General features: G+C 70.7%; 104 protein-coding genes and 1 pseudogene. 7 read left to right on the top strand and 98 right to left on the bottom strand.

The window, feature by feature from the left end; all coding sequences use genetic code 11:
• Window positions 1-452: 452 nt before the first annotated feature.
• The 12 genes from VGW35_14705 to VGW35_14650 form a co-directional block, all read right to left on the bottom strand.
• Window positions 453-1,655 carry a 2,3-bisphosphoglycerate-independent phosphoglycerate mutase gene (locus VGW35_14705; protein HEV8308909.1) on the bottom strand — a complete coding sequence of 401 codons (1,203 nt, stop codon included), beginning with the start codon at window positions 1,653-1,655 and terminating at the stop codon, window positions 453-455.
• 293 nt (window positions 1,656-1,948) lie between these two features.
• A complete protein-coding gene (locus VGW35_14700) occupies window positions 1,949-3,292 on the bottom strand; it encodes a sigma-54 dependent transcriptional regulator (protein ID HEV8308908.1) in 1,344 nt (447 codons plus the stop codon).
• 144 nt (window positions 3,293-3,436) lie between these two features.
• Window positions 3,437-4,642 (bottom strand): tRNA uracil 4-sulfurtransferase ThiI, encoded by a 1,206-nt coding sequence (gene thiI / locus VGW35_14695; GenBank protein ID HEV8308907.1) that lies wholly within the window; start codon window positions 4,640-4,642, stop codon window positions 3,437-3,439.
• A 264-nt stretch (window positions 4,643-4,906) separates the two neighbouring features.
• Window positions 4,907-6,547 carry an AMP-binding protein gene (locus VGW35_14690; protein ID HEV8308906.1) on the bottom strand — a complete coding sequence of 547 codons (1,641 nt, stop codon included), beginning with the start codon at window positions 6,545-6,547 and terminating at the stop codon, window positions 4,907-4,909.
• A complete protein-coding gene (locus VGW35_14685) occupies window positions 6,547-7,374 on the bottom strand; it encodes a hypothetical protein (GenBank protein HEV8308905.1) in 828 nt (275 codons plus the stop codon). The genes VGW35_14690 and VGW35_14685 overlap by 1 nt, the downstream gene beginning before the upstream one ends.
• Before the next feature lie 42 nt (window positions 7,375-7,416).
• Window positions 7,417-8,031: a molybdenum cofactor guanylyltransferase gene (locus VGW35_14680; protein HEV8308904.1), complete on the bottom strand. Its 615-nt coding sequence runs from the start codon at window positions 8,029-8,031 to the stop codon at window positions 7,417-7,419.
• A gap of 75 nt (window positions 8,032-8,106) precedes the next feature.
• On the bottom strand, window positions 8,107-9,159 hold the full coding sequence (locus VGW35_14675) for a M28 family peptidase (protein ID HEV8308903.1): 1,053 nt from the start codon (window positions 9,157-9,159) through the stop codon (window positions 8,107-8,109).
• A 3-nt stretch (window positions 9,160-9,162) separates the two neighbouring features.
• Complete coding sequence (locus tag VGW35_14670) at window positions 9,163-9,813, bottom strand: L-threonylcarbamoyladenylate synthase (GenBank protein HEV8308902.1); 651 nt, start codon at window positions 9,811-9,813, stop codon at window positions 9,163-9,165.
• Window positions 9,814-9,844: 31 nt separating this feature from the next.
• A complete protein-coding gene (gene purE, locus VGW35_14665) occupies window positions 9,845-10,384 on the bottom strand; it encodes a 5-(carboxyamino)imidazole ribonucleotide mutase (protein ID HEV8308901.1) in 540 nt (179 codons plus the stop codon).
• Window positions 10,381-11,667, bottom strand: a complete 1,287-nt coding sequence (gene purD / locus VGW35_14660) for a phosphoribosylamine--glycine ligase (GenBank protein HEV8308900.1) — start codon at window positions 11,665-11,667, stop codon at window positions 10,381-10,383. Before purD ends, purE begins: the two co-directional genes overlap by 4 nt.
• A 136-nt stretch (window positions 11,668-11,803) precedes the next feature.
• Complete coding sequence (locus VGW35_14655) at window positions 11,804-12,676, bottom strand: tetratricopeptide repeat protein (protein ID HEV8308899.1); 873 nt, start codon at window positions 12,674-12,676, stop codon at window positions 11,804-11,806.
• A gap of 13 nt (window positions 12,677-12,689) precedes the next feature.
• Complete coding sequence (locus tag VGW35_14650; protein HEV8308898.1) at window positions 12,690-13,550, bottom strand: Ku protein; 861 nt, start codon at window positions 13,548-13,550, stop codon at window positions 12,690-12,692.
• Window positions 13,551-13,912: 362 nt separating this feature from the next.
• Here VGW35_14650 and VGW35_14645 point away from each other — a divergent pair, with 362 nt between their 5' ends.
• Window positions 13,913-14,395: a cupin domain-containing protein gene (locus tag VGW35_14645; GenBank protein ID HEV8308897.1), complete on the top strand. Its 483-nt coding sequence runs from the start codon at window positions 13,913-13,915 to the stop codon at window positions 14,393-14,395.
• 22 nt (window positions 14,396-14,417) lie between these two features.
• Here the strand turns inward: VGW35_14645 and VGW35_14640 are convergent, their stop codons facing one another.
• Complete coding sequence (locus VGW35_14640; protein HEV8308896.1) at window positions 14,418-15,323, bottom strand: TIGR03619 family F420-dependent LLM class oxidoreductase; 906 nt, start codon at window positions 15,321-15,323, stop codon at window positions 14,418-14,420.
• 150 nt (window positions 15,324-15,473) lie between these two features.
• Here VGW35_14640 and VGW35_14635 point away from each other — a divergent pair, with 150 nt between their 5' ends.
• The 3 genes from VGW35_14635 to VGW35_14625 are packed head-to-tail and all read left to right on the top strand — an operon-like array spanning window position 15,474 to window position 18,314.
• On the top strand, window positions 15,474-16,502 hold the full coding sequence (locus tag VGW35_14635) for a TRAP transporter substrate-binding protein (protein ID HEV8308895.1): 1,029 nt from the start codon (window positions 15,474-15,476) through the stop codon (window positions 16,500-16,502).
• Between the two features lie 40 nt (window positions 16,503-16,542).
• Window positions 16,543-17,019, top strand: a complete 477-nt coding sequence (locus VGW35_14630; GenBank protein HEV8308894.1) for a TRAP transporter small permease — start codon at window positions 16,543-16,545, stop codon at window positions 17,017-17,019.
• Window positions 17,016-18,314, top strand: a complete 1,299-nt coding sequence (locus tag VGW35_14625; protein ID HEV8308893.1) for a TRAP transporter large permease — start codon at window positions 17,016-17,018, stop codon at window positions 18,312-18,314. Before VGW35_14630 ends, VGW35_14625 begins: the two co-directional genes overlap by 4 nt.
• 32 nt (window positions 18,315-18,346) lie before the next feature.
• Here VGW35_14625 and VGW35_14620 read toward each other — a convergent pair whose 3' ends face one another.
• Window positions 18,347-19,129: an SDR family NAD(P)-dependent oxidoreductase gene (locus tag VGW35_14620; GenBank protein HEV8308892.1), complete on the bottom strand. Its 783-nt coding sequence runs from the start codon at window positions 19,127-19,129 to the stop codon at window positions 18,347-18,349.
• A 158-nt stretch (window positions 19,130-19,287) separates the two neighbouring features.
• Between VGW35_14620 and VGW35_14615 the strand changes: the two genes are divergently transcribed.
• On the top strand, window positions 19,288-20,871 hold the full coding sequence (locus VGW35_14615) for a 4-coumarate--CoA ligase family protein (protein ID HEV8308891.1): 1,584 nt from the start codon (window positions 19,288-19,290) through the stop codon (window positions 20,869-20,871).
• Window positions 20,872-20,903: 32 nt separating this feature from the next.
• On the opposite strand, the gene VGW35_14610 is transcribed toward VGW35_14615, so the two are convergent.
• From VGW35_14610 to VGW35_14205, 82 genes and pseudogenes are all read right to left on the bottom strand, one after another.
• Window positions 20,904-21,278, bottom strand: a complete 375-nt coding sequence (locus VGW35_14610; GenBank protein HEV8308890.1) for a nuclear transport factor 2 family protein — start codon at window positions 21,276-21,278, stop codon at window positions 20,904-20,906.
• 207 nt (window positions 21,279-21,485) lie between these two features.
• Window positions 21,486-21,794, bottom strand: a complete 309-nt coding sequence (locus VGW35_14605; GenBank protein ID HEV8308889.1) for a putative quinol monooxygenase — start codon at window positions 21,792-21,794, stop codon at window positions 21,486-21,488.
• Window positions 21,795-21,882: 88 nt separating this feature from the next.
• Window positions 21,883-22,221, bottom strand: a complete 339-nt coding sequence (locus VGW35_14600) for a hypothetical protein (GenBank protein HEV8308888.1) — start codon at window positions 22,219-22,221, stop codon at window positions 21,883-21,885.
• Entirely contained in the window at window positions 22,218-22,550 is a 333-nt protein-coding gene (locus VGW35_14595) for a DUF5674 family protein (GenBank protein HEV8308887.1), read from the bottom strand. The genes VGW35_14600 and VGW35_14595 overlap by 4 nt, the downstream gene beginning before the upstream one ends.
• A 58-nt stretch (window positions 22,551-22,608) precedes the next feature.
• Window positions 22,609-23,880 carry a CinA family nicotinamide mononucleotide deamidase-related protein gene (locus VGW35_14590; GenBank protein ID HEV8308886.1) on the bottom strand — a complete coding sequence of 424 codons (1,272 nt, stop codon included), beginning with the start codon at window positions 23,878-23,880 and terminating at the stop codon, window positions 22,609-22,611.
• Between the two features lie 150 nt (window positions 23,881-24,030).
• Window positions 24,031-24,276 (bottom strand): hypothetical protein, encoded by a 246-nt coding sequence (locus tag VGW35_14585; GenBank protein ID HEV8308885.1) that lies wholly within the window; start codon window positions 24,274-24,276, stop codon window positions 24,031-24,033.
• 142 nt (window positions 24,277-24,418) lie between these two features.
• Window positions 24,419-24,793 carry a hypothetical protein gene (locus VGW35_14580; protein HEV8308884.1) on the bottom strand — a complete coding sequence of 125 codons (375 nt, stop codon included), beginning with the start codon at window positions 24,791-24,793 and terminating at the stop codon, window positions 24,419-24,421.
• 86 nt (window positions 24,794-24,879) lie between these two features.
• Window positions 24,880-25,233, bottom strand: coding sequence for a hypothetical protein (locus tag VGW35_14575; GenBank protein HEV8308883.1), 354 nt, complete (start codon window positions 25,231-25,233; stop codon window positions 24,880-24,882).
• Complete coding sequence (purH, locus tag VGW35_14570; protein HEV8308882.1) at window positions 25,230-26,816, bottom strand: bifunctional phosphoribosylaminoimidazolecarboxamide formyltransferase/IMP cyclohydrolase; 1,587 nt, start codon at window positions 26,814-26,816, stop codon at window positions 25,230-25,232. The genes VGW35_14575 and purH overlap by 4 nt, the downstream gene beginning before the upstream one ends.
• 169 nt (window positions 26,817-26,985) lie before the next feature.
• Window positions 26,986-27,609, bottom strand: coding sequence for a phosphoribosylglycinamide formyltransferase (gene purN, locus VGW35_14565; protein ID HEV8308881.1), 624 nt, complete (start codon window positions 27,607-27,609; stop codon window positions 26,986-26,988).
• A gap of 20 nt (window positions 27,610-27,629) precedes the next feature.
• On the bottom strand, window positions 27,630-28,718 hold the full coding sequence (gene purM / locus VGW35_14560; GenBank protein HEV8308880.1) for a phosphoribosylformylglycinamidine cyclo-ligase: 1,089 nt from the start codon (window positions 28,716-28,718) through the stop codon (window positions 27,630-27,632).
• Complete coding sequence (gene purF / locus VGW35_14555) at window positions 28,715-30,157, bottom strand: amidophosphoribosyltransferase (GenBank protein ID HEV8308879.1); 1,443 nt, start codon at window positions 30,155-30,157, stop codon at window positions 28,715-28,717. Before purF ends, purM begins: the two co-directional genes overlap by 4 nt.
• Complete coding sequence (gene purL, locus VGW35_14550) at window positions 30,154-32,412, bottom strand: phosphoribosylformylglycinamidine synthase subunit PurL (protein ID HEV8308878.1); 2,259 nt, start codon at window positions 32,410-32,412, stop codon at window positions 30,154-30,156. The genes purF and purL overlap by 4 nt, the downstream gene beginning before the upstream one ends.
• A 24-nt stretch (window positions 32,413-32,436) precedes the next feature.
• On the bottom strand, window positions 32,437-33,150 hold the full coding sequence (gene purQ, locus VGW35_14545; GenBank protein ID HEV8308877.1) for a phosphoribosylformylglycinamidine synthase subunit PurQ: 714 nt from the start codon (window positions 33,148-33,150) through the stop codon (window positions 32,437-32,439).
• Between the two features lie 302 nt (window positions 33,151-33,452).
• Complete coding sequence (gene purS, locus VGW35_14540) at window positions 33,453-33,722, bottom strand: phosphoribosylformylglycinamidine synthase subunit PurS (GenBank protein HEV8308876.1); 270 nt, start codon at window positions 33,720-33,722, stop codon at window positions 33,453-33,455.
• Window positions 33,723-33,741: 19 nt separating this feature from the next.
• Window positions 33,742-35,037, bottom strand: coding sequence for an adenylosuccinate lyase (gene purB / locus VGW35_14535; protein ID HEV8308875.1), 1,296 nt, complete (start codon window positions 35,035-35,037; stop codon window positions 33,742-33,744).
• Window positions 35,038-35,086: 49 nt separating this feature from the next.
• Window positions 35,087-36,355, bottom strand: coding sequence for a pitrilysin family protein (locus VGW35_14530; GenBank protein ID HEV8308874.1), 1,269 nt, complete (start codon window positions 36,353-36,355; stop codon window positions 35,087-35,089).
• A gap of 74 nt (window positions 36,356-36,429) precedes the next feature.
• Window positions 36,430-38,679, bottom strand: a complete 2,250-nt coding sequence (gene pnp, locus VGW35_14525) for a polyribonucleotide nucleotidyltransferase (protein ID HEV8308873.1) — start codon at window positions 38,677-38,679, stop codon at window positions 36,430-36,432.
• Window positions 38,680-38,742: 63 nt separating this feature from the next.
• The gene (rpsO, locus tag VGW35_14520; protein ID HEV8308872.1) at window positions 38,743-39,012 is read right to left on the bottom strand and encodes a 30S ribosomal protein S15; all 270 of its coding nucleotides are present in this window, start codon (window positions 39,010-39,012) and stop codon (window positions 38,743-38,745) included.
• Window positions 39,013-39,160: 148 nt separating this feature from the next.
• Window positions 39,161-40,090, bottom strand: a complete 930-nt coding sequence (locus VGW35_14515) for a bifunctional riboflavin kinase/FAD synthetase (protein ID HEV8308871.1) — start codon at window positions 40,088-40,090, stop codon at window positions 39,161-39,163.
• Window positions 40,053-41,024, bottom strand: coding sequence for a tRNA pseudouridine(55) synthase TruB (gene truB / locus VGW35_14510; GenBank protein ID HEV8308870.1), 972 nt, complete (start codon window positions 41,022-41,024; stop codon window positions 40,053-40,055). The genes VGW35_14515 and truB overlap by 38 nt, the downstream gene beginning before the upstream one ends.
• Window positions 41,021-41,989: a bifunctional oligoribonuclease/PAP phosphatase NrnA gene (locus tag VGW35_14505; protein ID HEV8308869.1), complete on the bottom strand. Its 969-nt coding sequence runs from the start codon at window positions 41,987-41,989 to the stop codon at window positions 41,021-41,023. Before VGW35_14505 ends, truB begins: the two co-directional genes overlap by 4 nt.
• A gap of 46 nt (window positions 41,990-42,035) precedes the next feature.
• Entirely contained in the window at window positions 42,036-42,410 is a 375-nt protein-coding gene (gene rbfA, locus VGW35_14500; protein ID HEV8308868.1) for a 30S ribosome-binding factor RbfA, read from the bottom strand.
• Between the two features lie 60 nt (window positions 42,411-42,470).
• The gene (locus VGW35_14495) at window positions 42,471-42,761 is read right to left on the bottom strand and encodes a DUF503 domain-containing protein (protein ID HEV8308867.1); all 291 of its coding nucleotides are present in this window, start codon (window positions 42,759-42,761) and stop codon (window positions 42,471-42,473) included.
• A 36-nt stretch (window positions 42,762-42,797) separates the two neighbouring features.
• On the bottom strand, window positions 42,798-45,524 hold the full coding sequence (infB, locus tag VGW35_14490; protein HEV8308866.1) for a translation initiation factor IF-2: 2,727 nt from the start codon (window positions 45,522-45,524) through the stop codon (window positions 42,798-42,800).
• Window positions 45,525-45,539: 15 nt separating this feature from the next.
• Window positions 45,540-46,040: a YlxR family protein gene (locus VGW35_14485; protein HEV8308865.1), complete on the bottom strand. Its 501-nt coding sequence runs from the start codon at window positions 46,038-46,040 to the stop codon at window positions 45,540-45,542.
• Window positions 45,941-47,287, bottom strand: a complete 1,347-nt coding sequence (nusA, locus tag VGW35_14480) for a transcription termination factor NusA (protein HEV8308864.1) — start codon at window positions 47,285-47,287, stop codon at window positions 45,941-45,943. The genes VGW35_14485 and nusA overlap by 100 nt, the downstream gene beginning before the upstream one ends.
• 14 nt (window positions 47,288-47,301) lie before the next feature.
• The gene (rimP, locus tag VGW35_14475; protein ID HEV8308863.1) at window positions 47,302-47,787 is read right to left on the bottom strand and encodes a ribosome maturation factor RimP; all 486 of its coding nucleotides are present in this window, start codon (window positions 47,785-47,787) and stop codon (window positions 47,302-47,304) included.
• A 280-nt stretch (window positions 47,788-48,067) separates the two neighbouring features.
• Window positions 48,068-49,771: a proline--tRNA ligase gene (locus VGW35_14470; protein HEV8308862.1), complete on the bottom strand. Its 1,704-nt coding sequence runs from the start codon at window positions 49,769-49,771 to the stop codon at window positions 48,068-48,070.
• A 38-nt stretch (window positions 49,772-49,809) separates the two neighbouring features.
• Entirely contained in the window at window positions 49,810-50,148 is a 339-nt protein-coding gene (locus VGW35_14465; GenBank protein ID HEV8308861.1) for a (2Fe-2S) ferredoxin domain-containing protein, read from the bottom strand.
• A 144-nt stretch (window positions 50,149-50,292) separates the two neighbouring features.
• Window positions 50,293-51,411, bottom strand: coding sequence for a flavodoxin-dependent (E)-4-hydroxy-3-methylbut-2-enyl-diphosphate synthase (gene ispG, locus VGW35_14460; GenBank protein ID HEV8308860.1), 1,119 nt, complete (start codon window positions 51,409-51,411; stop codon window positions 50,293-50,295).
• Window positions 51,412-51,419: 8 nt separating this feature from the next.
• Window positions 51,420-52,907 carry an RIP metalloprotease RseP gene (gene rseP / locus VGW35_14455; protein ID HEV8308859.1) on the bottom strand — a complete coding sequence of 496 codons (1,488 nt, stop codon included), beginning with the start codon at window positions 52,905-52,907 and terminating at the stop codon, window positions 51,420-51,422.
• 4 nt (window positions 52,908-52,911) lie between these two features.
• Window positions 52,912-54,087 (bottom strand): 1-deoxy-D-xylulose-5-phosphate reductoisomerase, encoded by a 1,176-nt coding sequence (locus VGW35_14450; protein ID HEV8308858.1) that lies wholly within the window; start codon window positions 54,085-54,087, stop codon window positions 52,912-52,914.
• Window positions 54,088-54,243: 156 nt separating this feature from the next.
• A complete protein-coding gene (locus tag VGW35_14445; GenBank protein ID HEV8308857.1) occupies window positions 54,244-55,047 on the bottom strand; it encodes a phosphatidate cytidylyltransferase in 804 nt (267 codons plus the stop codon).
• A gap of 28 nt (window positions 55,048-55,075) precedes the next feature.
• A complete protein-coding gene (locus VGW35_14440; GenBank protein ID HEV8308856.1) occupies window positions 55,076-55,876 on the bottom strand; it encodes an isoprenyl transferase in 801 nt (266 codons plus the stop codon).
• Entirely contained in the window at window positions 55,873-56,436 is a 564-nt protein-coding gene (gene frr / locus VGW35_14435; GenBank protein HEV8308855.1) for a ribosome recycling factor, read from the bottom strand. Before frr ends, VGW35_14440 begins: the two co-directional genes overlap by 4 nt.
• Before the next feature lie 4 nt (window positions 56,437-56,440).
• The gene (gene pyrH, locus VGW35_14430) at window positions 56,441-57,187 is read right to left on the bottom strand and encodes a UMP kinase (GenBank protein HEV8308854.1); all 747 of its coding nucleotides are present in this window, start codon (window positions 57,185-57,187) and stop codon (window positions 56,441-56,443) included.
• 144 nt (window positions 57,188-57,331) lie between these two features.
• Window positions 57,332-57,931 (bottom strand): translation elongation factor Ts, encoded by a 600-nt coding sequence (gene tsf, locus VGW35_14425; protein HEV8308853.1) that lies wholly within the window; start codon window positions 57,929-57,931, stop codon window positions 57,332-57,334.
• Window positions 57,932-58,000: 69 nt separating this feature from the next.
• Complete coding sequence (gene rpsB, locus VGW35_14420) at window positions 58,001-58,801, bottom strand: 30S ribosomal protein S2 (GenBank protein ID HEV8308852.1); 801 nt, start codon at window positions 58,799-58,801, stop codon at window positions 58,001-58,003.
• A gap of 226 nt (window positions 58,802-59,027) precedes the next feature.
• Complete coding sequence (gene argJ / locus VGW35_14415) at window positions 59,028-60,239, bottom strand: bifunctional glutamate N-acetyltransferase/amino-acid acetyltransferase ArgJ (protein HEV8308851.1); 1,212 nt, start codon at window positions 60,237-60,239, stop codon at window positions 59,028-59,030.
• A gap of 8 nt (window positions 60,240-60,247) precedes the next feature.
• Entirely contained in the window at window positions 60,248-61,309 is a 1,062-nt protein-coding gene (gene argC / locus VGW35_14410) for an N-acetyl-gamma-glutamyl-phosphate reductase (protein HEV8308850.1), read from the bottom strand.
• Between the two features lie 69 nt (window positions 61,310-61,378).
• Window positions 61,379-61,774, bottom strand: a complete 396-nt coding sequence (rpsI, locus tag VGW35_14405; GenBank protein HEV8308849.1) for a 30S ribosomal protein S9 — start codon at window positions 61,772-61,774, stop codon at window positions 61,379-61,381.
• On the bottom strand, window positions 61,774-62,232 hold the full coding sequence (gene rplM / locus VGW35_14400; protein ID HEV8308848.1) for a 50S ribosomal protein L13: 459 nt from the start codon (window positions 62,230-62,232) through the stop codon (window positions 61,774-61,776). The genes rpsI and rplM overlap by 1 nt, the downstream gene beginning before the upstream one ends.
• A gap of 115 nt (window positions 62,233-62,347) precedes the next feature.
• Window positions 62,348-63,088 (bottom strand): endonuclease III, encoded by a 741-nt coding sequence (gene nth, locus VGW35_14395; GenBank protein ID HEV8308847.1) that lies wholly within the window; start codon window positions 63,086-63,088, stop codon window positions 62,348-62,350.
• Between the two features lie 38 nt (window positions 63,089-63,126).
• The gene (locus VGW35_14390) at window positions 63,127-63,846 is read right to left on the bottom strand and encodes a hypothetical protein (GenBank protein ID HEV8308846.1); all 720 of its coding nucleotides are present in this window, start codon (window positions 63,844-63,846) and stop codon (window positions 63,127-63,129) included.
• Window positions 63,847-63,932: 86 nt separating this feature from the next.
• Window positions 63,933-65,114 (bottom strand): pyridoxal phosphate-dependent aminotransferase, encoded by a 1,182-nt coding sequence (locus VGW35_14385; protein ID HEV8308845.1) that lies wholly within the window; start codon window positions 65,112-65,114, stop codon window positions 63,933-63,935.
• 129 nt (window positions 65,115-65,243) lie between these two features.
• Window positions 65,244-65,387, bottom strand: a pseudogene (locus tag VGW35_14380) (hypothetical protein).
• A gap of 22 nt (window positions 65,388-65,409) precedes the next feature.
• Window positions 65,410-65,919, bottom strand: a complete 510-nt coding sequence (locus VGW35_14375; GenBank protein HEV8308844.1) for a hypothetical protein — start codon at window positions 65,917-65,919, stop codon at window positions 65,410-65,412.
• Between the two features lie 19 nt (window positions 65,920-65,938).
• The gene (locus VGW35_14370; protein HEV8308843.1) at window positions 65,939-67,006 is read right to left on the bottom strand and encodes a nitrilase-related carbon-nitrogen hydrolase; all 1,068 of its coding nucleotides are present in this window, start codon (window positions 67,004-67,006) and stop codon (window positions 65,939-65,941) included.
• 94 nt (window positions 67,007-67,100) lie between these two features.
• Entirely contained in the window at window positions 67,101-67,250 is a 150-nt protein-coding gene (locus tag VGW35_14365; protein ID HEV8308842.1) for a hypothetical protein, read from the bottom strand.
• A 6-nt stretch (window positions 67,251-67,256) separates the two neighbouring features.
• A complete protein-coding gene (locus VGW35_14360) occupies window positions 67,257-68,354 on the bottom strand; it encodes a zinc-binding dehydrogenase (GenBank protein HEV8308841.1) in 1,098 nt (365 codons plus the stop codon).
• 155 nt (window positions 68,355-68,509) lie between these two features.
• On the bottom strand, window positions 68,510-69,262 hold the full coding sequence (locus VGW35_14355) for an ABC transporter ATP-binding protein (protein ID HEV8308840.1): 753 nt from the start codon (window positions 69,260-69,262) through the stop codon (window positions 68,510-68,512).
• A gap of 12 nt (window positions 69,263-69,274) precedes the next feature.
• Window positions 69,275-69,694, bottom strand: a complete 420-nt coding sequence (locus VGW35_14350) for a PIN domain-containing protein (GenBank protein HEV8308839.1) — start codon at window positions 69,692-69,694, stop codon at window positions 69,275-69,277.
• On the bottom strand, window positions 69,691-69,912 hold the full coding sequence (locus tag VGW35_14345) for a CopG family transcriptional regulator (protein ID HEV8308838.1): 222 nt from the start codon (window positions 69,910-69,912) through the stop codon (window positions 69,691-69,693). The genes VGW35_14350 and VGW35_14345 overlap by 4 nt, the downstream gene beginning before the upstream one ends.
• A 61-nt stretch (window positions 69,913-69,973) precedes the next feature.
• The gene (locus VGW35_14340) at window positions 69,974-70,744 is read right to left on the bottom strand and encodes an ABC transporter permease (protein ID HEV8308837.1); all 771 of its coding nucleotides are present in this window, start codon (window positions 70,742-70,744) and stop codon (window positions 69,974-69,976) included.
• A gap of 215 nt (window positions 70,745-70,959) precedes the next feature.
• Window positions 70,960-71,985 (bottom strand): ABC transporter substrate-binding protein, encoded by a 1,026-nt coding sequence (locus VGW35_14335; protein HEV8308836.1) that lies wholly within the window; start codon window positions 71,983-71,985, stop codon window positions 70,960-70,962.
• Window positions 71,986-71,999: 14 nt separating this feature from the next.
• Complete coding sequence (locus VGW35_14330; protein ID HEV8308835.1) at window positions 72,000-74,087, bottom strand: acetate--CoA ligase family protein; 2,088 nt, start codon at window positions 74,085-74,087, stop codon at window positions 72,000-72,002.
• Complete coding sequence (locus tag VGW35_14325; protein ID HEV8308834.1) at window positions 74,084-75,409, bottom strand: MmgE/PrpD family protein; 1,326 nt, start codon at window positions 75,407-75,409, stop codon at window positions 74,084-74,086. Before VGW35_14325 ends, VGW35_14330 begins: the two co-directional genes overlap by 4 nt.
• The gene (locus VGW35_14320) at window positions 75,393-75,947 is read right to left on the bottom strand and encodes a VOC family protein (protein ID HEV8308833.1); all 555 of its coding nucleotides are present in this window, start codon (window positions 75,945-75,947) and stop codon (window positions 75,393-75,395) included. Before VGW35_14320 ends, VGW35_14325 begins: the two co-directional genes overlap by 17 nt.
• Window positions 75,944-77,239, bottom strand: coding sequence for a phenylacetate--CoA ligase (locus tag VGW35_14315; GenBank protein ID HEV8308832.1), 1,296 nt, complete (start codon window positions 77,237-77,239; stop codon window positions 75,944-75,946). Before VGW35_14315 ends, VGW35_14320 begins: the two co-directional genes overlap by 4 nt.
• A 96-nt stretch (window positions 77,240-77,335) precedes the next feature.
• Window positions 77,336-78,070, bottom strand: a complete 735-nt coding sequence (locus VGW35_14310; GenBank protein ID HEV8308831.1) for an SDR family oxidoreductase — start codon at window positions 78,068-78,070, stop codon at window positions 77,336-77,338.
• A 1-nt stretch (window position 78,071) separates the two neighbouring features.
• Window positions 78,072-78,590 carry a tetratricopeptide repeat protein gene (locus tag VGW35_14305; GenBank protein ID HEV8308830.1) on the bottom strand — a complete coding sequence of 173 codons (519 nt, stop codon included), beginning with the start codon at window positions 78,588-78,590 and terminating at the stop codon, window positions 78,072-78,074.
• Window positions 78,591-78,665: 75 nt separating this feature from the next.
• A complete protein-coding gene (locus VGW35_14300; GenBank protein ID HEV8308829.1) occupies window positions 78,666-79,661 on the bottom strand; it encodes an ABC transporter ATP-binding protein in 996 nt (331 codons plus the stop codon).
• The gene (locus tag VGW35_14295) at window positions 79,658-80,620 is read right to left on the bottom strand and encodes an ABC transporter ATP-binding protein (protein HEV8308828.1); all 963 of its coding nucleotides are present in this window, start codon (window positions 80,618-80,620) and stop codon (window positions 79,658-79,660) included. Before VGW35_14295 ends, VGW35_14300 begins: the two co-directional genes overlap by 4 nt.
• Before the next feature lie 39 nt (window positions 80,621-80,659).
• A complete protein-coding gene (locus tag VGW35_14290; protein ID HEV8308827.1) occupies window positions 80,660-81,484 on the bottom strand; it encodes an ABC transporter permease in 825 nt (274 codons plus the stop codon).
• 28 nt (window positions 81,485-81,512) lie between these two features.
• Entirely contained in the window at window positions 81,513-82,523 is a 1,011-nt protein-coding gene (locus VGW35_14285; GenBank protein HEV8308826.1) for an ABC transporter permease, read from the bottom strand.
• A gap of 5 nt (window positions 82,524-82,528) precedes the next feature.
• On the bottom strand, window positions 82,529-84,517 hold the full coding sequence (locus VGW35_14280) for a DUF4129 domain-containing transglutaminase family protein (GenBank protein HEV8308825.1): 1,989 nt from the start codon (window positions 84,515-84,517) through the stop codon (window positions 82,529-82,531).
• A 169-nt stretch (window positions 84,518-84,686) separates the two neighbouring features.
• A complete protein-coding gene (locus VGW35_14275) occupies window positions 84,687-86,027 on the bottom strand; it encodes a DUF58 domain-containing protein (GenBank protein ID HEV8308824.1) in 1,341 nt (446 codons plus the stop codon).
• Window positions 86,028-86,215: 188 nt separating this feature from the next.
• Window positions 86,216-87,097 (bottom strand): MoxR family ATPase, encoded by an 882-nt coding sequence (locus VGW35_14270; GenBank protein ID HEV8308823.1) that lies wholly within the window; start codon window positions 87,095-87,097, stop codon window positions 86,216-86,218.
• A 193-nt stretch (window positions 87,098-87,290) separates the two neighbouring features.
• On the bottom strand, window positions 87,291-88,025 hold the full coding sequence (locus VGW35_14265; protein HEV8308822.1) for an ABC transporter ATP-binding protein: 735 nt from the start codon (window positions 88,023-88,025) through the stop codon (window positions 87,291-87,293).
• Complete coding sequence (locus VGW35_14260) at window positions 88,025-88,795, bottom strand: ABC transporter ATP-binding protein (protein ID HEV8308821.1); 771 nt, start codon at window positions 88,793-88,795, stop codon at window positions 88,025-88,027. Before VGW35_14260 ends, VGW35_14265 begins: the two co-directional genes overlap by 1 nt.
• Window positions 88,792-89,799, bottom strand: a complete 1,008-nt coding sequence (locus VGW35_14255; protein ID HEV8308820.1) for a branched-chain amino acid ABC transporter permease — start codon at window positions 89,797-89,799, stop codon at window positions 88,792-88,794. The genes VGW35_14260 and VGW35_14255 overlap by 4 nt, the downstream gene beginning before the upstream one ends.
• A 4-nt stretch (window positions 89,800-89,803) precedes the next feature.
• Window positions 89,804-90,679, bottom strand: coding sequence for a branched-chain amino acid ABC transporter permease (locus VGW35_14250; protein ID HEV8308819.1), 876 nt, complete (start codon window positions 90,677-90,679; stop codon window positions 89,804-89,806).
• Window positions 90,680-90,886: 207 nt separating this feature from the next.
• Window positions 90,887-92,032: an acyl-CoA dehydrogenase family protein gene (locus tag VGW35_14245; GenBank protein HEV8308818.1), complete on the bottom strand. Its 1,146-nt coding sequence runs from the start codon at window positions 92,030-92,032 to the stop codon at window positions 90,887-90,889.
• Window positions 92,033-92,072: 40 nt separating this feature from the next.
• Complete coding sequence (locus VGW35_14240) at window positions 92,073-92,288, bottom strand: hypothetical protein (protein ID HEV8308817.1); 216 nt, start codon at window positions 92,286-92,288, stop codon at window positions 92,073-92,075.
• A 40-nt stretch (window positions 92,289-92,328) separates the two neighbouring features.
• The gene (locus tag VGW35_14235) at window positions 92,329-92,745 is read right to left on the bottom strand and encodes a cobalamin B12-binding domain-containing protein (GenBank protein ID HEV8308816.1); all 417 of its coding nucleotides are present in this window, start codon (window positions 92,743-92,745) and stop codon (window positions 92,329-92,331) included.
• A 3-nt stretch (window positions 92,746-92,748) separates the two neighbouring features.
• A complete protein-coding gene (locus VGW35_14230) occupies window positions 92,749-93,168 on the bottom strand; it encodes an HIT family protein (GenBank protein ID HEV8308815.1) in 420 nt (139 codons plus the stop codon).
• A 4-nt stretch (window positions 93,169-93,172) separates the two neighbouring features.
• The gene (locus tag VGW35_14225) at window positions 93,173-93,757 is read right to left on the bottom strand and encodes a hypothetical protein (protein ID HEV8308814.1); all 585 of its coding nucleotides are present in this window, start codon (window positions 93,755-93,757) and stop codon (window positions 93,173-93,175) included.
• 16 nt (window positions 93,758-93,773) lie between these two features.
• Complete coding sequence (locus VGW35_14220; protein HEV8308813.1) at window positions 93,774-95,447, bottom strand: methylmalonyl-CoA mutase family protein; 1,674 nt, start codon at window positions 95,445-95,447, stop codon at window positions 93,774-93,776.
• Between the two features lie 8 nt (window positions 95,448-95,455).
• A complete protein-coding gene (locus VGW35_14215) occupies window positions 95,456-96,601 on the bottom strand; it encodes an acyl-CoA dehydrogenase (GenBank protein ID HEV8308812.1) in 1,146 nt (381 codons plus the stop codon).
• Between the two features lie 17 nt (window positions 96,602-96,618).
• Window positions 96,619-97,611, bottom strand: coding sequence for an electron transfer flavoprotein subunit alpha/FixB family protein (locus VGW35_14210; GenBank protein ID HEV8308811.1), 993 nt, complete (start codon window positions 97,609-97,611; stop codon window positions 96,619-96,621).
• Between the two features lie 19 nt (window positions 97,612-97,630).
• Window positions 97,631-98,410, bottom strand: a complete 780-nt coding sequence (locus VGW35_14205; protein HEV8308810.1) for an electron transfer flavoprotein subunit beta/FixA family protein — start codon at window positions 98,408-98,410, stop codon at window positions 97,631-97,633.
• A 331-nt stretch (window positions 98,411-98,741) separates the two neighbouring features.
• On the opposite strand from VGW35_14205, the gene VGW35_14200 reads away from it, so the two are divergent.
• Entirely contained in the window at window positions 98,742-99,446 is a 705-nt protein-coding gene (locus VGW35_14200; protein ID HEV8308809.1) for an ABC transporter ATP-binding protein, read from the top strand.
• A gap of 159 nt (window positions 99,447-99,605) precedes the next feature.
• Window positions 99,606-100,535 (top strand): DUF3800 domain-containing protein, encoded by a 930-nt coding sequence (locus VGW35_14195; GenBank protein HEV8308808.1) that lies wholly within the window; start codon window positions 99,606-99,608, stop codon window positions 100,533-100,535.
• A gap of 9 nt (window positions 100,536-100,544) precedes the next feature.
• Here the strand turns inward: VGW35_14195 and VGW35_14190 are convergent, their stop codons facing one another.
• Together VGW35_14190 and VGW35_14185 are read right to left on the bottom strand one after the other, a co-directional pair.
• Complete coding sequence (locus VGW35_14190) at window positions 100,545-100,697, bottom strand: hypothetical protein (protein HEV8308807.1); 153 nt, start codon at window positions 100,695-100,697, stop codon at window positions 100,545-100,547.
• 36 nt (window positions 100,698-100,733) lie between these two features.
• Window positions 100,734-101,711, bottom strand: a complete 978-nt coding sequence (locus tag VGW35_14185; GenBank protein HEV8308806.1) for an IS1595 family transposase — start codon at window positions 101,709-101,711, stop codon at window positions 100,734-100,736.
• Between the last annotated feature and the right edge of the window lie 181 nt (window positions 101,712-101,892).

Genomic DNA, 101,892 nt, shown 5'->3' with positions numbered 1-101,892 from the left:
GTGGGGAAGCGCGGCCAGGAGACGGCTCAGGGCCTTCAGTCCCCCGGCCGAGGCCGCCAGCGCCACGACGTCGAACGCGGCCCGGCGGTCGGGCGAGGTCGGACCGGCCCGGGACTGTCGGTTCCCGGAGTGGTTTCGCGCCCGGGGCAGCGGGCGCTGCGGCTTCGGCGCCTCCATGACCACTCTCCCGCTTTCAAGCCCACGGAGGCCGGAAAGAGACGACGTGTGGGTGCATCTCGACTGTACCCCTCCCCGGGGAGGGGGTCAAGTATTGCGGCTCCGGGCGTGCGCGCCTGACCGAGGCCCAGTCCCACCCGCTAGGCGCGTGTCGGAGTAACCCGGCGCCGGCCACCGAGCGCGTGGGGCATCGAGGAGTGCTCCGAGCGGCGGCTTCGCCGCCGCCACGGTGGGGGGGCATCGGGGGGGTCTTCCGAGACCCCCCCGAAAATGACCTAGGCGCCGAACTTGGTGAACCGGAGGGCGGTCGCCATGACCAGCGGCATGAGCTGGTGGGCCGGGAAGGTCCCGAGGCTCCCGGCGGCGCAGGCCCGCTCGGTGAAGCGCTCCACCGCGTCGGCTCCCGCGTACAGGCCGGAGAGCAGCACGGGGACCGGGTGCCAGGAGTGGCCCTTCAGCACGGCCGGGCTGGCATGGTCCCCGGTCACCACCAGGACGTCGGGCCGGAGGGCCTCGATGGCCGGGATCTCGGCGTCGAGACGCTCGAGGGCCGCCACCTTGCCGGGGAAGTCCCCGTCCTCGCCCGCCTTGTCGGTGTCTTTGTAATGGAGAAAGAAGAAGTCGTAGGCCGCCCAGTGGGCGGCGAGGGTCCCGACCTCTTCGCCAAACGCGCCCCCGGTCTTGAGCACGTCCATCCCGACGAGCCGCGCCAGTCCCCGGTACATCGGGTAGGCCGCGATCGCGGCGGCGCGGAGCCCGTAGACCTCGGGGAACCGGGGGAGCGCCGGGAGCTGGTCGAACCCGCGCAGGAGGACCATGTTGGCCGGCCCGGCGTCGGCGAGGAGGCGGCGGGCTTCGTCCACGAACCGGTTGACGAGGTCGGCGGCCCGGCGCGCCTCGGGGGCCAGCGGCTCGACGGGGAGGGGCGGCCGCCCGGTCGCCTGGGGGTCCGTCTCGGAGAGGGGCCCGGACAGGTCCGGGCCGCGCAGGACCAGCACGAAGCGGTGCTCCTTGACCGGCTCGACGAAGACCTCGACCTCGGGAAGCCGGATGCGGCGCAGCCGTGCCACCAGCTCCACGCAGCGCGCGGTGGGGATCCGCCCGGCGCGGCGGTCGGTGATCCGCCCGGCCGCGTCCACCGTGCAGAAGTTCCCGCGGGCGGCCAGATCCCCGGGCCGGAGGTCGAACTCGATCCCCAGCGCTTCCAGGACCCCGCGCCCCACCCGATAGCGGAGCGCGTCGTAGCCGAAGAGGCCGAGGTGCCCGGGCCCGCTCCCCGGCGTGATCCCGGGGGCCACGTGGCGGATCAGGCCGCAGGCCCCCCGGCGCGCCAGCGCGTCGAGGTGCGGCAGCCGCGCGGTCTCGAGCTCGGAGCGGCCCGTCTCGGGATGGGGGAACCCGCCGAGGCCGTCGGCGGAGAGGAGGACGATCTTGCTGGTGCCGGAAATGACGAGGCTTCGGATCAGATCGAGGTCCATGGCGCGCCCGGCTCCCCCGGCCACCCGCCGAGGGCGAGCCCCTCTTCTGCGAACCACTCGGCGATGCCCGGCCGGGCCCTCATAGCGGGAGTCTAGCATGCCGGAGCGGGCCGGGATGGAATTGCGAACCCGGCGGCTCGCGTGGGACACTGGGAGCCTGTCGGGTTAACCAGGCGCTACGCGAACGCCGGACCGCCGACGGTTGCTGTGCCTGCTCCGAGCGCCGGCTTTGCCGGCGCAACCTGTCCTGGGGGAGGTCTCGGAGGGGGCCGCAGAGGCCCCCTCCGAAGAAACTAGAGGCCGTACTCCTTGAGGCGACGGTAGAGCGTGCGGCGGGAGATGCCGAGGGCGCGGGCGGCCCGCTCCTTGTCGTTCCCGTGCAGCCGCAAGGCCCGGAGGATCAGCTCGCGCTCCACCTCGGCGAGGTTGGGCAGCTCTCGGCCCGAAGGTGGGCTCTGGATCGTCGGCGCCAGGGCCGGCAGATCCGCGAGCATGATCTCGCCCCGCGCGCCCAGGGCATAGGCGCGCTCGAGGAGGTTCTCCAGCTCCCGGACGTTGCCCGGAAAGTCGTGAGCCACGAGCGCCGCCATCGCTTCGGAGGAGACCCCCGTCACGTCCCGCCCGAACCGCTCGTTGAGCTGGCGCAAGAAGTAGCTCGCGAGAGCGGGGATGTCTTCCTTGCGATCACGGAGCGGAGGCATCGCGAGCCGTACCACGTTGAGACGGTAGAAGAGGTCCTGGCGGAGGACACCGTCCCGGAGGGCCTGCTCCAGGTTCCGGTTGGTCGCGGCGATGACCCGGACGTCCACCGGATGGCTCTTGGCCGACCCGACCGGCCGGATCTCCTTCTCCTCGAGGACACGCAGGAGCTTGACCTGCAGGGCGGGCGGGAGCTCGGTCACCTCGTCGAGGAAGAGCGTGCCGCCGTGGGCCGAGCGGAAGAGGCCGAGATGGTCGGCCACGGCACCCGAGAAGGCCCCCCGCACGTGGCCGAAGAACTCGGACTCCAGGAGCTCGGTGGGCACCGCCCCGCAGTTGACAGGGATGAACGGTCCCTTGCCTCGCGCGGACAGCCGATGGATACCGGCGGCCACGAGATCCTTGCCCGTCCCGCTTTCGCCCTCGATCAGGACGGGAGAGTCGGTGGTGGCGACTTTGGCGACCACGTCCCGGACGCGCTGCATCCGGGGCGACCTTCCCACCATCTCCTTGAGCGGGAGCTCGACCCCGAGCCGGCTGCGGAGCGAGCTCACCTCCCGCCGGAGGAAGCGTCGCTCCATGAGACGGTCCATCAGGTGATGGAGCTCGTCCAGGCTGACGGGCTTGGCCAGGTAGTCGTAGGCGCCGAGCTTGAGAGCCTCCACGGCCGTGGCGACGGCGGGATAGCCCGTGATCATGACGACCTCGATGGACGGATCGTGGCGCTTGATCTCGCGCAGGATGGTGAGGCCGTCCATCTCGGGCATCCGGATATCGCAGAGGACCGTGTCGAAGAGCTGTCCCTGGATCAGCTCGATCGCCTCGGCTCCGGTGCTGGCGGTGGTGACGTGGTACCCCCACAGACTCAGGGCGTCCTCGAAGAGCGTCCGAATCCGCTCTTCGTCCTCGACCACCAGCACCTTGGAGCGCTCGGCCATGTCCTAGCTCTTCGGAGGGGGCCTCAACGGCCCCCTCCGAGACCTCCCCCAGGAGGGTTGCGCGGGCAAAGCCCGCGCTCGGAGCGGAACACCCAACGGTCGGCGGTCCGTCATCGCGTGACGCCCGGGCACGCCGGAGGGCTCCTAGGAGCCCTCCGGCGTGGGGTCGGCGCCGGCCAGGGCGGCCCCTGAGAGCGCGAAGGTCTCCGCGGTCGCCTTCCCGACGCCTTCCTCCACCAGACGGGCCACCTCCAGCCGGGCTTCGGCCCGCGTCACCGAGGCGACGCTCGTCCGGGTCTCCGGGTGCTTCGGGACGAACAGGGTGCAGCAGTCCTGGTCCGGCTCGATGGAGATGTCGTAGGTGCCGATCGCCTTCGCCTCCCGGATGATCTCCTCCTTGTCCATGCCGATGAGCGGGCGGAGGATGGGGAGGCTCACCACCTCGGTCGTGCGCGCGATGTTCTCGAGCGTCTGCGAGGCCACCTGGCCGAGGCTCTCGCCGGTCACCAGCGCCAGGGCCCCGACCCGGCCGGCCAGTGCCTCGGCGATGCGCGCCATGAGGCGACGGTAGACGACCACACGGAGGGCCGGCGGCACCGCGAGCACCACCTCACGCTGGATGTCGCCGAACGGCACGAGCCAGAGCCGGGCGGTGAACTGGTGGCGGACGAGCCGGCCGACGAGGGCGCGGGCTTTCCCCTGAGAGGTGTCGGCAAGGTAGGGCACCGAGTGGAAGTGGACGAACTCGACCTCGCACCCGCGCTTCTGGAGGCGACGGGCGGCGACCGGGGAATCGATCCCGCCGGACAGCAGGCTCAGGACCCGCCCGGAGACGCCGACGGGCAGTCCGCCCGGGCCCGGCACCCGATCCACGTAGACGAGCGCCTCTCGCGGCAGGAGCTCCACGTACACCGTCAGCGCGGGCTGCGTGAGGTTGACGCGCGTGGGGAAGTGCTTGAGCACCAGGGCGCCGAGCTCGCGGTTCACCTCCTCCGAGGTCATGGGAAAGACCTTGAAGGTCCGGCGCGCCGTGATCCGGAACGACTCGAAGCTCCGCCCCTCGAGCAGCTCGAGCACGGCCGCCTTGACCGTCTCCAGGTCGGGCGCCAGCGCGAGCCCCGGCGCGAAATTCGCGACGCCGAAGACCGTCCCGATCCGCGCCCGCAGAGCGGGGAGGTCGGCATCGGGCGCGAGGTCGAGGACGAGCCGTCCGGGCAGGCGGCGGACCGCCCGCACGCCGCACCCGGCCGTCGCCTGCATGATGTTCCTGCCGAGTCGCCGGAGGAACAACGGGCGGTTCCCGCCCTTGAGGCTGATCTCGTGGTAGTGGACCACGACCGCCGGCCGCATCTCTAAATCTCGGGGGGGTCTCGGAAGACCCCGATGCCCCGCCGTCGTCGCGGCGGCGAAGCCGCCGCTCGGAAGAGGCCCCGCCGTTCCACGCGCTCGCTGGTCGGCACCGGGTTGCTCCGACACATCGCTCAGATTTCCGGGCTCGGCGGCTTCGGATGCTTGGGGCGCCGCCGGTAAACGGTCGGCGGCACCTCGACCTTCGGCGGCTTTCGGGGCATCGGCTTGCGCGGCCGCACGGGACGCCGCCGGGCGCTCCGCTTCTTAGCCATCCCCCCGGGCGCGCGAGCGCCGCAGCGCGGCATCCCGCGACGGATAGACCAGGGCGTCGCCCAGCTCCGCGTTCGTCACCAGCTCGACCAGTCGCGCGTGCTGGATCTTCCCGCTCGTGGTCTTGGGGATGGTCCCCGGGCGGACCAGCAGGACGCGGGAGGGCCGGAAGCCCCGGATCCCGCGGACGGCCCGGACGATGGTTCGCACCAGGGCCGACGCCTGCTCGGGGCCGGTGTCGGGGTCCCGAACCTCGGCGACGATCACCAGGCGCTGGGTGCTCACGCGCTCGGAGCCGAGGCCCACCGCCGCCGAGTATCGGACACCGGACACGGTATCCACCACCTTCTCGACGTCGAGCGGCATCACGTTCTCCCCGCGCACGATGATCACGTCCTTCTGCCGCCCGACCACGAACAGATAACCGTCCGACTCGAGGTACCCGAGGTCGCCGGTATGTAGCCAGCCGGAGCGAAACGCCCGGGCCGTCGCCTCCGGATCGCGGTAGTAGCCACGCATCGCGGCCGGTGTTCGCACGACGATCTCGCCGACCTCACCAGACGGGAGGAAGCGGCCGTCCTCGCCCTCCGGAGCATCCTCCCAGATCGCGACCTCGACCCCCGGAATCGGCCGCCCCGCGCCCACGAACCGGCCGGAAGGATCGACCCGGATGGGCACCCCGAGATCACCCACGGCCACGGCCAGCGTCGCCTCGGCCAACCCGTAGGCCGGCACCAGCACGTTCTTGAGCCCGAAGCAGGCCTCGAAGTCCCTCACCGTCTCTGGCCGCACGGGCTCCGCCCCGGTGAACGCCAGCCGGAGCGAGGACAAGTCGAGACCGGCGCGATCGCGGACGTTCCGGACGCAGTTCCGGTAGCCGAAGTCGGGGGACGCGGTGATCCCGGCCCGCGTCGCCGTCACGAGCTCCAACCACTGGCGCGGATTCCGGAGGTCCGGGGGCAGGAGGTGCAGATGGCACCCGGCGTAGAGCGAACCGAGCCCGAGGCCGATCAGCCCCATGTCGTGGTAGAGCGGGAGCCAGCTGACGACCGGCTCCCGGGGGCGAGGCTGGACGGCGTCGACGAAGGCCCGGATGTTGGCGAGGACGCTTCGATGCGGCAGGTCCACTCCCTTCGGCTGCCCGGTGGAGCCGGATGTGTACTGAAGGAACGCGGTGTCCTCGCCCGTGAGGCTCGGCCGCGCGGCCGGCTCGGCCTTCCGCTCGAGCTCGTCGGGCTCGAGGAGCCGCTCGAGCGTGGGCGCGCTCCCCTGGGCGCGCCGAATCGCCGCCTCGAACCACGAGATGGTCACGGCGGCCCGGGCGCCCGAGTGGGCGAAGATCGCCGCCAGCGTCTCGGGGCCCGACGTGGGATAGAGCGGGACGGGGATGGCGCCGAGGGCCATGACTCCGAAGAAGGTCGCGAAGAACTCCTTGCAGGTCGGCAGGAGGATCGCCACCCGGTCCCCCCGGCCAATCCCGACCGCGGCGAGGCCCGCCGCGTACCGACCGCTCATCCCCCACAGCATGCGATACGTGATCGGCTCGTCGTAGACCTCGAAGTAGACCTCATCCGGCTCCAGGCGAGCCCGGGCCGCGAGGACGTCGACGAGCGTCCGCGCCTCGGCGAGCGCCATCAGTAGCGTGCCCCGGGGAAGGTCGAAATGTCCGCCGGACGGCCGGCCTGCCGGTACATCTTGACCCCGCCCCACGAAGCGCCGTTCAGGGCGCTCAGGATCCCGTCGTGGATCGCCCAGCTCCGTCCCCGGATCGTTTCGGCCATGCCCGGCTGCCGGAAGACGCTCGATCCGTCGAGCGCCGCCTGGAGGCGCCCGCCCGGCCGAAACTCCGTATCGATCTCCTCCATCAGCTCACGGCCGAAGAGGTACGCGCATCCGTGACGCTCGTACAGGAGCGCCGAATGGTAGAAGAGCGGCTCGATCAGAAACAGCTCCGTCCCCAGGAGCCGGCAAAAGTCTTCCATCGCCGTCATCACGTGCCCGAGGAGCCGGAGCCCGTGGCGTACCTGGCCCGGGGCGAGGCCGGCGGCGAGAGCCCGCGCCTCCTCCGGCCGGTTCCGCGTCTCCGTGCCGAAGAGCGTGTCGCGCCCGGCCGCATCGCGGTCGATGTCGAAGCGTGGGCTGGTCGGGTCGGTGATCTGGACGAACGAGAGCTCGGGCACCCCGAAAGGGCTCGTCTCGACGTCGACCAGCAGCAGCGGGTCGCGGTCGTCCCAGGCCGCGCGCACCTCGACCCGCGCCCAGGGTTGCCCCGGCGAGGCCACCACGCGCACGAGTCGATCCCCGGCCGCGTTCATGCCGGTGCGCCGGTCCACGGCCACCCGCGCCAGGACCTCGGACGGCACCAGGCGCGTGTAGAGTCCCTCCCGGACGGCCGCCGGCAGCCCGTTCAGCTTCGCGATGGAGCCGATCTCGCGCCCCGTCTGGAGGCGCTCGGCGGGCATCAGTTCAGCCTGTGGTGCTCGAGGGTCATTCGTCACGGTGTCTCAGACGTGCCGCCCTCCGTGGGCCACGGACCGCTCGCCCCACAACGCGCCGGCTCGCGCCAGGTCGTCGGGCGTGTTGAGGTTCATGAACGCCAGCTCGGGGACCGCGTACTGCGCGACCGTCTCGGCCGGGACGCGCAGGACGCGCACCTCGTCGAAGAAGCCGACGACCTTGAGCCGGCCCGCGCGGAGGCGGTGCTCCATGGCGGGGAGGCAGGCCTTCGAGTAGACGGCGTGGAGCGGCTGGAGCTCCCCGGCCGCCTCCGGGATCACGACGTCCGCTTCGCCGGCCCGCCCGGCCAGGTACGCGATGAGCCGCGGGGCGAGAAAGGGCATGTCGCACGCGACGCAGATCGCCGCCTCCCCGGGGACCGCCCGGAGCCCGGAGTAGATCCCGCCGAGGGAGCCCCCTTCCGGAAAGGCGTCGCCAACCATCGGCAGGCCGAGAAACCCGTACAGCTCCGGCGAGTTGGTCACGATCAGACAGTCCGGCAGAACGGAACCCAGTGCGTCCACGATGTGCTGGATGAGCGGCCGCTCGCCGAAGGGAATCAGGGCTTTCGGCGACCCGCCCATCCGCCGGCTCTTGCCGCCAGCCAGGACGACGCCGCTCACATGAGGCATCGAGGCTCACTCAAATGATACCACGTGCCCCTGTCCCTCACCATTCGATGATCGAGCCGGGCCGCCTCACTGAGCGCCCGCCCCGGGGAGCCCCGCCAACTCCGCCAGCATCGACCCCAGTCCGGCGACCACGCGCGCCATCCGTTCGTAGTCGAGCTTGTCCGGGGTGTCTCCCGGATGGTGGTACCACTGATAGCGGTACGGCGCGGTGTCGGTGACCATGAGCGCGGGATAGCCCGCCTGCCAGAACGCCCAGTGATCCGACCACGCGATCCCGGGCAGGATGGGTGGCATGGCCGCCCCCTCCGAGGGGAAGCGGGCATGGCGGCGAAACGCGGCGATCGCCGACCGGACCTCGGCCCGTGAGCCGAGGTTCCCGACGAACCCGACGAAGTTACCGACCGACGGGAAAACCAGACCCAGCGGCGGGGGATAGAGCTGGCTGCCCTCGCGGTCCGAGTAATAACCGATCGTCTCGAGACTCAGCATCACGACCACGCGGTCGCCGCGCCGGCGGAGTGCCCGGGCGTAGACGAGGCTGCCCATCTGCGGCCGCTGGAAGTAGAACTCCTCATTGGCGAACAGGACGAACCGGAGCGTCCGGGGCAGCGTGCGGCTCGCGAAGCGCCGGGCCAGGGCGAGGACGGCGGCGGCGCCGCTGGCGTTGTCGTTGGCGCCCCCGGTACCCAGAACGGTGTCGTAGTGGGCCCCGACGAGGACGATCTCCTCGGCCCGGGCGGCGCCGGGGCGCTCCACCTCGAGGTTGTGGAACACGCGCACCGCCTCGGGAGCGGGAAGCGCCTGATGTTCGATCTCGTAGGTATGGCGGCGGACGTGATAGCCGGCGCTGGCGAACGTCGCCTCCAGGTACTCTACCGCCCGGGCGAGCTTCGCCGGGACGAGAAGGTGGCGCTCGCCGATCTCCCCCGCCAGCACCGCGACGTGCCGGCGCAGCTCGTCGCGGAGGGCGACCTCGGGGTCCGTGAGCGGGGCCAGCGCTCCGTGATGGCTCGCGCCCGGCATGCGGAGCATCAGGAGCCACACGACCACGCCCGCGGCGGCCAGCAGTGACACCAGGACGGCCAGGCGGACGAGGGCCCGGCGGGAGACCAGCTCCACGCGTCAGGCGGGCCTGAGGTCGTCAGGTGTCAGCACCACCGCCCCGGGCCGCACGATGCGCGGCTCGACCCCGGTCAGGTCGAGCACGGTGGAGGGCGGCCCGCCGGCCGTCACACCGCCGTCGAGGACGAGATCCACGCGGTCGCCGAGGCTGGCCATCACCTCGGCCGCCGTCCGCGGGCTCGGGTCTCCGTGCAGGTTGGCGCTGGGCGCCGTGATCGGCAGGGCCGCCGCCTGCGCCAGGGCGCGGGCCAGCGGGTGGCCGGAGACGCGCACGCCGATCGTGCCGGTTCCCGCGGTGAGCGCGGCGGGAAGATGAGATCGGGCCGGCAGGATCAGCGTGAGCGGCCCGGGCCAGTAGCGCGTGATCAGCTGCCGGGCCCGGCCGGGCAGCTCGGCGACGACGGCCTCGGCCATCGCCAGCGAATCGACGAGGACGAGGAGGGGCTTGTCGGCCGGCCGCCCCTTGGCGCGGAACACCCGCGCCACGGCCTCGGGGTCGAGCGCGTTGGCGCCCAGGCCGTAGAAGGTCTCGGTGGGGAAGGCCACCAGGCCGCTGTCCCGGATGACACCGGCGGCGGTGACCAAGATGGCCGGGGCCGGGCGCTCCGGGTCGATCGGGAGCATTCGCGCGCGGGCCTCCCGGGTGGTCATCCGGCGCCGCGGTCGGCCCCCGGACCGTGTGTCACGCGCTGCCCCCACGCGTGGGATCCGGCCGTGCCGCGGCCTCGACTTTCCGAGCCCGGGCTTCCACCTCCCGGGCCAGCTCGTCGCGGAAGGTCCGGAGCCGTCGCGCCACGGCCTCGTCCGCCACGGCGAGGATCTGGGCGGCCAGGATCCCGGCGTTGGCGGCGCCGGGCTTGCCGATCGCGAGGGTCGCGACGGGCACCCCTCGCGGCATCTGGACCATCGACAGGAGCGAGTCGAGGCCGTTCAGCACCGATGGCATCGGTACGCCGATCACGGGCATCGTCGTCTCGGACGCCACGAAGCCCGGCAGCGCGGCGGCACCGCCGGCGCCGGCGATGAAGACCCGGACACCGCGGCCGGCCGCCTCCTGCACCCACCGCCGAGTCCGCTCGGGCGTCCGGTGGGCGGACGCCACCGTCATCTCGTACGAGACCCCGAGGGCCTCGAGCACCCTGGCCGCTTCCTGCAGCACTTCGAGGTCCGAGTCGCTTCCCATCAAGATGCCGACCCGCGGCCCCGCGCTGGCCCGGCTCATGCCGGTCTCCCGAGGCGTCGCGATGCTCGGCGCCCGATGTCCCGCCGGTAGTGCATGCCCTCGAAGCGGATCTCCGCGACCGCGGCATAGGCGGCCTCGATCGCCGCCGGGATGTCGGGTCCGCGCGCGGTCACGCCGAGGACGCGGCCCCCGGCCGTCACGAGGCGCCCGTCCCGCACCGCCGTGCCGGCGTGAAAGACCGAGACGCCCGCGTGTCGGGCGGCCGCCTCGATGCCGGTGATCGCGTGACCCGTCGCATACGACCCCGGGTACCCACCGGAGGCGAGCACGACACACACCGCCGCCTCGGGACGCCAGGCGACCTCCGGCGGCAGGCCGGCGCCCTCGGCGACCGCCCGGCACAGAGGGAGGAGATCGCCCGCCAGCCGGACCATGAGAGCCTGGCACTCGGGATCGCCGTGGCGGACGTTGTACTCGAGGAGCTTCGGCCCCTCGCGCGTCAGCATGAGCCCGGCGTACAGGACGCCGCGAAACAGACGCCCCTCGGCCCGCATCGCCTCGACGGTAGGGCGCAGCACCGTCTCGACGATCGTCCCCGTCAGCTCGGCGCCGAGGACGGGCGGCGGCGAGTAGGCGCCCATCCCTCCCGTGTTCGGGCCCCGGTCGTCGTCGAACACGGCCTTGTGGTCCTGGGCGGCTCCGAGCGGGCAGATCGCGTGGCCGTCGGTGAGGGCGAAGAGGGAGACCTCCTCCCCCTCGAGGAACTCCTCGACCACGATGCGAGCGCCGGCGGCTCCGAACACGCGCCGCTCGAGCATGTCGCCGATGGCCTGCTCGGTCGACGGGAGATCACGGCAGACGACGGCGCCCTTCCCGGCCGCCAGGCCATCGGCCTTCACGACGGCCCGGCCGCCGAGGCCCCGCGCAAACTCGCGGGCCTTGACGGGATCCTCGAAGGTCCCGAAGCGCGCGGTCGGGATCCCGTAGCGGGCGAAGAGCTGCTTGGCGAATATCTTGGAGCTCTCGAGCTCGGCGGCCGCCCGCGTGGGCCCGAAGGCCGGAAGGCCCTGCTCCGCGAAGTGGTCCACGATCCCGAGGGCGAGCGGCAGCTCCGGGCCGACGATGGTGAGGGCGATCCGTTCCCGCGTGGCCAGGCGGGCCAGCTCCGACACGGCGTCCACCGCGATCGGCACGCACTCGGCGACCTCGGCGATGCCCGGGTTGCCGGGCGCCGCGTAGAGGCGGGTCACGTGCGGGCTCTGCGCGAGCTTCCAGGCCAGGGCGTGCTCGCGGCCACCGCCGCCGACGAGGAGGACTCGCATCTAGGTGCTCGGGGGGGGCCTCGACGGCCCCCTCCGAAACCTCCCCCAAGAGGGGTCGCGGCGGCAAAGCCGCCGCTCGGAGCGCTCGTCGCTGCACCGCATGGTCGGCCGTAGGCGCCGGGTTACTCCGACACTCCTACTCCGGGGGCGCGTAGGCGCGGGCGCGCGCGATCTCGGCCCAGCGGCTCTCCGGATCCAGGTCGAGGTAGCGGAGCCAGTGACGCCGCGCCGCCGTGACGTCGCCCCGCCGCTCCAGCGCGGCCGCCAGGTTGAAGTGAGCGTCGGCGTAGTCGGGCCGCACTTCCAGGGCCCGTCGGTACCAGGCGACCGCCTGCCCGAGGTCGGCGAGGTCGTCGTGGAGGGAGCCGAGATTGTAGGCTGCCTCGGCGCAGATGGGATCGGCAGCCAGCGCCAGCTCGTAGTGCCGCCGGGCGTCCTCGTAGCGGCCCATCCGATGGTGGAGCAGGCCGAGATTGTTCCAGGCGGCTCCGTGCTGCGGATCCAGCGTCGTGACCCGCTGGTACGCGTCGAGCGCGCGCTCCCACTGGGCGGGCTCTCCGTCCCACTGGGACGCCAGGTCGAACCAGCGGTCGGCCTCGTTCTCCGGCCGGGCGATAGGCCGCACCAGCCCCCGGAGCGCCGAGTCCCGGGCGGCTTCCTCGAGCTCCTTGCCCGAGAACTCCATCACGATCTGCCCGGAGGGTTCCAGGAGCTGGGCATCCTTCTCGATGAAGACCTCGCCGCCCCGGACCGCCACCCGCAGCTCGGCCAGGGGCGCCTCGGAATCGGGAACCAGCCGTCGCAGTGCGCCCAGCGCCCTCCGCACCTGCCGGACGGTCAGCCCTTGCTCGAGAAGGGTCTTGGCGACCCGCAGGCTCACGATCTCGCGGAAGCTATACGAGCCCGGGCGATCGGCCGGATGGAGGAGCCCGAGGCGCCGGAGCTGAGTGGCCCGGCGGGGCGTGAGGGCCAGGAGGCGGCTGACCTCCCGGTCCGTGAAAACCCACACAGCTGACTCCCGACTACTTTCGGGCCGTCTTCCGGGCGGGGCGGCCCCCGGCCGCGGCGGCTCGCTTGACCTTGCCGGCGACAGCCTCGCGGGCCTCGGGCTCGACCTTCGACAGGGGCTTCTTCACCTGCTCGACCGACTGCCGGAGGGCTTCCATCAGGTTCACGACCTTCGCCGGCTCGCGTCGCTCGGCCGGCGGGACGATCGTCTGCCCCTCGCCCTTCTTCTGGATCAGCTCGAGGAGCTTGGCCCGGTACTCGTCGTGGTACTTGCCGGGATCGAAGTCCTGGGCCAGGGCGTCGATCAGCTTCTTGGCCAGCTCCACCTCCTGGGGCGAGGGCTCGACCGGCTTCCAGCGGGCCTCGAGCTCCCGCACCTCGTCGCCGTAATAGAGCGTGTGCAGCACGAGCTTCCCGTCCGACGGGCGCAGGAGCGCGTGATACTCGCGTGTCCCCATGACGAACCGCACGACCGCGGCCTTCCCGGCCTCGGCCAGCGCCCGGAGGAGGACGTGATAGGCCCGCTCACTCGCCTCCTGCGGGGCCAGGTAGTAGGACCGCTCGAGGTAGATCGGGTCGACGCTCGCGACCTCCACGAACTCCAGCACCTCGAGCGCGCGTGAGCCTTCGCGCTCGGCCGCCTCGAAATCGGCGTCCTCCATCACGACGTATCCGTCGAGCTTGTAGCCCTTGACGATCTCGGCGCGTTCGACGTCGCGCTCGCAGGTCGGGCAGTAGAGCTTCTGGCGAAGCCGCGAGCGGCAGACCGAATGGAGCTGGTTGAACGAGACCGTCTCCGGGCGCGCGGCGACGTAGAGCTTGATGGGGATCGACACCAGCCCGAAGGTGATGACCCCGGTCCAGACGGACGCCATACGCTGCCTCCTCGCGGGACGCGAACGGGTTCGCCCGGGAAGCGCGGCGCGAGGAAACGGGGGCGCTCCGGGCAGGCTCTGTCATGATAGCAACCCGCCGCCTACCCCCGCAAATGATGCCCCGGGCCCCGCCGGCCGGGCCCGTCTCCACCCGGCGGCCCCAGATACTGGGGCGAACGTGGCTTTCGTCCGGCGACAGGCCCACGCCTGACGGGCCCACGCCTTGACCCTGCGCCAGCCACCGGGCTAGGCTGGGCGCATTCCGACGGGGCGTACCGCGAGATGGGCTCCTGGCTGGCGCAGGCGGAGAAGAAATCGAGCACGCCTAGTGCCATGGTCCTGGCGATCCTCATGAGGTGAAGATGCCGACCGATCCCTCGCCGCCCTCGACCATCGTCATCGGCCGTCTGGCGCCGGGCCCGGCTCCCCCGAGCACGGCGAACGCCACCTGGCCCAACGTGCTCCATACCCGCGTCGCCGACGTGATCGGGCAGATGGGGTCCCCGCCCTGGGCCCGCCGGCTCATCGCCGACGAGCGTCAACTGGTCACGCTGATCGCCAGTCCACCGGGCGGTGGCAACCGCCCCCACTGGCACCGCGACTTCGACGAATGGTGGGTCGTCCTCGCCGGGCTGCTGGAGTGGGAGCTGACCGGCGGGGTGGTCTTTCGGGCGAGCCGGAGCGACATCGTGTGGGTGCCGCGAGGGACGGTCCACCACATCCGGAACGTGGGCGAGGAGCTCTCGCTCCGGCTCGCGGTGGCCATGCCCCCGGCCACGCACTATGCGAGCCCGTGCGAGCAGTGCGGCTACATGGATGACGGCCCGCCCGAGTGGAACGCGTGAAGCCGCGGCGCCCGGCACGGTCTCACGCGACCGCCGGCTTCACCTCCCGGGCCAGGAGGTCGATGGTCTCCAGGATAGCGGGATAGACCGAGTACGAGACTTCGAGGGCGACGTGAGCACAGCCGAGCGCCTGGAAGCCGCGCAGCGTCTCGGTCACCTGCGCGACCGATCCGGTCACCGCCGGGCGGCCGCGCATGAAGGCCATATCCACCGCCGGCCGATGGACGCCGTCGACGAAGAGCGGGATGCGAAGCGACAGGACAGGCTCGCCCTGGCGGCCGGCCTCCTTCCAGAAGCGGCGCACGGCCTCGGCGCCCTGGCGGAACGCCTCGTGGGTGGTGGCGGTGGCGTGCCAGCCGTCGGCGAGGCGGGCGGCGCGGCGGAGCGCGCCCTCGCTGCTACCGCCGACCCAGATCGGCGGCCGGGGCTTCTGGAGCGGCAGCGGCGACGCCTCGAGGCCGTGGAGATGATGCCGCCGCGTGTCCAGTTCCGGCTGCTCCGCGGTCCATAGCGCCTGCATCAGCTCGATGGCCTCCTCGGCGCGGCTGACCCGCTCGCGGAACGGCACGCCGAGCGCGGCGAACTCGGCCTCCAGCCAGCCGATCGCGACGCCGACGATCAGCCGGCCACCCGAGAGGACGTCGACGCTCGCCAGCAGCTTGGCGACCGGGATCGGCGAGCGGTAGGGCAGGACCACGACGCTGGTCCCGAGGGTGATGCGCTCCGTGACCCCGGCCAGCCACGGCAGGACCGCGAGGGGATCGAGCATGTGGTCGCGGTAGATCAGGGTGGCGTCCCGGGGCACGATGACGTGGTCGGTCACCCAGACGGAGTCCAGGCCACGGTCCTCCGCGCGCCGGACGACCTCGAGGATCCGACCGGGCTCGAGGGGCCGGCCGTAGTGGGGCACGCAGATCCCGAGCTTCATGCCGCCTCCTGGGAGATGACGAGACAGTTCGTGTGGCATTACGCTACGTCAAGCCGCGGGGGCCCGGCAAGTCCGCGTCGCGGAGGCCTGCGGAAGGCTGATACACTACCCGGCGGCGGCGGACCGCCGGAGCCGCAAAAGGAGGCCGACATGCCGAACGTGAGGATACTCGTGCTCGCCGCGGTGGCCGGCACCGTCATCGCCGCCGCGCCGCCCGCGCTCGGGCAGACCACGCTCACGATGTCCTCGTGGGTGTCGCCGCAACACCACCTGACCAGCGTCGTGCTGCAGGGCTGGGCCTCCGAGGTCGAAAAGGCGACCAACGGCCGAGTCAAGCTCCAGATGCTGCCCAAGCATCCCTCGGCGCCACCCGGGACCTTCGACGCGGTGCGGGACGGCCTCGTGGACGTCTCGTACGTGACCGCGAGCTACACCCCGGCCAGACACATCCTGCCGCTCCTGCCCGAGCTGCCCGGCGCCGGCGACACGGCCCTCGTCAACTCGGTCGCCTACTCGCGCATCCACTGGAAGTATCTGGACAAGGTCGGCGAGTACAAGGGCGTGAAGCTCCTGGCCGTGTTCACGCACGGCCCCGGTCAGATGTTCACCAAGACGCCGGTCCGGACCATCAACGACCTGCAGGGCCTCAAGATCCGCACCGGCGGCGGGGTCGCCGAGGCGGTGGCGAAGGCGCTGGGCGCCTCGGCGTTCGTGAAGCCGGCGCCCGAGTCCTACGAGCTGCTGAAGTCCGGCGTCGCCGACGGCGTGTTCTTCCCGATGGAGTCGATCGTCTCCTTCAAGCTCGAGACCGTCCTCGAGCAGGCCACGCTGTTTCCGGGCGGGATGTACAGCTCGGCGTTCGGCTTTTTCATGAACGAGGACAAGTGGGCGAAGCTCGGGAAGGAGGACCAGGCCGCGATCGAGAAGGTCTCCGGCGAGCACCTCGCCCGCCTGGCCGGCCAGTCCTGGGACGAGGCCGACCGGAAGGGCCTGGAGGCGCTGAAGAAGTCCGGGGTCAAGATCGTCAACGCCGACCCCGCCCTGGTCGCCGAGGTCCAGAAGCGCTCCGCGCCCATCATCGACGACTGGATCAAGAAGGCCAGCGCCAAGGGTGTGGACGCCGCCAGGATCCTCGCCGGGTTCCGCGCGGAGCTGAAGAAGGTCGCCGCCGGCCAGTGAGCGGACCGGGCCGGCGGCCGGTCCCTTGCCAGGTGATCCAGTGACGACGCCCGACCCCGGGTGGAAGCGGCACGCCGAGGCGATCCTCGGCGCCGCCGCCTCATCCATCCTCCTGGGCATGATGCTCCTCACCTTCGTAGACGTGGTGGCGCGGTACGTCTTCAATCGCCCGGTGCGGGGCGCCTTCGAGGTGACCGAGCTGATGCTGGTGGTGCTGATCTTCGCCGGCTTGCCCCTCGTGTCGTACGCCGACGAGCACGCCCTCATGGACTTCATCGACCGACTGCTCGGCGCCCGCGCGAAGGTCCGGCTCGAGCGCTCAGTGCAGGCGGCGTGCGCGGCCATCATGTTCCTGCTGGCCTGGCTCACCTGGCTCAAGGCGGACCGGATCTGGGCCTACCGCGATGCCACCGACGTCCTGCGCGTCCCGTATGGACCCTTCGTCTACTTCATGGCGGTCATGATCGGGCTGGCCGGGCTGATCCACTTTTACAAGGTGGTGCAGCGGCGTCGATGATCGAAGGGCTGGTCGGCCTCGCGGCGATGATGCTGATCGCCTTTCTGCGGGTGCCCATCTCGTTCGCCATGGGCATCGTCGGCGTCGTCGGCTACGCCTACATGCGGGACTGGAACTGGGCGGTGGCGTTCGCCATGACCCAGACCAAGCTCTACGAGACCGGCCGCAACTACACGCTGTCCGTGGTGCCGCTGTTCATCCTCATGGGCAGCTTCGTGACGCGGGCGGGCATGTCCCAGGAGCTGTTCCGGGCCGCCTACGCCTTCATCGGCCACCTGCGCGGCGGGCTGGCCATGGCCACCGTGTGGGCCTCGGCCGGCTTCGGCGGGATCTGCGGCTCCTCCATCGCCACCGCGGCCACCATGGCCAAGGTGGCCTACCCCTCGATGAAGCGCTTCGGCTACTCCGACAAGCTGGCGGCGGGCACCGTCGCCTCGGCCGGCACCCTGGGCATCATGATCCCGCCCTCCACCATCATGGTGATCTACGGCGTCTTCACCGAGACCAACATCGGCAAGCTGTTCATGGCGGGGATCCTCCCCGGGATCCTCGGCGCCGTGCTACTCTGCCTCGCCATCGTGTACATGACGTGGCGCGAGCCGGGCTCGGGCCCGCCCGGACAGCGCTCGACCTGGCGCGAGCGCTGGCTCGCCCTCAAGGAGGTGTGGGGCGTGGCGGCGCTGTTCGTGTTCGTGATGGGGGGGATCTACGGGGGCTTCTTCACCGCCACCGAGGGCGCGGGCATGGGCGCCGTGGGTGCCATGGTCTTCGCGCTCGGGCGCCGCGTGTTGACGTGGCGGACGCTCTACGCAGCGCTCCTGGAGAGCGCGCGCACCACCGCCATGCTGTTCCTGATCCTGATCGGTGCCTTGATGTTCGCGGAGTTCGTCAACATCACCACGATGCCGAACGACCTCAAGGCCTTCGTCACGCGCTTCGCGCTGAGCCCGGTGGCGGTGGTGGCCGCGATCTGCACCATTTACGTGGTGCTCGGCACCGCCATGGAGGAGCTGTCGATGGTGCTCCTCACCATGCCGGTGTTCTTCCCGGTGATCGTCCACCTCGGGTTCGACCCGGTCTGGTTCGGCATCATCATCGTATGCGTGGTCGAGATCGGCCTGATCAGCCCGCCGGTCGGGATGAACATGTTCGTGCTCAAGACCCTGCTGCCCGAGGTGCCGACCGGCACCGTGTTCCGTGGCGTGATGCCGTTCATGTGGGCCGACGTCGTGCGCCTGGCCATCCTGGTCGCGTTCCCCATCATCTCGCTCTGGCTGCCGAGCCTGATGCGGTGACCGGGCCCCCACCCGTCGGTCGCTGACTCCGGTTACCCGGCTGGCTCTCCGGCGTTCACGGGGAGCACCTGTCCCGAGATGTTCCGCGCCTCCGGACCGCAAAAGAACAGCGCCGCCGCGGCGATGTCGTCCGCCGTCACCATGCGCTTGAGCGGGGAGCGCTCGAGCATCGTCCGGCGCACGGCCTCCGGCGTCATGCCGCGAGCCCGCGCCTGGCCCTCGATCACGCGATCGATGCGGTCGCCCTCGACGGCGCCCGGTGCCACGCAGTTCACCGTGATGTTCTGGGGCGCGAGCTCGAGCGCCATGCCGTAGGTCATGCCGACCTGGCCCGCCTTCGCCGCGCAGTAGCCGATGCGGAAGGCGAGCCCCCGGCGGCCCGCCATCGACGAGATGTTGACGATCGCGCCGCCGCCCGCCTTGATCATCTCGGGCACGCAGAAACGGATGCACATGTACGAGCTGGTGAGGCTGGAATTGATCGTGTAGAACCAGTCCTCTGCCGTGTACTCCTGCACGGGCTTGGTGACGCCGCCGTCGCCGGCGTTGTTCACGAGCGTATCGATCTTGCCGAACGCCTTCACGCCGTCGGCGACCATGCGCTCGACGTCGGCTTCCCGGGCCGCATCGCAGGTGACGGCGATGGCGCGGCCACCGGCCTCGGTGATGAGCGCCGCCGTCTCCTCGACGAGCGCCGCCGAGCGGGCCGCGCAGATGACGGCAGCGCCCTCCCTCGCGAAGCGCCGGCTCATGACGCGCCCGATGCCCTTGCTGGCTCCGGTGATGACCGCGACCTTCCCGTCCAGGAGACCCATGGCCGTCCTTTCGCCGAGCGGAGCTCGAAGCTCCGTGGTGGGTGGCGCTCCCTAGCCTATCATTTTCTCCGGCGGACCGGTCTTGACCGCCGCGGGCTACAGAAGATACTCTCCGGTCACTTCACCGGCTGGCGCCGGTCACACGCGAGGGGAGCTCCATGATCATCAAGAGCAGCAGCCCCGCCGTCACGATTCCCGATCTCCCGATCACGGCGTACGTGCTGCGGCACGCCGAGCGGCTCGGCGACAAGCCCGCCCTCATCGACGGGCCGAGCGGACGCACCCTGACCTACCGGCAGCTGCGCGAGGCGGTCAGCCGGGCCGCGACCGGGCTGGCCCGCCGCGGCTTCCGCCAGGGCGACGTCCTCGCCATCTACAGTCCGAACCTCCCCGAGTACGCGGTGGTCTTCCACGCGGTGGCGTCGCTGGGTGGCATCAACACCACCGTCAATCCGCTGTACACCGGCGAGGAGCTGGCCAAGCAGCTCAAGGACTCGGGGGCCCGATTCCTGGTCACCGTCCCGCCCTTCCTCGACAAGGCCAGGGACGCGGCCACCCGGAGCGGGATCGAGGAGATCTTCGTGATCGGGACGGCCGAGGGCGCCCGGCCGTTCGCGGACCTGCTCCAGGCGCCGCCGAGCCCGCCGGCCGTCGCCATCGATCCGCGACGGGACGTCGTCGTGCTGCCGTACTCCAGCGGCACCACCGGGCTCCCCAAGGGTGTCATGCTGACCCACCACAACCTCGTCGCGAACCTCCAGCAGTGCGAGGGCATGGAGGGCTTCGACGGCTTTGCCGAGCGGGACGTCGTCATGGCGGTGCTGCCGTTCTTCCACATCTACGGCATGGTCGTCATCATGAAGCTGGCACTGGCCCAGGGCGGCACCCTGGTGACGATGCCGCGTTTCGATCTCGTGGAGTTTCTCGGTCTCATCCAGAAGTATCGGATCAGCATCCTGCCCATCGTTCCGCCCATCGTGCTGGGTCTGGTGAAGCACCCGGCCGTTGCGCAATTCGATCTCTCCAGCGTGCGCCTGGTGTTCTCGGGCGCGGCGCCGCTCGGCGAGGAGATCGCCCGGCAGCTCTCCAGCAAGCTGAGGTGCCCGGTCGTCCAGGGTTACGGCATGACGGAGGCGAGCCCCGTCACCCATCTGAGCCCGACGCGCAACGCGCCGGTCAAGCCCGGCTCGATCGGCAAGGTCGTGCCCAACACCGAGGTGAAGATCGTCGACGTCGCCACCGGCGCCGAGCTCGGCACGCGCCAGGAGGGAGAGCTGCTGATCCGGGGACCCCAGATCATGAAGGGCTACCTCAACCGGCCGCAAGAGACCGCCGATTCCATCGACGGCCAGGGGTGGTATCACACCGGCGACGTGGGGTACGTGGACGACGAGGAGTGGTTCTACATCGTCGACCGCACCAAGGAGCTCATCAAGTACAAGGGCCTCCAGGTCGCGCCGGCCGAGCTGGAGGCGCTGCTCTTGACCCACCCGGCGGTGCTGGACGTCGCCGTCGTCCGCAAGACCGACGAGGAAGCGGGCGAGGTCCCCAAGGCCTACGTGGTCCTCAAGGCCGACGACGCATCCCGGGCGACGAGCGCGCAGGCGCTCATGGGGTGGACCGCCGAGCGGGTGGCGCCGCACAAGCGCATCCGGCACGTCGAGTTCATCGATCAGATCCCCAAGTCGGCATCGGGCAAGATCCTGCGCCGCGTGCTGATCGACCGGGAGCGGACGTCTTAGCCGGCCGGCTCGAGCGACCGAACGGGCGCGCCTCAGCAGCGGGTGACGTGGGCGGCCACGGCGAGCCAGACGCCGTGGCGACGCGCCCACACGTCCGTGTAGCGACCCGACCCGACCTGTCCGTCGGGCCGCGTGTACGTGGTCCGGGCGTGGATGATCGCGACGTCTCCGATGATGCGGACGTTGACGTCGTGGGCTTCGAGATTGGCGATCGTAGCCGGCCGGGCCGTCTGCTTCAGGAATGCCTCCCGATCGACGAGCGATCCGTCGGGGTTGGTGCACAGGAAGTCGTCGGCCAGGATCTGGTCGAACCGGCGGACATCCGACGCCTGCACCGATCGGATGTAGTCACGGTTGAGGTCCAGCAGGGTGTCCAGGTCGAGCCGGGATGCCGCCGTGGTCTGCATGCGATGTCCTCCCGTGGGTGAGCCTCGTCGAGCGCATCCGTCAGCCCCCCGGCGCATGCCGGCGCGGATACGGAAGGCATGGCGATTCACACCCGTCATGATCGCCTCCTCGGTGAGCCTGCCAGCCGGACCGAGCTCCCGAGGATCAGTGTAGGGGCCCGCCGGACTCGCCGGACTCTGTCAACTCCGCCCCGGCGCCCCGCCGTATCAATCGACGAGCGAGCGGTAGAACTCCACCTCGACCGCACCCTCGGTGAGCCCCTCCTGCTCGCGGCGCTCCCGATACGCGGCCAGATAGGGCGCCTTGCGGTGGGCGTCGAAGGCGGCGTCGTCCTTGTACTGCTCGTAGAAGATGAAGAGGTCGGGGTCCTTCGTGGATCGGTGCGGGCGGTACACGAGGCAGCCCGGCTCCGCTTTTCGCACCGCCGCCACCTGCTCCTTGAGGAGGGCCGCTAGCGCGTCGCCCCTGCCCTTCGCGGCCCGAATCTTCGCGACCACCGTGAGCACGTCAGCCATCGGTTGCTCCCCTTGGTGGCGCAGCAGAGCTGCGCCGGACCCTCACGTCTTTGCCTCCAGCGTTGTCGCTGGCCGCGGTCGCCCCCGGTCAGCGGCTGCCCCTCGCCACCACCGCGAAGGCGAGGAAGTACCGGTCCAGGTCCTCCAGTGTTGTGCCGTAGTCGCTTCCACCCGCCGCGGCGTCGCAGAGCAGCTCCCGCGCGCGAGCGATCTCGCGCAGCCGGTCGCGCCAGCGCGGGTCGGCGAGCGTGAGGTCCAGCAGCTCGAGCGCGCGATCGAAGGCGCCGGTCACCAGGCGCTCGTCGCGGCCTCGCCAGCGGCGCATCCGCCCCACCTCGCTGCCGACGTTGGCGAGCTGCTCGGCCAGCGACAGCCGTCCCCATCGGCCGGCCGCGAGATCGCGGTGCGCGTAGACGCTCTCCGTCACGAGACGACGAGTCTGCCGACGATGTCCTGGATCTGCCGCTGCACCGCGGCGTCTTCCACTCCGCGAGATCGGTTGCCCCGGGAGGGGCGGACATTGATCATGGAGTCGAACTCGATCAGCTCTGCGCTCGGCCGGTCGGGATAGAGGTTGATGCCCCAGAGGTCCGCCTGGCCGGCCCCGTCCTGGAGGAGAAGGGCCTCCTCGTCGGCGTGAAGCTCTCCGCCGATGGCCATCACGCCGCGCCCGACATCCACCACGGCCTTGACGAAGTCGCCGAACTGCTGCCCGGCCAGGCGCCGCAGCTCCTCGAGCGTAACGGGCGCGCTCACGATCTGGATCGGCATAGGGAGCGATGATGTCCCGCGCTCGCTCTTCGCTCGAAGCACCTCACGCCTTCTCGAAGTCGATCCGCTCGGAGACCGGCCGCTCCTGGAGGTAGCGGCGTAGGCAGTCCAGCCCCAGCTCGACCGCGCCCAGGCGCACCCACTCGCGGCCGCCCACGATGCGGCTGCGCCGCGAAGCGGCATCATGCTCCGTTGCAATCGCCAGGCAGATGGTCCCGCCGAACTCGATCCGATCGGGACCGTCGTCGAGGTCGATCAGCACGGCCAGCGCGTGGGTGGCGCCGGTCTGGCGTCGGGCCGCCCGCGCCAGCGCCTCGGCCGTCTCGCGAGTCAGCTCGCCTGCCGGCGGAGCGCCTTCGAGGCCGGCCGCTGCCCATACCTCGGCGAGCGCGCGGGCTACTATGCCCCGGCGGAAGACCGTCTCCGCGCCCGGGAGGTGGCCGATGCGCGCCGCGATCTGCCCGCTGGTGAACGTCTCCACGACCGACAGCGAGGCCCGGCGGCTCGCCAGCTCGCCCAGGATGACGCCCTCCAGCGTCTGGTCGTCCTCGGCCAGGATGAAATTTCCGAGCCGCCTGCGCACCTCCTGCTCGACCGGCCCGAGTGTCTTCCGGGCCTCGTCCATGTCGGTGCCGCGCACGGTCAGCTTGGTCTCGAGCTGCGGATAGTGGGCCCGGAAGCCGAGCTTCACGCTCCCGTCGGGCGCCAGCGTCTCCACGCCCGCCAGCAGCGCGTCGACGTGCGATTCGCCCAGCCCGTACGAGTGGAACCGCTTCACGAGGATCGCCGTCTGCAGGCCGCTCCGGGCGAGCAGCCGCGGGATGACCTGCTCCTCGAGCATGCGATGCAGCTCGCGCGGCACCCCGGGGGTGAAGAAGAAGCGGGCCTTGCCGATGTCGAGCGCAAAGCCGCAGGCGGTGCCGATCGGATTGTCGAGCACCTCGGCGGTGGCGGGAAGCATGGCCTGCTTCCGGTTGTTGGGCGGCATCATGCGGCTGCGCCGGCGGAAGAACTCTTCCATCCGGGTGAGCCACGGCTCGTTGAGGACGAGCTCGACGCGTGCGGCCTGGGCCGCGACCTCCTGCGACAGGTCGTCCACCGTCGGGCCGAGGCCCCCGTTGACGATGACGGCATCGGCGCGCTCCCGCGCCAACTGGAACGCCTGCAGGAGGCTCTCCCGGTCGTCGCCGACGGTCGTCTCCCACCGGACCGCGAGGCCGACGTCCTCGAGCTTCTGGCTCATGTAGCTGAAGTTGGTGTTGACGATCTTCCCCGTCAAGACCTCGTCGCCGGTGCAGATGATCTCGATGCGCATGGCCTCCCTAGCCTAACACCAGAGCGTGTCGGAATAATCAGCGGCCGAGGCCCCCTCCGATGAACCAGAGCGTCCGGGGGCGCCGACCGCCTCGATCCGTCCCCCGGCCGATGCCCTCGGCCCGGTGCCTCTGCGGAGCGGGGCCGCGTCTCATTGCGTCTTGCCCCGTCCCAGAATCGGCCAGATCACCTCGACGCGGCCGTCACGCACCCCGTGCAGGCGATCGTGCAGGAAGACGGTCGAATCGGAGTAGCCGGCCACGAACTCCACGCGATCGCCGACTCCGGGCGTCGCGCGTGATCCAGCGAGCGCGATGGTCGCATGCTCGGCGGACACGTTGAGGCTCTCGACGGCCCCGACGTTCAGCGGCTCCGGCGGCGTGGGATGGACGGCCATGCTCTTCCACCCGGCGTCGCACACGATGCGGGCCGGCGTCGACGGGAAGCCGTACTCGAACCAGCAGCTCGAGATCCGGAACTTCGACTTCAAGTTCCGGCGGGCCTGATCGCGTTCCGCGGAGCCCCGGAGCGGAGGGCGATCAGCGCTCCTCGCCGCCGGCCGGCGCCGCCGCCGTGGGGCGCCGAGCGGCGCCCCCGCGGACGAAGACGAAGCCCATCAGGATCGCGATCAGGAGGTACATCATCGCCCAGTACGCCGTCGGCAGCCGGCCGGGGGCCCCGCGGCCCGACCAGGCGAGGCGCGCCGCGAGCAGGGTGTTGAGCGTGGCGGCCGCCAGGGTGAGGCGCACGGGGATGGGCACCATCCGGCGGATCCGCAGGAATCCCTCGATCCCACGGAGGCCGGCCGCCGTGATCCGCCCGGCCACGAACCAGAAGCCCACGACGGCGCCCGCGTGGAGCCCCCACGACCAGGGCGGCGCCGGGACGAGGCCCCGGCCGGTGAGCACGGCCACGTGGAGCGCGAGGCTCAGCGCGCATCCGACGAGAGCGCCGATGAGGATCAGTCGGTCCCGAGGGATGGGGCGTGCGCCTCTCGGTGCTAGACTCGTGGCGGCGCGGGCGGCGGCAGCGGCCAGGGCAAGGCGTCGCTCCAGCCGTCGCGGGGATCGCGCGGCGTGCGGTCGGGCGGCGGCGCGGGCGGCGTGGGGTACGGGATCGCCGGACGCGGGGCACGGTGGATCGGTTCGGCGCGGACGACCCGCCGGAGGACGTAGTGGGCGTCGACGAGCTCGCCCAGGAAGCGACCGGTGCGATCGTAGACGTCGAGCCTGATCCCCCCGGCCTCGGGAGCCACCTCGACCCAGCCGACCTGGCGGCCGTGGCGGTCGTAGAGGATGTCCTCGGCGAGGAAGCCCCAGTAGTGGCCGTCCCAGCGAAACAGCGGGATGCTCAATGCTTGAAGTGGCGAATGCCCGTCAGGACCATGGCCATCCCGCGCGCGTCGGCCGCGGCGATGACCTCGTCGTCGCGAATCGAGCCGCCGGGGTGGATGACGGCGGTGGCGCCCGCCTCGGCCACGACATCGAGCCCGTCCCGGAAGGGAAAGAACGCGTCGGAGGCGGCCACCGCGCCGGCCATCGGATGCCCGTGGTCGCGGGCCCGCATCACGGCCAGACGGGCGGCGTCCACCCGGCTCATCTGGCCGGCCCCCACCCCGAGCACCTGATCGGTCGAGGTCAGGACGATCGCGTTCGACTTGACGTGCTTGGCCACCCGCCAGGCGAAGCGGAGACCCTGCCACTCGGCGGCCGTCGGCTGGCGCCGGCTGACGACCTTGCTGGCGTCCGGGTCGAGATCGGCGAGGTCGGCGTCCTGGGCGAGGAGGGCGCCGGGCACGCTCCGGAGCTCGGTGGGCCGTGATGGCCAGCCCGACCGGTCGCAGGGCACTTGCAGGACCCGGAGCTTCTTCTTCGTGCGAGCGAGCTCCTCGAGCGCCTCGGCGGTGAAGGCCGGCGCGAAGAGGATCTCGAGGAGAACCCCGGCGAGCGGCGGGAGGAGGGACGGCTCCACCGGCCGGTTCACTCCGACGATCCCCCCGTAGATCGAGACGGGATCGGACGCCTTGGCCCGCTCCAGGGCGGCGCGGACGTCGGCCCCGACGGCGGCCCCACAGGGATTCGTGTGCTTGATCACCACCGCCGCCGGCTCGTCGAACTCGAGGAGGAGCCCGAGCGCCGCCGCGAAGTCCAGGATGTTGTTGTAGGAGAGCTCCGGGCCGTGGAGCTGGCGCGCCGCCCCCACCCCGAGCGGGCGCCCGGACGGGCGGTAGAGCGCGGCCGCCTGGTGCGGGTTCTCGCCGTAGCGGAGCTCCTGGACGCGCTCGGCCTCGAGCCGCAGGATCGGCGGGAAGAGCGGCGGCGTGTCGCTCGCGGGGGCCCGGGACGGGAGCGGCGCCCGAAGCCAGGCGGCGATGGCGGCGTCGTACTGGGCCGTGCGCCGGAACGCCTCCTGGGCGAGACGCCGACGCGTCTCCGGCGACAGCTCGGCCCCGCTCCGGCGCAGCTCCTCCAGCACCGGCCCGTACTGGGCCGGATCGACGAGGACCCCGGCGCCGGCGTGATTCTTGGCGGCCGCCCGGATCAGGGCCGGCCCGCCGACGTCGATGCTCTCGACGATCTCCTCGAAGCCCGCCCCCGGCCTGGCGACGGTCGCCTCGAACGGGTAGAGGTTCACCACCACCAGGTCGATCGTCTCGATCCCGTGCAGCGCGAGCTGGCGCACGTGCTCGGGATGGCCGCGGCGCGCCAGGATTCCCCCGTGGATCGCGGGGTGGAGCGTCTTGACCCGCCCGTCCAGCATCTCGGGGAAGCCGGTCAGCTCCGCCACCTCGCGCACCTTGAGACCGGCCTCGCCGAGGGCGCGGGCCGTGCCCCCGGTCGACACCAGCTCCACCCCGAACTCGGCCAGGCCCTGGGCGAGCTCCACGATGCCCGTCTTGTCGGAGACCGAGAGGAGCGCCCGGCGCACCCGGCTCACGGGGCTACCCCGGGAAAGGCGAGCCAGCCGTGGCCGGCATTGGGACCGGGCCGCGGCCCGAGCAGATCAAGGACGCAGGCGCGAGGCGCGCCGAGGTGTATGCCGCATACGTTGAGGCGCGCCGAGCGCCGAGGACGCAGAGATGCGACGGGCCCCGGCCCGGGCCGGCTCACGGACGGTCCTCGAGGCGGACCCGCCGACCCTCGACGGCGAGCCGCCCTTCGGCATAGAGGCGGATGGCCTCCGGGTAGAGGCGATGCTCCTCGACCAGGATCCGCGCGGACAGCGTGTCCTCGGTATCGCCTTCGAGGACGGGGACGGCCGCCTGCAGCACGATCGGTCCGGTGTCCACACCCTCATCCACGAAGTGGACGGTCGCGCCGGTCACCTTGGCCCCGTAGGCGAGCGCCTGGCGCTGCGCGTGGAGACCCGGGAAGGCCGGGAGCAGGGCCGGGTGCACGTTCAGGATGCGTCCGCGGTAGGCCTGCACGAAGCCGGGGGAGAGCAGGCGCATGTAACCGGCCAGACAGACCAGCTCGACGGCATGCTCGGCGAGGACCGTGGCCACCGCATCGTCGAAGGCGGCGCGGTGGGGATAGGCGTGAGGATCGACGTGGACGGCCTTCACGCCGGCCCGCCGGGCCCGGTCGAGCCCGGCCGCCCCCCCACGATCGCTCACCACGACCGCGACCCGCGCCGGGCAGCGACCGGCGTCGATCGCGTCGAGGATCGCCTGGAGGTTCGAGCCGCGGCCCGAGATCAGCACGCCGAGGGTGAGCGGTGAGGTGCGCATCGGACGACTATTCTACCTGCTCACGCATAGACGACGCCACGGGTCCCCCGCCCCACCTCGCCGATCTCCCAGCTGGGAACCCCCCGAGCCTCGAGGGTGGCGCGCGCGCGCGCGACCGCCGGGGGCGGCACGATGCAGACGAAGCCGATCCCCATGTTGAAGACGCGGTACATTTCCGACTCCGGGATCCGCCCAGCCTCACGCAGGAGCCCGAAGATCCGGGGGACCGGCCACCCGCCGCGGCGCACGACGGCCCGGCAGCCCGCCGGCAGCACCCGCGGCAGGTTGCCCGTGAGCCCGCCTCCGGTGATGTGGGCCATCGCGCGAACCGGGATCCCGGCCCGCAGGAGCCCGAGCACGGGGCGGACGTAGATGCGGGTCGGCGTCAGGAGCGCCTCGCCGACGGGCTGGCCGAGGTCGGGCGCCCGGTCCTCGACGTGATAACCGAGGCGCTCGAAGACCACCTTGCGCGCCAGGCTGAAGCCGTTCGAGTGGAGTCCGGTCGAGGCCAAGCCGAGGAGCACGTCGCCGGGGCGCACCGATCGCCCGTCGATCAGGGCGCGGCGCTCGAGCACACCGACCGCGAAGCCGGCCAAATCGTACTCCCCGGGCGCGTAGAGGTCGGGAAGCTCGGCGGTCTCGCCACCGATCAACGCGCATCCGGCCTCTCGGCACCCGGCGGCGACCCCTCGGACGATCGCCTCCACCGTCTCCGGGACCAGCCGGCCGATGCCGATGTAGTCGAGAAACACCAGGGGCTCGGCGCCATGGACGAGGACGTCGTTCACGCTCATCGCCACGCAGTCGATTCCGACCGTGTCGTGCCGCCCGGTGAGGACGGCGAGCTTGACCTTGGAGCCGACGCCGTCGGTCCCGGCGACGAAGACCGGGTCCCGGAGCCCCCGCGGCACCCGGAAGAACCCGGCGAAGGCACCGATGTCGCCGAGGACCTCGCGCCGGTACGTCGCGCGGACGAGCGGGGCCAGACGGCGGACGGCCTCGTCGCCCGCCCGGATGTCGACCCCCGAGGCCTTGTAGGTGAGCCGGACGCCGCGCGGCCGCCGGGCCCGCGGCGGGGCCGAGGGCGTGGCGCGGGCGCGCCGGCTCACTGGGGGGAGTCGAAGAGGGCCAGCTGGGTCGTGTCTTCGGGCGGGAATCCGACCTTGTATTCGCCGGTGAAGCAGGCGTGGCAGAAGCGGCTGTCGTCTCCCTCCACCGCCTTGAGCATCCCCTCGAGCGAGAGGTAGCCCAGCGAATCGGCCTCGAGGTACCGGCGGATCTCCTCGACCTTGTGGCTGGAGGCGATCAGCTCCCGGCGGGTCGGCGTGTCGATGCCGTAGTAGCACGGCCACTGGATCGGGGGCGAGGAGATGCGGACGTGGACCGCCCGGGCGCCGGACGACCGGATCATCCGCACGATCTTCCGGCTCGTCGTCCCCCGCACGATCGAGTCGTCCACCACCACCACCCGGCGCCCCTCCAGAGTCTCCCGCATCGGGTTCAGCTTCACCCGGACCCCGAAGTGGCGGATCCCCTGCCGTGGCTCGATGAAGGTGCGACCGACGTAGTGGTTCCGGATCAGACCCAGCTCGAACGGGATCCCGGACTGCTGGGCGTAGCCGAGCGCCGCCCCCAGCCCGGAGTCCGGCACCGGGATGACGACGTCGGCGTCGGCCGGGTGCTCCTCGGCCAGCCGGCGCCCGAGCGCCTTGCGCACGTGGTAGACGTTCTGGCCCCAGAGGGTCGAGTCCGGTCGGGCGAAGTAGACGTACTCGAAGATGCACTGGAGCTGGCGCTTGGGCGCGATGGCATTGATCGACGTGAGTCCGTTCCGGTCGACCACCACGATCTCGCCGGGCTCCACGTCGCGGACGAATTCGGCCTCCAGGAGGTCGAGCGCGCAGGTCTCCGAGGCGAGGATCCAGGCCTCGCCGAGCCGCCCCAGCACGAGCGGCCGGAAGCCGTGGGGGTCACGGCAGCCGATCATCGCCTCGGGGGTCAGGACGAGGAGCGAGTAGGCGCCGGTCACCTGGGCGAGCGCGCCCGGCAGGGCCCGCGGGAGCGGGTGCCGTTCGCCGCGGGCCAGGAGGTGCAGGATCACCTCCGAGTCGGAGGTGGACTGGAAGATCGCCCCGGCCGCCTCGAGCTCCTTCCGGAGCGCGTCCGCGTTCACGAGGTTCCCGTTGTGGGCGAGCGCGATGGGCCCCTGGGCGAACGTGGCGCTGATCGGCTGGGCGTTCCGGAGGCTGGAGGACCCCGCCGTGGAGTAGCGGACGTGGCCGATGGCCAGGTGTCCCGGCAGCCGCTTGAGCCGCTCCGGCCCGAAGACGTCCGACACCCAGCCCATCGCCTTCTCGACGTGGAAGCTCCGGCCATCGCTGGCCGCGATGCCGGCGGACTCCTGGCCCCGGTGCTGGAGGGCGTAGAGGCCCAGGTAGGTGAGGTTGGCCGCTTCGGGGTGGTTGTAGACCCCGAAGATCCCGCACTCGTCATGGAAGTGGTCGTCTTCCACCGGAACGCTCGTCCACGCCGCGTGCTCGGCTCTCATGCGGTCCCCTCCGACGGGGGGCCGGCCGGAGCGCCGACCCACCGCTCGAGAGTGTGCTCGAAAGCGTCGGCCATGGCGTCGACTCCGACGTCGATTCGGACGTTCCCGCCGACCCGGATCACGAGCCGGTCGTCCTCGACGCGTCCCAGCACCGTCACCGGAACGGCCCACTCGCGCACGATCTGTTCGAGGCGGGCCCACTCGGGCGGAGCGATCGACAGCACGATGCGGGACGGCGCCTCCCCGAACAGGAGCTCGTCCAGCCGACCGCCGGCCGGAAGCTCGAGCTCGGCACCGAGCCGGCGCGGCCCCGTGATGCAGCTCTCGGCGAGCGCCACCGCCAGCCCCCCCTCGGCGCAGTCGTGGGCCGAGCGCACGCATCCCGCCTCGATGGCCGCCAGACAGGCCGCCTGGACCGCGCGCTCGCGAGCGAGATCGAGCGGGGCCAGCGGCCCGGCCAGCCGGCCGTGGAGCGTCGCCAGGTACTCGCTCCCCCCCAGGCTGCCGGCCGGCTCGCCGAGGAGGACGACGAGATCTCCCGGATCTTTGAACCACTGGGTCATCCGGCGCTCGGCGTCGTCCAGGAGCCCCGCGACTCCGACGATGGGCGTGGGAAGGATGGCGGAGCCGAGCGTCTCGTTGTAGAGAGAGACATTGCCGCCGACCACCGGAATCTCCAGCGCCCGGCACGCCTCGGCGATGCCGTCGACCGCCTCCGCGAGCTGCCACATGATCTCGGGGCGCTCCGGGGAGCCGAAGTTCAGGCAATCGGTGAGGGCCAGCGGCCGGCCGCCCGCGCACACGACGTTGCGCGCCGCCTCGGCCACCGCCATGGCCGCGCCCCGGCGGGGGTCGAGGTACACGTAGCGGCCGTTGCCGTCGGTCGCGACCGCCACCGCCTTCGGGGTGCGCTTGAGCCGGAGCACTGCCGCGTCGGAGCCGGGCGCCACCAGGGTGTTGATCCCGACCATGTGGTCGTACTGGCGCCAGATGTCCGCCTTGGACGCGATGGTGGGCGCGGCCAGGAGACGCAGCAGGACGGCGCTCGGATCGGCCGGCTCGGGCAGCGTCCGCGGGTCGAAGGCCCGCGCGGCATCGAGCCAGACGGGCCGGGCGCGGGGTCGGTCGTAGAGGGGGGCGTCGTCGGTGAGCGCCCGCACCGGCACCTCGGCCACGACCTCGCCGTGCATGCGCACCCGGAGGACGCCGTCCGCGGTGACGCGCCCGATGGGCACGGCATCGAGCTCCCATTTGGCGAAGACGCGCTGAACCTCGGCCTCGCGACCCCGCTCGACGACGAGGAGCATGCGCTCCTGGGACTCGGAGAGCAGGATCTCGTACGGCGTCATGTCGGGCTCGCGCTGGGGGACGCGGTCGAGCTCGATGTCGGCGCCCGTGCCGGCCCGGGCGGGCATCTCGGAGGCCGAGCAGGCCAGCCCCGCCGCCCCCATGTCCTGGATCCCGACCACGGCGCCGGTCGCCATGGCCTCGAGGCACGCCTCGAGCAGGAGCTTCTCTGTGAACGGGTCCCCGACCTGGACCGTCGGCCGCCGCTCGCCCGAGGTTTCGTCGAAGGCCTCCGACGCCATCGTGGCCCCGTGGATGCCGTCGCGCCCCGTCTTGGCGCCCGCGTAGACGAACGTGTTGCCGACCCCGTCGGCGCGGGCGCGGAAGATCCGGCCCCGAGGCACGAGCCCGAGGCAGAGCACGTTCACCAGCGGATTCCGTGCGTACTCCGGCGCGAAGGCGACCTCGCCCCCCACCGTTGGGCACCCGAAGCAGTTCCCGTAGTGCGCGATCCCCGCCACCACGCCGCCCAGCAGGTAGGCGCCGGCCGGCTCCTCCGCCGGGCCGAAGCGAAGCGAATCGAGGAGCGCGAAGGGGCGCGCCCCCATGGTGAAGATGTCGCGGAGGATCCCGCCCACCCCGGTCGCCGCCCCCTGGAACGGCTCGATGAACGAGGGATGGTTGTGACTCTCGATCTTCATCACGAGCGCGAGCCCGTCGCCGAGGTCCACCACCCCGGCGTTCTCGCCGGGCCCCTGGATGACGTGGGGCGCCTCGGTCGGCAACCGGCGGAGCAGGAGGCGGGAGGACTTGTACGAGCAGTGCTCGGACCAGAGGGCCGAGAAGAGGCCCAGCTCGGGATACGTCGGGTCGCGTCCGAGGAGCTGGATGACCCGGTCGTACTCCTCGCGGGTCAACCCGTGAGCCAGGGCCAGTTCGGGTGTGACCTTCGGCCCGACCCCGGTCACTGGCATCCTCCCAGCGCCCGGGTCTCAGCGACCCAAGGCGGACCCGTTCTCGACGAGGCTACCGATGAGAGAGTGGAAGAGCAGCAGCCCGTCCGTGCTCCCGATGCCCGACTCCGCGGCCCGCTCGGGATGCGGCATGAGCCCGACCACGGTACCCTCTTCGTTGCACACGCCGGCGACGTTCCAGATCGACCCGTTGGGATTGGCCGCCCCGGTGACTTCGCCGCTCTCGGTCGCATACCGGAAGACGATCTGGTTCTTCTCCCGGAGAGCCCGCAGGGTGGCGGCGTCCACGTGGTACCGCCCTTCCCCGTGCGCGATCGGCATCTTCAGCACCTGGCCGCGCCGCAGGGCCCGGGTGAAGGGCGTCTCGGTCTGCTCCACGAGCAGATGGGTGGTCTGGCAGCGGAACTGCAGGCAGTCGTTGCGCATGAGCGTGCCGGGCAGCAGCCCCGCTTCACAGAGGATCTGGAAGCCGTTGCAGCTTCCCAGCACGAGGCCGCCGCGGGCCACGAAGCCCGGCAGCGCGGACACCACGGGAGAACGCCCCGCGATCGCGCCGGCCCGAAGATAATCGCCGTAGGAGAATCCGCCCGGCAGGATCAGAACATCGAAGCGGGAGAGATCGGTGTCCCGGTGCCACAGGTACTCGACCGACTGGTGGAGGACCTCGGAGATGACATGGTGGAAGTCCATGTCGCTCCACGTGCCCGGAAAGATCACGACGCCGAATCTCATGAACCCTCCTCCCAGGTGATCTGGCTCTCTCGCCTCCTTCACTCGGCCCCGGGCGAATTGTACTACGCGCCGGGGCCGCCGACAAGCGCCCGGCCCTCGAGGGCCGCTCCCTCGAGCCTCGGGAGGAACCCCGAGGGAAGGAATCGACGCTCCCTGCGGTCGAGCTCAGCAGTGTGTGTGTCGGAGTAACCGGGCGCCGACCGCCGAGTACCTGGTGCATCGAGGGGCCCTCCGAGCGGCGGCTTTGCCGCCGCCACGACGGGGGCATCGGGGGGGTCTTCCGAGACCCCCCCGAAATGACCTCAGCCGGCGGGAGGCCGTTCCCGGGCATCCTCGACCACCTCGCAGGCGTACTCCTCGATCACCGGGTTCGCCAGGAGCACGCGACACATGTCGTCGAGCCGGGTCCGGGCGCGAGCGGGGTCCGTCTCGTCCAGCGTGAACTCGAACACCTTCCCCACCCGGAGGTCCTGCACCTCCACGAAGCCCTTCCCCCGGAGCGCCTTCTGAATCGTGAGGCCCTGCGGGTCCAGGACGCCGGGCCGGAAGCGGACGAGAACGCGCGCCTTCATGCCTCGGGCGCTTCCCCGCTCAGGCCAGACCGGCCCGCCGGAACACCGCGTCCACGTTCCGCAGGTACCAGGCCGGGTCGAAGCACGCCTTCAGCGCGTCGGCCGACAGGCGGGTGGTGACCTCGGGCTCGTCCTGCAGGCACTCGAGAAAGGCCCGGCGCTCCCGCCAGGCCCGCATGGCGGCCCGCTGGACGATCTCGTAGGCGCGCTGGCGAGCGAGTCCGGCGTCGGTGAGCGCGAGGAGGACGCGCTGGGAGTAGATGAGCCCGTAGGAGCGGTCGAGGTTCTCGCGCATCCGGTCCCCGTCGACGACGAGGCCCTCCAGGATCCGCGTCAGCTGAGCGAGCATGTAGTCGAGCAGGATGGTCGAATCGGGCAGGATGATCCGCTCCACCGAGGAATGGCTGATGTCCCGCTCGTGCCAGAGAGCGATGTCCTCGAGGGCGGCTCCGGCGTGCGCGCGGAGGAGCCGGGCCAGCCCCGTCACCTGCTCGCTGGCGACGGGGTTCCGCTTGTGGGGCATCGCCGACGAGCCCTTCTGGCCCTCGGTGAACGGCTCCTCCAGCTCGAGGATCTCGCTCCGCTGGAGGCTCCGGATCTCGGTGGCGATCTTCTCGAGGCTGCCCCCCACGATCGCGCAGGCGGCCACGAACTCGGCGTGGCGGTCCCGCTGGACGATCTGGGTGGAGACGGGGGCCGGCTCGAGCCCGAGCGCCCGGCATACCTCGGTCTCGACATCGGGGGAGACGTGGGCGAAGGTGCCCACGGCCCCCGAGATCTTTCCCACCCGGACGGTCTCCCGGGCCCGGAGGAGGCGCTCGTGGTTGCGGCCGGCCTCGGCATACCAGCCGGCGACCTTGAGCCCGAAGGTCGTCGGCTCGGCGTGGACCCCGTGGGTGCGGCCCACCATCAGGGTATCCCGGTGCATGATGGCGAGGGTCCGGAGGGCCCCCCGGAGCCGGTCGAGACCCGCCAGGAGGCGATCGGCGGCCTCCACGAGCTGAAGCGCGAGGGCGGTGTCCACCACGTCTGACGAGGTGAGCCCGACGTGAACGAAGCGCGAATCCTCGCCGATCGCCTCCTCGAGGGCGGTCAGGAACGCGATGACGTCGTGACGAACGCGCGCCTCGATCTCGACGACGCGCCGGGCATCGACGCGAGCCCGGCTCCGGATTCGGGCCACGGCCTCGGCAGGAACCATCCCGCGGCGAGCGTAGGCGTCGCACACCGCGAGCTCGACCGCGAGCCACTTGTCGTACCTGGTCTCGTCGCTCCAGAGGGCGCCCATCTCCGGCCGCGTGTAGCGCGGGATCATGTCCACCTCGGAGTCGCGCGTCGGCGTGGAGCGCCGGGCGCCATCGAGCTCAGATGGCGAGGTCGTCGGGGGTCGCCGCGTTGGCCCCGGCGGGCCCGAGCGCGACGAGGGAGAGCGGGACCGAACCGAGCAACTCGGCGATCAGGGCCGCGACCTGCTCGAGACGGACCGCGTCGACGGCGGCCAGGATGTCGTCGAGCGTGAAGTGTCGCCCGAAGTAGATCTCCTGCTTGGCGATCCGCGTCATCCGGCTCGAGGTGGATTCCAGGGAGAGCATCAGGCTGCCCTTGAGGTGCTCCTTGGCGCGGGCCAGCTCGTCGGCCGTCACCCCGTCGCGCCGGAGCTTGCGAAGCTCGTCCATGACGAGCCGCAGCACCTTCGAGAAGTGGGCCGGCTCCGTCCCCGCGTAGATGTAGAAGAGCCCGCAGTCCCGGAAGGCCGCGTTTCCCGAATAGATCGAATAGACCAGCCCTTGCCGCTCGCGGACCTCCTGGAAGAGCCGGGAGGACATGCTTCCCCCCAGGATCGTGTTGAGCAGGTACAGGGTATAGCGATCGGACGCGCTCTGGCGAAGGCCCGGGCCACCCAGGACGAAGTGCACCTGCTCCAGCGGCTTGTCGATCAGCTCCACGCGGGGCGTGATCTCCGGCGGCTCGCCCCCGTTCCGGGCGACCGACGGTCGCTGGAAGTCGAGGAAGTGCTTGGCCAGGAGGTCGGCCAGCTGGTCGTGCTCGAGCCGCCCGGCCGCGGCGATGGTGAGGCGGGCCGGCACGTACTCCTCGACGAAGTGAGCGAGGATCGTCTCCCGGGCCAGCCCCAGGATGATCTTCTTGTCGCCGAGGATCGGCCGGCCCAGCGGATGGCCGACCCAGACTCGCTCGGCGAACAGGTCGTGGATCAGATCGTCGGGCGTGTCCTCCACCATCCGGAACTCCTGGAGGACGACGGTCTTCTCCCGCTCGATGTCGTCGGCGGCAAAGAGCGGATGCAGGAGGATGTCGGACAGCAGGTCAGCGGCCAGCGGCAGGTGCTGATCGAGCACCGTGACGTAGAAGCAGGTGTGCTCCTTGGTCGTGAAGGCATCCATCTGGCCGCCCACCGAGTCGACGGCCCTGGCCACCTCCTCGGCGGTGCGCGACTCGGTGCCCTTGAAGACGAGGTGCTCGATGAAATGGGACACGCCGCTCTTGGGCAGGGGTTCGTGACGACTGCCGGTGTCGACCCACACGCCCACCGCGACTGAGCGCACGTGCGGGATCCGCTCGGTCACGAGCCGGATCCCGTTCGGCAACACGCTCTTGCGGAACTCGCCGTCCACTGTCACCTCACCGCCGCCGGACAGACCACCCGGAGGCAACCCCACGATGCACGCGAGCCGGCCTGGACCCCCCGTCAGCGGCGATGGCCGCGGCCGCGGTCGCGATCCCCGCGGTCACGGTCCCCGCGATCTCCCCCGCGATCCCGGTCGCGGTCGGGACGCGGTCCGCGAGCGTTGTCGGGAGGCGGGCCCTCGCCCGGACGTCCCGTGAGATGCTCGGGTCCGATCGCTTCGGCTTCGGGATCCTTCAGGGCCGCGCGCCGCGACAGCCGGATCTTCCCGGAGGGGTCCACCTCGATCACCTTCACCAGGACCTCGTCTCCCTCGTTCAGCACGTCCTCCACCCGACGGGTTCGCTCCTCGGCGATCTGCGAGATGTGCAAGAGCCCTTCGGTGCCCGGCATGATCTCGACGAAGGCGCCGAAGTCGACGACCTTCTTGACCTTGCCCAGATGCACGCGACCGACCTCGGCCTCCTTGCAGATCCCCTGGATGATGTCGATCGCGTGCTGCACCATCCTGGCGTCGGCGCCGAAGAGCATGACGCGGCCGTCGTCTTCGATGTCGACCTTGACGCCGGTCTGCTCCTGGATGCCACGCACGACCTTGCCGCCGGGCCCGATCACCTCGCGAATCTTCTCGGGCTTGATCTTGATCGTGACGAAGCGCGGGGCGAACGGCGACAGCTCGGATCGCGGCGCCGCGATGGCCTCCCGCATCTTGGAGAGGACGTAGAGTCGCGCTTCGCGCGCCTGGCGCAGAGCGTCGGCCATGATGTCGCGGGAGACCCCGGCGACCTTGATGTCCATCTGGAGGCCGGTCACGCCCGTCTCGGTCCCGGCGACCTTGAAGTCCATGTCGCCGTAGTGATCTTCGGTGCCCATGATGTCGGTCAAGATCGCGAAGCGGTCACCCTCCTTGATGAGCCCCATCGCGATGCCGGCCACCGGCGTCCGGATGGGGACCCCGGCGTCCATCAGAGCCAGCGAGGCCCCACAGACGGTCGCCATCGACGAGGAGCCGTTCGACTCGAGGATGTCCGAGACGATCCGGATCGTGTACGGGAATTGCTCCTTGGCCGGCAGGACCGGCAGGACCGAGCGCTCGGCCAGCGCCCCGTGGCCGATCTCGCGTCGACCCGGGCTCCCGAAGCGCCGGATCTCGCCGACGCTGAACGACGGGAAGTTGTAGTGGAGCATGAACGGCTTGAAGGATTCGCCCTCCAGCGCCTCGATCTTCTGAACGTCCGACTTGGTCCCCAGCGTGGCCGCCACCAGGGCCTGCGTCTCGCCCCGGGTGAACAGCGCCGAGCCGTGGGTTCGGGGCAGGAACGAGACCTCGGCCGAGATCGGGCGCGTTTCCCAGGCCGGGCGGCCGTCGATGCGGATCCCCCGGTCGAGGATCATCCGACGGACTTCTTCCCGCTCGACCTTGTCGAGGTATTCCTTCACCTTCGCCCGTCGGAGCGCGTCAGGATCGACGGCCGCCAGCACCTCCTCGGCCAGCCGGGAGAGCGCTTGTCCCCTCTGGATCTTCTCGGCGATCGTGATAATCTCCCGGAAGCGACTCTGGGCCGCGGTGCGGACCTGCGCCTCGAGCTGGCGGTCGTCTTGAACGGAGGCGTCGAACGCCCACCTGGGCTTGCCCACCATCTCGGCCAGCGCGCGCTGGCCGCGGACGATCGCCTTGCACTCGGCGTGGCCGAGGGCGATAGCCTCGACGATCGTCTCCTCCGGGACCTCCCTGGCGCCCGCTTCGACCATCACCACGGACTCCTCGGTCGCCGCGACGATCAGGTCGAGGCTGGACCGGTCGAGCTGCGAACCCGTCGGATTGACGACGAGACGGCCGTCCACCAGGCCGATCCGGACGGCGCCGAACGGACCGAGGAACGGCAACCCGGCAACGGCGACGGCCGCCGATGCCCCGTTCATGGCGAGGATATCCGGATCGTTCTCCTGGTCCGCCGAAATCGCCAGGGCGATCAGCTGGATCTCGTTTCGGAAGCCCTTCGGGAAGAGTGGCCTGAGCGGCCGGTCGATGAGGCGGGAGGTCAGGATCTCCTTCTCCGCCGGGCGTCCCTCGCGCTTGAAGAATCCGCCGGGGATGCGGCCCCCGGCATACGCGCGCTCCCGGTAGTCGACGGTGAGCGGGAAGAAGTCCTGCCCCTCCACCGCGGTCTTGGACGCCACCACCGTCGCCAGGACGACCGAATCTCCGTATCGCACCAGCACGGCGCCGTCGGCCTGCTTGGCAACCCGTCCTGACTCCAAGGTCAGGGGGCGTCCCCCGATTTCGATCTGTGTCGTGTGTCCTATGGCCATCGTCCGTCCTTCTCCCTGAGCCGTCTCGGCTCGTTCCGGAAGGTCACATCCCTCCCGGTCTTCCTACCGGCGAATACCGAGCTTCTCGATGACTTGCCGGTACCGCTCGGCATCCTTGCGTTTGAGATACTCCAGCAAGCCGCGCCGCTTGCCGATCAGCTTGAGCAGGCCGCGACGCGAGTGGTGATCCTTCTTGTGAACCTTGAAGTGTTCCGTCAACCCGTTGACGCGCTCCGTGAGGAGCGCGATCTGGACCTCGGGGGAACCCGTGTCGGAGTCGTGGAGCCGGTACCCCTCGATCAGCGATTTCTTGCGGTCGGCGGGAACGGACATACGACGGCCTCCTCCGGGGGCCACAGCCCCAATCGCCGCTCCCGGTGCAGCCCTGTGCACCCTTGGGGCGGTTCGTGACGCAGTGCGACATGCACCGAGATCGTACCACGCCGGGCGCGGCGGAGCAACACCGGCGAGTCCGCTGCGGCTACCGGGCGCTCCCCAGGAGGGCCCGGGCGATGGCGACGTCCTCCTGGATCCGGGCCCGCAGCGCCTCGACCGAGGGAAATTTCATCTCGTCCCGGATACGGGCCAGGAAGGCGAGCGTGAGAACGCGGTCGTAGAGCTCCACCCGCGTGTCCAGAAGATGGGCTTCGACGGTGGGGACGGACTCGCCGAAGGTCGGCCGGACGCCGACGTTGATGACGGCCGGGGCCGACCGGCCGTCCCACTCGGCCCATCCGGCGTAGACGCCCACGGCGAGGAGCAAGGAGCCCGCGGGAACCAGGTTGGCGGTCGGGAAGCCGAGCTGGCGCCCCCGCTTGGCTCCCTGGGCGACGCGGCCCCGGATCGTGTACGGCCGCCCCAGGAGGTTCGCCGCGCGCCGGACGTCACCCTGCCGGAGCGCCTCGCGGACGGAGGACGAGGACACGACGACACCGTCCACGGTGAGTGGCGGGATCACGTGGACGTGGATCCCGAGCGGGGCCGCCAGCTCGGCGAGGAGCTCGGGAGTCCCCCGGGCGCCACGGCCGAAGGTGTGGTTGAAGCCGACGACGACCTCTCGCGCCTTGAGCGTCCCGGCCAGCACCGTCCGGACGAACGTCGCCGCCTCCACCCCTGAAAACTCGGGCGTGAACGGGATGACGACGGCCGCGTCGGGCCCGAGGGTCGCGATGTGCTCGAGCCGCTCCTCGAGCGTGAGGATCTCGGGCGGGGCTTCGGCCGGCCGCAGGACCATGACGGGGTTCGGATCGAAGGTCAGCGCCACCGCCTGAACGCCGAGCGCGCGGGCCCGGTCGACCGCAGTGCGGATCACGGCGCAGTGCCCCAGGTGGATGCCGTCGAAGGTGCCCTGCGCCACCACGCTGGGGGGCGCGTCAGCAGGATAGTGGTCGAGCCCGCGGATGATTCGCATAGAGGAGGCGGAGCGCGCGGAGGCCGCCGGCACCCGCTTCCCCGACCCCGAAGAAGCCGTCGTCTGCGTAAAGACGGCACGGGCCGGCCGCCGACGGCGCGGCCGACGCGACGCCCTCGCCGGCGGGAAGCCGTTGACCGGCCAGGAGCCGCCGGGCCGCCCCCGCGTCCAGGCGGACGGCCGGGAGGTGAGCGACCGCGCGGTCCGCCGGGAGCACGCAGGTCCGCAGCCGGGACGCCTCACCCTCCCGGATGACGGCCCAGGGGACGGCCTCGGCCAGGGCGAACGATCCCAGCCGGGTGCGCTCGAGGGCCCCGAGATGCGCGCCGCATCCCAGGGCGGCGCCCAGGTCGGCGGCGAGGCTCCGCACGTAGGTCCCCGTTCCGCACGCCACCCGGATGGTGAAGGATGGCGGGGCCCACTCGATCAGCTGGAGCGCGTCGATCCGCACGCGCCGGGCGGGCCGGGCCACCTCGATCCCGGCCCGGGCCAGTTCGTGGAGCCGGCGGCCGCCAGCGTGCAGAGCGGAGAACATGGGCGGCACCTGCTCGATCTCGCCGATGAACCGCGCCAGCGCGGCCCGGATCGTCTCGGCGTCCAGCGGCGGCACCGGCCGCTCCCCCGTCACCCGACCCGTCGCGTCCAGCGTGTCCGTCGTGACGCCGAGCCGCACCGTGGCCACGTACTCCTTGTCCTGCGCCTGGAGGTACGGGGTGAGCTTGGTCGCCTGGCCGAGCAAGATGGGCAGGACGCCGGTCGCCATCGGATCCAGCGTGCCGCCGTGACCCACCTTGGGGACGCGGAGGACGCGCCGGAGGTGAGCGACGACCTGGAACGAGGTGACGCCGGCGCCCTTCTCGGCGATCAGGATCCCATCGACAACCGGCGAGCTCCCTCCCGCCGGGGGAGACGCGCGGTCGCCCGCTGGCATCATCGGGGGACGGCCACCGCCTCCTCGACCGCGCTGAGCACGGCGGCCTTCGCGGCCGTCAGGGTCCCCTTCAGCACGGCGCCGGCCGCGTTCGGGTGTCCGCCGCCTCCGAACCGCGCCGCGATGCGGGCCACGTTGACCTCCCCCTTCCCGCGCAGGCTGACCTTCACCTCGCCCGGAAGCTCCCGGAACAGCACGGCCACCTTGGTGGTCCGGACCGAGCGCGGATAGGTGATCAGGTCTTCGGCCTCGAGGAGGTCAGGGGCCTCGGTGAGGCCCTTGTCGATGACGACCCAGGCGATGGTCCCATCGCGGTTGGTCTCGACCTGCTGGAGGATGCGCCCGAGCAAGTGGAGGCCGGCCAGATGGCGGGTCTCGTAGAGCTCGAGTGCCACCCGGGCCGGATCGGCGCCCGCCTCCACGAGCCGCGCGGCGATCCGGAACGTCTTGGGGATCGTGTTCGAGTACCGGAACGACCCGGTGTCGGTGAGGATCGCGGTGTAGAGGTTGACCGCGACGTCGTGCGTCAGGGGCAATCCGGCGGCTTCGAGCAGCTCGTAGACCATTTCGCCGGTCGCGGCCGCCCGGGGCTGGATCCAGTTGACGTCGCCGTACCGGCGGTTGTCTCCGTGGTGGTCGATGTTGAGGACGCGGGTGCCCGGCTGGCGGCAGCCGTCCAGCAGCCCGCCGACCCGGCTGGGATCGGGGCAGTCGAGCGTCACGACGACGTCGTAGTCGCCGCGACCTTCCTTCCACTGCTGGACCTCGTCGGCCCCCGGCAGGAAGTGGAAGGGATCGGGCACGGGATGGCTGCACGCGAACTCGACCCGATGGCCGGCGCCCCGGAGGGCGAGTCCGAGCCCGAGCTGGGAGCCGAGGACGTCGCCGTCGGGGTAGAGATGCGCGAGAAGGAGGAAGCGCCGGCCGGAGCGGATGAGGTCGAGGACCTCGGGGGGGACCGCGCTCACGGCGCCACCTCTGACGGGCCACTCGAGCCCCGGGCAGGCCCGGGCCTCACGGTTCCTCCCCGGAGCCCGCCCGACCCTCCGACTCCCGCAGCTTCTCCAGCACGCTCTGGATGTGGGCGGCGTGGGCCATCGACCGATCGGCGTGAAAGGTGAGGTCGGGCACGGCCCGGAGGCGGAGCCGCGGCGCGAGCCAGTTCCGGATGTAGCCGCGGGCGCTGTGGAGCGCGGCGAGAGACGCCCGCCACTGCTCGTCGGTCCCCAGCACGCTCACGTACACCCTGCCGCTGCGGAGGTCCTTGGAGACCGCGACCTCCGTCACCGTGACGAAGCCCAGGCGGGGGTCCTTGAGCTCACGCTGGAGAAGATGGGAGATCTCCTCCTTGATGAGCTGGTTGATCCGATCGAGCCGTTTCCCCTGCATGGCTGGCCGCTTGCATCCTCTCGCGGAGTCGGAGGGGGGCATCGCCCCACTCCGCAGGAATCAAAGCACTTCCACTCGGACGTCGATGACGGCGCCGTCCGAGAGCGATTCGATGAAGTTCACCGCCTTGGACACGACCTCGTTGGCGAGGCGAGCGTCGTTGGCGACGCAGGCCACCGCCAGCGTCGCTCGCTGCCAGAGGTCTTCGTGATCGACCTCCGCCACCGACACGTTGAATCGGTTCTTCACCTTCTCCTTCAGGCCCCGCAGAACGTGACGCTTGCCCTTCAGGGAGTCCACTTCCCCGAGGTGCAGCTCCACCAGCCCTAGCGCGATCCGCGCCGTCCCCACTTCGCACTCCGCAGGCTCAGCCGGGTATCGGCACGGCTAGAGCGAGCGCGCGACTTCCTCGGTGGTGTACACCTCGATCAGGTCGCCCACCCGGATGTCCGACACGCCCTCCAGCCCGATGCCGCACTCCTGGCCCTGCAGCACCTCGCGCGCGTCGTCCTTGAAGCGCTTGAGCGAGGCGAGCTGGCTCTCGGCGACGACCTGGCTGCCCCGGACCAGACGGGCCTTTCCGGTCCGCGCGATCTTCCCCTCCGTCACGAAGCAGCCGGCGATGGTGCCCACGTTCTTGATGGGGAAGAGCGCCCGCACCTGCGCCTTACCGAGCGGCACCTCCCGGATCAGCGGCGCCAGCATGCCGGACAGCGCCGCCTTGAGATCGTTGATCGCCTCGTAGATGACGTTGTAGGTCCGGACGTCCACCCGCTCGGCTTGGGCCTGCTGCATGGCCTTCGGCTCCGACTTGACGTTGAAGCCGACGATGATGGCGTTCGAGGCCGCGGCCAGCATGACGTCGGTCTCGGTGAGCGTGCCGACGGCGCCGTGGATCACCCGGATCTTGACCTCCTCGGTGGACAGCCGCTCCAGCGCGTCTTGCAGCGCCTCCAGGGAGCCGTGGACGTCGCCCTTGAGAATCACGCGCAGCTCTTTGACCTCGCCCGCCTCGATTTGCTTGTGGAGGTCGGCCAGCGTGACGCGGACGGTCGAGGTGAGCTTCCGGTCCTTCTCCTGCCGCGCCAGGGCGATCTGCCGAGCCTTGCGCTCGTCGCCGACCGCCGCCAGCGTGTCCCCGGCCGAGGGAACCCCCGAGAGCCCGAGGATCTCGACCGGATCGGCCGGCCCGGCTTCCTTGACGCGCTGGCGCCGATCGTTGAAGAGCGCCCGCACGCGCCCGGAGTTCTGGCCGGCTACCACGATGTCGCCCTCGTGAAGGGTGCCTTGCTGGACCAGCACCGTCGCCACCGGGCCTCGCCCCCGGTCGAGCTTGGCCTCGACGACCACGCCCCGCGCCCGGCGAGCCGGGTTGGCCCGGAGCTCCATGATCTCGGCCTGAAGCGCGGTCATCTCCAGCAGCTGATCGACGCCAGTGCCCTTCTTGGCTGACGTCGCGACGAAGATCGTCTGGCCGCCCCATTCCTCGGGTACGAGCCCGAGGTTCGACAGCTCCTGCTTGACCCGGTCGGGGTTGGCATCGGGCTTGTCGACCTTGTTGACGGCCACGATCATCGGGACGTTGGCGGCCTTCGCGTGGTTGATCGCCTCGACGGTCTGGGGCATGACGCCGTCGTCGGCCGCGACCACCAGGATGACGATGTCGGTCGCCTGGGCGCCCCGGGCCCGCATGGCCGTGAAGGCCTCGTGGCCGGGGGTATCGAGGAACGTGACCTTGCCGTGCGAAGTCTCGACCTGATAGGCGCCGATGTGCTGAGTGATGCCGCCGAACTCCTGCTCGGTCACCTTGGTCTTGCGGATCGCGTCGAGCAGCGAGGTCTTGCCGTGGTCGACGTGGCCCATGACCGTCACGACCGGCGGACGCAGCCGGAGCTGAGCGGGGTCTTCCTCTTCCTCGACGACCTCCAAGCCTTCGATCGGCCGGACTTCCACGTCGAAGCCGAACCGGGCGGCGACCGCTTTGGCCTTGTCGAGGTCGAGGACCTGGTTGATCGAAGCCATCACCCCCATCGCGACCAGCTCGCGGATCACCTCGCCGAACTTCTTCTGCATCCGTTCGGCAAGCTCGCCGACCGTCATCGACTCGGGCAGCCGGAGCACTTCGCGCTTGACCGGGGCCGCGGGCGCCGCCGGCACCTCGGCCGGTGGCGCGGTGGCCGGCGGCGCGGCGGGCGGCTCGACCGCCACCGGCGCCTCGGCCGCGGGCGCGGCCGGCGCCGCGACTCGCCCGGCCGCGGGCGCGGCGGGCTCCTCCCGGCGAGGCCGGAGAGGAATCACCTTGCCGTCGGTCGGCTTCGGCGCCTCCCGCGCGGGCTCCGTCGGCGGCGCCGCCTCCTTGCGAGGCGCTTCGGTCGGAGACGCGGCCGCGGCGACTTTCTCTGCCGGCGGAGGCGCCGGGGGCTCCTTGGCGGTCGGCTCCTTGACGGCGGGCTCCTTGGCCGCCGGCTCCTTCACCTTGACCCGCTTGGCCGGCGGCGCCGGCCGGGTGACGGCGGGCGTCGCCGCCGCCGGCTTCTCCGCGGGCTTCGGCGCCTTCTCGGCCGCCGCCGGGGCTTCCTCGGTCGGCGGAGCGGGCGCGGCCGGCGGCCCCGCAGCGACGGTCACCGGGACGTCGGGGACGGGAGCGAGCTTCTCGACCGGCGGCTCGGCCGGCACCTTCGAGACTTTCTCCTCGGGTGGGGCGGGGAGTGTCACCAGGGGTCTGACCACGGGCTTCTCGGGGACTTTCGGCTTGGGGACCGCCATGCCCACCCCCGCCTTGGGGGCCGTCTTGGCCCGCGCGGCCGCCTTCGCCCGCTCGGACTTGGGCTTCGTCCCGTCCGTCTTCTTGAGCGCGCGTGCGGCCTTCGCCGCAGCGGCCTTGGCGGCTTCGAGCTTGGCGCGCAGCGCCGTGACGCGAGCGGCCTCGAGCCGCTCCGCCTCGCGCTGGGCGAACGCGGCCGCCTTGTCCTCGAGCACCGTGCGCAGCTCCCGCAGGAGGCCGTCATCGATGGCGCTCGACGACGTCTTCTCCTGATACCCCATGGCCTCGAGCTGGTCGATGATCAGCTTCGGCGCGACGCCGAGTTCCTTCGCCAGCTCGCTGACGCGCATCTTCCCCGCCATAAGTCACCATCTCCCTTCGGCGAGTGCCCCGGCCCGGTCCTTCGGTCGGGCCGCGGAATCATTCCCGCCGTCACGCTGGTCGTCTGCGAGCCCCTTCTCCTGCTCCCTCCCGATCTCCGCTCGCAGGCGCTCGATCGTCTCGTCCAGGACGTGGGCGGCCCCCCGGAACAGGTGCGTCCATCGGCCGCGTCGCAGGGCCTCCTGAAGGCACTCCTCACGGGGACAGAGGTAGGCCCCGCGGCCGCCCCGGCGGCGAGGCGGGTCCGCCTCGACGGACCCACCCGGTCCTCGCGCGAGCCGCACCAGCACGACCTGAGGCCGCACGCGCCGGCAGCCGACACACGTTCGAAAGGGTCCCGGGCCCACCGGCGCCGCTGCCGTTCGCCCGCCCCGTCGGCCGGCGCTCACCCGCCGTGTGCCTCCTGGCGAGCCTCGGGCGGCGCGGACGGCGCCGGCTCCTCCCCGAGCGCCGGCGGCGCGTCGGCCTGGCGGGCGGCCAGCCATTCCTCGGCCGCAGCCACGATGGCGTCGGCCTCGGCCTCCCCGATCTTGCCGATGTCGCGGAGCGCCGCGGCGCCCGCCTCCCGGATCTTCGCCGGGGAATGCAGGCCGTGCGCGGCCAGGATCTGGGCGAGCTCGGCCCCGACGGGCGGAAGCTCGCTGAGCGCGGCCAGTCCGGCCGCCCGCTCCTCTTCCTGCCGCCGGCGGTCGTCTTCGAGCTCGGTCTCGCTCTTCACGTCGATCCGGAGACCGGTGAGCTTCGCGGCCAGCCGGGCGTTCTGTCCTTTCTTGCCGATGGCCAATGAAAGCTGGTTGTCCGGCACCAGGACCAGTGCCGAGCGTTCCTCGCCCTCGCCCCTGAGCGTGACCGACGTCACCTTGGCCGGCGAGAGCGCCCGAGCCACCAGCGTAGCCGTATCGTCGGCCCATTCGATGATATCGATCTTCTCACCACGGAGCTCCCGCACGATCACCTGGATGCGCGTCCCGCGCAGCCCGACGCAGGCCCCGATGGGGTCGACGTCGCGCTTCGTCGAGGCGACCGCGAGCTTGGCCCGCTCCCCCGGCTCGCGGGCGGCGCCCTTGACCTGGACGATGCCTTCCGCGATCTCGGGGATCTCGGTCTCGAATAGCCGGACGAGGAAGCCGGGGTGACTCCGGGAAAGCATCACCTGCGGCCCCTTCGGCGTGTTCTTGACCTCCAGAATATACGCGCGGATCCGGTCTCCGGGCGAGTAACGCTCGCCGGGGATCTGCTCCCGCTCGGTGAGGACGGCCTCGGTCCGCCCGAGGTCCACGACGACGGTGCGCTTCTCGATGCGGTGAACCACGCCCCGCACGAGGGTGCCCTCGCGGTCCTTGTATTCGGTGAAGATTCCCTGGCGCTCCGCCTCCCGCACCCGCTGGAGGATCACCTGCTTGGCCGTCTGCGCCGCGATGCGACCGAACTCGCGGGGCTCGAGGTCGACCTCCACGATGTCGTCGAGTTGCGCGTCCGGCTTGAGGCGGCGGGCCTCGTCCAGGCTCGCCTCGATCTTGGGATCGGTGACCGTCTCCACGACCTTCTTCTCGGCGAACACCCGAATCGCGCCGGTGCGCCGGTCGAGCGTCAGGCGCACGTTCTCGCCCACTCCCATCGTCCGCTTCGACGCCGACAGCAAGGCCGATTCCAGGGCCTCGAAGAGGACCTCGGTACCGATGCCCTTCTCGCGACCGATCTGCTCGATCACGTACAGCAGTTCTCGGTTCATGTGGACCTCCCGGCTCAGGCGGAGCGCACGGGCTCCACCTCCAGGCGCACCTTCGTGAGGAGCGCCCGGGGGATCTGGCGCGGACCTGACGCCTCCGCCAGGGTCAAGAAGCCCTCCGCGACCTCCCGCAGCCGCCCGACGAACTCGCGCTGCCCCTCGACCGGCTCCCGCGCGAAGACGCGCACCTGCCGCCCCATCGCCCAGCGGAGCTCGCGGTCCTTCTTGAGCTCGCGGTCGAGCCCCGGAGAGGAGACCTCGAGGTCGTAGCTCTCCGGCAGGAGGTTCTCCGCATCCAGAAGATCGCCGATCTCGGCGCTGAAGCGCTGGCAGTCGCTGATCGACACGCCACCGGGCCTGTCGATGAAGAATCGGAGCACGCTGCGTCGCCCGCTGCCGCGGAGATCCACGTCGACCAGGATGAGCCCGTGGGCGCGGATGACCGGCGCCGCCAGGGTCTCGATGGCCTCCGTGAGAGGACGCGTCCCCGTCCCGACCGACACTTGGACACCTCCGCTGATGCTAACTTGCGCTCACTCAACGAAAAAAGTGGGCGAAGCCCACTTTACCAACAGCACAGTATACCGTGGAAGGTCAGCGGGGGGAAGGTCCCGGGAAGTGAGCCCGGGATTCGACGACCCGAGGGCCTAGCTCGGGGCGTGTCGGAGTAACCCGGCAGCTCGCCCCGCGCGGGCGATGCGTCGAGCAGCGCTCCGAGCGGCGGCTGTGCCGCCGCAACCGAGGGGGGGCATCGGGGGGTCTTCCCAGACCCCCCCGAAGAGCCTAGGGCGCCTCGGCGAGGCGGCGAGCCAGATCCTTCACGGTCGCGCTCACTTCGGCCGGCGGGACCTTGACGTCCTGCCTGTCCCGCCGGGCCCGTACCTCGACCCGGCCCTCCTTGGCGAGGAGCGCCCCCACCGTGACCCGCAGGGGGATCCCGAGGAGGTCCGCATCCTTGAACTTGACGCCGGGGCGCTCGTCCCGGTCGTCGAGGAGGACGTCGAAGCCGGCCTCTCGGAGCTCTCGGTAGAGGCGCTCGGCGGTGTCGCGGACGCCGCCGTCCTTCACATTCACGGGAAGCACGTGGACGTGGGAGGGCGCGATCGACCAGGGCCACACGATCCCGTCGGCATCGTGGCGCTGCTCGATGGCCGCGGCGGCGATCCGCGCCGGGCCGATGCCGTAGGATCCCATGACGATCGGCCGCTCCTGACCCCGCTCGTCGAGGTAGACGGCCTTGAGTGGCACCGAGTACTTCGTGCCGAGCTTGAAGATGTTGCCGACCTCGATCACGCGCTCGACCCGAAGGGCCTTCCCGCAGCGGGGGCACCCCTCGCCAGCCTGGGCCGCGTGGATGTCGGCGTACTGCGTCACCGTGAAGTCGCGTCCGGGGCGGATCCCCTTCCAGTGGAACCCCTCCCGGTTCGCCCCGCAGACGTAGACGCCCTCCCGGAGCGTCTCGTCCGCGACGATGGGGAGCCTGGCCCCGACCGGGCCCACCGAACCGACCGGCGCGCCGAGCGCCTCCTGCACTTCATCGGGGTGGGCGGGGCGGACCTCGCCTCCCAGGACGCGGGTCAGCTTCTTCTCGTGCACCTGCTGGTCCCCGCGCACCAGGGCCAGGACAGGGCCGGCCTTCGCCACGAAGACGAGCGTCTTGAGCGTGAGCGCCGGCTCTACCTCGAGGAGGGCGCAGACGTCGGCGATCGTGCGCACGCCGGGCGTGGCCACCTCCTCCCGCGAAGAGTCCCGGAAGCTCGGCGCCGCCGGGCGGGAGCCCGCCAGCTCGAGGTTGGCCGCGTAGCCGCACCCCTCGCACAGCGCGATGTCGTCCTCGCCGGCCGCGCTCGGCGCCATGAACTCGTGGGCGCCGAGCCCGCCCATCATCCCGGGGTCCGACTCGACGACGTGGACGCGGAGGCCGCAGCGCTGGAAGATCCGGATGTACGCCTCCTTCTGGAGGTCGTAGGCCTTGGCCAGACCCGCTTCGTCGACATCGAGGGTATAGGCGTCCTTCATCCAGAACTCGCGCGTGCGGAGGACGCCGGAGCGGGGTCGCGCCTCGTCCCGCTCCTTGGTCTGGATCTGATACCAGACCTGGGGTAGCTCCCGGTACGATCGGATCTCCTTGGCGGCCAGCCAGGCCACCACTTCCTCGTGGGTCATGCCGAGGCAGAGGTCGCGGCCGTGGCGGTCCTTCAGGCGGAACATCTCGTCCTTGATGTCGTACCAGCGCCCGCTCTGCTGCCAGAGCTCGGCCGGATGCAGCACCGGCATCGTGATCTCCTGGCCGCCGATCGCGTTCATCTCTTCCCGGATGATGGCGTTGACGCGGTCGATGACGCGCTGGCCGAGCGGCAGGTAGACGTAGATCCCGGCGGTGAGCTGGCGGACGAGCCCGGCCCGGACCATCAGCCGATGGCTCACGGCTTCGGCGTCGGCCGGGTCCTCACGGAGGGTCGGGATGAACGACGTGCTCCAGCGCATGGCAGTCGCGGGAGGGGTGCGCAGTGAGAGCCGGAGACTCAGTGCCTGTCTTTGGCGACGATGACGTTGGGACCGGGCTTGCCCGGGCGGTAGCGGAGGCGCTCGACGGGCTTCCCTCCGATGAGGTGGGACTGGACGATCTCCGGCAGGTCCTCGGCTCGGATCCCGGCGTACCAGACGTCTTCCGGATAGACGACGATCATCGGGCCGTTGCCGCACTGGGAGAAGCAGCCCGATTTGTTGATCCGAATCTGGACGTGGAGGCCCGCCTTGGCGATCTCCGCGCGCATGTACTTCACGTAGGCGTCGGTGTCACCCTGCGTCGGGCAGGTGCTCCCGGTCGTGCACACGAAGACGTGCTTCTCGTACTGACCCATGCCGCCTAGTTCATCGGAGGGGGCCTCCACGGCCCCCTCCGAAACCTCCCCCGAGGAGGGTGGCGGCGGCGAAGCCGCCGCTCTGACGCTACTCGACGCATTCCGTGATTGGGGTCATCGGCCGCTGATTACTCCGACACGCGCCTAGTCGTCCGCGCGGACGGCCTTCTCCGCCGCCTCCTGCTCGGCGAGGAAGATCTGGGCCTCCTCCCACAACGCGTCCACGATCTGGGCCTCGGGCACCTTCCGCACGACCTCGCCCTTGCGGAAGATGAGGCCGATGCCGCGGCCGCCGGCCACGCCGACGTCGGCGCCCCGCGCCTCGCCGGGACCGTTGACCTCACACCCCATCACCGCCACGTGCACGTTCTTGTTGAGCCCCTGGAGCCGCTTCTCCACGGCCGCCGCCAGCCCCACCAGATCCACGTCCATCCGCCCGCAGCCCGGGCAGGAGACGAAGGTGATGCCCTGCGTCCGGAGCCCGAGGGCCTTCAGGATCTCGAGGCCGACCCGCACTTCCTCGACGGGGTCGGCCGACAGCGAGACCCGGATGGTGTCGCCGATCCCCTCCGCCAGCAGCGTCCCGATGCCGACCGCCGACTTGATGGCGCCGATCGTGGGCGTCCCGGCCTCGGTGACGCCGAGATGGAACGGGTAGTCCACCTGGTCGGCCAGCAGCCGGTAGGCCTCGATCATCATCGCCGGATCGGAGGCCTTCAGCGAGATCTTCATCTCGGGGTAGCCGCAGTCCTCCAGGATCCGGATGTGCCGGAGGGCCGAATCGACCATGCCACGGGCGGTGGGGCCGTTGTCGCGCGCCAGGAGGTCCTTCTCGAGCGACCCGGCGTTCACGCCGATGCGGATGGGGATGCGCCGCTCCTTGGCGAGGTTGACGACCTCCATCACGAATTGCTTGCCGCCGATGTTGCCCGGATTGAGACGGAGCCCGTCGACTCCCTGCTCGAGCGCCTTCAGCGCGAGCTTGTAGTTGAAATGGATGTCGGCCACCAGCGGGATCCGGATCTGCTTCTTGATCGCCGCCAGCTTCTCGGCCGCCTCTTTGACCGGCACCGCGACCCGCACGATCTCGCAGCCGGCTGCCTCCAGCGCCCAGATCTGGTCGACGGTGGCCTCGACGTTGCGGGTGTCGGTCTTGGTCATGGACTGCACCGTGATGAGGGCGTCGCCCCCGACCTCCACCTTGCCGAGCTGCAGGGGCCGAGCCCGGCGACGGGGGCCGAGCTGGACCGGAGTGGTCGTCATGAATCCCTCTATTTGAACAGCTTGCTGACGGGCAGCAGCCGCGAGAGGTCGTTGAAGAGGGCGAACACCATCAGGAGCATCAGGAGGGCCAAGCCAATCTGCTGCGCCAGCTCCCGCTTGCGCACGGACAGGGGCCGCCCCTGCACGCCCTCGATGGCGAAGAAGAGGAGGTGGCCGCCGTCCAGCATCGGGACCGGCAGCAGGTTCAGGATGGCCAGGTTCACGCTGATCAGCGCCACGAAGAACGCGTAGGCAACCAAGCCCTGCTGGGCCTGCTGGCCAGCCGCCATGCTGATCTGGAGCGGCCCGCCGATGTTGGACGCCGGGATGGTGCCGGTCACCAGCTTCCAGATCGACACCACCGTCAGCGCGGTCACGTCCCAGGTCCGCTGGATGCCCTGCCCGAGCGCGGTGATCGGATCCGAGCGGAGGAAGGTCTGGGACGATGCCCGGGCGATGCCGATCCGGCCGACCTGGGTCTCGTTGCCCAACGGATCCCGCTCGGTCACCGCCCGCGGCGTGACCGAGGTCTCCAACCGCTGTCCGCTCCGCTCGATGGTCAGCGCGACCGGCCGGCCGGGCATCTTCGAGATCGTCTCGGCCAGCTCGTCCCACGTCCCGACGGGTCGGCCGTCGAGGGCGACGATGCGGTCGCGGGGCTGGAGTCCCGCCTCGGCGGCGGGCATCCCCGGCTGCACTTCTCCCACGACCGGCGGGAAATACGGGCCGGTCCCCAGGCTCCAGACCTCGGTCGGCTCGCCGAACGGCGTCCGGGCGGGCACCCGCCGGGGCGTCACGGTCATCGCCCGCCGGACTCCGTCCCGGGAGACGGTCAGCGCCAGCGGCCGGCCTTCGGAGCGCGCCACGCGCTCCTCGATCTGGCCCCAGTGCCGGACGGGGCGGTCGTCCACCGCCAGGATGTCGTCGCCCGGCTGGAGTCCGGCCTGGGCCGCCGCCGACTCGGGCAGCACCCGCCCGACCGTGGTCGGGAAGACCGGGACCCCGACGGCCGCGAAGATGAAGGAGAAGATGACGGCGGCCAGGACGAAGTTCATCCCGGGTCCGGCGAACACGATCAGGGCTCGGACCCAGAGCGGCTTGAGGGCGAAGGACTTCCGCGGATCAGTCCGGACCTCCCGCGGGACGTCGGTCGCGGGATGGATCGCCTCTTCGCCGTGGGCCTCCTCCCCGACCATCTTCACGTACCCGCCGAGCGGCACGATCGAGATGCAGTACTCGGTCTCGCCGCGACGCATGGACCAGAGCCGGGGCCCGAAGCCGAGCGAAAAGCGCTCCACCCCGACCCCCGACGCCTTCGCCACCAGGAAGTGTCCGAGTTCGTGAATGAAGATGAGCGCGCCCAGGGCGACCAGGGCGCTCACGATGTAGGTGACCGCGGTCGACGGGCCGCCCCCCGAGACGAGCTGGGCGAGCACGCCGCTCACCGCCCAGGAGAAACCCGCGAGGGTCAGGACGCCGGCGAGGGCCACCGCCACGCTTTCACGCCTCCGCCGACTGGGTCCCGCCGCCGAGCGCCGCCTGGGCCCAGCGGCGGACCATCGCATCGACCTTCAGGCACGCCTCGAGACTGTCCACCCCCATGCCCGCGTGGGTGTCGAGCGCCCTCGCGATCAGACGCGGGATGTCCATGAACCCGCAGCGGCCGTCGAGGAACGCCGACACCGCGACCTCGTTGGCCGCGTTCAGGGCGACCGGCGCGGCGCCCCCGGCCAGGCCGGCTTCGCGCGCCAGCGCGAGGCACGGGAAGCGCGTGGGGTCGGGCGCCTGGAAGGTCAGGGCGCCGACCTTGACCAGATCGAGCGCCGGGGCGGGACACGGCAGCCGGTCGGGATAGCTCAGAGCGTACAGGATGGGGACAGCCATGTCCGGCATCCCGAGTTGGGCGAGCACGGAGGCATCGATGAACTCGACCATCGAGTGGACGATGGACTGGGGGTGGACCACGACGTCGACGCGGTCGAAGGGCATCCCGAACAGCCAGTGGGCTTCGATGACCTCGAGCCCCTTGTTCATGAGGGTCGCCGAGTCGATGGTGATCTTGGCGCCCATGCGCCAGGTCGGATGCTGGAGGGCCTGGCTCACCGTGACCTGCTCGAGCGCGTCGCGCGAGACCGCCGCGAACGGGCCGCCGGAAGCGGTCAGGATCAGGCGCTTGACCTGGTGGGCCGGGGCGCTGGCCAGGCACTGGAAAATCGCGCTGTGCTCGGAGTCGACCGGCAGGAGGGCCACGCCGTGCTCGCGGGCCGCCGCCGTCATCAGGGCGCCCGCCATGACCAGCGGCTCCTTGTTGGCCAGCCCCACGGTCCGCCCGGCCCGGATCGCGGCCAGCGTGGGCAGGAGGCCTGCTCCGCCCACCAGGGCCGAGACGACGATGTCGGCCTTCACCTCGGCGGCCAGCGCCGCCAGGCCTTCGGGGCCGGCCAAGAGCTCGGGGCGCGGGATCGGCAGCTCCCGCTGGAGCGCCGCCACCGCGGCGGCATCGAGGAGGGCCACCGCGTCGGGACGGTGCCGCCGGATCTGCTCGATGAGGAGCGGGAGATTCGAGCCCCGCGCGGCCAGTCCCGCGATCCTGAACTCCTCGGGGAAATGGCCGACCAGCTCGAGAGTCCGTCGGCCGACGGACCCCGTCGCCCCGAGCACGGTCACGCTTTTCACGGTCGACTAGTCCTCACTGCGGCCAGCTCTTCGGGGGGTCTCGGAAGACCCCCCCGAGGCCCCCCCGTCGCGGCGGCGGCAAAGCCGCCGCTCGGAGCGGACCGCCATGCCCGCGGCGGCCGGACATCCCGCCGCGCGCGGTCAATACCAAAGGTCCTAGCTGGAAAAAAGTTTCACATAATAATACAGGGCGGGGACGTTGAAGAGCAAGGAGTCTAATCGATCGAGCAGCCCGCCGTGCCCCGGCAGCAAGCGACTGGCGTCTTTCGTCTCGGCGCTGCGCTTGAGAAAGGACTCGGTGAGATCCCCGACCTGGGCGAGGACGCCGAGGGTGAGCCCGATCCCGATCGCATGCCACGGCGTGAGCACACCCATCCGGACGGTCAGGAGGGCGGCGGCGACCGAGACCAGAACCTGGGCCACCGCGCCCTCGACGGTCTTGGCCGGGCTGATCCGCGGCGCGAGCTTGCGCCGGCCCCAGCGTCGTCCCACGAAGTAGGCGGCGGTCTCGCCGCACCAGGTCACCCCCAGGACGAGGAGCGTCAGCGCCGCGCCGTCCGGGAGGGCCCGGAGCCAGATCGCGTGCCCGAGCAGCCAGGCGCAGTAGCAGATGCCGAGCAGCGTCAGCGCGATGCCCGCCCAGTCGGGCGCCACCCCGGACCCGCGGCCCAGCCCCAGCGCGAGGCAGCCGGCCACCGCCAGCGAGAGCGCCAGCGACACCAGCCAGGGCCGCAGCGATCCTCCGAACGCGAAGGCCAGGACGACGCTCCCCCCCAGGAGGAACCCGGCCGCCTGCTCGGCCGCCACACCGACCCGGGCGAACATCCGGTACAGCTCCCACTGCGCGACCAGCGCCAGCACGAGGACGAAGGCCGCGAAGAGCCAGGCCGGCGCCAGCCACACCAGGGCCACGATCAGCGGGATGGCGACGACCGCGAGGAGAGCGCGCTGAGCGAGCACTCGCCCGCCCGGCCAGGTAGCGGGGCTCTCAGAGACCGCCGAAGCGGCGGCTCCGTCGCTGGTAGTCGGCCACGGCGAGAGAGAGGTCGCGGGGGGAGAAGTCGGGCCACAGCGTCGGCACGACCAGGAGCTCGGTGTAGGCGACTTGCCACAACAAGAAGTTCGAGAGCCGGAACTCGCCGCTGGTGCGGATGAGCAGATCGGGGTCGGGAATCCCGGCGGTGTCGAGCGACCCCGCGATGTCGGCCTCGTCGATGGCTTCCGGCGCGAGCTCCCCGCGCGCCACCCGACCGGCGAGGGCGCGAATGGCCCGCGTGAGCTCGCGGCGTCCCCCGTAGTTCAGCGCGATCAGCAGAGTCAGGCGCGTGTTGGCTTCGGTCGCCCGCATGGCCCGGTCGATGCTCGCGCGAACGCCCTCGGAGAGGCCGGTGGTCTCACCGAGGATGCGCAGGCGCACGTTGTTCCGCACGAGCTCGGGCAGCTCCTCGTCCACCGAGCTCTCCAGGAGCCGCATCAGGAAGTCCACCTCGGCGGCCGGCCGGGCCCAGTTCTCGGAGGAGAAGGCGTACAGCGTCAGGTACTCGATGCCGAGCCGGCCGGCGGCCCGCACCGCCGCCCGCGCCGCCTTGACACCCTCGCGGTGGCCGGCGACGCGCGGGAGGTTGCGGGCGGCCGCCCACCGGCCGTTGCCGTCCATGATGATGGCCACGTGGCGGGGCAGCGGCTGGGCCCGGACAGCTTCCAGGAGCGCATCGTCGGCTTCGAGGCTTCGCGCCAGCAGCGGCTCGGTGCCCGGACCGCGCTCTCCTCCGGAGGGCGGGGCCGTCAAAACTCGAGAATCTCCTGCTCCTTCTTCTTCAGGAGCTCGTCCACGCGCTGGATGAACCGGTCGGTCAGCTTCTGCAGCTCGGTCTCGCTTCGCTTCTCGTCGTCCTCGGAGATCTTCTTGTCCTTGGCCAACCCGCGGAGCTTGTCCTTCGCCTCGCGGCGGATGTTCCGCACCGCCACCCGGGCCTCCTCGGCGAGCTTGCCCACGGCCTTGGCGAGCTGCTTCCGCCGCTCCTCGTTGAGCGGCGGGATGGAGAGGCGGATGAGCTTTCCGTCGTTAGCCGGCGTCAGCCCGAGGTCGGATTTCTGGATCGCCTTCTCGATTTTGGACAACACGCTCGCGTCCCACGGCTGGATGAGCAGCGTCCGCGAATCGGGCACCGAGATGCTGGCGACCTGGTTCACGGGGGTGGGCGCGTTGTAGTAGTCGACCCGGATTCCCTCCAGGAGCGCGATGGTCGCCCGCCCGGTTCGCACTCCCGCGAACTCCCGGGTCAGCGTGTCGAGCGCGCCCTGCATCCGCCCCTCGGCGTCCTTGTGGACCGCTTGGGTGGAGGTCATGATCTCACCTCGCTGGCGGCGCCTCGCTGGCGCCGACGAACGACCCGATGCCGGGCTCCCCCATCACGATGCGGCGGAGGTTACCCGAAGTGTTCAGGTTGAAGACGCCGATGGGCAGCTTGTGGTCCATGCACAGCGAGATGGCGGTCGTGTCCATGACGCGCAGCCCCCGGTTGAGCACCTCGATGTAGGTGACGCGGGGCAGGAGCTCAGCGTGGGGGTCGAGGAGAGGATCGGAGGAGTAGATGCCGTCGACTTTGGTGGCCTTGAGGATGACCTCGGCCCCGATCTCGACGGCGCGCAGCGCGGCCGCGGTGTCGGTCGTGAAAAACGGGTTCCCGGTGCCGGCGGCGAAGATGACGATCCGGCCCTTTTCGAGGTGCCGGATGGCCCGCCGTCGGATGTAGGGCTCGGCCACTGCCGGCATGTTGATCGCCGACTGGAGCCGCGTCATGAGCCTCGCCTTCTCGAGCGTGTTCTGGAGCGCGAGGCCGTTGAGGACCGTGGCCAGCATCCCCATGTAGTCGGCCGAGGCCCGGTCCATCCCCGAGGCCGAGGCTTGCAGCCCGCGGAAGATGTTGCCGCCGCCGATCACGATCGCGATCTCGACGCCGAGGTCGCGGATGCCCCGGACTTCGTCGACGATGCGCTCGAGGACCGGCGGGTCGATGCCATAGCCCTGCTCGCCGGCGAGCGCCTCCCCTGACAGCTTCAGCAGGATCCGCTTGTACCGGGGCTGGTCTTCCGCCACTCTCCCTCCTGGCCTTCCTTGGAGGAGGCAGGCCCGATCCGGTCGCCGCCACGGCCGGGACACCGTCCCGGCCGCTCATCGGTCAGACCGGCCCGGCCACCGCCGGGAGGGCCGTCGGAGGGGGGCAAAGCCCCCCTCCGAAGATTACTCGCCGACCTGGAACCGGGCGAATCGCCGGACGGCGATCTTCTCGCTCGTCTTGGCGCTGAGCTCGCCGACGACGTCCTTCACGCGCGTCTTGCCACTCGGATCCCTGACGTAGGCCTGGTCGAGGAGGCAGGTCTCCTCGTAAAACTTCGCGAGCTTCCCCTCGATGATCTTCTCCAGTACCTGGGGCGGCTTCTTCTGGTCGGCCACCTGCTGGCGGTAGATCTCCTTCTCGCGCTCGATCACCGCCGGCGGCACCTCCTCCCGCGACACGTAGGTCGGGTTGGCGGCTGCCACCTGCATGGCCAGGACCTTGACGAGGTCCTGGAACTGCTCGGTACGGGCCACGAAGTCCGTCTCGCAGTTCACCTCGACGAGCACCCCGAGCTTGCCGCCGTGATGGATGTACGCCCCCACCACGCCGTCGCGCGCCTCGCGATGCGCGCGCTTGGCCGCCGAGGCCAGCCCCTTCTTGCGCAGGTAGTCGACCGCCTTCTCGAGGTCGTCCTGCGAGGCGGCCAGCGCCTCCTTGCAGTCCATTACGCCGGCTCCGGTCTTGTCCCGAAGCTCGCGTACTCGCTCCGCCGTCGTGGCCATGGTCTCTGGGTTCCTCCTCAGTCCTCGCCTCCGGGCGCGGCCCGGTAGCCGACAGGCACCGGGTCGGCGCTAGGAGGTGATCGGCAGGCTCTCCGCCTTCTCCGCCACGTCGCCGGTCGGGGCGGACGCCTCCGGCTCGGCCGGTGCGGCCACCGGCACGACCGGCTCCTCTGCGCCCACCTTGCTCACGACGCCTCGTCCTTCGACCACGGCGTCGGCGATTCGAGACGTAATCAGCCGGATCGCGCGGATCGCGTCGTCGTTCCCAGGAATGGGGTAGTCGATCCCGGTGGGGTCGCAGTTGGTGTCCACGATGGCGATGATCGGGATGGCGAGCTTCTGGGCCTCGGCGATGGCGATCTTCTCCTTGCGGGGATCGATGACGTAGACTGCCGAGGGCAGGCGATCCATCTGCTTGATGCCGGCCAGCGCCTTCTCGAGCTTGGCCCGCTCGCGATCGAGACCGAGCGCTTCCTTCTTGGTCAGACGCTCGAGCTCGCCGGTGTCCCGCATCTCGTCGAGCCGCTTCAGGTGGTTGATCGACTTGCGGATCGTGGCGAAGTTGGTCAGGGTGCCGCCGAGCCACCGCTGGTTGACGAAGAACATCCCGGCCCGGGTGGCTTCGTCGGCGATCGTCTCCTGGGCCTGCTTCTTGGTACCGACGAAGAGAAGGGTGCCGCCCTCGGCGGCCAGGTTCCGGGTGAACAGGTACGCGTCCCGGAACTTCTTGAGCGTCTTCTGCAGGTCGATGATGTAGATGCCGTTGCGCTCGCCGAAGATGTACTTCGCCATCTTCGGGTTCCAGCGCTTGGTCTGGTGGCCGAAGTGGACCCCGGCCTCCAGCAGTTCCTTCATCGTGATCTGAGACATTTGACCTCCTGGTTCGGTTCGCCTCCGCGTCCCCTGCGGGGACCATCCCCGCCACCGACACCGGGACGCGTGTGAGATGGGCAGGCGTCGGCCCGCCGTGGCACCTCCCAATCGCTCCTTCCCCCACTCCTTGGGGGAGGCAGGCCCCGAAGCCGTCCGCGAATGCGGACGGCCGCGGCTTTGCCGCGGGGGCCGTCGGAGGGGGGCATAGCCCCCCTCCGATGATCTAGCTCGTGCCAGTGTTTATCTTAACGTAGTCCTCCGTCAGATCGCAGGTCCAGACGTGGTCGTGGCCTCCGCCGAGCCCGAGATCCACGATGAGCGTGACCTCGGGCTTGGCCAGCTCCGCCTTGACCCGCTCCCAGCGGACGTTCTCCCTGGGCTTGCCGCCGGCCGCGACCTGCTCGTCACCATACCAGATGCCGACCCGCTCCTCCTGGACCGGGATCCCGGAGGCTCCCAGCGCGGCCATCACGCGCCCCCAGTTCGGGTCACGGCCGGCCATGGACGTCTTGAAGAGGGGCGAGTTGGCGATGGCCCGGGCGGCGGCCTCGGCGTCTCGCCGGGTCTTGGCCCCGCGTACCTGCACGTCGATCACGAGCGTGGCGCCCTCGCCGTCCCGGACCTGCATGACCGCCAGCCGCTGGGTCAGCCCGTCCAGCGCGTGCTGGAATACCCGGAGTCGCCGGTCGCCGCGGGCCAGCGGGCGATTCTCGGCCAGCCCGTTGGCCAGGATCACCACCGTGTCACTGGTGCTCATGTCGCCGTCGACGCTGATGCGATTGAACGAGCCGTTCGCGGCGCGCCGGATGGCCGCCTGGAGCGCGTCCCGCGATACCGCCAGGTCGGTGGCCACGAAGCAGAACATGGTGGCCATCATCGGGTGGATCATGCCCGTTCCCTTCGCGATCGCCCCGATGGTGATCGGGCGCCCGCCGATCTCCACGCGCAGCGCGGCCTCCTTCGGGTGGGTATCGGTCGTCATGATCCCCTCGGCCGCGTGCCGGCTGCCCTGGGGCGACAGGGCCTTGACGAGCTTGGGCAGGGCCGGCCGGATGCGGTCCATCGGCAGGTACCGTCCGATGATGCCGGTCGAGGCCACCAGCACCCGGGTTTCCGGGATACGGAGCTCACGGGCGACGACCTCCGTCATCTCGCGAGCGTCCCGGAGCCCCTGCTCGCCGGTACACACGTTCGAGCACCCGCTGGAGGCCACGATCGCCTGGGCGACCCCGGCCTGCACGCGCTCCCGCGAGATCTTGACCGGCGCGCTCTGGATCCGGTTGGTCGTGAAGACCCCGGCCGCCGTGGCCGGCGCCGACGAGTAGACGAGGGCCAGGTCGCGGGCCGAGCCGGGCTTGATCCCGCAGTGGAGGCCGGCGCCGAAGATCCCGGGGACGGCCGTGATCCCGCCCTCGATCCACTCGATCTCGGCCATAGCGGGGCTCATGGGTAGACGGGGGGAGCGTCGAGGCCCGTCCGCTCGTCCCACCCGTGCATGATGTTCAGGTTCTGGATGGCCTGAGCGGCGCCCCCCTTTCCGAGGTTGTCGAGCGCGCTCAAGCAGATCGCCCGGCCGGTGCGGGCATCCACCACCGCCGTCACGTCGCAATAGTTCGACCCGAGGACGGCCCGCGTCTTGGGGAACTCGCCCTCGTCGAGGACGCGCACGAAGGGCTCGCCCGCGTAGGCCTCCCGGAAGGCGGCCAGGCACTCCCCGGTGGAGGCGCTTCGCGCCAGCAGGACGTAGGCGGTCGTGAAGAGGCCCCGATTCATCGGCACCAGGTGGGGCGTGAAGGTGACCTGGACCGGAGCGCCGACCATTCCCGACAGGGCCTGCTCGATCTCCGGGGTGTGCCGGTGCCGGGCCACCCCGTAGGCCTGGAGGTTCTCATTCGCCTCGGCGTAGAGGTACATCGGGTCCGGCTTCTGGCTCATGGACCCGGCCCCGGTGACGCCGGATTTCGAGTCGATGACGATGCCATCGACCCGCCCGAGGCCCGCCTTGAGGAGCGGGACGATGGCCAGCAGCGCCCCCACCGGATAGCAGCCGGGGTTCGCCACCAACCGGGTCGCCGCGATCTCCTTGCGATAGAGCTCCGGGAGGCCGTACACCGCTTCGGCGAGACCTTCGGGATCGGTGTGCGGCGTCTTGTACCAGGCCTCGAACTCGGCCGCATTCCGCAGACGGTAATCCGAGGAGAGATCGACGACCCGCCGTCCCCGACGGCGGAGGACCGACACCACACGGTGCGTCTCGCCGTAGGGCAGGGCGAGCATCACGCAGTCAGCCTGAGCGGCGAGCCGCTCGGCGTCGAGCGCCTCGACGGTCAGGGGAAACTGGCCCCTGAGGCTGGGAATCAGCCGGCCCAGCGGGAGGCCGGCCGAGCGCTCCGACGCCATCACCGTGATGAGCTGCACCTTCGGATGGACGGCCAGCAGGCGGAGCAGCTCCGCTCCCATGTACCCCGTGGCCCCCGCCACGGCAACCTTCAGCTTCGGCTCCATCTCCCACCCCTCATGAAAAAAGGGGAAGGTCGCGTCGACCTTCCCCCGTGACGTCCGGATCGATCTCGGCTACCGCTTCGAGAACTGGAAGCGCTTGCGCGCACCCGGCTGCCCGTACTTCTTCCGTTCCTTCATCCGGGGGTCACGGGTCAGGAACCCTGCCCGCTTGAGCTGGGGCCTGAGCTTGTCGCTGAACTCGAGGAGGGCTCGGGCGATCCCGTGGCGCACCGCGCCGGCCTGGCCGGAGAGTCCCCCACCCCTCACGTTGGCCAGGACGTCGAGCTGGGCGGCGGTGCCCGTCAACTCGAGGGGCTGAGCGACCAGGAGCCGCAGGCTCTCCCGCGGGAAGTAGTCCACGAACGGCCGCCGGTTGACGGTGATCTGCCCCTGACCGTGGCGGAGGAAGACGCGGGCGACCGAGGTCTTCCGCCGGCCGGTGCCGTAGAACTGCTGGGTCTCGGCCATCACGACTCCTTGGACCGGGCGTCCGTTCGCCCGAGGTCGAGGGGCTCGGGATGCTGGGCGGCGTGCGGATGGTCGGCGCCCCGGTAAACCTTGAGCTTCTTGGCCATGGCCCGCCCGAGCTTCGTCTTGGGTAGCATCCCCGTCACCGCCCACTCGATCATCCGCTCCGGATGCGTTCTCAGCATCGTCTCGGCCCGTACCTCGCGCAGGCCTCCGATGTACCCGGAGTGCCAGCGGTACAGCTTGTCGGTGAGCTTCTGGCCCGTGAGGTGGACCTTCTCCGCATTGATCACGACGACGTGATCCCCCACGTCGAGGTGCGGCGCGTAGATCGGCTTGTGCTTGCCGATGAGGAGCGTCGCGACCCGGGCCGCGAGTCGGCCGAGGACCTTGCCCTCGGCGTCGACGAGGTACCACTTCCGGGTGATGCGCTCCTTCTTCGGCATGAACGTAGGCATGTCGACGTCTGTCTCCGGTGAAGAGGTCTCCGCGGCGGCCGGAATGAGCGGCCTGAGACCGTCGGCCCAGCAGAATTCACGCAACACAATACCTTAGCCGACGAGGCCGGCACTGTCAACCCCGCGGCGCTCGACCGGCCCGAGCCGCCCGAGTCCGGGCGGGCGAGCCGGCGCGGCCGGCGGGCGCGGCGCGCCCCGGGCGCCCGGACACCGTCTTCCCCGGCCACGGGCACAGGAGCCGCACGGGACAGACCGGGCAGTCGGGGGCCCGGGCCAGGCAGATCTGGCGTCCGTGGGCCTGGAGGAGGTGGCAGAAGTGGGTCCACCGGGGTCGGGGGATGACCTCGGCGAGCTGGGCTTCGACCTGGTCGGGGACGTCCGACCCGGCCAGCCCCAGGCGCTGCGATACCCGGAAGACGTGGGTGTCCACCGCGATGCCCGGGGTGTCGAAGGCGTTGCCGAGAACCACGTTGGCGGTCTTGCGGCCCACCCCGGGCAGCGCCGTCAGCGCCTCCAGGGTCCGCGGCACCCCGCCCCCGTGATGCTCGAGGAGCGCGCGGGCCATGCCGGCAATGGCCCTGGTCTTGGCCCGGAAGAAGCCGGTGGACCGGATCTCGCGCTCGAAGGTGGCGGGATCGATCGCCGCGTAGTCGCGCGCCGTGCGGTACTTGCGGAAGAGGCTTTCCGTCACCTGGTTCACCCGCTCGTCGGTGCACTGGGCGGCCAGGATGGTCGCCACCAGGAGCTCGAGCGGGCTCGAGAATCTGAGCGCGATCGTGGCCTCGGGATAGGCCCGATCGAGGAGCCGGATGATCTCGAGGGCCCGCGCGCGCTTGGCGGCGACGGTCTCCGGCATGGCCTCTAGACGCCGGGGTGGACGTCCACGGGGCCCCCTCACCGCCGCGGCAGCGTCTGGTAGACGCGGACGGCGACGACCGTCAGGTAGGCGATGAAGGCGCCCCCCAGGAGCATCGACGCCAGATGTCCGAGGAGCGGCACCATCCCGAGGATCATCGAGACGATGGCCATGACGACGATGGCGACGATGGCCCCGATGACCAGCCCGAGAGCCGGACCCAGGTTGTCCTTGACCAGGGTGGCGCTGCGGCCGAGCGCGTCGACCGCACCGCGGCCGTCGAGGAGCACGGCCGGGAGCACGAACATGAGGAAGAAGCCGGCGATGATGCCGGGCACCACCAAGAAGAGCGAAGCGATCCCCACGATCAGGGCGACGAGAAACGACGCCACCGCCACGTCGCCCAGGCGCCCCATGACGGCCGAGAGCGCGTCACCCATCGAGGGCTCGCGGGTCGCCAGGGCATCGCGGGCCATGATGACGACGACCGCCGAGGCCACCAGATTGACCAGCAGGGCGACGACGGCCAGGACCGCGGAGAAGAGGAGACCCCCGACGATGGCTCCGGCGACGCCGCGTCCGCCCGACAGGCCGCCGACGGCGAAGATGGTCAACGCGCCCCCGAAAAAGACCAGGCCGAGGACGAACATCAGCGCCATCGCGATGAGCGGAGGCGCCGCCATCACCGGATAGCGCTTCATCAGGTCCAGACCCAGCCGGAAGTCCCCGACGATATCCGACCCTGCGCCGTTCGACATAGCCCCTCCCGTGGTGAACTGCGTGGGCCTTCGGGCGGCGCCACCCCGGCGCCGAGACACGAGCGTAGTCCAACGGTGAAGCGCGGTCAACACGCGCGAGCTCGCAGGAACTCCCCCAGCCTCCGCACGGCCTCCCGGACGCGCTCGAGCCCGTTGGCGTAGGAGAACCGGAGGTACCCTTCGCCGCCGGGGCCGAAGTCGATGCCGGGAGTCACCGCCACGTGGGCGCCGGCCAACACCTCGAAGGCGAAGTCATACGAGCGCTCGCAATACGCCCGGGCATCGGCGAACACGTAGAAGGCGCCGGTCGGCTCGGGCCCGACCCCCAGCCCGATCTCCCGCAGCCCGGTCACCATGGCCCGGCGTCGCTCGTCGAAGATCCGCCGGAAGCGCACGACCTCTTCCCCCGCCTCGCGCAGCGCCGCCACACCTGCCCACTGGACGAACTCGTTCGACGAGATGAAGAAGTTCTGATGAAGCTTCTGCAGGATCCGGATGTGGGACTTCGGCGCGATCAGGTACCCCAGCCGCCACCCCGTCATGGCATAGGCCTTCGAGAAGCCGTTGAGGACGAACGCGCGGTCGGTGAATTCCAGCACCGTGTGCTCGCGGCCCTCGTAGGTGAGGCCGTGGTAGATCTCGTCGGAGACGAGCCACGCCCCGCCGGGTGCCTGCTCGACGAGGTCCGCCAGGGCGGCCAGCCGGTCGGCCGGCAGCACCGCGCCGGTGGGATTGGCCGGGGAATTCACCATGATCGCCTTGGTCCGGGCCGTCAGCCGGGGCCGCACCGCCTCCGGCCGGAACTGGAACCCGTCGGCCTCGGTCGTCGGCACGTAGACCGGGGTCCCATCGGCGTAACGGATGAAGTTGGGGTAGCAGGCGTAGTGGGGGTCGGACAGGATGACCTCGTCCCCGGCGGCCAGCAGCGCGGTGAACAGGAGCAGCATGGCCGGCGAGGTCCCCGCCGTGACCAGCACCTGATCGGGCGAGACGGCGACGCCGTAGGTCTTGAGGTAATGCTCGGCGATGGCTTCGCGGAGCGGCAGGAGGCCGAGGCTGTGGGTGTACTTCGTCCGTCCGTCGCGGATGGCGCGGATCACCGCCTCGCGGACGACCGCCGGCGTCTCGAAGTCCGGCTCTCCGAACTCCAGGTGCACGACGTCGTGCCCCTGGCGCTCCAGCTCCTGCGCGCGCTCGAAGACCTCCACCGCCAGGAAGGGCTTGATCTCCTCGACACGCTTGGCGACGTCGGCGAATCCCTGGCCCATGGCGCTCCTTAGATCATGGGAGGGGGCCTCGACGGCCCCCTCCCAAACCTCCCCCGGGAGGGTGGCGGCGGCGAAGCCGCCGCTCGAAAGGCTCCTCGATGCACGACGCGGTCGGTGGTAGGCGCCCGCTCACTCAGACACACCCCCGGGACGGCGGGCCGGACCGCCGCTTCGGCGCGCCACGCCGGCCCGCTGGGCCGCCTGGACGACTTCACGGGCGACGGCCGGCGCGACCTTCTTGTTGAAGACGCTCGGAATGATGTAGGAGGCGCTCGGTGTGATCGCCACGGCCGGCTCAGGACGGGGTCATGAGGCGACGGACGATGGTCTGGGGCAGGTCGGGGTACAGACCCCGGAGGGTCCGCAGCGTGTCCTCGTATTCGTCCACCACCGAGACGCGGACCGTCGGCCCGAAGTTCGGGCTAATCCGCAGCGTCCCGATGTAGGCGGTGGTGGCGGGTGTCACCTCGAACCCGACCCGGAGCGGCCAGGTCACGTGTTCCTCCTGGGGCTCCTTGAAGCCCCGGAGGGCGACGATGCGGTAGGCGCCACGGGGCAGCACGATGGCGAAGTCACGGTGGCCCGGGCTCACCATCAGGGCATGGTCGAATGTCCCGTCGACGCGCACGATGTCGAGCGCGGCGTTCAGCATCTGGGGGCTCGCCAGCTCCACCCGGCCCAGGACGGCCCCGTGGCCCGGCGGCACCTCGAGGGGCTCGGGCCGCCAGAGCGCGCAGCCGGCGGCGAGGCACCCCAGGAGCAGGCCGAGGGCGACCCCACACCCGGCGGGGGAGACGGCTCTCACCTGCACTTGGACGCCGAGCTCAGCCGCTCGGCTTTTTCCACGTCCCGCGGTCGTGCATCAGCCTGATCTGCCGCCGGATGACCTTCTGGCGGTACTCGGCGTGCTTCATCGGCTCGCGCTTGAGATAGAGGTTCTTCGGGTAGATCGGCTTCTCGTACAGGAGCTGGTAGAGCTCGGTCCGGACGTCCTTCAGCCAGTTGTCCCACTGGGCGGAGGCCCGGTGGTGCCGGAGGGCTTCGATGTCGACCGGCCCCGCCACGTAGGTCGAGCCGGCCCCATAGTCCTGCCGGCCCACGATCCGGCCCCTGTAGTCGATGACGTACGAGCGCCCGCCGAAGGTGTCGATGGGCGTGCTCTCCTCCGGGAAGAGGTAGTAGGTCCCCATGTTGGGGGCGATGATGTACATGTTGTTGTCGAGCGCGCGCGCCCGGCTCTGGATCTCGAAGTACTCGTTGCCGGTGGCCGGATGCGGGTAGGAGGCCCGGTAGACGACCTCGGCTCCGTTCAGCGCCAGGGCCCGGGCGTTCTCCGGATAGGACCCCTCGTTGGCCATCATGATGCCGAGCCGCCCGATCTCGGTGTCGGCGACCGGCCAGAAGGCGTCCAGGTTCCGGCCGTACTTCTCGATCCACCAGTCGTAGACGTCGTGCGGGCACACCGAGTGCTCGACCGGGAACAGCGGCGACACCTTGTAGTGCCGGAGGATCACCTTGCCACGCGGGTTGAGGATGAAGCCCACGTTGAAGAAGCGGTCCTTGAGGTCGGGGTGCCGGGCCTTGGCCTGGGCCATGACGAAGACGTTGTACTCGCGGGCGATCTTGCCCAGCGCCTCGGTCTCCTCGCCGGGGATGTCGATCGCGCACTCGCGGGCGAACTTCGCGTGGTCCAGGTCGAGGACCTCGTCGTTGAAGGCCTGCAGGGCGCCTTCGGGGAAGGCGATCAGCCGGACCGGAATGGAGAGGCTCGACAGCCAGGCCGCGGCCTTCACGAGGTGGGTGAGGTGCTCGAGGTTGATCTTGATGTCGCTCCGCTTCCGGATCCCCCGGACTGTGGGGACCAGCCCCACGGCCATGTACGGCTTGATCATCGTCGCCCTCCCCGGCCGCAACCCAGGACCCCGCCCGTTTCTCCTCGATGTACCACGCGCTCGGTGGTCGGCGCGGGGTTACTCGGACCCACGCCTACCCCGCGCGCCTTCCCTTCGCGTGCTTGAAGAACTGGACCTGACGCTCGCGCTTGAGCGCCGCGTCCCGCGTCTTGTACGGCCCGCCCAGCTTCTTCGAGCCGTCCTTCGAGTAGAGCACGTAGCCTTTGGCCGTCTTCTTGATCATGGCTCTTCACTCCATTGTGAGGGAGACCCGGATGGCCCGGCCCTCGCCGGCGAACCCGAAGGCGTCGTTGATGCGCGCGAACGGATACGTGTGCGACACGATCCGCTCGAAGGGGTACACGCCGGCTCGCCGGCGCAGGAAGTCGAGCGCCCGGGGCAGGGCCCACGGCTCGTAGACGATCACGCCGCGGATCGTCTGGCCTCCGCGGACGACGGTCCCGGGATCGAGCGCCGATGGCAGGTCGGGCGTGATGTTGCCGACCCAGAAATAGCGCCCGCCGGGCCGCAGAAGCTTCACGCCTTCCTCCACGGCATGGGGCGCGCCGACGAACTCGGCGACGATGTCGGCTCCCTGCCCGCGAGTCCGCTCGCGCACGAGCCCCCGGCGCTCGGCCTCGGAGCACTCGTCGACATTGACGGTCAGGTCCGCGCCGAAGGCGCGCGCCAGCTCGAGCCGCGTCCCGAGCCGGTCGAACACGATGACCTGCCCGGCGCCCATGTCCTTGGCGAGCGCCGTCGCGTAGAGGCCCAGCCCGCCCGCTCCCTGGATGACCACCGTGTCCCCGAGCCGCAGGCCGACGCGGTCGAGGCCGTAGAGGGCCTCGGCGAGGGCGCAGTTCACCGGGGAGACGATGTCGTCGGCCAGCCCTTCGGGCACCCGGCACACGGTCTGGCCCCTGCGCAGATAGTAGAACTCGCCGTAGGCGCCGCGGAAGTGGGGCGGCGTCTCGGCGCCGGCGCCCAGCCAGTGCCGGTAGCGGTTCGGGCAAGCCGGCGAGCCGTCGAGACAGGCCCCGCACGCACCGCAAGGAAGGAAGTAGGCATACGCGATCCGGTCGCCCTCGCGGAGCGGCTCTCCCTGACAATCGTGCTTCACGTCCCGGCCGAGCCTGAACACCTCTCCGACCATCTCGTGGCCCGAGACGACGGCCAGGTTTCGGGGAAACGGAGGGCCATGGCCGCGCCAGATGTGGAGGTCCGAGCCGCAGATGTTGGCCCGCCGGACGCGGACGACGAGGTCCTCGGGGCCGGGATCCGGGACGGCATACTCCCGGATCTCCATCGGCTTCCCCGCCCCGGTGAAGACCGCGACGTGACCCTTCATGGGTCTCGGAGGGGGGCTGCGCCCCCCGGAGAATGCCCTCGCGGCAAAGCCGCGCCGCTCGCCCTTCGGCGAACGGATCGGGCCTGCCTCCCCCCAGCTTCGACGAGCCGCCTACTACGTCTTCTCATCTCACCTGGCGACAGCTTGTCAATGTCCTATTCGACGCCCGGCACGGGACCCTGCTGGCGCATGACCTCTTCCATGATGACCTGGTTCAGGTGGTCGACGAGGGCGTGGGGGTCGCGGATGCCGTCATTCCGGATCAGCTCGCGCACCTGCGCCGGCCGCGCCGACATCATGATCAGCGTGGTGCCGATCGCCACCGCCTCCTCGATCGAGTGGGTCACGAAGACGATCGTCTTCCCGGTCTCGGCCCAGATGCGCTTGACCTCGGCCTGCATGATCCGTCGGTTCTGGGCGTCGAGGGCCCCGAACGGCTCGTCCATCAGCAGGAGGTTCGGCTCGATGGCCAGGGCCCGGGCGATCGCCGCCCGCTGCCGCATCCCGCCCGAGACGCGGTTCGGGTAGTAGCCTTCGAAGCCCTGGAGGCCGACGAAGTGAAGGTAGCGCCGGGCCATCTCGGTCCGGGCCCGGGCGTCCCGCCCGAGCGGCCGGAGCACCAGCGCGACGTTGTCCTCGAGGGTCATCCACGGGAGCAGACGATCTTCCTGGAAGACGACGCCCACGTGGAAGTCGGCATCGCCGCCGCAGGGCACCGGCCGCCCATCGAGCCGCACTTCGCCGGCGGTGGCCGGCTCCAGCCCTCCGATGATCCGCAGGAGGGTCGTCTTGCCGCAGCCGTTCGGTCCGAGGAGGCAGACGAACTCGCCCTCGGCGACCTCGAACGTCACGCGGTCGAGGACCGGGATCGCGTAGGCTTTGGAGACGCCGCTGACCTCGAGCTTCAACTACCCGCCCCTTCACGCATCGGTGGGCAGCAGACGGAATCGCCGGCGATCGGGGGCGGGGACGGCCCGGAAGTGGCGTTCGTCGAGAGTGAGTACGTCCCGGGTCCCGTGGCGGGCAGCCAGCACGACGATGGAGGCGTCGGCGAGACCGAGGTGGAGCTCCAGGTGACGCGTCATGACATCCCGCGCCGCCGCCACGTCGGCGCCCGAGAAGGGCTCGAGCCGGTACGCTCCCCGGGCGACCTCGTCGAGCAAGGCCATCTGCGCCTGAGCGCTGACTCGCGTCGCCAGGAGGTAGTCCAGCTCGGCGAGGACGAACGGAGACAGAAGCAGGGGGCCGCGCGACCGGCTCACGGCCGCCGCACAGGCGGTGTGATGTCGCTGGCGCTCGTCGATGGCCGACAGGAGCCCACTGGTGTCGAGGAGGATCACCGCTCACCGAAGCCCGCGAGAGCGTCGTCGACGCGCTCGGCCAGTGTGGGATCCTCGCTCCGAAACAGCGGGACCCGCGGCCGTGGCGGGGTCGCGTTCGCCACCAGGGCCCGGAGGGCTTCCCGGATCAGCTCGGCGACGCTTTCGCCCCGGCTCCTCGCGGTCTGCTCGAGCGCGCGCTTGAGGTCCTCGGGGAGGTACACGGTTGTCTTCCGCATGCCATACATCGTACCATACGTCGGTCGGCCCTGGCGGCCTCCGGGGGCCACGATCGCACGGCTACCGCCACCGCTCGAGGCGCCGCGTCAGCGACTCGAACAAGAGCTTGTCGGTGACCAGCATGATGCCGATCATGACGAGGGCCCACACGAAGACCATCTGGGTGGCCAGGATCTCGCGGCTGTAATTCATGATGTAGCCGATCCCGCTGGTGACCCCGAAGATCTCGGCGACCACCGAGACTTTCAGGGCGAGCCCGAAGCCGACCTTCATGCCGGCCACCAGGTACGGGACCGTCGAGGGGATCACGATCGAGCGGAACTTCTGCCAGCCGGACAGCCGGTAGATCTGGCCCATCTCCAGCAGCCGCCGATCGACGCTCTCTACCCCCTCCATCACGTTGGCGCCGACCACGGGGAGCGTGATCATGAAGGTCGTGAAGATCGGGGCCAGGTCGGTGAGACCGAACCAGATCAGCGAGACGACGATCCAGACGAAGACGGACGTCGAGTTGAGGACCGTCACCACGTCGCGGACCACGATCCGGGCGGGCGGCCAGAGAAAGGAGCAGAGTCCCATCAGGATGGCCAGCCCGAGCGCGCCACCAAAGCCGACGACGATGCGGTAGAGCGAGGCCGAGGTGTGCGTCCACAGCTCACCGGACTGGATGATGGCGCCGAGCCCGCGGAGCACCGAGCCGGGCGACGGGAGCACGTAGGCGCCGTAGCGCCGGGAGACCAGCTCCCAGACGACCAGGACCGCCGCGAGGACGACCAGGGTGGGGAGCCGGAGCCGTCGACTCCACTTCCCCGAGCCTCTCGATTCAGCCACGCGCTACCCCGGGACGCCGGACGCAGGGGTGTGTCCGAGTAACCCGGCGCCGACCACCGAGCCGGTGGTGCATCGAGGAGTGCTCCGAGCGGCGGCTTCGCCGCCGCCACTTTGGGTTCGCGCGCCTCGGACGGCGGGGCCCCAGCCCCGCGACGTCTTGCGGCGCGCCGTTAGGGGGGCATCGGGGGAGTCTTCCGAGACCCCCCCGAAATGACCTAGCCGCGCCAGAAGAACTCCTTCCGGAGCCGCTCCGGGCTGTCCCAGATGTCGGACTTCAGGAAGCCCGACTCCCTGGTGAGCTGGAGCTGCAGGGTGAGCGTGTCGATCTGCTCGTCGGACAGGCCGTGGAGCATCTGGACCGTCTGCCCGTAGGCGTACTCCACCACGTCGCGCGGAATCTTGGTGACCTCGGTCACGATCTCGATGGCGCGACCCTTCTTTCCATACCAGATGTCGACGGCTTCCTTCTGGGCGTCGTTCAGGTCCCTGGCAAAGGCGGGGCTCTTCTCGATGAAGGTCGGGTTCACGACGTAGCAGACGTGCACCGGGTACCCGGCCTGGCGCCCGGTGGCCTTCCGCCAGAGGTCGATCTGCTTGGCCAGGTACACGCCGTCGCCGCGGAACACCACCTGATCGGAGATCGGCTGCCAGGCGACGATGGCGTCGACTTCCTTCTTGGCCATCAGCGTCGCCATGTCGGGCGGCGCCTGGGCGGTGACGATCTGGGCGTCCTTCTGGAGGTCGAACCCGTAGCCCTTGAGGGTGAGCGTTCGGATGTCGAAGAAGGTCGAGGTGCCTACCACGGCCGCGATCTTCCGGCCGCGGAGGTCCTCCACCCTCGTGATTCCCGAATCCTTTCGCGCCACCACCGCCCCCAGCACCGCGGTGGCCACCCCCGTGACCTTGAGCGGCACCTTGTCCTCGAACATCTTCGCCGTGAGCGCGAAAGACATGTCGATGGCGTCCACGTTGCCGGCGGCGAAGGTGTTGACCAGGCCGGCCGGGGAGCCGGGCACGACGTTGTACTCGGCCTGCCAGCCGCGCTTGCCGAGAAGGTCCTCCTTGTGGACGATCTCGCACGCCGCCCAGCCGAGCTGGAGGTAGGCGAAGCGGACCTTCCCCTTCGCGCCCTGGGCGCTGGCCCGCCTCGGCCACGGGCTTCCGGCGGCCAGGGCCGAGGCAGCCACGCCCGCCGTGCGTAGGAAGTCCCGGCGCTTCAGCTCGACGATGTCCCGTCCCATGGATGTTCCTCCGTTCAGGGCTGTTCGGCGTCGTCCGACGGTCCCCGCGCCTTGCCGGCGACGATCAACGCATCCACCGCCACCACCCGCGTGCCGGCGGCGATGAGCGGATTCACGTCCAGCTCCAGGACCTCGGGATGGTCCACCAGGAGGTCGCCGATCCCGATCAGCACGGCCGCCAGCGGCGCCTCCTCGCACGGCGGGGCGCCCCGAAAGCCCCGGAGGAGCGCGGCCGCCCGTCCTTCCCGCAACATCTCGCGCGCGTCCTCGGGAGCGAGCGGGCCGAGCCGGAGCGCGACCTCGCGGAACAGCTCGGCGAGGACGCCGCCGAGCCCGAAGACGACGGTCGGGCCGAGCTGCGGGTCCCGGCGCCCGCCCGCCAGGAGCTCGATCCCCGGCGCCACCTGCTCCTGGATCAGGTACGGACCGCCACCGAGTCGCTCGTCGAGCGACCGGCAGGCCGCCTCGAGGGCCTGGTCGTCCCGCACGTCCCGGATGACGCCCCCGGCCTCCGTCTTGTGCAGGATCCCGGGGCGCGCCGTCTTGACCACTACAGGGTAGCCGATCTTCCCGGCGATCGACAGGGCGTGGCCGGCGGAGGTGGCGACCGCGTCCTGAGGAAACGGCACCCCGTACGACTCGAGGATCGCGCGGCTCGTCTCGTAGTCGAGTGGCCCCTCCTCCTCGCGGAGCCGGGCGGCCGCCGGCGCCGGCAGCGACCGCGGGGGGCGCCGCGCGGGGACCGGCCGGTGGCGCCCGGCGCCGTACCCGACCAGCGCGCGGTACGCTCGCACCGCGCGCTCGGGAGTCGGGAAGATGGGGATGCCGGCGGCCCGGAGCCGCGTGTCGAGCTCCGGGGTGTCGGCCGTGCAGGCCACCACGGGTTTCCCTGTCGCCGCCTGGGCCGAGACGACGGCGTCTCCGTAGGCCGGCTGGTCGAGGCCGACGTCGATCGCCAGCGCCCCCGCCACCTCATCGGCCTCGAGGACGAGGCGCACGGCCGGCGCGAACTGATCGCGGTCCATCTGGGGCGTCATGTCCACCGGATTCCCGTCGGCGCCGAAGGCGGGCAGGTGCGGCCGCAGCCGGCGCCGGAGGGCCGGGGACAGGGCCGGCACGGTGAGCCCGGCCGCCTCGGCCGCGTCGGCGGCCGCCACCGAGGGCCCGCCCGACACCGTGAGGATCGCGAGCGAGCCATCCCGGGGGGGCCGCGCCCCGTGCGCGTCGAGGACGGCGATCGCGTCGAAGAAGGCGTCGGTGTCGTCAGCCACCACGACCCCCGCGCTCGTCAGCGCGGCCCGATACGTCGCGTAGGCCCCGACCAGCGAGCCCGTGTGCGAGCCCGCCGCCCGCCGCCCCGCGTCGCCCCGCCCGACCTTGAAGGCGACCACGGCCTTGGCGCGCGCCAGCCGTCGCGCCGCCTCCACGAACGCGCGGCCGTCCCGCACCCCCTCGACGAACAGGGCGGCGACCCGCGTCCCGGCATCCCCGGCGAGCCAGTCGAGACACTCCGGGAAGCCCACGTCGGCCTGGTTGCCGATGGAGAGGAACCGGGCGACACCGAGCCGCCGGGCCCGGGCCTCTCGGAAGAAGAGGCCGCCATAGGCGCCGCTCTGGGAGACGAAGGAGATCCCGCCCGGCGCGCGCGGCACGTCCCAGAAGTAGGAGCCGTTGAGACGTCCCGGGACGTTGACGACGCCCATGCAGTTCGGGCCGACGACGCGCATCCCCGTCGCGCGCGCGATGGCGGCGACCTCGGCCTGGACGGCCTGGCCGGCCTCACCGGTCTCGCCGAACCCGGAAGCGAGGACGACCGCCGCCCGGCAGCCCCGGGCGCCGAGCTCGCGCACGACCCCGACGACCGCCGGCGCGGGCACGCTCACGAGAGCGAGGTCGATCCCCTCGGGAAGGTCGCGCACCCCGGGGACGCTCGGCACCCCCAGGATCGCCTCCGCGCTCGGGTTCACCGGGAAGAGCTCGCCGTCGAATCCCGCTTCGAGGAGATTCCGGAGCAGGCGGTGACCGAGCTTTTCCGGGTTCCGCGAGACCCCGAGCACGGCGACCCGGCGCGGCGCGAAGACGGGTGTGAGATCCGCGGTCATCGCCTCCGCGTCAGCTCCGTCACCCGATCGACGGCCTCGAGGCTTCCGATGGCCTCGACCAGCCGATCGGCTTCGGCCGCGCCCTGCCGGGGCGCGACGAGCCGGCGGAACTTCTCGGTGAGGTCCCGCCGCGTGCCCTCGGGATCCCGATCGGCGGCAAGGTCTACCGATCGCTCGCGGTCACGGCCGTCGGCGAGCCGGATCGTGACCCGGGCCCGGGTCTCGTCGAACGACGGGTTGGGCACGAGGGTGACCCGCGTCGCCAGGCGCTGGACGGCAGGATCACGCACGGCGGCGTCGGCGAAATCGTCTTCCCGGACGTGGCCCCGGGCGACCGCGGTCGCGCCGCAGTAGGTCATGCTGAACTTCCCGGCCAGTCCCGTCTCGGGCGCACGCAGGTCCGCCACCTGGAGGGTGGTCGGGCCCACCTCGAGCTCGATGCCCGTGACGGCGGCGACGTCGAGCCCCGCCCGTGCCGCCAGGAGCCCGCTGATGGCGGCGTGGGTGCCGAAGCAACAGGGGTAGCGCTTGAAGATCAGGTCCGTCACCGCCCAGTCGCGGCCGAGCCCCTCGGCGAGCCGGCCGGGACTCCACGTCGGCGAGAGCCGGCGCGCCCACGCGTCGGTGTCCAGGATGCCGCGGGGCCCCGTGAGGCCGCCCTCGGCGGCGAGGGCGCTCAGGAGCGCGTCGGCCGCGGCCCGGCCGACCTGAAAGGGCTTCGCCATGCTCCCGAACGCCTCCTGGACGCCGGCGGCCTGCGCCGCCGCGAGCCCGATGGCCGTGTCGAGTCGGCCGCCGTCGAGCCCGAGGAGGCGCGCCGCGGCCGCCGCGCCGCCGAGGCGGCCGAGCGTGGTCGTCGCGTGCCAGCCCGCCCGGTAGTGCCCGGGCGCGAGCGCGCGCCCGGCGCGGGCGGCCACCTCGACGCCCAGGACGAACGCCGCGAGCAGGTCCCGTCCACCGAGCCCGCGCAGCTCGGCCAGGGCCACGAGCCCCGGCAGGATCGGCGCCGTGAGGTGGCCGGGGAGAGCCAGCGTCACGTCGTCATAGTCGAGGGCGTGGGCCGCCGTCCCGTTGAGCAGCGTCGCGGTGAGCGGCGCCGCGGTTCTCGGCGTTCCCAATATGGCCGCCGGGCCGGGCGCCTCCCCCAGCGCGTCGCCGAGAATCCGCGCCACCGGCTCGTCGGCGCCGGCCACCGTGACCCCCCACCAGTCGAGCACCGCCAGCCGGGCCGCCTCCAGCGCGCTCTTCGGCAGCTCGTCGTAACGGGTCCCGGCGACGAGACCCACCAGGGCCTCGCCCGGCGCGCTAGCCCGGCTGGCCATGCTGACCCCGCTGGCCCATCTGCTTGAAGAACTCCTCGCCCCGCTTCTTCTGCTGGGCGGGCGTCAGGTCCTCCTTGTGGGTGGCCATCCCCCACTCGTGACCGAACGGGTCGCGGAGCTTGCCGTAACGGTCGCCCCAGAACATGTCGGCGATGGCCATCGTGGCCTGCGCCCCGGCATCGATCGCCCGCTTGAAGGCCGAGTCCACGTTCGGCACGTAGATGTGGAGCGAGCCGGTGACGCCACCGAGCGTCTGGGGGGACTTGCTCCCCATCTCGGGGGATTCGTCGCCGAGGAAGAACACCGAGTCGCCGACCTTCAGCTCGGCGTGCATGATCTTCCCCTCGGGCGACGCCATCCGCGTGAGCTCGCGGGCGCCGAAGGCGCGCTTGTAGAAGTCGATGGCCTCGGCCGCCCCCCGGACCATGAGCGCGGGCGTGAGGGATCGATATCCGCGGGGAATGGGCGACACGCGCGCCTTCGGCGCCGCCTTGCCGGCCTTGGGCTTCGCCGCCTGCTTCTTCGCCTTCTTCTTCATCGCCGTGTCCTTTCTCCTCGGGTGCCTCGGTTGTCCACGACGCGGAGCGCCTTCCCCTGGGGTCGCGGGATTTCGCCGATGGCGAACCGGCGGATCTCGGGCGAAAGCCCGAGAAAGTCGTGCAGCTCCCGGCGCAGCCGCTCCTCGACGCCGGGATCCGCCCCCGCCTCGGCCTCCACCCCCAGGAGCATGCGCTCCCCTCGTCCCTCGTCGGTCTCCAGCACGATCTGGTACTCGTGCCCCAGCCCGGCCTGGCGGAGCAGGATCTGCTCCACCTGCCGGGGGTAGAAGTTGACGCCCTTGTAGATCACCATGTCATCCGTGCGTCCCTGCAGTCGGTCGAGCCGGACGCCGGTGCGGCCGCAGACGCAGCGCGCGCGCGAGCGGACACGCGTGAGGTCGTGCGTGCGATACCGGATGAGCGGCAGTCCCTGGCGGGTCAGCGTCGTCACCACCAGCTCGCCGACCTGGCCATCCGGCAGCCCGGTCCCGGTCTGCGGGTCCACGACCTCGGGGAGGTAGTGGTCGTCCCAGACGTGGATGCCGTCGCGGGCCGGGCAGTCGATTCCCAGGCCGGGTCCGCCCGTCTCCGTCATGCCGATGATGTCGTACGTCCGCGCCCCCAGCTCGTCCTCGATGCGGGCCCGCAGCTCGTCCGACCACATCTCCGACCCCAGGACGGCCACCCGCAGCCGCGTCTTGCGGAAGTCGAAGCCCTCCTGGCGCGCGACCTCGATCAGCCGGAGCGGGTACGTCGCGATGCCGACCAGGACGGTCGCCCCGAGGTCCCGCAGGAGCTGGAGCTGGAGGAGTGTCCGCCCCGCCCCGATCGGGATCACCATGGCCCCGAGCGCCTCCGCCCCGTAATGGAAGCCGAAACCCCCGGTGAAGAGTCCGAACGACGGCGTGATCTGGATGACGTCGTGCGGGGTCACCGTGGCGGCCACCAACGAGCGGGCCATCACCTCGCGCCACTGCTGGACGTCGGCCATCGTGTACGGGTTGATGATCGGCGCCCCGGTCGTGCCGGAAGACATGTGGACCCGGAGGATCGGCTCCTCGCCGAAGCAGGCCAGGCCGTAGGGGTAGGCGTCGCGGAGCTGGTCCTTGGTGAGGAATGGCAGCGCCTGGAGATCCCGCAGTCCGACGAGGTCGCGGGGGGCGAGCTGGCCGAGGTGGCGGTGGTAGACCGCGTTGTGAGCCGCGATCCTGGTCACGGTCGCGCGCAGGCGCTCGAGCTGGAGCGCCTCGAGCGCTTCGCGGTCCCGGGTCTCCTCGAGGGGTTGGAACACGGATGGGCTCCCTGGCGCGCGTCCGCACGCCTATTCTAAGCCAGAACGCCGCGGCGGGGTGGAGCGGTCGGCGCGCGGTCGCCGGCGGTTCCGTGCTCAGATCCCCCAGCCGCCGCTCACGTGGATGTTGGTCCCGGTGACGTACCGAGCCTCCTCGGACAGGAGGAACCGGGCGGCGGCGACGGTATCGTCCACACTCCCGACATAGCCGGCCGGGATGCGCGGCCGCATCGCCTCGAGCTCGGCCGGGGGCGCGCTGCCGGAGTCGATGAATCCCGGCGAGATCGCGTTGACCGTGACGCCGTGAGGCGCGAGGACACGGGCGAGCGACCGTACCAGGACGAGGACGCCCGCCTTGGCGATGTAGTGGGCGGTGACGTTGGGCTGGGCCGTGAGCTGGTCGGCGCTCGCCATGCCGAAGGCGAGGATCCGCCCCCACTTGCGCGCGATCATGCCGGGGGCGACCACCCGGCTCAGGTAGAAGACGGGGTGGAGGTTGTTCTCGAACATCTCGCGCCAGGCGGCCGGCGTCTCCTGGAGGAGATCGACCCGGTGGTAAGGGCCGGCGCAGTTCACCAGCGCGTCGATCCGGCCCCAGGCCGCCTCCACCTGCCGGACCAGGTCCTCGGCGGTCGCCGGCTGGGAGACGTCGGCGCGCACGGCCAGCGCCTGGCCGCCGGCGGCCTCCAGAGCGGCGCGGGTCTCGGCGGCCGCCTCCGCGCTCGTCCGGTAGCAGAAGGCGACCGACCAGCCGGCCCGCGCGAGGTCGAGCCCGATGGCCCGCCCGATCCCGCGCGCACCTCCCGTGATGAGCGCGACCCGGCCCGGCACCTCAGTTGAGCCGGCCGCGGAGCGTATGCAGGGCCTTCCGCGCCTCGGCGTCCTGGGGGGCCATCCGCGCCGCGCCCTCGAACTCGCGCAGCGCGTCCCACCACTTGCCCTGCTTGAGGTAGATCCGCCCGAGATTCATGTATGGGAACTGGCGCGGCTCGTAGCGGGAGGCCCGCTTGGCCTTCTCGAGCCAGGAGATCGCCTCGTCCATCCGGTCTTGCTGCATGAGGTAGACGCCGATGTCGTTGTACGGGTTCCCGAAGTCCGGGTCGATCTCGATCGCCCGGAGGCACTCGGCCGTGGCCTCCTCGAGGCGGCCCTGGAAGCTGTAGGTCCAGCCGAGGTACGTGTGGGCCTCGGCGGTGGGGCAGACCTCGATCGAACGCTTGTAGGTGTCGATCGCCCGCTCGAGATCCCCCGCCATCTGGTAGCGGCAACCCTCCTGCCAGAGCTCGGTCGCGCGCTTGAGTGCCTCGGGGTCCGCCATGGTGGGGTCACCCGGTCCGCCGCCCACGAACATCCATGAGGTATCGTACCCGACCTTCCCACACGGCTGCCACACCTGGGTGGCGCCGGCGCACCCCCCCGAAATGACCTAGTCACGGCTGTCCAGCGACACCGCGGGCGCCAGGTGGCAGGCGACGCGGTGGCCGGGAGCGAGCTCGCGCAGAGTCGGGACCTCGCTCGTGCACTGGACCTCGGCGAACGGGCAGCGCGGGTGGAATCGGCATCCGGCGGGAATCTCGACGGCGCTCGGCGGCTCGCCGCGAAGCACCGGGGGACGCCAGGCCACGGTGGGATCCGGCGCCGGCACCGAGCGGTAGAGGATCTGCGTGTAGGGGTGCAGGGGACGCTCGAAGAGTGCCGAGGTGGGCGCCTCCTCGACGATCTGGCCCAGATACATCACGGCGACCCGGTCCGCGATCTGACGCACGACGGCAAGGTCGTGGGAGATGAAGAGGTACGCGACGCGGAACTCGGCCTGAAGCTCGCGGAGGAGGCCGAGGACCCGGAGCTTCACGGTCACGTCGAGTCCCGAGGTGACCTCGTCGGCGACCACGAGGTCGGGATGGAGCGCGAGCGCGCGGGCGATCGCGATCCGCTGGCGCTGGCCGCCCGAGAACTCGTGGGGATAACGCCGCCTCGCCTCGGGCGGGAGCCCGACGCGCTGGAGAAGGTCGGCGACCATCTCTTCGGGATCGCCCGGCACCCGATGCACCCGCAGCGGTTGCCCGATGATCTGCCGCACGGTCTTGCGGGGATTCAGCGAGGCGTACGGGTTCTGGAAGACGATCTGGATCCGCCGCCTGAGCGGCCGCAAGGCCGCCTGCGGGAGACGCGTGATGTCCTGGCCATCGAGCAGGATCCGGCCGGCGGTGGGCTCGACCAGCCGGAGGATCGTGCGCCCGAAGGTCGTCTTCCCCGAGCCCGACTCGCCGACGAGGGCGAGCGTCTCCTGGCGGCCGATGGTGAGGCTCACGCCATCCACGGCCCGGAGCCACCGCGGCCGCCCCGGCCAGCCGCCCAGGCGCCCTCCCAGGCGGTAGTGCGTCTGGAGGCCCTGGACCTCGAGGAGGGCCGGTCTGGTCACGGCGCCGCCTCGTAGAGGTAGCAGGCCGTCCAGTGGTCCGGACCCACCCGGCGGAGCCGCGGCATCGCCTCGTCGCAGACGGCCATGCGCACGGGACACCGATCGCGGAACGGGCAGGCCCGGGGCGCGCCGTCCAGCACCGGCATCAGCCCCTCGTGCGCGGCGCCGGCCTCGGTGCGGCGGTCGGCGCGCGGGATCTGGGCCAGCAGCGCCTGGCCATAGGGGTGGGCGGGCGCCGTGAAGAACGCGCGGGTCGGCGCGACTTCCACCAGGCAGCCCGCGTACATGAGCGCGACGGTGTGGGCCACGTGGGCGACGATCCCGAGGTCGTGGGTCACGAAGAGCGCGGCCACCCCGCGCTCGGCGCGGAGGTCCTCGAGGAGCCGCAGGATCTGAGCCTGCGTCGTCACGTCGAGCGCGGTGGTGGGCTCGTCCGCGATCACCAGCCTCGGCCCGCACGAGAACGCCATGGCGATCAGCACCCGCTGGCGCATTCCGCCCGACAGCTCGTGCGGGTAGCGCATCATGACGTCGGCCGGGTCGGGGATCCCCATCCGCCCGAGGAGACGGACCATCTCGGCCTCGGCCGCCCCCCGTCCGAGCCCGCGGTGCAGGCGGAGCGCGTCGGTGGCCTGGAGCCCCACGCGAAAGGTCGGGTTGAGGGCCGAGAGCGGATCCTGGGGGACGAGCGCGATGTCGGCGCCGCGGAGCCGCCGCATCTCGGCCTCCGGCAGCGCCAAGAGATCCCGCCCCTGGAAGCGGACCTCGCCGGCCTCGACCCGCCCCGGCTCGGGGAGGAGCCGCACGATCGCCCGCCCCACCGTGGATTTCCCCGCCCCCGACTCGCCGACCAGGCCCAGCACCTGGCCGGGGTGGAGCGTGAGGTCGACCGCCCACGTGGCCAGTCGGGTCCCGTAGCGCACCGTCAGCCCGCGGATGTCGAGCAGCGGCTCACTCATCGCGATTGGACGCGAGTCCTGGCACGGCGGCCATCGCGGTCATGCCGTCGTCCGGAGGCGCGGGTCGAGACGCTCGCGGAGTCCCTCGCCCAGCAGGTTGAAGCCGATGACGGCCAGGATGAGCGCGAGCATCGGCAAGCCCATGCCCCACCAGCCCACCATCAGGTAGCCGCGTCCCTCGGCGATCATCCCGCCCCACGAGGGAATGGAGGCCTGGACCCCGAGCCCCACGAAGGACAGCAGCGCCTCCACGCCGACCGCGATCGCCATCTCGAGCGAGGTGAGCACGATGATGAGGGGGACGAGGTTCGGGAGGAGCTCCTCGCCCATCACCCGCAGCGGCCCGAGCCCGATCGCGCGGGCGGCCTCGACGAACTCCCGCTCGCGAAGCGCCAGGACCTCGCCGCGGATCACCCGGGCGAACCGCGTCCAATCCACGACGACGATGGCCAGGACCACCTTCCAGAGTCCGAGCCCGAGGACGGCCATGAGCGCGATGGCAAGCAGCACCGCGGGGATGGACATCCACACGTCGACCAGCCGCATCAGGACGGTGTCCACCCGGCCGCGCCAGTACCCGGCCGCCAGGGCCACCGGGACCCCGATCAGGGCGGAGAGAACCGCGCTGGTCGCGGCCACCAGAAGAGCCACCCGGGCGCCCCACAGGAGCCGCGAGAGGACGTCGCGGCCGAGGCTGTCGGTGCCGAAGGGATGCGCCCAGTCGCCGCCCGCCCACATGGGCGGTTGGCGAATGGCGCCCAGGTCCTGTCGGTTCGGGTCATGGGGGGCGAGCCACGGCCCCGCCAGCGCGAGGAGCACGAGCAGGACCGCGATGACACCGCCCCCGGCGAGCTTCCCGTTCACGACGCCCTGTCCGCCGGCTCCGGGCCGCTCACGCCGCCAACTGGATCCGCGGGTTCAGCAGCGCGTATCCCATGTCCACCGCCAGGTTGGCCAGAATCACGATCACCGCGTAGACGATCACGATCCCCTGAATCAGCGGGAAGTCGCGGTACTGGAAGGCCTGGAGCGTGAGCTGCCCGATCCCGGGCCAGCCGAAGATCGTCTCGATCAGCACGGTGCCGCCGATGACGAACCCGAACTGGACACCGACCAGGGTCGTGGTCGGGATGAGCGCGTTCTTGAGTGCTCGCCAGAACAGGATGCGCGCCTCGCTGAGCCCCTTCATGCGCTCGGTCACGACGTATTCCTCCCGGAGCGCGGTCAAGAGGTCGGAGCGCACGGTACGGAAGACGGCGGCCAGGAGGGGCAAGGCGAGCGCGCCGGCCGGCAGGAGGAGATGGGCCACCACCGAGGCGAAGGCGGTCGGGTCGGCGCGGAGCAGGGTGTCGAGGAGCGCGGAGCCCGTCAGCTCTTCGGTCTCGAGCTCCGGCGCCACCCGCCCCGAGATGGGCAGGATCCGGAGGAAGGCGCCGAAGACGACGATGAACAGGAGGCCCCAGACGAAGTTGGGGATTGAGATCCCGAGGGTACCGACGCCGAGCGCCGCCGATTCGAGCCAGCTTCGCCGGCGCCAGACCGAGAGGACGCCGAGCAGGAGGCCGCCCGCGACGGAGAGCACGAGGGCCGCGAGGGCCAGCTCGAGAGTTGCCGGCAACCGTCCCAGGATGACCCGCAGGGCATCCTGCTGGAGCCAGAGCGACCGGCCGAAGTTCCCGTGGGCGAGCCCCAGGAGGAAGGCGCCGTACTGCCGCCACCAGGAGCCGCCGAGGCCGAGCTCTTGCCGGATGCGCTCGATGTCCTGGGCCGTGGCGCCGACCGGCGCCATCAGGAGCGCCGGGTCGCCCGGGATCACGCGGAGGATCGCGAAGACGAGCGCGCTCACGCCGACGAGCGAGAGCGCGGCCAGGAGAAGCCGGCTGGCGAGAAAGCGCAGGGCCACCGCTCCTACCTCGCCGTCTCGGCCAGCCAGGCTCGGGCCATCGACGCCAGGCGCTGCCGCTCCTCCGGGGTGATGCCCTCCGGATCGAAGCGGTAGCGGGAGTGAAGCGCGGCCAGCGACGCGAGGACCCCGGTCGAGACGGACGGGGGCGGCGCGGCCTCGAGCCGTTGCACCCAGTGCGCGACCGGCTCCCACGGCTGGCGGCCGAGGCCGAGCTCGCCCAGACGCTGCTCCACCAGGTAGAACTCGGAATCCTCACCCGGCCGCGCCCGGCGTGCTGGCGGGTCCCCGCCCCGCGGGTCGGCCCGCGTCAGGCGCTTCTTGAAATAGAACCGCCAGGCGAGGATGCCGAACAGCGGGACCAGGAGCCAGCCGGCGTACCGGATCGGGCCGCTGTCCTGGTCGCCCCACCGCCATCGCGCGAACAGGAACATGCCCCAGGACGCCAGATCGTAGAGCGATTGCCAGCGCGACGCCGCCGCGCCTTCGACCGCGGCCCACACCGCGGGCGTCGTGTCGAAGTCACGCCAGGCCCCGTCGGCCCAGACCAGGGCCCAGGAGTGTGCGTGACGGGCCCGCACGACGTAGACGCCCTCCCGCCCGCTCCACTCCTGCACCGAGTAGCCGGTCGCGTAGCGGGCGGGGATTCCCGCCGCCCTGAGCATCAGCACGGTGGCGGTGGCGAAGTACTCGCAATGGCCGGCGCGCGTGCGGAGCAGGAACTCCTCCAGCGCCGTCGCGCCCCCCTGGCGGGTCTGCAGGAACGTCGAGTATCGGAAGCGCTGCTGGAAGTACGCGGCCACGGTGGCCAGGACCTCCCGGGGCGACTGGCCGGGGAGACCGAGCTCGGCCGCGAGCCGCGCGACGATCGGAGCGTCGGGCCGCGGCACCTTCAGGTCCAGCTCGTTCGGCCGTCCGTTGAGCGAGATACCCGGGGCCAGCAGGGCGCGGTAGGTGATCAGCCCCAGCCCCTCTTCGACCTTGACGGCGCCGAGCCGGTTTCGCTCCATCTCCAGGGCCAGGAGGCCCTCGACGCGAAACGTCCCGTTCGGCAGCGGGACGAGGCCCCGACCCCGCTTCAGGTAGGCCGAGATGGTCGGGCCTCCGGTGGCGGCGGTCGCCGGCTCGAGCGTCCACGTCCGGCGATCCCCCGCGGGCGGGACCGGCCGGAATTCCGCGTCCACGGCGCCCCAGACCGCGGGCGTGTAGACGTTGTAGGTCGCCTCGTGGAGAAGGATCGGGGGGCCGTCCCGGGGGCCGCCCGTGTCGACTCGAAGGAGGATCCGGTCGGAGAGCTTCAGCCGGCCGATGTGGCCGATGGCCGTGCTGCTGCGAAAGGGATCCACGTTCCAGCCGCCGTAGTCGAAGAACCACTCGGTGAGCGTTCCCTCGACGAGGCCCTGCAGCTCGTGGAGGGCGATCTGCCCGCCGTATCCGAGGCCGGCGGCCAGGGCGAGCAGCCCCACCCAGGCCGGCCCCGAAAAGGCGCGCGACCGGGCCGGCCACAGGGCCCACGCCGCCAGGCCGAGCACGCCCGCGTAGAACCACGGGGTCCGCACGTTGGCGGCGCTGGCCGAGAGGACGCATAGCGCGAGGTACGGGTAGCCGAGCTGCAAGGATTCCGGCTCGGGGTCCCCCTCCCGGCCGCCGCTCCGCCGGAGGATCAGGAAGAACGTCCGCAGGTCGACCGTGCCGGCGGGCCCGTAGGCCTGGGCGGCCACCAGCGGGAACGCGGCCAGCGGGAACCACTCCACCAGGACCAGGACCGCCCGGGCCACGCCCCGGGTGGCCGCCAGATAGACGGCCATCCCGACCAGGATGAGCCGACACAGGTCCGCGACGCGGGTGACGTCGCGGCGGGAGAGATCCCACCGCCACCCGACGAGACGGGAGCCCTCCAGGATCGCGGCGATGGCGATGGCGGCCGGCAGCAAGCCGGTCTGCCAGCCCCAGAACAGGACGGCGGCGCCGACGAGCAGCGGCGGCGTGTTCACAGCTCTTGCCCCGGGCCGATCCCCGTCGCATCCCGTCGTCCTCGGCCCTCGCCGGCGCTCAACGTATGCGGCATACGCCTCGCACCGGCTCGGGCCTGCGTCCTAGAGCTGCTCGGGGCTCGGCCCGGGTTCAACGTCGCGGTTGTCCCAGAGGCTGCCGTCAGCGTGGTCACAGCGTGCTGAGCCCCTCGGCCATCCTTCCGACCTCGAGCCGGCGGAAGCCGGGGCCGTCCGGCGGCACCCCGGCGGACGCCGAGCCGGGCGGAGTGACGACGAGCACCAGCTTCGGCACGCCCAGCGCGTCCAGGTGATCGACGAAGCGCTGGCGGGCCTCGTCCCACCCGAGCAGCACGCAGACGGCGCCGCTGAGGACGGCGTACCGCTCGATCACCAGCCGGTGCAGCGCGGCGAACGGCCGGTCCCGGCAGCTGCGCACCGCCGCCAGAACCTCCAGCATCCGCTCCGTGTGGGCGACGCCCCGGCCGACCGTGAAGCAGTAGGCCTCCGGTCCGACGAACATCAGATCCAGCAACGCATCCTCGCTCCGGATGGAGCAGGCGACCGAGGCGGCGACGGAGACCGCCGCTTCGAAGACCTCGGTGCCCTCGATCTTCGTGAAGGTATCGAGCACCAGCGCGTGCCGGACGAAGAATTCGTCCTGGTACTCGCGGACGACGGGCTTCCCGACGCGCGCCCAGCTCTTCCAGTGGATGCGCCGCAGCGGATCGGCCGGCCGGTAGTCACGGAGCGACACGAATTCTTCCGAGTCGCCGACCGAGGCGGCCAGGGCCACGCCCCCTTGCTGGTACTTCCGGCTGCCGGGCAGTCGCAGGTCGGGGACAGGATACCGCCTGGGGAGCACGAGGACCGATTGCGACAGCGGAATGGTGTGGAGCGCGCGAAACAGCCCGAAAGGGTCGGGCCGGGCCACGGTGGCGCCGACGAAGCGCAGCGGACCCCGCCGCAGCGGCGTGAGCTCCACCCGCACCTCGATCTCGCCGCCGGGCGGCAGCGGAGGCAGCGCCTGCTCGTCCATCGTCGCGCCTCGACTCCGGGCGATCAGCGACTGCCAGCGCGGGTACCCGACCACCCGGTCGAACCAGTTGTCGGCGTCCTCGATCTCGTCCGGGGTGTCACTGAACGCCTCGTAGGACGGCCGCGGATCGACGAGATTCTCGATCAGCACCAGCCCGGTCAGCCTCCGGTCGCCCCGGTTGTCGACGACGACCCGGTAGGCGAGCGGGACCCCCGCCGTGCCGTACCGCGGCAGGATCCGGCGCACCGCCAGGCGCGGCCGGAAGACGACGCTGCTCGCAACGGAGATCGCCAGGAGGGCAAGCAGGAGGGCGAAGGCTTGATAGGCCATGGTCTGATTCGTGTCCAGCCCGATCACCGCCGCGGCGGCCAGGCTCCCCAGGAGTAGCAAGCCGGCCTTGGTGAACCGCCGCCGGATCCGGAAGTCGGCCGAAGACAGGAACCGGAAGGTCGCGTAGAGGCTGTGGCGCAGCATCGACGGTCAGCGAGACGGGGCCAGCCCGGCCGGCTCCACCGGTAGCCTCCCGGCTAGCCCACTTCGGGGGGGTCTCGGAAGACCTCCCCGATGCTCCCCCGTCGTGGGCGGCGGCGAAGCCGCCGCTGGGAGCACTCCTCGATGCACCACACGCTCGGTGGGCGGCGCCGGGTTACTCGGGCCCACACCTAGGCCGGTACCGGGATCCGTTTCATGATGTCTTCGACGATCTGCGACGCCGTGGTCCCGGCGAAGCGTGTCTGAGGGTCGACGACCATCCGATGCGCGATGACGGAGACGGCGACCTCCTGGATGTGCTCGGGAGCGATGAACGGCCGGCCGTCCAGCAGGGCCAACGCCTGGGCGACCTTCATCAGCGCCAGCGAGGCGCGAGGACTGGCGCCGAGCTGGATCCCGGGTGCCGATCGCGTCCCGCGCACGAGGTCGACGATGTAGCGCTTCAGCTCGTCGCTCACCCGGATCTCGGTGACCCGCTGGCGCAGCCGGACCACGTCCTCCAGCGTGACGCAGGGGGTGATGTCCTCGAGCGGGTGCCGCTTCTCCTGATCGGACAGGATCGCCACCTCCTCGTCGGGCGCGACGTAGCCGAGGCCGAACTGGAGCGCGAAGCGGTCCATCTGGGCTTCCGGCAGCGGATAGGTGCCCCGGAACTCGACCGGGTTCTGGGTGGCGATCACGAAGAAGAGCTCGGCGAGCCGATAGGTCTGGCCCTCGATGCTGATCTGACCCTCGCCCATGGCCTCGAGCAGGGCGGATTGCGTGCGGGGCGAGGCCCGGTTGATCTCGTCGCCCAGCAGGATGTTGGTGAAGATCGGGCCTTCGTGGAAGTGGAAGGCCTGGTCGCGCTGGTCGAAGACCGACACCCCCAGGATGTCCGACGGCAACAGGTCCGGCGTGAACTGGATGCGCCGGAACTTGGCCCCGATGGAGCGGGCCAGGGTCTTGGCCAGCGTGGTCTTGCCGGTCCCCGGGTAGTCCTCCAGCAGGACGTGACCGCCGCTCGCGAAGGCGGCCAGGAGCTTCCGGATCGCCGCCGACTGCCCCTGCATGACGCGCGCGATGTTGCCGGCGATCCGGCGGAACACTTCGCCGGCCGATGGAGGAGTGTCGGGGCTCACGTCATCCTCGCGCCAGAGGGCACTGCGAAGCGACTCGCCGGGCGACGTCGCGCTTGGCCATGGCGTAGGCCGGACTGTAGCCCAGCTTCCGCCGGAGAGCAAGGCCGCGCGCGGGTGGCGGCGCTCAGAGGGCCAGGAGTCGATGGAGCAGGGCGGGGTCACCCTCGAGGTCGCGGGCCGAACCGGCGTGCACGATGCGCCCGTCCTCGATGACATAGGCGCGCCCGGCCAGGCTCAGGGCCATCGACGAGTTCTGCTCGACGAGGAGGATCGCAATGCCCTCATCTCGCATCTCCCCGATGACGGCCATGATGTCCTCGACGATCTTCGGAGCGAGCCCCTGCGAGGGCTCGTCGAGCAGGACCAGCCGGGGATGCATCAGGAGGGCCCGGGCGATCGCCACCAGCTGGGCCTCGCCGCCGGAGAGGTGCTCGCCGCCGCGCTGCCGGAGGCGCTCGAGGATCGGGAAGCGCCGATAGACCCGGGGCAGGGTCCACCGATCGGCACCGTCGTGCCGGGGCAGCGCGCGGTTGAGCGCCATCTGGAGGTTCCGCTCGACCGTGAGCGTGGGAAAGATCCGCCGGTTGTCGGGCACCCAGGCGATTCCCCGGCGGGCGATCAGGTGCGTCGGCAACCGGGTGATGTCCGTGCCCTCGAAGAGGATCCGTCCGCTCCGCACCGGCGCCAACCCGAGAATCGATTTGATGGTGGTCGTCTTGCCCCGGCCATTGCGGCCCAGGAGGCACACCGTCTCCCCCGCTCCGATCGCGAGCGTGAGCCCGTTGAGGATCTGCGCATCCCCGTAGAAGGTGCTGACACCGTCGAGGACGAGGAGGGGCGCCGCGACCGCGTCGACCATCACCGCGCCGGCGCCGGGGTGAGCCGGCCGAGATAGGCCTCGCGTACCTCCGCGTTGTCCCGGACCGCTTCCGGCGGCCCCTCCGCGATGACGGTGCCCCGATGGAGCACGGCGATGTGGTCCGAGAGGGAGAGGACGAAGTTCATGTCGTGCTCGATGACCACGATCGTCAGCTCGGCGGACAGCATCTTCACCAGGTCGCGCAGCGTCTCCATCGGACGGGCGCCCAGCCCGCTGGTCGGCTCGTCCAGGAGGAGGACCTCCGGCTCACCGGCCAGCGCGAGGCCGATCTCGAGCAGGCGGCGCTGGCCGTAGGAAAGATACCGGGCCGCCACGTGCTCCCGCCCGCCGAGGCCGATCAGCCGGATGATCCGGGCCGCCTTGTCCTCCGCCTGGCTGAGCGCCGGCGCCGGGGTCCACAGATCGAAGCCGCGAGCCCGCAGGCCGGGAACGGCGACCCGGACGTTCTCCAGCACGGTGTAGTCGTCGAACAGGGTGAGGATCTGGAACGAGCGGCAGATCCCGAGGCGGGCTCGGCGGTCGGGCGGGAGTGGCGTGATGTCCCGGCCCTTGAAGCGGATCTGGCCTCGGTCGGGCGCGAGCAGCCCGCTCAGGAGATTGAAGCAGGTCGTCTTGCCCGCGCCGTTCGGGCCGATGAGCGCGGAGAGGCGGTTGGCCGCGAAGGCCAGGTTCACGTCCTCCAGGACGACGTGGCCGCCGAAGGCCTTGCGCAGGCCGCGAGTCTCGAGGACCGCGTCCGGCGTCGTCATGACGGCGGCCGAAGCGGGAGCGGGCCGGCCGTGGTGTCGTGGAAGCCGGTCGGTCGCCGGACCCGCTGGGCGAGCCCCATGATCCCCTCGGGCATGAAGAGGATGACGCCCATGAACAGGAGCCCGTAGAGGAGCATCCAGTGGTCGGTGAGGGTCGAAAAGAGGTCGCGGAGCACCAGGAAGACGACCACCCCCAGCACCGGACCATAGAAGCTCGCGAAGCCGCCCCCGATGAGACACATCAGGACCACGTTACCCGACTGCTGGAGACTCATCGGCTCGGGGAAGGCGCCGAAGCGGGCGAGCCCGTACAGCCCGCCGGCCAGGCCCGCGAAGACACAGGTCAGGGTGAAGACCGCCCACTTGTACCGCGCGGTGTCGTATCCCAGGGCGCGCGCCCGCACCTCGCTCTGCTTGATGGCTCGGATCACCTGCCCGAACGGCGAGTTGACGATCCGCCAGAGGCACACCGTCGAGACCAGGAACCAGGCATACACGAAGTAATAGAAGGCGACGTTCCCGCGGAGCGGCAGGTACCCGACCCCCGGGAGGCCGACGGCGAGCCGGCTGATCCCGGTCAGGCCGTCCTCGCCCCCGGTCCACGTGTCGAAGACGAAGACGAGGAACCAGAACATCACCCCGAACGCGATGGTGAGGAGCGCGAAATAGATGCCCCGCTTCCGCGCCACGAAGCGACCCACCAGGGCGCCGCACACGACGGTCCCCCCGACGCCGACCAGGAGCGGTAACCAGAGCCCGCCGGTCCACCACTTCTGGCTCATCCCGAGGAAGTAGGCGCCGACGCCGAAGAACGCGCCGTGGCCGAAGGCCGGGAGGCCCGTGTAGCCGAGCAGGAGGTTGTAGCCGAGGGCGAAGATCGCCCAGATCATGACCTCGGTCCCGAGATAGGTGTAGCCGAACCGCGGAAGGACCGCCGGCAACGCCAGGAAGAAGACGAACAGAGCCAGCATCGGCGGCGGAGCCCAGCGGTTGAGCGCGCGCACGGGGTTAGAGTTCCAAAATGGATTTCTGGCCCATGAGCCCCCGCGGGCGCCAGAGCAGGACGACGGTCATCAGGAGATACATCACGAGGATAGAGCCCCGGGGGACCACCAGGTTGCTGAGGCCGCTGACCATGCCGAGGAGCAGGCCGCCGACCACCGCCCCCCAGAAGGAGCCGATCCCGCCGATCACGACCACGATGAAGGCCGGCATGACGGCCTCCGCGCCGACCGTGGGCTTGAGGCTCCACATCGGCGCCGCGATGACGCCGGCCACGCCGGCCATGACGGCGCCCAGCCCGAACACCAGGTTCCGCATCCGGCGCAGGTTGATCCCGAGCGCCACGACCATCTCGCTGTCGTGGGCGCCGGCCTTGATGATGGCGCCGTACGGCGTCCGCTCGAGAAACCACCACACGAAGGCCAGGAGGAGAAGGGCCAGGACCGCGACCAGCACCCGGTAGCGGGAGTAGAAGAGGAAGCCCCACTGGAAGGGGCCGGCCACGAAGGCCGGGGCGGCGACCGTGTAGCCCCGAGGGCCCCAGACGATCCGGATGACTTCCTCCAGCGCCAGGGCCGCGCCGAAGGTGAAGAGAAGGCCGAAGAGCGGGTCCTTGCCGTAGGTCCGGCGGACACCCAGCTCCAGGAGGAGACCCACCACGCCCACGCCCAGCGGCGCCAGGATCAGCGCCCCCCACCACCCGACGTGCGGCTGGAGGGAGAGGGCCAGGTACCCGCCGAGGGCGAAGAGGACCCCGTGCGTGAAGTTGATCACCTCCATCGTGCCCAGGATGAGCATGAACCCGAGGGCGATCAGGGCATAGAGGAGCCCCAGGACGACGCCGTTCAGAAGCTGGGTCACGAGCTCGGCCAGGTCAGGCATCACCGAATTCAGGCCCGATCCGTTCGGCGAGGGCCGTCGGAAGGGGGGCAGAGATCCCCTCCGAGATCCTAGCCGTATGTCGGAGTGATCCGACCCGGCGCCGACCAGCGAGCGCGTGGTGCATCGAGGAGTGCTCCGAGCGGCGGCTTCGCCGCCGCCACGACGGGGGGGTATCGGGGGGGTCTTCCGAGACCCCCCCGAAATGCCCTACCGCGACTCCAGGAGGTGGCGAGCGATCACCATCCGCTGCACCTCGGAGGTTCCCTCGCCGATCTCGCAGAGCTTCACGTCGCGGAAGAAGCGCTCGATGGGGAACTCCCGGATGTACCCGTAGCCGCCGTGGATCTGCACAGCCTTGGTGGCGCACTTCATCCCGACCTCGGAGGCGAAGACCTTGGCCATCGACGCCTCCTTCATGACGGGACGGCCGCGGTCCTTCCCGTAGGCCGCGCGCAGCGTGAGGAGGCGCGCCGCCTCCACCTCGGTGGCGAGGTCGGCCAGCATGGCCTGGATCCCCTGGAATTCGGCGATGGGCCGGCCGAAAGCCTGACGCTCGCTGGCATACTTCACGGCCTGATCCAGGGCCCCCTGGGCGAGTCCGACGGCCATGGCGGCCATGGCGATCCGCCCGCCCTCCAGGACGCGCTTCACCTCGGCGAAGCCGCCGTTCTTCGTCCCGAGCAGGTTCCCCCGGGGCACCCGCACGCCCTCCAGGATCAGCTCGGCCGTGTCGGAGGCGTGGAGCCCGAGCTTCCTGTACCGCTGGCCCGCGCGGAACCCCGGCATGCCTCGCTCGAGGATGAAGGCCGAGACCCCCCGGGCTCCGGCGGCCGGATCGGTCCGGGCCATGACGACCGCGGTCGCCCCCACGCTGCCGTTGGTGATGAACGCCTTGGAGCCGGTGAGGACATAGGCGTCCGCGTCCTCGACGGCGACCGTCTTCATGCCGGCCGCGTCGGAGCCGGAGCCCGGCTCGGTGAGCCCCCAGGCGCCCAGCGTCTCGCCCCGGCAGAGGGACGGGAGGTACTTCTGCCGCTGGGCCTCGGTCCCGAACATGTGGATGTGGTTCGTGCAGAGCGAGTTGTGCGCCCACATGGTGATGCCGATCGAGCCGTCGATGCGGGAGAGCTCCTCGACCACCACCGCGTAGGAGACGTAGTCGAGACCGGCGCCGCCGTACTCGGCGGGGACCAGGGCGCCCAGGAACCCGAGCTCGCCGAGCTTCCGGATGAGCTCGGCCGGGAACTCCTCCGCCTCGTCGAAGCGCGCGATGACGGGCGCGACCTCGCCCTCCGCGAACTCCCGCGCGGTCCGGCGGACCAGCGTCTGCTCCTCGGTCAGCTCGAAGTCCACCCTGCCCTCACTGACGACCGAGGACCACGGGCTGCGCTGGTCAGCGGCCCGGCGGCCGGTACGCCCAGGCCCGCACCAGCATCAGCACCCCATAGGCGGCCAGCAGCCACGGCCCCACGCTGCCGTCGCCCGAAAGGAGCGCGTCCACGATCTCCCCCGGCTTCCGCACGAGCTCGGCCGCGGCCGGCCCCGCCCGGAAGAACTCCTCGGCGGCCAGCACCAGGAACAGGATCCCGATCGTCAGCCGCAGGATCATTCGCAGCTCCGAAGCCGGCCCTCGGCCACCTTGCCGGCTCTCAGGCCCGGACCGGGCGGACCGTTTCGCGGACGAACTTGACGATGTCCTGGGTCGAGGTGCCGGGCGTGAAGAGCTCCTTGACCCCCATCGCTTTCAGGCGCTCGATGTCCTCCGGCGGGATGATCCCCCCGCCGAAGATCACCACGTCGTCCACGCCCTTGTCCCGCAACAGCTCCACGACCCGCCCGAAGAGGTAGTTGTGGGCGCCCGACAGCACCGAGAGCCCGATCGCGTCGACGTCTTCCTGGATCGCCGTCGCCACGATCTGCTCCGGGGTCTGGTGAAGCCCCGTGTAGATCACCTCCATGCCGGCGTCGCGGAGGGCCCGGGCCACGATCTTGGCGCCGCGGTCGTGCCCGTCGAGGCCCGGCTTGCCGACCAGCACGCGAATCTTCCGCTCGGCCGGCCCCGCCATCGGTCAGGCTCCGAGCGCGCCCCGGATCTTGTCCGCGACCGCCTGGATCCGCCCCCGGTCGCCGGGGACGAGCTTCCAGTCGAAGCCCTTGCCGTCGTTCGCCCAGCGCGGGATCAGGTGGAGGTGGAAGTGGGGCACCGACTGGAAGGCGGCGGCGCCGTTCGCCTGGAGGAGGTTGAGGCCGTCCGGGTGGAGTGCCTGCCGGATCGCCAGGGCGACGCGCCGGGCCGTCGCGATGGCCGCCTGGAGGTCGGCCTCGGCTGCCTCGAAGAGGGTCGCGGCGTGGGCCCGCGTCACGACCAGGCAGTGCCCCTCGTTGACCGGGTTGATGTCCATGAAGGCGAGCGTCCGCTCGTCCTCGTAGACCCTGGTCGACGGGATCTGCCCGTCCCGAATCTTGCAGAAGACGCAGTCGCTGCTCATCCCCTCAGCTCGGCTCGCCGGTGGCCTTCTTGACCTCGTCCTGCACGGCCTGCAGGTCGGTCTTCGCCTTCTCGACCCGCGCCTTGGCCTCGGGCGAGGCGGCCTCGCCCGAGGCGGTCGCCTCGGCCAGGCCCTGCCAGGCCTGCTGTCCCTTGGCGTGGGCATCCTTCAGCGTATCGGGCACCTCGACCTCTCGCCACTTGTCGGAGAGCCGCCGGAGCGCTCCCGCCTTCTCGACCGGCGAGAGGACGGTCTGGGCCAGGAGGCCTTCGCCCTGCTTGAGCAGCTCCGCGAGCTGCTTGGCCGCCGCGGGACCCGGGGCCGGCGCCGCGCTGGCGCCGGGCGGCGCCGAGGACATCTTGAAGTCGCCCCGCATCGCCTTGCCGTCGATCTTCTGGATCTCCTGCTTCCCGATGCGGACGATGCCGCCGCCGCTCAGGAACTCGATGGCGTCTCCGGCGTCCTTCCACCCGTCCACCTGGAGTCGGTTGCCATTCACGAGGTGGATCACGTCGGCGTGGCTGATCGGCGGCCCGGCCAGCGCCGCCCCCAGCATGAGACCGATCACAGCGACCCGTGTGCGCTCCATCGCGGCGCCCTCCGTCTCAGAAGATGATGGGCTCCTGGTACCGCCCCAGCGCCTGGCGGTAGACGTCCGAGATCTCCCCCAGCGAGACGTACGCCTTCACCGCCTCGACCAGCGCCGGCATGAGGTTCGTCCGATCGCGGCAGGCGTCGGCCAGGCGCCGCAGGTGCCGCTGGACCTCGCCCGGGTTCCGCCGCGCCCTGACGGCCCGCAGGCGCTCCATCTGCTCGCGCTCGAGCTGCTCGTCGATGCGGAGGTAGTGGATCGGCTTCTCCTCGGCCTGGACGTACCGGTTCACGCCGACCACGACCCGCTGGCCGGCGTCCTCCTGGAGCTGGGTCCGGTAGCCCGAGTCCGCGATCTCCTGCTGGGGGAAGCCGACCTCCAGCGCCCGGATCATCCCGCCCAGCTCGTCGATCCGCCGGATCAGCCGCCAGGCCTCGGCCTCCATCCGGTCGGTGAGGGCCTCCACGAAGTACGAGCCCCCGAGGGGATCCACCGTGTGGGTGACCCCGGTCTCCTCGGCGATGATCTGCTGCGTCCGGAGCGCCACCGTGACCGCTTCCTCGGTGGGCAGGGCCCAGGTCTCGTCGTAGGAATTCGTGTGCAGCGACTGGGCGCCCCCCAGCACGGCGGCCAGGGCCTGGATGGCCACCCGCGCGATGTTGTTGAGCGGCTGCTGGGCGGTGAGGGAGACGCCCGCGGTCTGGGTATGGGTGCGCAGGAGCATCGCTCGGGGGTCGGTGGCGCCGAAGCGCTCCTTCATGATCGCGGCCCACAGGCGGCGCGCCGCCCGCAGCTTGGCGATCTCCTCGAAGAAGTCCGAGTGGATGTCGAAGAAGAACGACAGCTGGGGCCCGAAGCGGTTCGGGTCGAGCCCCCGCTTGACGCATGCCTCGACGTAGCCGATGCCGTCGGCCAGGGTGAAGGCCAGCTCCTGCACCGCGGTGGCCCCCGCCTCCCGGATGTGGTAGCCGGAGATCGAGACGGGATGGAACTTCGGCACGTCGTTCATGCAGAACTCGATCATGTCCACCACGATCCGGACCGCGGGCTCGGGCGGGCAGATCCATTCCTTCTGGGCGCTGAACTCCTTCAGCATGTCGTTCTGGATGGTGCCGTCCACCTTCGTCCAGGGCACCCCCTGCTTCTCGGCCACCGCCAGGTACATGGCGAGCACGATCGACGCCGTGCAGTTGATCGTCATCGAGGTGGTCACGCGATCCAGCGGGATTCCCTCGAAGAGTCGCTCCATGTCCTCCAGCGTGGAGACCGACACGCCTTCCCGCCCCACCTCGCCCCGCGCCCGGGGGTGATCGGCGTCGTATCCCATGAGGCTCGGCATGTCGAACGCGGTCGAGAGGCCCGTCTGCCCCTGCTCGAGGAGGTACTTGAAGCGCCGGTTCGTGTCCTCGGGGCGCCCGAACCCGGCGAACATCCGCATGGTCCAGGGCCGCCCGCGGTACATGGTCGGGTAGACGCCCCGGGTGAAGGGGAACTCGCCGGGGAACCCGAGACGCTCCTCGTACCGCCACTCGCCGAGATCGGCCGGCGTGTAGAGCCGCTCGACCGGAAGCCCGGCCATGGTCTCGAAGTCGGGCTTCCGCTCCGGCGCCTTCGCGATGAAGGGCGCCGCCGTCTCGCGCTCCCACCGCGCCTTGTCGTCGCCGGATCGTGGGCTGGCGTTCTCCATCCGTTCCCTCACTTGGGCCCCAGCACGGACCGGGCGATCACCAGCCGCTGGATCTGGGACGTGCCTTCGTAGATCTGGGTGATCTTGGCGTCCCGGAAGAACCGCTCCACCGGGTACTCCTTGATGTAGCCGTAGCCGCCGTGGACCTGCACGGCGTCGGTGGTCACCCGCATGGCCATCTCGGAGGCGAAGAGCTTGGCCATCGACGAAGCGGTCCCGAAGGGCTTGTCCTGGTCCTTGAGCGTCGCCGCCCGCCAGGTCAGGAGCCGCGCGGCGTCCACCGCCGTGGCCATGTCGGCCAGCATCCACTGGATCATCTGGTGCTGGCCGATCGCCACCCCGAACGACTTCCGCTCTTTCGCGTAGGCCACCGAGGCTTCGAGCGCGGCCCGAGCGATGCCGACGGCCTGGGCGGCGATCCCGATCCGACCGCCGTCGAGGGCCTTCATGGCGATCCGGAACCCCTCCCCCTCGGCGCCGAGCCGATTGGCGGCCGCGACCCGGCACTCCTCGAAGACGAACTCGGCGGTGTCGGAGGCTCGCAACCCGAGCTTGTCCTCGACCTTCGGGACCAGGAAGCCGGGTGTGCCCTTCTCGACGAGGAATGCCGAGATGCCGTGATGGGCCTTGGCCTGGTCGGTCTGGGCGAACACGAGAGCCACGGTGGACTCCCGGCCGTTGGTGACGAAGATCTTGCGGCCGCCGAGCACGTAATGGTCGCCGTCCCGGCGGGCCAGGGTGGCCTGGTTGGTGGCATCGGAGCCGGCCTGGGGCTCCGTCAGGGCGAAGCAGCCCAGGCCCTTGCCGGAGGCGAGCGGGGCCAGGAAGCGCTCGTGCTGCTCGGGACTGCCGTGCCGGTGGATCGGGTCGCACACCAGCGAGTTGTTGACCGACATCACGACCGCGTGGGAGGCGCAGGCGACGGCCACTTCCTCGAGGGCGAGGACGTAGGAGGTCGTGTCGGCCCCGCTGCCGCCCCGGGATTCGGGAATGGCGATGCCCATGAGGCCGAGCTCGCCCATCCGCTTGACGGTGGCGTGGGGAAACCGGGCCGCTCGATCGCACTCGGAGGCGACAGGCTTCACCTCTTGCTCGGCGAAGTCTCGCGCGAGCGTCTGGATCATCTCTTGCTCTTCGGTCAGCTCTAGCTTCATACGTGTCCGCCCGGCTCCTACCCCTTCTCTTTGAGCTTCTTGAATTCCTCTCGGAGCAAGGGGACGACCTCGAAGAGGTCGCCGACCAGGCCGAAGTCGGCGATCTTGAAGATCGGCGCCTCGGGGTCCTTGTTGACGGCGCAGATCACCTTGGAGGTGCGCATTCCCGCCAGGTGCTGGATCGCCCCCGAGATCCCGCAGCCGATGTAGAGCTTGGGCGAGATCGTGCGCCCCGTCTGCCCCACCTGGAACCGGTGCGGCCGCCATCCGGCGTCCACGGCCGCGCGGGACGCCCCCACCGCCGCGCCGAGGACCTGGGCCAGCTCCTCGAGGAGGACGAAGTTCTCCGGGCCCTTGAGCCCTCGGCCGCCGGAGACGACGATCTCGGCCTCGGTCAGCTCGGGCAGGCCCGTCTGGGCTTCCTCGCGCCGCTCCACGAAGGTGCTGCCGCCCTGGGGCACGCTGAGCGCCGGACGCTCGACCGCGGGCGTTCGGCTCTCGTCCGCCTCGGCGACCCGGAACACGTTGGGCCGCAAGGTCGCGAGCCACGGCGTCCGCTTCCAGCGCACCTTCGACAGGAGCTTGCCGGCGTACACGGGACGGGTCGCGACCAGCTGGCCGTCGGTCAGGCCGAAGCCCACGCAGTCGGCCGCCAGCCCCACCCCGAGCCGGGCCGCCAGCCGCGCCACGAACTCCCGCTGCCGGCTCGTCACCGCCCCCCAGATCGCCCGCGGCGCCTCCTTTCCGGCCAGCTCGGCGACCACCGGCGCCCAGACCTCGCCCCGGTAGGGGGCCAGAGCCGCATCCTCCCAGAGCCAGACGCGCGCAGCACCCCAGGCCGCGAGCTGCCGGAGCCCGTCTTCCGCCGCCTGGTCGGTCAGCCAGACGGCCTCGACCCCGGCCCCCAGCTCCTTGGCCCGGCGGCCCGCTTCTCCGAGCACCTCCGCCGTCACCTTCTTCGGGCGGCCCTGCCGGTCATCCTCGACCAGGCACCAGAATGCGCCAGCCATGGGAGGTTCGGCTCCCTTCCTAGACGACCTTGATGTCTTCCCGGAGCGCGCGCACGAGCTCGCGGGCCATGTCCTTGGGGTCTCCCGTCAGGATGCGCCCTGGCGGGCGGGGTGGCAGCGCCTCGAGCGTGACGACCTCCAGCTCCGGGGCGACCTCCCCGAGCCCGAGGTCGGCGGCCTTGAGCTCCTTGATCTCCTTCTTCTTGGCGCCCATGATCCCCTTCAGGGTCGGGTAGCGCGGCTCGTTGATCCCCTTCTGAGCGGTGAGGAGACACGGCAGCGGGAGGTCGAAGAGCTCGAGCCCGCCCTCGACCTGACGGCCGGCGCGCACCTTCGACCCGTCGTCGGCGATCGCCTCCTCCATGATCCACGACAGACACGGCCAGCCCAGGAGCTCGGCCACCTGCGCGCCGACCGCCCCCATGTCGTCGTCGATCGCCTGCCGGCCCGTCAGGACCAGCTGGGGCTGCTCGCGCGTGATCACGGCGGCGAGCACGCGAGCCGCCAGGAGGGTATCGGCGCCTTCGAACGCGGGATCGTTGACGTGGATGCCGCGGTCCGCCCCCATGGCCAGGCAGGAGCGCAGCGCCTCCTTGGCCCGATCGGGGCCGAGTGTGACCGTGACCACCTCTCCCTGCCCGCGCTTCTCCTTGATCCGCAGCGCCTCTTCGATGGCGAACTCGTCGTAGGGAGAGACGATCCACGTGATGCCCGTCGTGTCGATGCGGCGCGGGTCGGCGCTGACCTTGACCTGGGTGGCGGTATCCGGCACCTGCTTGATCAGGACGAGCACCTTCATGACGGAGGCACCTCCTCAGACGAGCGTGGGTCGTGTATGTGCGCGGCCAGCACGGCGAGGAGGAGCGCCTGCGCGCTGAGAGCGGCTCGGGACTGGCGATCGAGATGTTCCTGGACCCGCATAGGCTGACCGTCTTGGGAGTGGCCTTGCCCTCTCGGTTTTCGGGGTTCCGGGCGCCTCCCGGGGGGCCATCTGGCTCGGGCCCAGGGCACACGGCAAGGTACGCGCTCGAAAACGCCTTCATTTTAGCCGTCGTCCGCCGATGAAGTCAAACTACGACGTCGATCCGTTGACGGCTGCCGAGAGCGCGGCGTATCCTGACGCCGCTCCCATGCTCGAGGTCGCCGGTCTCCAGGTGACCCACGGGGACGTCCAGGCGCTCTGGGGCGTCGACTTCGTCGTGCCGGCCGGCCGCATCGTGACGCTGCTCGGCGCCAACGGCGCCGGCAAGACCACGACCCTCCGGGCCATCTCAGGGCTCATCCGGCCCCGGGAGGGCCGCATCCGCTTCGACGGCCGGGACGTGACGGCGCTCGCGCCCCACGCCATCGTGGCGCTCGGCATCGGTCACATTCCCGAGGGCCGGCGGCTCTGGCCCGGGATGAGCGTACGGGAAAATCTCGAGCTCGGGGCCTTCCCCGCGCGGGCCCGTGCGGGCCTCGCCGAAAGTCTGGAGCGGGTGTTCACGCTCTTCCCCCGCCTCCGCGAGCGGCCCGGACAGCTCGCCGGCACGCTCTCCGGCGGAGAGCAGCAGATGCTGGCGATCGGGCGCGCGCTGATGGCGCGGCCGCGGCTCCTCATGCTGGACGAGCCGTCCCTCGGCCTGGCGCCGCTCGTCGTCACCGAGCTGTTCCAGGCCATCGTCACCGTGAACCGGGAAGGCCTGACGGTGCTGCTCGTCGAACAGAATGTCCACCAGGCCCTCCGGATCGCCCACCACGGCTACGTCCTGGAGACGGGGCGCATCGTCACGGCGGGTTCGGCTCGACAGTTGCTCGAAGATCCCTACATCAAGGAGGCCTATCTCGGACTCTAGGTCACTTCGGGGGGGTCTCGGAAGGGCAACAACATACTTGACTAACCCACCCCCCTCCGGTCAGAATTCTACCAGCGATGGGGACGGGGCGGACGGGGAATCGGGCGGTGGCTCGGATGACGACTTACCTTGGCCTGACCTATCCCGGCGGAGCCGGCCATGAGCCGGGCGCCGCTCGAATCATCCTGGCCGAAGGGGGCACCCTGGAACTTGGACCGACCCGGTGCTTTCGGACACTGGCTTGTATGGATGATGCACCCGCGTGGTGAGGAGAAGTTGGCTGCCGTAGTAAGAATCCTCGAAGCCTACTGCGATGAGAGCGGGATTCATCGCGGGGCTGCGTACTGTGTTGTTGTCGGCTTCATAGCGAGCTCTAGAGAGTGGCAACTCTTTGAAGAACGTTGGCAATCGGCGACCGGCGGGACCGTTTTCCATGGGAAGCGGTTCTTTGCTCGCGATGAACAAGGACACCGCATCAAGCCTTACGCGGGATGGACTGACGAGCAAGCCCAAGAGTACCTCGACAAGATCTTGGATGTTGTTACCGGCAGCCGCATTCAACCAATTGGGACTGTGATTGATGTTCAAGCGTTCAACCGCCTACCCGAGGTCGAGCGCAGATATCTGACCGGCGCCTCATTTTTGCAGCCATCCGGCAAGTTGTCATTTCCTGGCGCGCCAGCCAAGCCCTACTTCGTTGGCTTTATCGAGTGCCTCGCGCTTGGGCTGCTGAGCATTCGGAGGCCAGGATTTAAGTTGCATTTCATATTTGACCGACAAGACCAGTTTGCGCCGTATGCGACGAGGTATTTTCAGAAAGCATTACGCCATGGGCTGCCGCCCATCCGTCGCCAACTAGGAGACCTAGCATTCAAAAGCAAGGTGGGGGTTGGTGGTTTACAGGCGGCGGATCTGTTGGCCCATGCTTGTTACCGAAGAACCGAAACCGAGGGCAGAGATGCTTTACTCGACTATGTCACGGGTCGCTTGGAGCCTATAGCTCGCGAGCGCATTGTGCTGTTTGACGAAACCACGATGAGAGTGCGGATCAAGACTGCACCGGAAGAGCTGCGCCGACGGTGGCGCTAAGGGCGGGGCTCAGCGCCCTTGCTTGCGCTGCCGTCGTCGTCGCCACTGGCGCATGGCCTTCTCGACGTCTTTCTTCGGGACGGAGAGCACGCGCTTGGTGGCCTCAACGAATCGCTCGTATGGCGTCGGTTCAGGCGGCGGTTTCGCCGCGTGCTCGCTCATCGTCTCCCCCTTCGCTGGCGTGGACGCATGCGGCCGTCACGTCGTAGCAGGCGCGGCCGGCAGCCCGTCGCCGATCAGATGCTTGTAGGTCAGACGCTTTCCCACAATGGATGCCAGCACGCGAAGAAACCGGGTCGCATCATTGGTGCGCCGCGCGTTGTACCGAAATGCCTGCTCGTCCAGGTACCGGAACAGATGGAACGGCTCGACGCTGACGTAGGTACCCTTGATGGCGCGCTTCAGCAGGCTCCAGAAGTTTTCGAGCCCGTTGGTGTGAACCTTCCCGCGCACATAAGACTCAGCGTGGTCAATGACCTGGTGGGTGTAGTCGTGGCTCAGATCGTTGTACGAGGAGAGCGCATCGGTGAACACATCGGCCCCGGGCTCGACGTGCGCGCGCACATGCGGAGCCAGGGTCGCGCGACGGATATTCGGGACGATCTTGGTAGTCACGCGGCTATGTCCATCCGGCCCATGGCGTTCCAGCAGCCCCATGACGGCAACCTTGCCGACCGCGCCAGTGGCACCCTTGATCTTCGCGGCGCGCTTCCCCTTGTGCATGAAGCGGGCGCTGCCGCCGATGAAGGTCTCGTCGACTTCAACCTCGCCCCGCAGCTTGAGAACGCTGCCCCGCTGCATAGCGAGCCGGAGTCGGTGGCCCATGAACCACGCGGTTTTCTGAGTCACACCGAGCGCGCGGGCCACTTCGTAAGAGCTAATTCCGTTCTTGTCATTTACGATCATCCAGAGCGCAGGCAGCCACTTGTCGAGCCCGATGGGCGAATCCTCGAAGATCGTCCCGACCTTGATGGAGAACTGCTGACGCGGATGCTTGGTCCGGCATTTCCAGCGGCGGTAGGTAGCGAGATAGATCACCTCAGCGCTGCCGCAGGTCGGGCAGGTGACGCCGTTCGGCCACCGCAACCGCGCCAAGAAGTCTTGGCAGGTGTCGGTGTCGGCAAAGATGCGAATGGCTTCTAGCAGGGTCGCGGGAGCGGGCCGTGATGTGTCCATGCCCGAAGTGTAGCAGGGCGGGCGGGGTTAGTCAAGTATATTGTTACCCTCGGAAGACCCCCCCATGCCCCCCCGTCGTGGCGGCGGCGAAGCCGCCGCTCGGAGCGCTCCTCAACGCATGCCAGGGTCGTCCTCAGCTTCCGCTTACCCGGACGCGCCGGCGGACACTCGTGGCGTCAGG

It is taken from the genome of Candidatus Methylomirabilota bacterium (assembly GCA_036005065.1).
GTDB lineage: Bacteria > Methylomirabilota > Methylomirabilia > Rokubacteriales > DASRDR01 > DASYQW01.
This window is presented reverse-complemented; position numbering and strand designations above follow the sequence as displayed.

Coding starts and splice junctions, on each gene's coding strand:
- VGW35_14465 (HEV8308861.1), bottom strand. CDS start 50,148: ATGGGTCAGTACGAGAAGCACGTCTTCGTGTGCACGACCGGGAGCACC.
- VGW35_14230 (HEV8308815.1), bottom strand. CDS start 93,168: ATGAGCAGCGACTGCGTCTTCTGCAAGATTCGGGACGGGCAGATCCCG.
- VGW35_14625 (HEV8308893.1), top strand. CDS start 17,016: ATGATCGAAGGGCTGGTCGGCCTCGCGGCGATGATGCTGATCGCCTTT.
- VGW35_14650 (HEV8308898.1), bottom strand. CDS start 13,550: ATGGCGTCCGTCTGGACCGGGGTCATCACCTTCGGGCTGGTGTCGATC.
- VGW35_14185 (HEV8308806.1), bottom strand. CDS start 101,711: ATGGACACATCACGGCCCGCTCCCGCGACCCTGCTAGAAGCCATTCGC.
- VGW35_14260 (HEV8308821.1), bottom strand. CDS start 88,795: ATGACGACGCCGGACGCGGTCCTCGAGACTCGCGGCCTGCGCAAGGCC.
- tsf (HEV8308853.1), bottom strand. CDS start 57,931: ATGGCCACGACGGCGGAGCGAGTACGCGAGCTTCGGGACAAGACCGGA.
- VGW35_14210 (HEV8308811.1), bottom strand. CDS start 97,611: ATGGCTGGCGCATTCTGGTGCCTGGTCGAGGATGACCGGCAGGGCCGC.
- VGW35_14270 (HEV8308823.1), bottom strand. CDS start 87,097: ATGCAGGGGCAGTCGGCGGCGATCCGGAAGCTCCTGGCCGCCTTCGCG.
- nusA (HEV8308864.1), bottom strand. CDS start 47,287: ATGAACCGAGAACTGCTGTACGTGATCGAGCAGATCGGTCGCGAGAAG.
- VGW35_14585 (HEV8308885.1), bottom strand. CDS start 24,276: ATGGCCGTCCATCCCACGCCGCCGGAGCCGCTGAACGTCGGGGCCGTC.
- VGW35_14320 (HEV8308833.1), bottom strand. CDS start 75,947: ATGAAGAAGAAGGCGAAGAAGCAGGCGGCGAAGCCCAAGGCCGGCAAG.
- rpsO (HEV8308872.1), bottom strand. CDS start 39,012: ATGTCCGTTCCCGCCGACCGCAAGAAATCGCTGATCGAGGGGTACCGG.
- VGW35_14220 (HEV8308813.1), bottom strand. CDS start 95,447: ATGGAGAACGCCAGCCCACGATCCGGCGACGACAAGGCGCGGTGGGAG.
- purD (HEV8308900.1), bottom strand. CDS start 11,667: ATGCGAGTCCTCCTCGTCGGCGGCGGTGGCCGCGAGCACGCCCTGGCC.
- VGW35_14640 (HEV8308896.1), bottom strand. CDS start 15,323: ATGAAGCTCGGGATCTGCGTGCCCCACTACGGCCGGCCCCTCGAGCCC.
- VGW35_14225 (HEV8308814.1), bottom strand. CDS start 93,757: ATGGAGCGCACACGGGTCGCTGTGATCGGTCTCATGCTGGGGGCGGCG.
- VGW35_14360 (HEV8308841.1), bottom strand. CDS start 68,354: ATGAAGGGTCACGTCGCGGTCTTCACCGGGGCGGGGAAGCCGATGGAG.
- VGW35_14685 (HEV8308905.1), bottom strand. CDS start 7,374: ATGCCCGCCGAGCGCCTCCAGACGGGGCGCGAGATCGGCTCCATCGCG.
- VGW35_14590 (HEV8308886.1), bottom strand. CDS start 23,880: ATGCGCATCGAGATCATCTGCACCGGCGACGAGGTCTTGACGGGGAAG.
- VGW35_14610 (HEV8308890.1), bottom strand. CDS start 21,278: ATGCAGACCACGGCGGCATCCCGGCTCGACCTGGACACCCTGCTGGAC.
- VGW35_14240 (HEV8308817.1), bottom strand. CDS start 92,288: ATGATCCTGCGGCTGACGATCGGGATCCTGTTCCTGGTGCTGGCCGCC.
- VGW35_14485 (HEV8308865.1), bottom strand. CDS start 46,040: ATGGCTGGCCGCCCGCCAGGCCGACGCGCCGCCGGCGCTCGGGGAGGA.
- VGW35_14645 (HEV8308897.1), top strand. CDS start 13,913: ATGCCGACCGATCCCTCGCCGCCCTCGACCATCGTCATCGGCCGTCTG.
- VGW35_14670 (HEV8308902.1), bottom strand. CDS start 9,813: ATGACCACCCGGGAGGCCCGCGCGCGAATGCTCCCGATCGACCCGGAG.
- infB (HEV8308866.1), bottom strand. CDS start 45,524: ATGCGCGTCAGCGAGCTGGCGAAGGAACTCGGCGTCGCGCCGAAGCTG.
- purQ (HEV8308877.1), bottom strand. CDS start 33,150: ATGAGATTCGGCGTCGTGATCTTTCCGGGCACGTGGAGCGACATGGAC.
- truB (HEV8308870.1), bottom strand. CDS start 41,024: ATGATGCCAGCGGGCGACCGCGCGTCTCCCCCGGCGGGAGGGAGCTCG.
- VGW35_14620 (HEV8308892.1), bottom strand. CDS start 19,129: ATGGGTCTCCTGGACGGGAAGGTCGCGGTCATCACCGGAGCCAGCAAG.
- VGW35_14690 (HEV8308906.1), bottom strand. CDS start 6,547: ATGGCGCTCGCCGAGGCGCGGACGCTCGTCGACGTCCTCGCGGCCCGG.
- VGW35_14235 (HEV8308816.1), bottom strand. CDS start 92,745: ATGGCGGGGCCGGCCGAGCGGAAGATTCGCGTGCTGGTCGGCAAGCCG.
- pnp (HEV8308873.1), bottom strand. CDS start 38,679: ATGGCCATAGGACACACGACACAGATCGAAATCGGGGGACGCCCCCTG.
- VGW35_14275 (HEV8308824.1), bottom strand. CDS start 86,027: ATGCTGCGCCACAGCCTCTACGCGACCTTCCGGTTCCTGTCTTCGGCC.
- nth (HEV8308847.1), bottom strand. CDS start 63,088: ATGCCGGAGACCGTCGCCGCCAAGCGCGCGCGGGCCCTCGAGATCATC.
- thiI (HEV8308907.1), bottom strand. CDS start 4,642: ATGCGGCCGGCGGTCGTGGTCCACTACCACGAGATCAGCCTCAAGGGC.
- argJ (HEV8308851.1), bottom strand. CDS start 60,239: ATGGCCGAGATCGAGTGGATCGAGGGCGGGATCACGGCCGTCCCCGGG.
- purB (HEV8308875.1), bottom strand. CDS start 35,037: ATGATCCCGCGCTACACGCGGCCGGAGATGGGCGCCCTCTGGAGCGAC.
- VGW35_14390 (HEV8308846.1), bottom strand. CDS start 63,846: ATGTCGAACGGCGCAGGGTCGGATATCGTCGGGGACTTCCGGCTGGGT.
- VGW35_14215 (HEV8308812.1), bottom strand. CDS start 96,601: ATGAAGCTAGAGCTGACCGAAGAGCAAGAGATGATCCAGACGCTCGCG.
- rbfA (HEV8308868.1), bottom strand. CDS start 42,410: ATGCAGGGGAAACGGCTCGATCGGATCAACCAGCTCATCAAGGAGGAG.
- ispG (HEV8308860.1), bottom strand. CDS start 51,411: ATGACGACCACTCCGGTCCAGCTCGGCCCCCGTCGCCGGGCTCGGCCC.
- VGW35_14615 (HEV8308891.1), top strand. CDS start 19,288: ATGATCATCAAGAGCAGCAGCCCCGCCGTCACGATTCCCGATCTCCCG.
- VGW35_14470 (HEV8308862.1), bottom strand. CDS start 49,771: ATGCGCTGGAGCACGTCGTTCATCCCGACCCTCCGTGAGGACCCGGCC.
- purF (HEV8308879.1), bottom strand. CDS start 30,157: ATGAGAGCCGAGCACGCGGCGTGGACGAGCGTTCCGGTGGAAGACGAC.
- VGW35_14325 (HEV8308834.1), bottom strand. CDS start 75,409: ATGGCCAGCCGGGCTAGCGCGCCGGGCGAGGCCCTGGTGGGTCTCGTC.
- VGW35_14200 (HEV8308809.1), top strand. CDS start 98,742: ATGCTCGAGGTCGCCGGTCTCCAGGTGACCCACGGGGACGTCCAGGCG.
- VGW35_14385 (HEV8308845.1), bottom strand. CDS start 65,114: ATGGGCCAGGGATTCGCCGACGTCGCCAAGCGTGTCGAGGAGATCAAG.
- VGW35_14605 (HEV8308889.1), bottom strand. CDS start 21,794: ATGGCTGACGTGCTCACGGTGGTCGCGAAGATTCGGGCCGCGAAGGGC.
- VGW35_14250 (HEV8308819.1), bottom strand. CDS start 90,679: ATGCCTGACCTGGCCGAGCTCGTGACCCAGCTTCTGAACGGCGTCGTC.
- VGW35_14305 (HEV8308830.1), bottom strand. CDS start 78,590: ATGTTCGTGGGCGGCGGACCGGGTGACCCCACCATGGCGGACCCCGAG.
- VGW35_14335 (HEV8308836.1), bottom strand. CDS start 71,985: ATGGGACGGGACATCGTCGAGCTGAAGCGCCGGGACTTCCTACGCACG.
- purN (HEV8308881.1), bottom strand. CDS start 27,609: ATGCGCACCTCACCGCTCACCCTCGGCGTGCTGATCTCGGGCCGCGGC.
- frr (HEV8308855.1), bottom strand. CDS start 56,436: ATGACCTCCACCCAAGCGGTCCACAAGGACGCCGAGGGGCGGATGCAG.
- VGW35_14370 (HEV8308843.1), bottom strand. CDS start 67,006: ATGATCAAGCCGTACATGGCCGTGGGGCTGGTCCCCACAGTCCGGGGG.
- rplM (HEV8308848.1), bottom strand. CDS start 62,232: ATGCCTACGTTCATGCCGAAGAAGGAGCGCATCACCCGGAAGTGGTAC.
- purE (HEV8308901.1), bottom strand. CDS start 10,384: ATGAGCCGGGCCAGCGCGGGGCCGCGGGTCGGCATCTTGATGGGAAGC.
- VGW35_14515 (HEV8308871.1), bottom strand. CDS start 40,090: ATGCGAATCATCCGCGGGCTCGACCACTATCCTGCTGACGCGCCCCCC.
- argC (HEV8308850.1), bottom strand. CDS start 61,309: ATGGAGCCGAAGCTGAAGGTTGCCGTGGCGGGGGCCACGGGGTACATG.
- purS (HEV8308876.1), bottom strand. CDS start 33,722: ATGAAGGCGCGCGTTCTCGTCCGCTTCCGGCCCGGCGTCCTGGACCCG.
- VGW35_14295 (HEV8308828.1), bottom strand. CDS start 80,620: ATGAGTGAGCCGCTGCTCGACATCCGCGGGCTGACGGTGCGCTACGGG.
- rpsB (HEV8308852.1), bottom strand. CDS start 58,801: ATGTCTCAGATCACGATGAAGGAACTGCTGGAGGCCGGGGTCCACTTC.
- VGW35_14635 (HEV8308895.1), top strand. CDS start 15,474: ATGCCGAACGTGAGGATACTCGTGCTCGCCGCGGTGGCCGGCACCGTC.
- VGW35_14205 (HEV8308810.1), bottom strand. CDS start 98,410: ATGAAGGTGCTCGTCCTGATCAAGCAGGTGCCGGATACCGCCACCCAG.
- VGW35_14190 (HEV8308807.1), bottom strand. CDS start 100,697: ATGAGCGAGCACGCGGCGAAACCGCCGCCTGAACCGACGCCATACGAG.
- VGW35_14195 (HEV8308808.1), top strand. CDS start 99,606: ATGAGCCGGGCGCCGCTCGAATCATCCTGGCCGAAGGGGGCACCCTGG.
- rpsI (HEV8308849.1), bottom strand. CDS start 61,774: ATGGCCGAGACCCAGCAGTTCTACGGCACCGGCCGGCGGAAGACCTCG.
- VGW35_14345 (HEV8308838.1), bottom strand. CDS start 69,912: ATGCGGAAGACAACCGTGTACCTCCCCGAGGACCTCAAGCGCGCGCTC.
- VGW35_14365 (HEV8308842.1), bottom strand. CDS start 67,250: ATGATCAAGAAGACGGCCAAAGGCTACGTGCTCTACTCGAAGGACGGC.
- VGW35_14265 (HEV8308822.1), bottom strand. CDS start 88,025: ATGGTCGACGCGGTCGCGGCGCCCCTCCTCGTCCTCGACGGTGTCAGC.
- VGW35_14330 (HEV8308835.1), bottom strand. CDS start 74,087: ATGACCGCGGATCTCACACCCGTCTTCGCGCCGCGCCGGGTCGCCGTG.
- VGW35_14700 (HEV8308908.1), bottom strand. CDS start 3,292: ATGGCCGAGCGCTCCAAGGTGCTGGTGGTCGAGGACGAAGAGCGGATT.
- VGW35_14705 (HEV8308909.1), bottom strand. CDS start 1,655: ATGGACCTCGATCTGATCCGAAGCCTCGTCATTTCCGGCACCAGCAAG.